The organism is Aquimarina algicola, assembly GCF_006443095.1.
In the GTDB taxonomy this organism is placed as follows: domain Bacteria; phylum Bacteroidota; class Bacteroidia; order Flavobacteriales; family Flavobacteriaceae; genus Aquimarina; species Aquimarina algicola.
Window position 1 is genome coordinate 403,700 of the sequence record NZ_VFWZ01000001.1, and the last position, 115,343, is coordinate 519,042.

The window sequence follows — 115,343 nt, forward strand, 5'->3', positions numbered from 1 at the left end:
GATATTAAAATCAATAGTGCCATTTTTATATTTTTACTTCCTTCTATATTTGACCATGATTCATTTAAAGAATGTGCTCCTTTTCCCTTTCCTCCTCGGCTAATTGTTATTGCAGGTATGTTTTTTGCAATAGGAATATTACTATTTGTAGAGCCTGTTCTTACTTTTGGTTTAATATCCAAATATGTAGCGACACTAATAGCTCTTTGTATTAAAGGTAAATCTTCTGATAATTGTCCGGATGGCCTATCACCTATCGGAATCATTTCTAAAGTTACTTTATCTTTTATACCAGAAGCATTATAATCGGATTCTGCTTGCTGCATACATTTTTTTAGGATTGCATCGATCTCAACTAATCTTTCAGGGCTTAGAGATCGCATATCAATTTCCATCCAGGACTCAAAAGGAATAGAGTTTACAGAAGTCCCTCCTCCTATTCTACCAATATTAAATGAGGTTTTCAGACCCTTTTGATTTGTATATTCGCTAGCTGCTTTTGTAAACAATTGTATTGCATTACCTAATGCATGGTGCGGATTAGCAAGACCAAAAGAACCCCAAGAATGGCCTCCTTTACCTTTAAAAACAACTTTGTAACGTTTAGACCCCAACCCCCCATTAATAATACGTCCTTTACTGCCTCCATCAATGGAGATCCAAGAGTCAATTTTGATATCAGAAGCTTCGCTGAATAAATGCTTTACCCCTCTTAAGTCTCCTAAGCCTTCTTCTCCAACACTGCCTACAAAGACAATATCTGCCTCCGTCTTTATTTTTGCAATATTCATAGCTTTTAATACGGTAAGTAACATCGCCATAGCTCTTGTATTATCACCAATCCCCGGTGCAGTATAGGTGTTACCCTCTATTTTAACTTTTACATCTGTTTCTTCAGGAAAAACAGTATCAATGTGTGCATCTAATACAACGGTAGTGTCATTATTTTTACCTTTTCGAAGTGCTAATACATTACCTACAGCATCGATCCAGACACTATCTACTCCTATTTCAGCAAACATTTCTACATATTTTTTTGCTCTTTTGGTTTCTTTGAATGGAGGAGCAGGGATTTCATTAAGAGTAATCATATTTTTAATAGTCTCTTCATCGAGATCATCAATTTTTTGTAGAGCTGTTTGTATCGTTTTATCTTTTGTTAATTTGTTAATTTCTTTACTATATTCTTTTTTTGGTATTACGGGTTCACTTTGTGAATACATTGTGAAACAAAATAATGTTGTTAAGATTGTTATATATATATATTTATCCATTAGAATAGCATTAGAATAAGCTCGGAATAATGACGGATCATTGACCGAGCTTATCATTGGTTAACTCAAATTATATGTGATGTTATTTAATTCCTTTTATGGAGATAGAATCTATAATAATAGTTTCAGAACCAGCGCCATTAAACATGGTTACCACTAATCGACCAGTTGCTAGTCGATCCTCTGGAATAGGAATTCTTAATTCTTGCCAGACACCTTCTATATCTTCGGCATCATCATCAAAAACAGACAATAAAGGTTGTCCTCTTCCTTCTGCTGTTTCAAAATACACTGCAAGTCCGTCTGTAGATTCCCAGCTAGTAGTTCTAAAAAAGAATTTGATATCTAGTACAGGGTCAGCAACATCAGGATTTAATCCAGTAATCTCATCAAAAGTTAATGTTAACTCTCCATCTAGATCAGAAGTGATATATGCTTGATCACCATCTATGAAAGTTGTTTCAAAATCATCTGGGTTAGCGGCTGCTACTGTATTGTTGTATACGCCCATCCTTTCTTCTTCTATATCAGTAACACTTGATGCAATAAATGATGCTGTAAAACCTAATTCGTCACCTGTACTTACAAAGCTTACATATGGAGCTTCTGAAGAAGGGTCTGTATCCTGCACATTTGGTAAAGGATTGGTAGACGCTGCTGGTCTCGGATAAGTAGTTAGTGTTCCAAAAGTTGGAACGTCTTCAAAACTTGTAAAACCAAACTCAAAAAGATCATCTTCCTGAATAGTGATTTCTACGCTTTTGGACTCTCGTTCTCCTGGTTTACCTAATGTAAAACCTTCTACAGCTGATAAATTAAAAATTATTGATCTTGATCCTACTGAGAGGTCATCATTTACCAAATCAAAAAGAGGTACTTCTACCGTAGATTGTCCTGCTGGTAATATAAAGCTTCCTGAATTAGAGGGTAAAATAAAATCGACACCTTCTTGTGCTGCATTTTCTTCAGGAAATGTTATGGTATAGTTAATCGTAAGATCTTGTGCAGGAAGTGTACTTGATGAGTATATAAATGTTACTGTAGCAGGTTCTGTATCATTTTCATTGACACTTTTGTTTGACGCATCAAAAGATATATAACTAAATCCTTCGGGAAGTATTGGTTCATTTTCTGCATCATCATCACATGCGCATAGTAACAGTATAAAAACCAAAAATATATGGATTGAATTTTTCATAATCATTTATGTTTTTTAAAATGTAAATTTTGTTTGGACTATTTTCTAAAAGCATATAATCTGCCTAATTCAGATTGAAACATTCCTTCAGAATTATGTCCCACATCAGGAACAGTTTCCATAGTTTGTGTATTTTCTATAACAGTTCCATAGAAATCTTTTAAGTAATCATAATAAAAGATTCCTCTTTCTAAACGATGATTACCTTGAAGCATAGCTTCACAAGAGGTATCCAGACTAGAACTGTTGGGGTTATTATCTCGGGCTCCTACTAAGTAAGTAACAGTTCGTTTAGAAAATTGTTCTGTAATTTTAGAAACTCCTATTTCTCTTAAATAGCTTGGTAAATCTTCTAACCCATATTTATATTCATTATACTGGGTACAAGAAGTCGTGGGTACCTCATAAGTAGATGTACCGCTCACCCTTCTTTTGTCATCTAAATAAAGGTAACTGCTGGGATTATTTACAATAAAGTGTATTCTGATTCCTTGACTCTCAAGTTGATCATACATTGGAGTTGTAGCAGCATACCTATTTGTATATTGCCCACCTGCAGAATGCCCCGATAATACAATGGTTTTTAGATTTGTGTAATTACGGGTTAATCTAGCGATCAAAGAATCCATCATAGTAAACGAAGAGATTCGCTCTAATCTTGGATTTTGTTCTTCATTTCTAGATAAAAAACCAATTTTCCACCCTCCTTCACTCCAATATAAATGCTCATTGTCTAAATTATAAGATGCAATATCGTTTTCTATAAGAAATTGAGGAGCAATAATAAGAAGCGTATCTAATTGTGTACTTTCCATTTGTGCGGCAGCAAGCATTCTATCATAATAAATATCTGCATTTCTATCTTGACCATGTTGTGCTATGACCACTCGTGTGATCTTTGTATTTGGTTCATCTATTGATGTAACATTAGCATAATATGGGATTTTAAAAGCATTACCGTTTTTTGTAATCGATAATTTTTTATCTCCTATCTCATCATTTGGATCACTGGATATAGGATCTATATCCAAACCTATTATTACTTGCGTATTAACTCCACTGTTATCATCGGGTTTACCTAAGGTAAATCCATTTATGGGTTCTAAATCAAAATATATAGATCGATTACTGTCTCGAGCTTCTGTGTTTGTAAATACTGAAGCTATAAGTTCGACACTGACAGAAGATTGCCCCGCAGGTATATTGATAACTCCAGAATTTGCAGGCAGCTCAAAATCATCCCCTTCAATTGCTGCATTTTGATTTGGATATGTGATCTTATAATTTACCGAGAGATCTGTATCAAGCACTTTTCCGGTATATCTAATGGTTGTTTTTACCGATATCCCTTCTTTTCTTTCTATAGTTAGAATTTCATTCTCAAAAAAAAGATATCTGGTTTCCCCTATATTTTCGGCATCATCTTTTTCATTATCACTACAATTTAAAAAAGAGAATGATAGCAACCCTAGAAATAGATATTTCAAAAATTTCATGACTATCGCTTTTATTAATTAATACCCAGGGTTTTGTTGACCTTGTACTCCTGGGTTTACATTTATCTCATCTATGGGTATAGGCAGAATTGTAAAATTATCCGGTGCATTGATCGTAATATTACCCAAAAGAATCCTGAATTTTGTAAAAGTTGTTGCTGTTCTGGCCAAATCATGCACTCTAAATCCTTCAAAAGCAAGTTCTTTACGTCTTTCTAATAAAATTCTATTGATCAAAGATTGTCCCGATAATGCAACTGGATCAGCATCCGGATCTCTTATTTCTACCAAACTATTCAATGCGATCAATGCATCTCCGGACTGATTCATTCTCGCATGTGCTTCTGCCTTAATCAAATACATCTCTGATAGTCTTACGACCTCAATATTATCAGTACCATTGATTCTAGGATATTTAGAAATCAAATGTTGATTTACCCCTTCATCCAAAGGATATAATCCTAATCTTACGTCTGTGTCAGAAAAATTAGAAATAAAATCAGGAGTAGCAAATGCTTCTTTATCGCTCAAAAAGAAAAAACCTGCCGATGCATCTCCGGAATTGTCAGTTGGTGTATTGATCAATTTTAAAATACTTTCGCTGGATTGATCTAAATTCCAACTATTTACATATTCGTCTGTAGGGATTAATCCTCCTTCAAACTCATCAATTGTTTCTGTAGCCAATATTTCTGCATTGACCCAATCCTCCATATGAAGATAAGTTCTCGCTAATAACGCTTTTGCCGCTATTCTATCGATTCTCCCCGAATTATTTTCATTTACATCCAACAAATCTATTGCCGTTGTAAGGTCATTTACGATTTGATCATAAACAAGCGCAGTGGTAGTACGAGAAGGTTCTAAAACTTCTAATCCAACTTTTTCAAAATCAGGCAGAATTACTCCCAAGTGGCTTGCATCTGAAGTAAAATTGTAAGGTTGTGCATAATACTGTTGAAGTAACAAAAGTGCTAATGCTCTAAGTGTATACGCTTCTCCAACAAATTGATTTGCCTGACTAATTTCATTTTCTGTAAACTCTAATTTTGCAGTTTCTCTAATGATTATAGCTGTTTGAGCCACAGACCTATATAAATCGTCCCATAATGCATCGGCTCTAGGATCATTATCTGTAACAGTATAATTATTGTATTCTACAAATCGACCTCGATTATCAAAAGGGTCTAGCGATGCATTATCAGAAAGTAAAGCAGGAATAACAATAAGCCCACGGTTATATACGTCTCCCGTTGCAAAACGACTATACGAACCATTTACGGCAACATTTAATGTTTCCAGATCTACAATAGTCTGATTAAGTTCAACTTGATCTGATAGATTTGCTTCTAATGCATCATCACAAGAAGTAAATAATATTGTGATAAAAATGAATAATAATATGATATGTTTCATAATGCTTTTTTTTAAAATGAAAGATCTAAACCAAAGAATATCGTTTTAACAAGAGGTATGTTTTGATCTAACCTCCCCCTTAGTCCTGCTTCAGGATCTCTTTCTAACCTATCATCATGTATATATGTCCATAAATTATTTGCTTTTAGATACATTTTCAAGTTGGTTAACGAAAGACGAGAAATAACATCTGGTTGAAAAGTATATGCTAATTCAACTTCTCTAAGTCTAACATAACTACCATCATATAAAAACCTTGTAGAAGCCTGATTAGACTCACCTGTTTGTGAGTTTCCAAAAACAAAGGCAGGAACATCTGTTACATCACCAGGTTGTCTCCATCTTCTTTCAAAAGTTCCTCTGTTTACATTTCCAATTGGTGAATTTGCTCGGCTACCATCACTATTTGTAAATCTTCCCCATGTATCATAAATATTTCCTCCCCAAGAAGAATAAAATTGAAATCCTAAAGTAAAACCCTTGTATCTAAATGTGTTACGTAAAGCTGCATAAAAATCAGGAGAGGCATTTCCTGCAATTGCCCGCTCGGCATCTCCATAATTATTGGTTACTTCTGTTCTTGTTCCATCGGTATACCACAAGGCTTCTCCATTTGCAGGATCTACTCCCGCATAAATAGGTAAAAAGAAAGAATTGATATCTTCTCCAACGGCAATAATTGATGTTCCGTTTATAATTGGTAATCCCGACTCTGTATTGTCTAGTATTTTTACTTCATTTTTGTTGGTACTGAAAGTTAAATCTGTATCCCATTCAAAACCACTACCATTACTTGACACAATATTTTTTGTGTTTAACTCGATTTCGTATCCCGAGTTTTCTACTTCTCCAATATTTTCTGTGATAAATAAACTAGCATTTACAGCCGATATTTGTCTCTCTCTTAATAATCCATCTGTAGTACGAGTATACCAATCAAAAGTTCCTCTTATTCTAGAATTAAACAAAGAAAAATCCAAACCAAGATCTAATGTTTTGTTTTCTTCCCATTTTAGATCAGGATTACCTAATTGCTGAAAGAAAAAGCCTGGCAAATCATTATAATTATTGGTTGAAAAAGTAGTTAAAAAACCATTACGTCTTATATTATCATTACCATTGATTCCATAACTTCCTCTAAATTTTAGGTCATTAAAGATATTCTGATTTTGCATAAAGTTTTCTTTTGCCAAATTCCATCCTAAACCTACAGACCAGAAAGTTCCAAATTGATTAGCATCAGAAAATCTTGAAGAACCATCTCGGCGTAAAGAACCACTAATCAGGTAGGTATCATTGAAGGAATATTCTCCATTTATAAATACAGAATTAATCCCGTCTCTTATCGTTCGCGTAGAAGCTTCTATGGGTTGCGTAGCATTTTCGAGATCATTAAACGTATCTAGTATTTGATTGACCTCGATATCTGTTCTTTTATCATTTGATTTTGTGACTTCGTACCCTCCGAAAGCAGTAATCGAATGATTTTCTCCAAATGTATTTGTATATCGAATCAGTCCTCGAGCTGTATAATCAAAAAGAATATCAGTATCTTGCTCACCAATACCATTAAAATCAGCAGAATCACTAAATGTTGCTGGGAGTCTTATAAATTCATCCAATACAGTAGTATTCATACTTACTAATCCTTGTAAACTCAGCCCTTTCGCAATTTGAAACACTCCATTAAACCCTCCTAGAATTCTATGCCTTATATCTCTTCGAGTTTCTGCTTCAGCTAATGCCAAAGGATTATGCTCATCATTAAAACTTAAATTAAAACTACCATCGGGATTAAATACTGATTGATCTGATCGTACTCTATACAAAGCTCTTATCGGATTTTCATCATTACCTCCATCCGGCCTTGTATTGGTTATGTCTTTGTTATAAGAAAGATTAGCATCAAATTTTATTCTATCATTTAGTTTATGATTAATTCTTAATCGTGCATTCATCCTTTCAAAATCAGACGATGCTACAACACCTTCCTGATTAAAATACCCTCCTGAAAGAAAAAACTGAGTATTATCTCCACCTCCGGAAATAGATAAATCATGTTGGGTATACACTCCTGTTCTTATAATTTCATCATACCAATCTGTATTGACATCAGGATTAAAATTGGCATTATCAATGATAAACTGAAGCGCTTCTGATTGATTATTAGCAAACCCTGCGTTGATAGCCCCTTCTGTCAATAATTCTTGTAATTCTGGTGTAGAGAGAGGTTTAAATTGGCTCGCAACAGTGGGAGACGAAAAACCAGTTTGTGTACTATACCGAACGACTGTCTTACCGGCTTTTCCTTTAGCAGTCGTTACTACAATAACTCCATTCGCCCCTCTTGCTCCATAAATAGAAGTAGAAGCAGCGTCTTTTAATACTGTTATATTTACGACATCCCCAGGATTTATAGAAGCTATAGTAGCTGAACTAACTTGTAAACCATCAAGGATATAAAGAGGTGCAGAAGTATCGTTTCCATCTCCAAAATCGTCATCAAAAGATCCTGTTCCTCGTATTCTAACATCAGGATTCACACCAGGTTGACCAGTTCCAGAAACAATTTGTAACCCTGCAACACTTCCTTGTAAACTTTCTTGAATTACAGATCTTGGATTTCCTTGAATTAAATCTGCTTTTACAGTTACTGCTGCACCGGTAACTCTAGATTTTCTTTGTACAGCATATCCCGTTACAACAACTTCTCCAAGGTCACTTACATCTGCTTTGAGTGTAATATTTACAGTTCTGGTATTTATAATGACTTCTTCTGTGGTAAATCCCACATAAGAAAACACTAGAGTATCTCCTATATTAGCTTCTAAAGAATATTTACCATCAAAATCTGTTAATGTTCCTTTATTTGAGTTTTTTACAACAACATTAACTCCTGGCAGGGGTAGTCCTTCTTCTGAAATGACAGTTCCAGATACTTTATTTTGTACCGTACTCTTTTTGGGAGGGCTATTTACCACTATAGAACTTCTAGAATTTTTGGCTACCAAATCGATAAGGTTTTTCATTGTCTGCCCAGTTGATTTTACATTTTTGGGAAACAAAACGATTTGATTTTTATAAATCTTGAAGTTGATATTTGTATCACTAAGTAATTCTCTAAGGATTTTCTCTATTCTTTCATTTTTTGCTTTGAGTGATACTTTTTTAGAGATATCAATCAAATTGTTATTATAGAAAAAATGATATTCACTCTTACCTTCTATCTCTTTAATTGCATTTTGTAGTGTTACTTTGTCTAAATGAATTGAAATATTTTGAGAATATGTAGTAGATGAAAACAACTTCGCAATAGTAATACAAATAAGAAGCGAATAGATTTTCATAATTCTAATAAGATGTTTTTTAGGTATAAAAACACCATGAAAGTTTTTTTTCATAATTTTATATGATTTTAATTATTCTACTTTGGATCTAATTAAATGACTTTTAAAGAGAGTGTTGCCGCACTCTCTTTTTGTTTTTATTATTCAGAATTGAGCATAATTTTATTATTTATGTGTTTATAATTAATTGGAGAAGATATTTTTAATACTTCCAGAACTTCTTCTAATGATAGGTTATCAAATTCTCCTGTGTATTTATATTGCAAAAGTGAATCTGATTTGATTACAAATTGTATATCATATTTTCTACTTAGATCAGAAACTACATCTTTAAGAGGTGTTTTATCAAAAATCAGTTTTCCTTGTCGCCAGGCAACTATCTTTTGAGAATCAACTTGATCAACTTCAATTTTGTTTTGAGTTTTATTAAAAATTGCTCTTTGAGATGGTAATAAAGTCACAGGGGCTTTGTTTTTCTGTTCATGGACTTCAACTTTACCGCTGACTAATGTAGTTTCTATATTTTCATCTTTTGGATATGATTTAATATTAAAAGATGTACCTAAAACTTTAATTTTTAGCGTTTCTGTTGTAACAATAAAGGGTTTGCTAGAATCTTTTTTTACATCAAAAAATGCTTCCCCCGTAAGCGTTACGGCTCGAATAGTATCATTAAAGGTTTTTGGATATTCTAATTGGCTTCCAGAATTCAAAATTGCAATAGAACCATCAGGAAGCTTTATTGTTTTATGATCCCCATACTCTGTATGAATTATTTCTGTATTAAAATTAAATAAGTTGGATACATCAGCAATAAGAGTGTTACTTGAAGAAGAGGAAAAATACCATCCCAAAGCCGGTAATACCAATAGCATGACTACCGCTGCAACATAATAGTTCTTTTTCTTCTTTTTCCTTTTTGAAAGCACAGTATGGAATGGTTCATCAATATTAATATCATCCAAAGTTTCTATAGTAGATGCTATATAATTTGCTTTGAGCAAATTAAACTCTTTTTGATGCGCTACATCTTCTCTAATCCATTCAATTACAGCTTTTTTATCCTCTGGATGTAGGGTTCCTTTGATATATTGTATAAGATGTGATTTTTGCATTTTTTATCGCCTTATACTAATAAAGACGTATAAAAAAGATTTAACCCCTAGAGAGTTTTCTGTTTTTTTAGAAAAATGATAAGAATTCTCTAAGATGTAGTCTCATATGCTTGATGGCTTTAGACATATGATTCTCTACCGTTTTAATTGAAATATCAAGTTCATCTGATATTTCTTTGTTTTTTAACCCTTCGATTCTACTTTTTATAAACACACGTTTACATTTTTCTGGAAGTAGTGATAAACTAGCATAGATTTTTTGTTCTAGTTCCTTTTCTAAAAGTAAAGAGGCAGACGAATCACTAAGTGCATTATAATTAATAACCGCTTCTAATTGTAGCGTATTATTAGAACGGCTTAATTTATTTTTTTTAGATCTTAGATAATCGAGGCAAGAGTTTTTGGTGCTCTTAAACAGGTAACCATTAATATTTATACTGATGTCAGCTCTTTTTTTCCAGATTTTTACAAATACATCTTGTACAATTTCTTCGGCATCTTCTTTATTAGAAATATAGTTCTGAGCCACGTACAACAATTTGCTATAATAGAGTTCAAAAAGAATTTTGAATGCTTCTTCATTTCCCTCTCTTATATTCTTAATTAAAAAGTCGCTTGTTATTTGTGATTCCCTATTCACATCAAGAATAATTCATCCTAAAGATAAATATTTTTTTTAACGACACCGAAACAAATAATTAACATTAATAATATTGAAGCTCTTTTTTTGATACTTTTTTGTTTGTTTGATATACAAATGATACGGTAATCCCTTCATTATTAGTGAATAATTTACAGTATAAGCACGGTATACTTACTATATATAATTAGATGAAATTTTAACAGTAAATCATTATAAATAAAAGAGATAGAGAAATTACTTATTATATTTTATAGGGATTATAACATAAAAGCATTGTATAGCTACTCAAAGTTTTTTACTTTCGGCATCGGTTTTTTAATCCTATAAAAATATCCTTATTATGCAAAATACTGCTTTGACAGAAACTCATATAGAATTAGGTGCCAAAATGGTTCCTTTTGCCGGCTTTAATATGCCAGTATCTTACGAAGGTGTGAATATCGAACATGAAACAGTACGATCGGGCGTTGGTGTTTTTGATGTTTCTCACATGGGAGAATTTCTCATCACAGGTCCTAATGCATTAGAACTTATTCAAAAAGTAACAACAAATGACGCTTCGAAACTCGTTGTAGGAAAAGCTCAGTATAGTTGTTTTCCTAATGAAAAGGGAGGAATCGTGGATGATCTGATTGTTTATAAAATAGATGAAGAAAAATATCTTTTGGTTGTTAATGCTTCAAATATCCAAAAAGACTGGGATTGGATTAGTAGTCAAAATAGTATGAATGCTGATATGAGAGATTTATCAGATCAATATTCATTGCTAGCAATACAAGGACCTAAAGCTATAGAAGCGCTGCAAAAATTAACATCTGTTGATCTTAATGAGATAAAGTTTTATAATTTTAAGGTCGCAGATTTTGCAGGAATAGAAAATGTGATCATATCTGCAACCGGATATACTGGTAGCGGTGGTTTTGAAATCTATTGTAAAAACTCTGAAGTCAAACAAATATGGGATAAAGTTTTTGAAGTGGGAGCTTCTTTTGGAATCAAACCTATTGGTCTTGCTGCTAGAGATACCTTACGCTTAGAAATGGGATATTGTTTATATGGAAATGATATTAATGATACAACCTCTCCTCTTGAAGCCGGATTAGGTTGGATCACTAAATTTTCAAAAGATTTTATTAATTCTGAAGCACTAGCCATACAAAAAGAACAAGGAGTAAAAAGAAAACTAGTTGGTTTTGAATTAGATGAACGTGGGGTTCCTAGAAAAGATTACCTTATTGTTGATGAAGACCAAAATGAGATTGGAGTTGTAACTTCTGGTACGATGTCTCCTTCGTTAGGTAAAGGTATTGGATTGGGATATGTACCCACCTCTCTTGCCGCTCCCGGAAACAAGGTTTACATACAAATTAGAAAAAAAGTTATACCCGCTACAATTGTAAAATTACCTTTTTATAAAGGATAAACTATTTATAATAAAAATAAGTATGTTAAGTTTCAGGGTTACGACAGTAATTACTTGAAGCTTAATTTTTTTATATCAGTTTGAAAAAGATTTTGATCATAGGTGCCAGTGGATTTGTAGGAAAGGCTCTTTATAAAGAGCTGAACTCTTACTTTGATACCTATGGTACCTATTGTACTGATAATGATTTTTACGAAAAAAATCAGAAGTTTTTTCAATTTGATATGGAGTTAGAAGATATCACTATTTTACTCGATAATCTTAAACCTTCTATTATAATTACTGCTATAAGAGGAAATTTTAATTCTCAACTTTATTTTCATCAGCAAGTTATTAAATGGATACAACATCATAAATCAAAAATGATTTTTGTATCTAGCGCCAATGTATTTGATGCATTTATCAATTATCCTTCTTACGAATATGACAAAACATTAAGTGAAAGTGTATATGGTAGGTTTAAAATTAAGATAGAAAATGCTTTAATGCGATTGCCTAACCATAAATATGTTATAGCAAGAGTTCCAATGATTTTTGGTGCTTCTACTCCGAGAGTACAGGAAATTAAAACACTTTACGAATTAAAAGCTCCTATAGAAGTTTTTCCAAATGTGATTATTAACGCTACTTCAATTTCTAAATTCACACAGCAAATTCATTATATAATAAATCGAAATAAAAAAGGAGTTTTTCATCTTGGTAGTACAGATTTGATCTACCATTTGGACCTGATCAAAGAAATTTGTGATATTCTAGAATTAGATGATCCCATTTTCAAGCAAGTCTATGATTCTAATAATGATCGATATCTTGCTGTTATTCCAAAAGATAATAAATTACCAAAAAATTTACAGATTACCACACAAGAAGTCATCGATTCTATTATCGTAAATTGATGGTTCTTAACAATTTCATAATTAATTATAGGGTTTTCTATTTTAGAATTATCTTTGTGATATGCTAGAAGAAGGGAAAAAAATTATTTTATTTGATGGAGTTTGTAATCTTTGTAACAATGCGATCAACTTTATCATCAAACATGATAAGAAAGATACTTTTCGGTACGCCTCTTTACAAAGTGATATAGGTAAAGAATTAATTGAACAAAGAAATATTGACACTTCAAAACTGGATTCTATACTCCTTATTGAACAGAAAAAAATGACATATTTCCATAAGTCGACAGCTGCTTTGCATATAGCAAAACAACTGTCTGGTTTATATCCTTTTTTATCTGTTTTCCTTATTCTTCCTAAATTTTTACGAGACTGGGTTTATGATATCGTTGCTAAGAACAGATATAAGTGGTTTGGCAAAAAAGAAAGCTGTATGATACCAACCCCCGAACTTAGAGCTCTTTTTATTGATCAATAGATAAAGAATCATCTTTTGTTATTCATTTAATCTTTGCTTCTATCATAGAAGAATCTCCTTGTTCAATATCTACACTGTGATTTTCATGTTTTTTTCTTAATTCGTTAGACTGTACATCTAATTTATTTACATTATCAATATGGATAATACTTAAACATACAATAGCAAATGCTATCAAAATTGTGGGTAGTAAAAGCCTTTTCATTTTAAAAAAGTTTGGTGTGTGATGAATTATGTCTCAAAAATAAGACCAGAAATAATACTATGTAAGGGGGCTTTAACTAAAAATGAAAGGGGTGTTTTCCCCTAAATACAATTACGGTAAAACCATAATTATTGATAATCAAATATATACACTTTTTTGATGTACTGTTATTTTGATATAAAAACTATAAAAAACACAATAGATCAATAAAATTATGCATTTTTGCAATCACACATATCTTACATTTAGTAGTATTCTAACTTTAAAATTGATTTTAAATGAGACATTTTTTCTTACTATGTTTAAGTTTCTTAAGTATCTCTATGTATTCACAAAATAAAGATTTACCATATCATGAAATACCGCAATATCCTGAAAACTATACTGCCGGATCTGTTGTTTCAAGATTAATAGATGGTTTAGGTTTTAGATACTATTGGGCTACAGAAGGGCTAGTTAAAGATGACCTCATGTATAAACCAAGTGACAAAGCAAGAAGCACAGAAGAAACCATTCAGCATATTCATGGTTTATCCATATTTATCCTCAACATAGCAACTAAAACTCCAATAGATACAAATGTTAAAGAACCCAAATTACCATATGCCGAAGCGCGTAAAAAAACACTAGAAAATTTTAAAAAGGCAAGTGAAATTCTTATGAAAAGTAATAATTTGGAGGAATATAAGATTATTTTTAAAAATAATGAGAATACCTCAGAATTTCCATTTTGGAACAGTATAAATGGCCCTATAGCAGATGCTATATGGCACGCAGGGCAAATTGTATTGATGCGCAGAGCTTCTGGAAATCCTTTTAATTCAAAAGCGAGCGTATTTACAGGAACAGTCAGAAAATAAATATTGACACTATGTAAAGTTCTATATCAATTAATAAAATTTTGTTTAAAATAATTAAGAAAACGGGCATCTAAATCTTTGTTTAGATGCCCGTTCTACAATGATAAAAGAAACAATATTATTTTAATGTGATGTTAGTGCAATTATATTAATCTCCTCTAAAAGCTCTAGCAAATCTTGCTCTGTTGTTAGAGGATTCATTAGCGTTGTCCTTAAATACAAATTATCATTAATTGTTGTTTGTACGATATAAAACTTACCCGACTCCAATAGTCTTTTTCTGATGTTACTATTCAACGTATTAAGGTCACCATTTTCACTTTGTATATATCTAAAATTAACGATGTTTGCCTCAGGAGTCATAAAAAGCTCAAAATCTGTCCTATCTTCTAGCATTTTTGCAAACACTCTTGCCATTTTGTATAAATGATCTACATTTTCTTCAAAAACTTCTGTTCCATATGTTTTAAGAATACTATATACTTTAATAGACATCATAAATTTAGTACACTCAAAAGTTCTTTTTCCTGAATTATACCATTCTCTTGTATTCTGAGATTCCCAAAGGTATTGTGCTTTCTGTGCAAATGTACTGTATGCATCATCAGCATTTTTGAAAAGTAAAGCAGTGTTTAATGCAGGTGTCATTAGCATTTTATGAAAATCTATTGCCACAGAGTCGGCATGTTCTATACCATTGATCAAGTGTTTATATTGATTAGAAAATACTACGGCAGCACCATGTGCTCCATCAACATGAAACCATATATCATGTTTTGTGGCAAAGTTTGCCAGTTCTTTTAGATTATCATAAGAGCCTGTAGCAGTAGAACAAGCACATCCAATCACTGCGATCACATGTAATCCTTTTGACTGTGCCAGACTAAAACTGTGTTCTAATTCTTTTATATCTATTTTATAATATTCATTCACAGGAACCTTAATGATCCCTTCATCTCCCAATCCCATGATTCTTGCTGCTCTGTCAATACAATAATGAGCTTCTTCAGAAACAAGTATTGCTAATTTTTCGTTAGTTCCGTTATTCCAAACATCATTTGGTGCTTTTGTTTTTCTTGAGGCTAATAAAGCAGTTAGATTGGCTAGGGTACCTCCTGAAGTTAAAAAACCAGAAGCATTAGAAGTAAATCCAATCTTTTTAGACACAAAATCAGTGATTATTTTTTCTATTGCATTAGATGCAATCCCCATTTCATATACTCCCGTACCATTACTTAATAGGTCCGAAATCAAACCTGTCAATGCAGAAATAGGAGCCGGTACAGCAACTTGATGCCCCATATTTCTCGGATGATGTACATGTATAGAGCGATTAATTATATTCTTAAATACATCAGAAATATCAGAATTAGAGGCAAAGTCTTGTTTCCAATATTCTAATTCTTCTTCAGGATTTGTATAAGGAATAACAGGCTGATCTTTATTTGTCGTTACATCTTCTAAATAATTAGCTAATGTATCAATCAATTCATGCCCTGTTTTTCTAAATTTTTGGGTATCATAAACATGATTTAATATAGAAGTTGATTCTAACTTTTGCATATGGCATTCAAATTTAGACTTGATTGTACTCTTACTTTTATGATGCTAAATTAGCAAAGCTTAGTTATAATAAAAAATACTTAATTTTGATCAACTTATAACAAAAGTGTATTAATGAATTTGCAACAATTAAAAAATGTTGTGGTTTTGGCAGAAAAACTCAACTTTACTCGTGCTGCGACCACACTTAATATTGTACAACCTGCTTTAAGCAGGCAAATCAAACAATTAGAAGAAGAAATCGGAGCAATTATCTTCAAAAGAGATAAACGTAATGTGTCTTTAACGCCTAGTGGGATATATTTTGTAGAAGAAGCAAAAAAAATAATTCGTCAGTTAGAAAAAACCAAAAAACAAACTGCTAATATCCATAATGGTAAAGCAGGTGAAATAAAAATAGGGTTTACACACTCTATAATGCAGACGATACTACCTGATATTCTAAAAACGATAAATCAACAAATACCAGGGATAAAATCAGTACTAAAAGAAATGAACAATCGTGATCAATATGTTGCATTACAACAAAATGAAATCGATATCGGTTTTGCTACGAATCCTATGGTTCCTTTTAATTTAAATAGTAAAGTCATACATATAGATAATTTTGTTGTTTTATTACCGGAAACACATATAATATCTAAGGCAAATTATTCTGATTTTTCTGTTTTTGCTAATGAAGAGTTTATTTTTCCATCGATAACTGATGGGCCTAATTATGTACATATTCTAAGATCAATATGTATTGATGCAGGTTTTTCTCCTAAAATTGTGCACGAAACAGACTCGGCCAGTACTAGTTTTAGACTTGTAGAAGCAGGATTAGGAATATCATTAGAACCAATATCTTCTCTTCATAGACAAGAACTACATATAAAAACTATAGAATTGGATAAAATCAAGCAAAAAGCACAACTAACCATGATCTGGAATCCAGATAGAGAGTTCGAATATCCTTTTTTATTCGATGTACTCAAAAACTGGAGATTTAAAAAATAAAACTCCCTAGAATCTATCCGTTATAGTTATCATCCCAGTTTTTGACCTTTGGATTTCCCAGTTTCCCTACAGATTTCGCTACAATCATAGAAACCGTAGCATCACCCGTAACATTAACTGTGGTACGCAACATATCCAGTGGTCTATCTACCGCAAATATAAGCGCTAATCCAATTGGTAATTTGTCTGTCGGAAAACCAACTGCTTCAAGAACAATAACAAGCATTACCATACCTGCCCCAGGAACTGCCGCAGAACCTATAGATGCCAGTAAAGCTGTTAATACAATTGTTATTTGATTACCAAATGTTAATCCTTCAGGCCAAAGAACCTGCATAATAAATACCGAAGCTACTGCTTGGTAGAGACTTGTTCCATCCATATTAATAGTGGCCCCTACAGGTAGTACAAAACTAGATACTTCTTTATCTACACCGATGTGTTCTTCTACTCTTTCCATAGTTACCGGTAAAGTGGCTGCACTAGAACTTGTAGAAAATGCTAATAATTGCGCAGGACTAATTTGTTTTAAAAACCATATCGGTGATTTTTTTGTAAAAATAGCAACTAGGATACAATAGAAAATTATCATTAACCCTAATCCAATAACAACATCTTTTGCATATCGCAATAGCGCCAATAAAATATCTGGATCATCAGAAGTTACTACTACATTCGCCAAAAGTGCAAAAACAGCAAAGGGAGCAGTAAGCATAATAAGATCTACCATTTTTAAAACCACTTCATTGAGGCTATCAAAAAACTTCTTGAGAGGTTTTGCTTGTTCTGGTTTTATCAATAGCATACTAATACCTAGAAAAATAGCAAAGAATATTACTTGCAACATCATCTTATTATCGCTCATTGCCTTTATAGCATTTTGTGGAACCATATCTATCACAAATTGTAAAGGCCCATTATTCTGTTGTTTCCCCGCTTCAGCAATACGTTCAGAAATTTTAGTATTGCCGGCATATTCTTGTGTAAGTTTTTCTATCGTTTCAGGAGTGATTCCATTTCCAGGCTTAAAAGTATTTACAATCAGTAATCCAATTGTAATAGCGACTACTGTAGTAAGTATATATATTAGTATAGTTCGCCCTCCTATAGTTCTAAATTTTGAAATATCTTGAAGATCAGAAATTCCTTTAATGAGAGAAGCCAAAATTAATGGTACTGCAATTAGTTTTAATAAATTGACAAAAATAGTTCCAAAAGGAGCTATCCAATCGCCTGTAAACCCTTTACCCCAAGATACAGTTGTCATTAAAAACCCAAATAGTACCCCAAGTACCATTCCGATCATGATTTGCCAATGTAATGCAATTTTCTTCATAAGAATTCTTTAAAATTTTAAGACAAACAGCGTCGAAGATATAAATTAAAAACAAAAAAAGTACACATAAATTAAGATTTACTCAATTATCTAGATGTAAATGCTACGTATGCTATGATTAAAATAAAGTTACTTTGAGTATTTAATTTGGAAGAAATTTATTTTTTAATAGTTCTGTTCATTAACCAATAATCTACAAGAACTAAAGCCGCCATAGACTCAACGATAGGTACGGCTCTAGGAACTACGCAAGGGTCATGTCTTCCTTTTCCTTGCATTGTAACTGTGTTACCATCCTTATCGATAGTTTCTTGATTTTGCATTATAGTAGCCACAGGTTTAAAGGCAACATTAAAATAAATATCCATCCCGTTAGAAATCCCTCCTTGAATCCCTCCAGAAAGGTTGGTCTTTGTGGTACCATCATTATTAAAAAGGTCATTATGTTCACTTCCTTTTAATTGAGCACCTTCAAAACCACTGCCATATTCAAAACCTTTTACGGCATTGATAGAAAGCATGGCTTTTCCTAATTCTGCATGTAGTTTATCAAATACAGGTTCGCCCAATCCAACAGGAACTCCAGAAATTACACAACTTACAATCCCTCCTACGGTATCACCTTCTTTTCTAATTTGTTTGATATAATTTTCCATAGTTTGAGCCATTTCTGGATCGGGGCAACGTACTATATTTTGCTCTGTATGTGAAAGATCAAGCTCAGTATATGGTTTTTCTAATTTTAAATTTCCTACACCACTTACATAAGCATTTATGGAAATATTAGGTAGAATTTGTTTGGCAATTGCACCCGCTACTACCCTACTTGCAGTTTCTCTTGCAGAAGACCTACCTCCTCCTCTATAATCTCTGATTCCATATTTTTGATCATAGGTATAATCAGCATGCGAAGGGCGATAAGAATCCTTAATATGAGAATAATCCTTTGATTTTTGATTCGCGTTTTTAATTACAAAACCTATGGGAGTACCTGTTGTAATACCATCAAAAATACCAGAATAAAACGCAACAGTATCAGGTTCTTTACGTTGTGTAACAATAGCAGATTGACCGGGTTTACGTCGATTTAATTCTTCTTGAATAGCCTCTAGATCTAGCTTTACCCCAGATGGACACCCATCTATGACGCCTCCAATAGCTTCTCCATGTGATTCTCCAAACGTAGTGAGTTTAAAAATACTTCCAAAAGTGTTTCCTGCCATGAATTTTGAATTTTAGACAAATGTAATTGTTAATCTTTAGATACAAAACAAGTATCAGTAGTTTGATAAGAGTAAAATACAAGAACAATGATTCTTTTATTTATAAGAGAGTTAAGATTAGAATTTTTCAGTTAAAGTATTGCTTTTACATTAAAACATTAAAAATGGGTTTATTTTAATCAAATTTTTATGAAAAATGAATCCTACACTATTTCTACTATTTCTAGTGGAGGATAATGTTTAGAATACAAATAATTTTAAAACATAGAATATTTATTAATCTAAAAAAAGTACAAATCATGCTTAAAAACTTATTAGAAGTATCAGGTATTGAAGTGTTAGAAAAAAGCCAACAACAAATGATCGCCGGAGGTAGGCTTATCAAAAATTGTGATGCTAATCTTGGACAACAATGTCATACATCAAAATGAGACCAATCAATTTTTGATCGTAATGAAGATGAGGGTGTATACCCTCATTTTCTATTGAACTCGTTTAAACTTTTCGGATTTAAGCGAAAATTAGAAGTTTTTAGTTTTGTTACAGGCTTTTTTGAGTTGCATAGCAGGGCTAAAAAGAGCAATTTTTAGCAAATTGAAAAAGTTTAAACGAGTTCATTGTATAAAAATCAAAAAATCATCCATAATATAAGCGATACTAGTACCCCTGTACATGCAATCAAGGTAGTCATAACTGTCCACGAACGAAAGGTTTGTTTTTCTGTAAGTCCAAGATATTGTCCTACTAGCCAAAATCCACTATCATTTACATGAGATAAAATTGTAGCCCCAGAAGCAATTGATATTACAAAAAGTGCCGTTTGTATAGTACTAAAATCTCCTTTTGCTATAATAGGAGCCGTAATACCTGCTGCTGCTATCATTGCTGTAGTTGCTGACCCTTGCAATACTCTTACTAATGCTGCTAATATAAATGCAAATAACAAGGGATTAATATTTGAACTCTCTATAGAAGAAGCTAATAATTCTCCTGCTTTGGTATCTACTAATATTTGTTTAAAAGCTCCCCCAGCTCCAGTGAGCAATATAATTGCCCCGGCGGGTTGAAAGGATTTCATTGATAATTTTAGTAAATCATCTTTACTCGTACCTCTTTGTATTCCTAATACATACCATGCAATTACATTTGCAATGATCAGTGCTGTAAATGGATGCCCCAAAAGTGATATGGTGTAGATAATAGATTGAGGAAGCATGTTTTGATCAAACCAATCTCCTAACAAAACTGTTTTTAAAACGATCAATAAAATAGGTAATGCTATGATTACTATAATAATAATAGGATTAGGATAATTATCCTGTTCTATAGCTTTAACAACATTTTTATCTGGTAACGAAAGTTGTATTTTTTGTGAAATATACTTAGCGAATACAGGACCACTAATAATAGCGGCAGGAATCCCACAAGCAAACCCAAGAATGATAACCCATCCTAAATTTGCTCCGATAATGTCTGCAACCGCCACAGGACCCGGAGTCGGTGGAATAAAACTATGCGTAATAGCCAATCCGGCTAACAATGGTATAGCATATAGCAATAATGATTTTTTCGTTTTTCTGGCAATAGCATAGACAATAGGAACCAATATAATAAAAGCAACATCAAAAAACACAGGGATGGCAATGATAAATCCTGTAATCATAAGCGCCCATGAAGCATTTTTTTCTCCGGCTATTTTCAAAATATAGTTAGCTAAACCTTGTGCTCCTCCAGAATGTTCTAGTAATCCTCCAAAAAGAGCTCCTAGTCCTACAACAGTAGCTACAAAACCCAAGGTACTACCCATTCCGTTTTTTATGCTGTTCAAAATTTCATCCACAGGTAAGCCTACCATAATTCCTACTTGAATACAAACGATAAGCAAAGCAATAAAAGCTTGCATTCTGAGCTTTAAAATCAAAAAAAGTAGCAAGCAAACTCCTGTAATAACTGCTATCAATAATCTGTACTCCATAATATTATGCTTTCCAATCTGTATGAAAGTGTTCTGATAAAGGTTTATCTACGCGTTGATATGTATGTGCCCCAAAATAATCTCGTTGTGCTTGTAGAAGGTTAGCCGAAGATTGCGAAGCGGTATAGGTCAAAAAGTAATTAACCGCAGCAGACATAACCGGCAATGGATACCCGGCTTCTATTCCTTTTGAAACACTGTAAGTAAGGCTATCTAAGTTTTTTTTGAAGGTTTCAACGATATCGGGCAACAATAACAAAGATGTGTCTTTTTTATCTGAAAATAAATCTGCTATTTTTTCCATCAAATCACTTCTAATAATGCATCCATTTGTCCAGATTCTAGCAATTTCAGATACATTAAGCTCCCATCGATACTCTTCTGAAGCTTTTTGAAGTATATCAAACCCGATCGCATGATTGATAATACTTGTTAATTGAAATGCTTTTTGAAGATGATTCATTAATACAACTTCGTCAACCTCTTTTTGTTTTTTGAATTGATATATTTCTGAGGCATTATTCCGTTGTGTTTTCATTCCAGAAAGATTTCTGGCCATAACAGCTTCAGAAATAGTGTTGATTGGCATTCCTATTTCTAGTGCTGCCACAGTAGACCATCCACCTGTACCTTTTTGTCCTGCTTTATCTAAAACCTTATCAATCAAAAATGCGTCATTTTCTTTTTTACGAAGAATTTGAATTGTAATTTCTAAAAGAAAACTACTATTCCCCGAAGCTTTCCAAGAAGAAAAAACATCACTAATTTGTTCAGGTGTTTTTTTTAGAAGAAATCTTTGTATATGATAGATTTCAGCTAATAGCTGCATCTCTGCATATTCGATACCATTATGTATCATTTTCACATAATGTCCTGACCCATTTGGACCTACATAAGAACAACAAGGATTATTACTTTTGTCTTTTGCTGCAATTGCTTCTAAAAATCTTCCTGAAATACGATACGCTTCTTTTGACCCTCCGGGCATTATCGATGGGCCTTTTAAAGCTCCTTCTTCTCCTCCCGAAATCCCTGCTCCTATAAAATGTATTTCTTTTTCTTCTAAATATTTCTGTCTCTCGATCGTTTTTAGATAATGTGAATTTCCTCCATCTACAATACAATCTCCCTTTGAGAGGATTGGCAATAGAGCTTCAATAACCGAATCAACAGGTTTGCCCGCATTAACCATTAAAATTATAGTTCTGGGGCTTTTTATAGAAGATACAAAAGGCAAAAGTTCATCAAAACCTAATACATTGTGAGTTTTTGATTGTGTTTCTACAAAATTTTTGGCAATGTCTTCTTCTTGATCTTTAACATGCCGATTGTATACTGAAACATGAAAGCCTTTAGATAATAAATTTGTAGCAAGACTCTTTCCCATAACACCTAGTCCTATAAGTCCTACTTCTGATTTTGGTGGATTCAACATTGATTCTATTTGATTAATAACAGTATCTATATCTTTATTTGCATTGATAACGAAACCACTTTCCGGCCTTTCGAGATCATCAAATTGAGAAGCTAATAACTCTTTTTTAAAAAAATGCCCTTTTCTTTGTTCTAATCGAAAAGCAATATTCTCTATAGTAACGTCCAAAAAAATCCATTTTATATATTGATCGTCAATAGACTGAAGCATTTTTCTATACTTCTTTTTCAAAGCAGAACACGCTAGCACAGCCCCTTTCTCTACATGCCATTCTTTGATTTGATTCGCTAATATCGTTAGCCAGGGTTCTCTATCCATATCATTAAGAGGAAAACCTTCAGACATCTTTTCAATATTGACTTGAGGATGAAAATCATCTGCATCATAAAAAGGAAGAGACAGAAGTTGCGCTACTCTTTTTCCAACAGTAGTTTTACCACAACCTGAAACTCCATAAACGATATAAATATAATTTTTATTCAATGATACTGATGTTTAATTCATTAGACGTATCATGAGCATTTTTAGCAATCCAAAACTTAAAATCTCCGGGTTCTGTGATCCAATTCTTTTCGGGTCCATAAAAAGAAAGGTCATTTGTAGAGAATCTAAATTCAATAACTTCTTTTGTATTAGGTTTGAGTTCTAATTTTTTAAATCGCAATAATTCTTTAACAGGTCTCGTCACACTTCCTACCATATCTCTAAAATACAATTGAACTGTTTCTTTTGCTTTTCGGTCTCCCGTATTTGTAACGGTCACTTTAATTATAATCGTATCTCCCAATTTTGGTTCTTTAGAAGAAATTTGAATATCAGAAAACGTAAAATTACTATACGACAACCCGTATCCAAATGGATATAGTGGTAAGTACCCTGTATCTAGATAATGAGAAGTATTCCCTAGAGAACTTTGCCAAGCTCCAACAGGAATAGAATCCATAGAAACAAACTCTTCGGGAATAACGGGCCTTCCTGTATTTTTATGGTTATAATGTATTGGTATTTGCCCTACTTCTTTGGGCCATGTGATTGGTAATTTTCCCGAAGGGGAAACGTTGCCTGTAATCAATTCTTTTATTGCAGGACCACCCATAGTACCGGGATGCCATGTCATGAGTACCGCATCTACTTTATCTATAATATTGGTAAGTGTAATGGGTCTACCAGCCATAAGGACCAATACAATTGGTTTTCCTGTCTTATGTAGTTCTGTAATTAATGCTTCTTGAGCGCCTGGTAAATCGATATTAGCCCTGCTATGTGCTTCACCGGATAGAATAGCTTCTTCTCCGGCAAAAAATAGTATTATTTCAGATTTTTGAGCAGTCGTTATCGCTTCTTGAAATCCTTTTGTCGATTTGTCTCTGCTAAACTCAAGTCCTCTTGCAAAAGAAACAACAAACGTACTATCTTTCTTAAAAGCATCAAATGGAGTAACGGTATGTTCTTTTTCACCGTCAAATGTCCATGTACCTAATTGTTCATGTGGAGCATCTGCCAAAGGACCTACAATGGCTATTTTACGCTTATTTTTGAGCGGTAATATATTGTTGTTATTTTTTAATAATACGGTGCTTTCTATAGCGGCTAATTTTGCTGCGTCTAGGTGTTCTTGGGTATAAAGAACACTATCATCAGGATCAAAATATGGATTTTTAAATAAACCTAACTTAAATTTCACCCTTAAAATATTTTTTACAATTTCATCTAATTGTTTTTCAGAAAATTTTCCTTCTTCAATTAACGTTTTGAGATGATCTTGATAGGTAATGCTTGTCATTTCCATATCCAGCATTGCATTAATAGCTTTTTCAGCAGCTTGCTTTTCATCTTTAGCATATCCATGATTGACCATTTCTAAGATAGAATTCCAATCACTTACTACAAAACCATCAAACCCCCATTGATCTCTCAGAATATACTGATTTCCTGACGCAGGTATGCCATTAAGTTCGTTAAACCCTGTCATAAAAGTAGCAGAACCAGCCTCTACAGCACTTTTAAATGGTTTCAAATACACATTATGCAACAAATTATCATTAATATTTGCAGTATTATAATCCCTACCTCCTTCTGCGGCTCCATATCCTATAAAATGCTTTGCACAAGCTGCCATACTATTGGGAGAAGATAAATCTTTACCTTGAAACCCTTTTATATATGCCTGAGCCATTATTGAGGTCAAGTATGGATCTTCTCCTGCTGACTCTGCAATTCGTCCCCACCTTGGATCTCTTGATATATCAAGCATTGGAGCAAATGTCCATCGTATACCATTTGTAGTTGCCTCAATCGCTGCAATTCGAGAACCTTTTTCTACAATTTCAGGATTAAAAGAAGCCGCCTGTCCCAAAGGAATTGGAAATATAGTCTTAAATCCATGTATGACATCTCTTGCAAAAATCAATGGAATATGATTAGGACTCTCCTCTATAGCGATTCTCTGTAGTTCTTTGGCATCTTCTTTATTCATGATGTTCAAAAAAGACCCTATTTGTCCTTTTCTTACTGCTTCTTTCAACTCCGGAGGTAGTTCTTTTACTCTACTGGATTTACCTCTTTGAGCGGTTTGTCCTATTTTTTCTTCCAAAGACATTTTAGAAACTATACTATCAATCTTAATTTCAATGGCATCTTGAGAGCGATCTTTGACAGCTTGTTTTTCTTCAGTATTACAGCTGTATATACTAATGCACAAGCAAAAAAACAGTAATACATAAAACAATTTATTGTAGTATCTAGTTTGAGTCATTATTTATATTTTAATATTCCCTTCATCTATATATAAAGAGTGTTTTATGAAAAATATAGACAGTAATACGCTAAAATATTATACTACCCATGGTGTATTTAGGAAAAGTTGTGCAAGCTAGTGAAAGGTAGTAAATTTAAAGTACGGACAGCACTATTAGGTTGGACACCCCAATGCGCAACAACCAAAACAATTACAGGTAACAGCCCTATATCTTCAAAAGAACAAAAAAAGAATAGAGACTCTGTTCTCGCAATTGTAGGAACAGTTCATAATACGAAGAAGTAACGTCAAAATCTTTGAAGGATTTAAAACCAGAATATTATCTAAAATCAAAGCATTGACTGTGGTATAGTGCCTCAACCAGTTCATCTTTGACAGAAAAATCAACAACATTAAAATCAATAGTGCATAAATGCACTATGGGGTTGGTATTAGTTTTTTAATAATTGAAAAACCATTACTCTTTCTTGATATATTTTGCAGCACCTGCTTTGAGCATGTCTAACTGCATATTCAGCATGTCTATGTTTGCATCGTGGCCTGAATTCTCTATTTGTATGTACTCTTTGTCTGGCGCTACGATTTTTTCAAAAAATTCTTTTGTGACTTTCGGCACCGTTAATAAATCTTTATTCCCTTGTATAATATATATAGGTATTTTCAAATCGGTGCAACATTCATCTAGAGCTACATCATTTATCATTCCATCACCATTCAATCCTATATATTTCAAAAATGAAAATTCCTCTGAAAACACAGCATATCTAGAGTCTGAAAATTCAGAAGTATACTCTTTTGAGACCTTCCATTGCACAGGGTTACTTGCTGTCTCGTTTTCATACCTTCTTATAATTCTACGCAACTTACCAAAGCTGGATGGATGGCTCCAACTTGGTGGCCCCATTTTATTTAAAATATCTAGAGCAGCTTTATCACCTCGTTCTACTGCAATCGCTTTAACTTTTTTATAACTCTCCATATACGTTTTATCCCCATTAACAAGTTGAGATAAACCAACATAAAAATGAAACTTATTCGGCGCGGCATGTACCATTTTTGTAGCTAAGAACGATCCCCATGATGAGCCCGAAATGATTATTTTTTCTTGACCTAATCTATTTCTAATGTAATCACTTACTTCAAGACCATCCTTTACCAGAATATCTACACTCAATTTATCGTTGGTAAACATATCTAAAGTGAGCTTTTCTGCCTTGAATTGCGCTTGATATGTTTTTCCTGAGCCTCTCTGATCCCAATGAACAATAGTAAAGTTTTCTTCAAAATCTTGGAAAAGACTATCATGATACATGCTCAAAGGATTTCCTGGACCTCCATGTACCATCAAAACTATAGGATTCGAACAATCCTTACCTTTTATTGTAACCCACTGTGGTACACCCCCGATAAGCACAAATTGAGCTTCGTTCAACTCAGATTTTATATTGCTTTTGGATTGGCAAGATTCGTGAAGAAATACTTTTTCTTTTATTTGAGCTTGATTTGAAAAACAAGAGAACAAGCTTATAAGCAACATAATAATTAGAGATCTACCTTTTAAATTCATGATTTACCTTTTACGTTATGAACCCAAGACGAACGTGAAGACAAAATGTTACAGGTTCTTAAAAAAATATTGAGGTGCAGTCTAATCACTTTTTTATATAATTTGGTAAAGTCATCCAAATTCAAATAAGTAAACCCGTGGTAAAATACATCAAATAGGTTCTTCTTTGACAGAAGTATCAACAATATACCTAAATGCACCACAGGTATTATACTATTACGGTTTAATATCTCTTGAACTTGTTTATAACTTTTGTAAAAAAAGGAACGTTTAATGTTCTGTTAACAAAAGATCAAAATGGTTAAATTTTCATAACAATATACTCATAAATAGATAATTACATTCTAAGAAACGTATTCGTAATTTGTAGTTATTATCCATTTTTCTTATGAAAAAACGTACTGTAGAACTTGTTGTTATTTCAGACATTCATTTGGGAACTTATGGTTGTCAAGCAAAAGAACTTTTAAATTACTTAAACAGTATTAAGCCCAAGACTCTTATACTCAACGGAGATATTATTGATATTTGGCAATTTAGAAAGCGATATTTTCCAAAATCACATCTGAAAGTGATTAAAAAAATCATTTCGTTTGCTTCAAAAGGTACTGATGTTATTTACATTACAGGAAATCACGATGAGATGCTCCGTAAGTTTAGTGACACTCAGATAGGAGATTTTAAATTAGTTGACAAACTTGTACTGGAATTGGATGGAAAAAAAGCATGGTTTTTTCATGGGGATGTTTTTGATGCTTCTATACAAAATGCCAAATGGCTTGCTAAATTAGGAGGATGGGGATATGATATGCTTATTCTTTTGAACCAAGCCATTAATTGGTTTTTATTACAGATGGGAAAAGAAAAGTTTTCGTTATCTAAAAAAATAAAAAATAGTGTAAAAAAAGCCGTAAAGTACATTAATGATTTTGAAGATGTTGCTGCAGAATTAGCAGTACAAAACAAATATAACTATGTAATTTGTGGACATATCCATCAACCTCAAATGAGAGAGTTTGTAAATAAAAACGGCTCTTGTTTGTATCTCAATTCGGGAGATTGGATAGAGAATCTTACTGCTCTCGAATATCATGATAAAGAGTGGAAACTTGTACATTATCAAGAACAACAAATGCAGGCTTACGAAGAAATTAATGAAGAAATTGAAAATATAACACTCAATCCAGAAGACCTACAAACTTCTTTGTTAATGGATCAGATATTTTTGAAAAAATCGTAGTAATTCCTTTAATAAATTTCTTATTCAATCTTTTAATCACCACAAAACTATCTTAATGAAAACTTTTAAAACCGCAATTTTGCTGATGGTATCAGTCCTTATTTTTTCTTGCCAATATCTTGATGATTATTCGGGATCCCCTATTTCTGTACCTCCCCAATTAGTATTGAAAGAAAACATTCAATATGAGTTACCGTTCGAAGTATTAACTACCATCGATAATGATGTCGAAATACGTAATGGCGGATATGGTTCGGGAGCAACTGCACATCCAACCAAAAAAGGGATGTTTTATGCTATTACTGATCGCGGGCCTAATACAAACTTTTTAGAAGGTAAAAAATTTCCTGTATCAGATTTTACTCCGCGTATCGGACTCTTCTCGATTCGATCAAATGCAGAAATTGTTCTTGAAAAAGAAATTCTTCTCAAAAACCCAAGCGGAACTCCTATTTCTGGAATTCCAAATCCGGAAGGGAAAGGTGCTACCGGTGAAATTCCTTATGATTTAGAAGGAAATCAACTACCTTTTGATGATTTTGGATTAGATTCTGAAGGTATTGTAGCCATGCATGATGGTACATTTTGGGTTTCTGATGAATATGGACCACATATTGTACACTACTCTGATCAAGGTGTAGAATTAGAAAGGATTTCTCCTATTGGAGTTAATGAAGGTAATGGTGGACGAAAAATCCCTGCTGTATTTGCAAAGCGTAGGCCTAATCGCGGTATGGAAGGGCTTGCGATTACTCCAAATGAAAAAACTCTTGTAGGAATCATGCAATCTACCCTATATAACCCTGTAACAATACGTACAGATCTTACTCGTATTTTAACTTTTGACCTTACAACAGGTAAAACAAAACAATTTTTATATAGACAAGAAGGAGCAAATCTTTCTAATTCTGAAATTGTAGGGCTTTCTAGCTCAGAGTTTCTTGTAATCGAAAGAGATGGGAATTTCTCAGGAAATGGAATAGCGCAAAAACATATTTATAAGATAGATATTTCTGAAGCAACTGATGTAACCGGAGATGATATTTCTGCTGAGTTTGGTTTGTTAATTGAAAACAAAACTATAGAAGAATCCACCTGGGAAGAAATTGAAGCAGCAGGAATTGTACCTGTCAAAAAACAACTTATCGCGGATCTGGTTGAAAAAACAGGGTATTTACATGACAAACTAGAAGGGATCTGGCTTATAGATGACCATACATTAGGATGTATCAATGATGATGATTTTGCTGTTTTTGATGAAAACGGAGATGGGATCATTGAACAAAAAATACTTCCCGGTACTTCTCAAAAAAATGATGCAAGCTCTTTGTATATGATACGAGTACATTTCTAGACCAGCGCTTCTTTCAAAATACTAATGGGATGCAATGCTTTACGTTGTGTCCCATCAAATATTTGATGCCTGCAACTGGTTCCTACTGCTGCTATAATTGTATCTTGCGGAGCATTGCGAACAGCTGGAAAAAGCGTTTGCTCTCCTATTTTCATACTTACCTCATAATGTTCTTTTTCGTATCCAAAAGATCCCGCCATACCACAACATCCCGAAGGTATGATCGTGACCTTAAAATTTTCGGGTAAATTAAGCAATGAAAATGTAGTCTGTACATTCGATAACGCTTTTTGATGACAATGACCATGCAATTTGATCGTTTTTGAATCAGTCGTAAATTTATGTTTATTTATGTTTCCCTTTTTAACCTCATTAGCCAAAAATTCATCAATCAGAAATGTATTTTCAGCTATTTTTTGTGCATATTCTTTATGATTAGCAAGTTTTATGTATTCATCTCTAAATGTTAATATTGCAGAAGGTTCTAAGCCTATTAGCGGTGTATTTTCATTAATGATATCCTTAAAAATATGGATATTGTCGTTTGCAAGTTTTTTTGCTTGCCCCAATAATCCTTTTGAGATAAAAGTCCTGCCACTCTCTTTATGATCTATGATTTTGATTTCATAATTTAAATGAGTCAATAATTCAATAGCATCAATCCCAATAGTCGTATCTAGATGATTTGTAAACTCATCAATAAAAAAATAAACAGATTGTATTGGGTTACTAGGTTGTAGTTTTGGTAATTTCTTTTTTATCCAACTCTTAAGGGACTGTTTACTCAATAATGGCAAATCTCTTTCTTTTGCAACTCCTAAAGAAGATTTTAAAATTTGTGCTGTTACTCTATTTTTGAAAAAGAAATTAGTGAGTCCGGGAGCTGTTCTCCCCAGATTATTTAATCTGTTATTGTAGGCAAACAATTTTGTTCTCAAAGACGTGCCGTTTTCTTTTTGGTATTGATATTCGAACTCGGCTTTTAGTGTTGCAACGTCTACATTAGAAGGACATTCACTAGAACACCCTTTACAACTGATACATAGATCAAAAACTTCTTTGAGTTCTTTGTGATCAAATTTATTAGCCTTTTCACTATTGGTCAAAAATTCTCTTAGTGCATTAGCTCTTCCTCTAGTTGTATCTTTTTCATTTTTAGTGGCTCTGTAACTTGGGCACATTGTACCTCCTGCCTCAACAGATTTACGACAATCACCGCTTCCATTACATTTTTCTGTGGCTCTCAAAATGCCTAGAGAATCGCTAAAATCCAGTAACGTTTGTACTTGTGGTTCTTTGCGATCAACTTCATACCTAAGTTTTTGATCCATTGGGTAGGCATTTACAATTTTACCGGGATTAAAAATATAATCAGGATCAAAAACAGTTTTGATATTTTCTATAATCTTGTAATTCGCTTCTCCTATCATATATGGGATATATTCAGCTCTTACGATTCCGTCCCCATGCTCTCCACTCATTGATCCATTATATTTTTTTACAAGAGCAGCAACATCATCAGTTATTTTTTTGAATAACACCACATCTTCACTCTTTTTCAAATCCAAAATAGGGCGCAAATGTAATTCTCCAGCTCCTGCATGCGCATAGTAAACAGATTTTTGACCGTGCTTGTCCATTAAATCAGTAAACTCATGTATATAATTATCCAAATCAGATATGGCTACAGCGGTATCTTCAATACAAGCAACCGCTTTTTTGTCACCTACAATGTTTCCCAATAAACCCAATCCGGCTTTTCTGAGTTCTAGAGCCTGATCTATTTCTTTTCCGATAAGAACGGGGTTAGCATAACTTAAGTCGGAAAGATTCAGCGTTTGTAATAATTCATCTTTTTGTATTTGAAGACTTTCTTTATCATGACTTCTAAGCTCTAACATTAGTATCGCCTGTGGATCATCAACGATAAAAAATCTATTTTTGAGCTGTGATATGTTATTTTTTGTACAATCCAAGATGGTTTTATCCATCATTTCGCAAGTATATAACCCATGTTTCATTACAGGGGCAACTGCTTTCATACAATCTTCTATAGTTTTAAAATGGGCAGCGATCATCAACGCTTCTTTTGGAGGAAGATCATCTATTTTTAGCGTAATTGCTGTTGTAAAAGCAAGAGTTCCTTCACTACCGGTCAAAAGTTCACACATATTAAACATTTTGTCTGTATTTGTGAATATTTGAGTGTCAATTAGAGCATCTATCGCATATCCGGTATTACGACGATGTATTTCAGGCTTAGGGAAATGCTCAATAATCTGTTCTTTTATTTCTTCAGGAAAAAGTTCCTGATATATTGTATCGTAAATTTTACCTTCTAAGGTGTCTTGCTCTCTTTTTTTATCAAATGTTTCTTTTGTAATATTATTAAAAATAGCTTCGCTCCCATCTGATAAAATGGTTTGTATCTCAACAACTTTATCTCTTGTGACTCCATATTTAATAGAAGTGGTACCGCTACTATTATTACCAACCATACCACCAATCATACACCGATTGGATGTAGAGGTATTTGGACCAAAAAACAATTGGTATGGAGCTAAATATCTATTTAAATCATCTCTTATAACACCCGGTTCTACGGTTACTGTTTTATTTACTTTATCTACAGAAAGTATTTTTGTAAAATGTTTGGAAACATCGACCACTATGCCCTCTCCTACACATTGACCTGCCAAAGAAGTACCTGCTGTTCTGGGAATTAAACCAATTTTATGCTTTTTAGCAAAGTCAATTAGGCTTTTGATATCCTTTTTATGTTTAGGAAAAGCAACTGCCAAAGGTATTCTTCTGTACACTGAAGCATCTGTAGCATACAATGATTTTGTAAGCTTGTCAAACTGCAATTCACCATCTAATTGGTGTTGCAAAGAAGTCAAAGTTTGATTATTGATCATGAGTATTTTTACCTAAAGTATTAAGAGAAACAGGTCTTTTAAAATTTGTATCGAAACAAATGAAACTATCAGTTCCGGCCACACCATCTATAAGATGAATTTGTTCGTATAAAATTCTTCTTAGATGATGATTATCTATTGCAAAAATAAGAATGAAAATCGCATAATACCCAGAAACATAGCTGCATTCTAGTATTTCGGGAATCTTTTTTAAATCTTCTACAACAGCGGTAGCGTATCTCGCTTCTCGAAGACGAATCCCTACATAGGATTTTGTACGAAAACCAATTTGTTTTTCATCAACAACAAATTCTGCTTTCTGTATTACCCCCTTTTGTTTCAGCTTTTTTATTCTTTGATGTACTAATGAATTTGAAATCTTCAAATCATCTGCTATTTGAGAAAAGGGTTTTCTTGCATCTTCTCGTATTTGTAATAAAATTTGCTGATCTATGTAATCAAAATGCTCCATATGATTAAAAATAATAGATTCGATAGTATCAATTAAACACTTTAAAGTGATAAAAGATGTAAAATTAACATAAAAGATGTTTTTTTATAATTAAATCAATTCTCTATGTTTAAAAATATAATCAAAACTAATAATTTTGTTCTGATTTTATATGTTTTTTAAATAATTTATCATAAGCTTTAGACAAATGAATACTAATAACTTCTTTGAAGAACTTTGGAAACAATACACTACTAAAACTCCATCCGCTCAAAAAATAAAAACATTATTCGAGACTGAAGGGAATATTATATACAATGATCATATCGCTATCCGTACATTTAACGATAAAAGAGTCAATATTGATATTTTAGAGAAGCCTTTTCTTGCAATGGGTTATAAACCAATGGGTGAGTATCATTTTGAAACTAAAAAACTATATGCCAAACATTTTGAGCATGAAACAGATACCGAAGCGCCAAAAATATTTATCAGCGAACTGCTGTTAGAGCATTTTTCAGAAACATTACAATCAACAGTCAAAAATATACTCGGTCAAGTTGATCAAGAACAATTTGAAGATGAAGATTTAATCTTGAAAGGACGTGTTTGGGATTCTATATCTTATGAAACCTATGAAACTCTTCTCGAAGAATCAGAATATGCAGCTTGGATGTACGTAAATGGGTTTTGCTCAAATCATTTTACTGTAGACGTCAACAAATTAAAAACCTTTGATTCTCTCAATGAGGTTAATGAGTTCTTAAAAGCAAATGGTTTCAAAATGAATACCTCTGGTGGAGAGATAAAAGGATCTCCAGAAGTATTGCTAGAACAATCAAGTATTCTTGCTGATGCAATTGAAATAGCTTTTGAAGAGAAAAAAGAAAAAATCACTACTTGTTATTATGAATTTTCATATCGACATCCACAAGATGATGGTACTCTATTTAAAGGTTTTATAGCAGATTCTGCCGACAAAATATTTGAAAGTACTGATATGGGATTACAAAAATCTTCATAAAAAAATGGATTCCTCGTATTAAAAACAGATATGTAACGTTATATTTGACGACAATTAACCTAAAATCTATTTTACTATGACGAATCGTATTTTGATCATTGCTGCTTTTTTAATAGCATCAATAAGTACTGTTCAATCACAAGAAATTGCAAAACATGCCTTAGGTCTTCGTTTGGGAGATAACGATGGGTTTGGTGTAGAAGCCTCTTATCAATTGGGTATAGGCGGTAATAATCGTTTAGAATTTGACCTTGGATGGAGAGACGAAGATAATTTTGACGCTATAAAAGCAGCGGGGATCTACCAGTGGGTATTTAATCTAGACAAAGGATTTAACTGGTATGTTGGTCCTGGTGGGGGACTTATCTTTGTGGATTATGATAATGATCGTATTACAGGTGATGATGGTGATACCTTTGTATTTATAGCAGGAGATATAGGAATTGAATATAATTTTGATATTCCGTTATTGATCTCATTGGACTTAAGACCAGAGATTGTATTTGGAAATGACGATGATGATTTAGATTTCGATATAGGAATCGGTATCCGTTACCAATTCTAAACTTAGTTATATATAAAAGAACAAATCGTTCCTTAATGTATAGCCAATGCGCTCTCGTAAATGGCTACATATTTGGGAACGATTTCGTTTACATCAAACCTTTCTGCCTGTTCGTAGGCTTTTTCTTTAAAAATTTCTAATGTAATATCGTCTTTCAAAATATCTATTGCATGTTTTGACATTTGTTCGATATCTCCTACGTCACTCAAATATCCTGAAATTCCATTTAGATTTACTTCTGGGATACCACCTGCATTACTAGAAATAACAGGCACTTTATTCATCATAGCCTCAAGAGCCGCTAATCCAAAACTTTCCCTTTCTGAAGGAAGTAAAAACAGGTCAGAAAAACATAAAATCTTATCTACTTCATTACTATTACCCAAAAAGATAACTTTGTCTTTAATACCTAATTCTTTACATTTTTGTTCGGCAGGTTTTCTTTCTGGCCCATCACCTACCATTAATAATTTAGCCGGTATTTCTTTCTGAATATTATAAAATATATCAATCACATCAGAAATACGTTTTACAGGTCTAAAGTTACTAATGTGAGTAACAATACGTTCGTCAGGAGTAGCCATTAATTCTCGTTGACAATCGGTAAAACTTGTCTTTTTTTGACTTATATCTATAAAATTAGGTACAACTTCAATTTCTTTTTTGATGTTAAATAAACGTAGCGTATCGTCTTTCAGACTTTGTGAAACAGAAGTTACTACATCACTTTTATTAATACTAAAGGTTACTGCAGGCTTATAATTAGGGTGATTTCCTACAAGTGTGATATCTGTTCCATGTAATGTTGTTACCATTGGGATATGAATGCCTTCTTCTGCCAACATCTTTTTTGCCATGTAACCTGCATAAGCATGCGGAATCGCATAATGAACATGCAGTATATCTATATCATATTTTTTAATACTTTCTACTAATTTACTTGACAGCGCTAATTCATATGGCTGATATAAGAAAAGAGGATATTGAGGAACATTAACTTCATGAAAATGAATATTTGGATTTAGAAGATTAAGGCGTACAGGTTGCTTATACGACATAAAATGTATTTGATGACCTAATTTGGCAAGTGCAATCCCAAGTTCTGTAGCCACTACTCCACTCCCTCCAAATGTGGGATAACATACAATAGCAATATTCATGAATTCAATTTTCCTTTTTATTACTTATAGAAAACAGGTGTATCAATTACCTATTCCCAGAAGTATATTAATTTTTCTAAAATACTTTGTCGTAACAGTTTTGTAACGGCTTACAATGTACGAGAAAATTGGTGTTTTAATTTGTTAAAGTAATTCTAAAAGAGAAATTAAATTTTTGTCAAAATAAGTTTTGAAGAGCTTTCTTTCTTTATTTTAAAGGATTTACTTCTCAACAGCCTTGGATGTGTAACTTTTAAAATTCCATTAAAAGTATCATAGTTCCAAACAGCTTGATCGGCTCCAACTAGGCTTCCCGGGTGAAAAGGACTATAATTTCCACAACGTTTTATTTCTTTGTAATTCTTAAAATGTTTAATTCGGGTTTTTCCTGTATACTTTCCTTTAAAAAATTCGATACCATTCTTTTTGACCTTATTATACCTTTCGGAACGAATTAAATGAATGGTGTTATCATTACTTGGACTATTTGATATAACCACCCATTTATCAAATAATTCTCTTTTGGTAGGGAGAAAATCTTGTGCTGTTAGAAAATAAATTGAAAAGAGGAAGAAGACTAAAGTTATTTTGCTATTATTCATTACAGTTGGTTTAAAAAGAACTGTATCAAATAATGTGCCTATAACACTTCATTTGTAAAAAAGAAAAAGCAGATCATAAGCCGGATTCTGTAACTTTATTAATAAAGCCCTTATCATTTATCTAGTCTTGACATTACTATCAAGATCAAACCGCCTACCCTCCAACGTTAGGCGCACAACCTTCAAATGCTGGTTTACATGGCGTTGCACCGCATAGAGTTTACCTGATTTCACTACAGCATTACCTGTACATTCTTTCTGTTGCACTTGTCCTCGTCTTTCGACGGACGGGCGTTACCCGCTATACTGTGCTACGGTGTCCGGACTTTCCTCTCTTTAATAATATAAAGAGCGATAAGGTGATCTGCTCTGCGCAAAAATATTATTTTTTTCTGATCCTATAACGTATTAATCGTATTTTGAACAGATAATACTATTGTTAATAACTCAAAATAAAAAGCAGAGGCTTACATTTTATATTTGTATGCAATTTATAACTTTGTAGCAATGGAGCATTTTATAGTATCAGCACGTAAATATCGACCACAAACATTCAAAGATGTTGTGGGGCAGCAAGCGATTACTAATACGCTCCTTAATGCTATAGAGAATAATCATCTCGCCCAAGCGCTACTATTTACCGGTCCCAGAGGGGTAGGAAAAACTTCTTGTGCAAGAATTCTGGCAAAAACGATTAACCAAGATGATCAACAAGATCCTGATGAAGATTTTGCATTTAATATTTTTGAACTTGATGCCGCTTCTAACAATTCTGTAGATGATATAAGAAGTTTGATCGACCAAGTACGTATCCCTCCTCAGGTTGGAAAATACAAAGTATATATAATAGACGAGGTTCATATGCTATCGCAGGCGGCTTTCAACGCTTTTTTGAAAACATTAGAAGAACCTCCAAAACATGCTATATTCATCTTAGCCACTACTGAAAAACATAAAATTATACCTACAATTCTCTCTAGATGTCAAATATTTGATTTCAAAAGAATTACCGTTACAGATGCAAAAAATCATTTGATGCAGGTAGCAGAACAGGAAGGAATTATTGCTGATGAAGATGCTTTGCAAATTATCGCTCAAAAAGCAGACGGTGCTATGCGTGATGCGCTCTCTATTTTTGATCGTGTAGTAAGTTTTAGTGGAAAAAACTTAACTCGCCAAGCCGTTACAGAAAATCTAAATGTTTTAGATTATGAAACCTATTTCTCTGTTACAGATCTTATTTTAGAGAACAATATTCCTCAATTACTAGTTTCATTCAATGATATTTTGGCTCAAGGATTTGATGGGCATCATTTTATTGCAGGATTAGCTTCTCATTTTAGAGATCTTTTGGTTTGTAAAAATCAAGAAACTATTGCTTTGTTAGAAGTTGGAGAACAAACAAAAGCCAAATACCTCAATCAATCACAAAGGGCTACCCATCAATTTCTTATAAGAGGCATTGAACTTGCAAATGACTGTGATTTGAAATATAAAACCAGTCGGAATCAAAGATTGCTCGTAGAGCTTTGCTTAATGCAGCTAGCCTCTATCCTTGTTAAGGATGGAGAAAAAAAAAATGACCCACATTACATAATACCTCCTTCATATTTCAAAGAAAAAGGAATAACGCCTGTAAAAGTTTCTTTACAACAAAAAGAAAAATCTCAACAAATTCATTCAGAGGCATCATCTGATGCAAGTGATAATACTATTGATGTTAAGCAGGAACATAAAAATGAGGAACCTGCAATTAGTACTATTGATCAAAACAGTACGGTTTCAAATACCTCTTCTTCTTCAATAGATAAGAAATCTGATATTCCTCAAAGACAACGAAAAACCTCTGGTTTGTCATTGAGTAGTATTAGAAAAAAGAAAGAACATCAAGAAAGCAAAGTAGAGAAAGTTGTTGATCCCAAAAATCTACCTACATCAGCATTTTCTGAATCTGAAATGAAAGCGGCATGGATCGAATATGGAAAAATGCAAGATAAAAAAGGGGAACGAATTATTGGTTCTATGTTTGCTATGAATATCCCCAAACTCAAGGGTAAAGATGTTGTGGCTCTAGAGCTTCCTAATCAATCTATGAAAGTTGATATGGAGGCGGCACAAGCTGGATTACTACAATTTTTATACAAAAAACTAGACAACTATAGCATTACGATTGATATTACTGTAAATGAAGAGGCTTCAAAAAAATATGCGTTTACTCCTCAGGATAAATATGAAAAGCTTAGAGAAAAAAATCCTCTTATTGATAAATTACGCTCTTCTTTTGATTTAGATATCTAAAAAACCTGTTTTTTGAACTATTTATTTTACCTTCTTTACCATATAAAAATCACTCTTATGCCTTTCTATTTCAAGGGTTGTTATTTTAAACTCAACTGATCAAAAAATTGTTTTTCAGTAGTTTATACAAAAAACACTTGCAATAAATACGGTTTTTCCGTAATTTTATCATAACCCAAAATTTAAAAAATTGACTACTTATGTATAAAATTACTCCCGATCAAGAATTTAACAATAGAAGTTTAGATTCAAAATATCATGAAATGTGGAATCGAGGAAAGCACATTCTTACAATAAATGATAGAAACAGAGATTTTTATTATTGTTTTTTCTCTATAGATAACCTTTTTTACGTTAAAGCTGTTTACAATAAAGTTAATGAAAAAATTATTGCCATCAAAAGCTTTACCGACACTAGTGAATTGCTTTTTTACCTAAGAGAAGATTTTTCTTAATTTATAGTTTTCTCCTTTTTTTCTCGTGAGATAACAGGTTTAATTCTCTGCTGGTCTGCCCTGCTACAGAGGTATTTTCTTCTGCTCTACGGATTAGATACGGCATTACATCTCTTACCGGTCCAAAAGGAAGGTACTTGGCCACATTATAACCATCAGCAGCTTGATTAAAACTGATATGATCACTCATGCCATACAACTGTCCGAACCATACTCTGGCATCGTCTTTTGCAATAGCAAGCTCATTCATGATTTGCATGGCTAGATAACTACTTTCTTCATTGTGAGTACCTACGAATACAGATATATCTTTAATGTTTTCTAGAATATACCGTAATGTAGTATTAAAATTTGCATCGGTATGTGCTTTATCTTTGCAAATCGGTGTAGGATATCCTTTCTCTATAGCGCGTTCATTTTCCTTTTCCATATACGCACCGCGAACAATTTTAACTCCAATTTTATATCCGTATACTCTTGCTTCTTCATGCAAACGCTGTAAATACTGAAAACGATCGTGTCTATACAATTGCAATGTATTGTAAATAATCACATTTTCTCGATTGTATTTTCGCATCATTTTGGCTACTACTTCGTCTGCTGCATCCTGCATCCAACTTTCTTCTGCATCAATGAGCAGGGCAACACCACAATCATAAGCTTTCTTGCATAGGATATCAAAACGTTCTTCTATTCTCTCCCATTCTTTTGTTTCGCTATCTGTTAATGGTGTTCCTTCAGACTTTTTTTGCCAGATTAAAAACCTTCCTAATCCTGTGGGTTTAAAAACCCCAAAGGGCATAGCATCTTTTTGATCAGCAAATTCTAGTAGTTCTATAGTTTTTTGTAAAACCGCATCAAATTGAGCCTCTTCTTCTTTACCCTCTACAGAATAATCTAGTACAGAGCATACTTTTTTTGCATACATCTTATCAACAACGGGTAAACAATCTTCTTCATTAACGCCTCCACAAAAATGATCAAATACTGTAGCTCTTATCAATCCTTGTACAGGTAAATGTGCCTTGATTGCAAAATTAGTTACAGCAGTACCAATTCGTACAAGAGGTTCATTGGCAATCATTTTAAATAAAAAATATGCTCTCTCTAATTCTGAATCACTTTTGAGAGAGAATGCTACTTCTGTATTTTCAAACAGTTGATTTTGACTCATTAATGCTTTTTTTTAAGAATCTTTAATTTTTGGCTAAACATAATGCAAATACCATTACTTTTTAACCATAATTAATGATTAATTTATCATATCTGCAAATATAGAACTTGTGAGTTTATTTTATTGCAAATTCTACTTAATTTCGCGGTCTATTATATAATCATAAGTAATGAAACCTATAATTTCTAAAGATTCTACCGTATACTTTGGTAATGAGTGTTATAATGCTCTTAATACTTATCTTTCATCAGCAAATCATTCTAAAATCTGCATTTTGGTAGATAATAATACGCATGAGTATTGTTTGTCATTATTCATGAGTAAAATTGAAGGCGAATATGATATAGAAGTTATAGAGATTGAAGCAGGAGAAATACATAAAAATATTGAAACCTGTAGTGGTGTCTGGAATGCTCTTGCAGAATTAGGCATGGATCGTAAAAGCCTTTTAATAAATTTAGGAGGTGGCGTGATTACTGATCTTGGAGGATTTATTGCCTGTACTTATAAAAGAGGAATTAATTATATTAATATCCCTACTTCATTATTAGCTATGGTAGACGCTTCTGTTGGAGGCAAGACAGGAGTTGATTTAGGCAATCTGAAAAATATGGTTGGTGTCATTAGTGAATCTGAAATGGTTTTGATCGATACTGAGTATTTACACACTTTACCAATTAATCAAATGTGTAGCGGATTTGCAGAAATTTTGAAACATGGGCTTATTCAAGATAGGCAATACTGGAATACTATTAGCGATCTCTCACAGCTACAACTTGAAGATCTTGATATAATGATCTATGATTCTGTTGTGATTAAAAATAATATCGTCAAAAAAGATCCTACTGAGCAAAATATCAGAAAATATTTGAATTTTGGGCATACACTAGGTCATGCAATAGAATCTTTTTATTTGACTCATCCCGAAAAACCAACTTTACTACATGGTGAAGCAATTGCTATCGGAATGATCATGGAATCATTTTTATCTACAGAAGTATCTTCTTTGACAAAAGATGAACTAGAGGAAATTACAACTATTATTTTGGCTACTTTTTCTAAAATTGACATAGATCCAGAAGATTACAAAGCAATAATCGAACTTCTTGTATATGATAAAAAGAATGAAAATGGTAATGTCTATTTTGTTTTGCTAAATACCATCGGAGAAGCAAAATACAACTGTACTGTCCCAGAAGAGTTGGTTTTTAAAGCTTTTGATTACTACGCTTCAATACAATAACTAAGAAATGTAACGTATATTTTTACTTATACATTCGCTAAACAGGACTTATTTTGAAAAAGAAACTGCTCAAAATTCTTAAAATTACCATACTAAGTGTAGTAATTGTTGTTACCCTGGTAATATCATTGACATATTTTATTTTGAATGAAGAACTCCCGACAGGAGAAAGAGGAAAAGTAGCAGATGATTTTGCTCTAAAAGTTTTGGAGGCTGTTCAACATGATGCTTATGTAAAGACAGAACATTTTCAATGGACGTTTAGAAATCAGCATCATTATACTTGGGATCGTAATCAAAATATCGTATTGGTACAATGGGAGGATTATGAAATACTATTACATCTTAATAATCATTCAAAAAGCTATGTAAAAAAGCCTTCGAATATAGCAGAAAAAGAAAAACAAAAGCTACTTAATAAAGCATTAGATTTTTTTAATAATGATTCTTTTTGGGTTGTTGCACCACATAAGCTTTTTGACAAAGGAACTACAAGACAGTTAATACCTTTAGATAATGATCAAAAAGGATTACTTGTCACATATGCCTCTGGAGGATCTACACCCGGAGATTCTTATTTATGGAAAGTAGATAAAAATTATCTTCCTACAAGCTATAAAATGTGGGTGTCTATTATTCCTATTGGTGGTCTTGAAGCCACATGGGAAGATTGGATGACCACAGAAAGCGGCGCATATTTGTCGCAAGCACACAAATTATTAGGATTAGAAATTCCTATTTCTAATATGAGAGCGTGGAACAACTAATCCTCGTTTTAATTTATGATTTACCTTTGCTACTCCCTACAAATTGATGTGACTTATTTTTGAATAAGACATTAAATGTTGTTAAACTACCATAAATTCGAGTAATATATTGTTGTAAATCCACTTTTTCCTGATCATCAAGAGAAGAACTACTATTAATTTTCTGTTCCATTACACGAATTCTATCTCGAACCATTACAATTTTGTGAAAAAATGTCTCAATAGGAATTTCTTTAGACGCTAGATTGGTATCATTTGGTTCTAAAATGAGTTTTCCTCCCTTCCATTTATCAGCTATCGTTACAATTTCAGAAATATCACTATAGTTTTTTATAATTTGTTTTAATGTTTTTTCTACTTCATAAAAACTTATAGTATCAACTTCATCTTCTACTCCTTCTATCACCTCAAAATCCTCATTTACATCTATCGTTTCTAATCCATTTTCAATAAAAGTTACCCAATACATCTTAGAAGTAACATTAGTAACTACTCCTAAACCGTATTTTTCGTGTTTAATTCGTGATCCTATACCTAATATCATATTTTTATAATTTTAAGGCTAAAATACTAAAGTGGCTTCAAAAAACTTGAATCAACATTAGGTAATAGTAAAGCTTTTAACAAAAACCTAAAGTAAAGCTATTTTAGAAAAAGAATTCAAATACCTACATTTGCAATCTTGGTTTAGAATTTATGGTTGTATCAGAAGAAAATATTAAAGTTTTAGGGGCTAGAGTTCATAACTTAAAAAATATAGATGTAACAATTCCTCGCGAAAAACTAGTCGTTATTACCGGTTTATCAGGTTCAGGCAAATCATCTTTGGCATTTGATACCATTTATGCAGAAGGTCAAAGAAGGTATATCGAAACATTTTCGGCTTATGCAAGACAATTTTTGGGAGGTTTAGAACGTCCGGACGTTGATAAAATTGATGGACTGTCTCCAGTTATAGCAATAGAGCAGAAAACAACCAGTAAAAGCCCGAGAAGTACCGTAGGAACAATTACGGAGATTTACGATTTTTTAAGGTTACTATTTGCAAGAGCCAGCGATGCTTATAGTTACAATACCGGAGAAAAAATGGTAAGTTATAGTGATGAGCAAATAAAAGATCTTATCATACAAGATTTTTCCGGAAAAAAAATTAATATCCTTGCTCCAATTATAAGATCTCGAAAAGGGCATTATCGAGAATTATTTGAACAAATTGCAAAACAAGGATTTGTAAAAGTACGTACTGATGGCGAAATAAGAGATATAACCAAGGGGATGAAACTTGATCGATACAAAACCCATGATATCGAAATCGTTATTGATCGATTACAAGTAGCAGAAGATCAAGAGAATTCTAAACGACTCATGGAAACCATTAATACAGCAATGTATCATGGTGATGATGTATTAATGGTTATAGAACAAGGAGCTAAAGAAGCTAGATTTTTTAGCCGTAGTTTAATGTGTCCTTCTAGTGGAATCTCTTATCCCAATCCAGAGCCCAATAATTTTTCATTCAATTCTCCTAAAGGAGCATGTCCTAAGTGTAATGGAATTGGTAGTCTATATGAAGTAAATATCAAAAAAATTATACCTGACGATAGTAAATCTATCAAAAACGGAGGACTCGTTCCGCAAGGGCCGCAAAAAAACAATTGGATTTTCAAACAATTAGAACTGATTGCACAACGATTCAATTTCAAATTAAGTGATCCTATACATTCTATACCAGAAGAAGCCATGGAGATCATTCTATATGGAGGGAAAGAAAAGTTTACGGTAAATAGTAAAACTTTAGGAGTAAAACGCGACTATAAAATTGATTTTGAAGGAGTTGCTACTTTTATAGAAAACACCTACAAGAATAGTGATTCTACCTCTTTAAAAAGATGGGCTAAAGACTTTATGGACAATATAGAATGTCCGGAATGTAATGGATCAAGATTACGCAAAGAATCTCTTTATTTTAAGGTAAATGGAAAAAATATTGCAGAATTAGCTGCAATGGATATTATAGAACTTTCTGATTGGTTTAGAGAGTTACCAAATGCTCTTACAGAAAAACAAAAAAAGATATCAGGAGAGATTTTAAAAGAAATTAATGCTCGTTTACAGTTCTTGGTTGATGTTGGGCTTACATACCTTTCTCTTAACCGAAGTAGTAAATCTTTATCCGGTGGAGAAGCGCAACGCATTCGCCTAGCAACACAAATAGGATCTCAATTAGTTGGAGTATTATACATTCTTGATGAACCTAGCATAGGTTTACACCAGAGAGATAATGAAAAACTAATCAATTCTTTGGTTCAACTTAGAGATATTGGTAATTCTGTTATTGTAGTAGAACATGACAAAGATATGATCGAGCGAGCTGATCATGTAATTGATATTGGCCCTTTTGCAGGTAAGCATGGAGGAGAAATCATAAGCGAAGGCACTCCAAAACAACTTGAGGCACACAATACTTTAACCGCAGACTATCTGAACGGAAAAAAGCAAATTGAAGTTCCTAAAAAAAGACGAAAAGGAAATGGTAAAACTATTTCTTTGAAAGGAGCCTCAGGAAACAATCTCAAAAATGTATCTATAGATATTCCTTTAGGAAAAATGATTGCAGTTACAGGAGTTTCAGGAAGTGGAAAATCTACACTTATCAATGAGACCTTATACCCTATTCTGAATGCACATTACTTTAATGGTGTAAAGAAACCTATGCCTTATAAGAGCATAAAAGGTTTAGAGCATGCAGACAAAGTAATTGACATCAATCAATCTCCTATCGGAAGAACTCCAAGATCAAACCCTGCTACATATACAGGTGTATTCTCTGAGATTAGAAGTCTCTTTGCAAAGACGCCAGAAGCGATGATTCGTGGTTATAAACCCGGTCGTTTTAGTTTTAATGTTCAAGGCGGTAGATGCGAAACATGTAAGGGAGGTGGATTACGAGTAATCGAAATGAATTTTTTACCCGACGTATATGTAGAATGCGAAACCTGTCAAGGTAAACGATTTAACAGAGAAACACTAGAAATCAGATACAAAGGAAAATCAATTTCTGACGTTTTGGAAATGACAATTAATGAAGCTTGCCTATTTTTTGAACATATCCCCAAAATTTTCAGAAAACTAAAGACAATACAAAATGTAGGATTAGGTTATATAACTCTTGGGCAACAATCTACTACTCTATCTGGTGGAGAAGCACAAAGAATTAAATTAGCTACAGAATTATCAAAAAGAGATACAGGTAATACCTTTTACATTTTAGATGAACCTACGACAGGGCTTCATTTTGAAGACATTCGCGTACTCATGGAAGTGCTGAATGAACTTGTTGACAAGGGAAATACAGTACTCATCATAGAACACAATTTAGATGTGATTAAAATGGCTGATCATATCATTGATATCGGTTACGAAGGTGGAAAAAATGGAGGAAAAGTAGTAGCAAAAGGTACTCCTGAACAAATTATTAAAGATAAAAAAAGTTATACTGCACGATTCTTAAAGAAAGAATTAGGCGTTTTACAATAAAAAGAAAATATTTTATGAGAAAAGAACAACATCATAAAGGTTGGAATGAAATCAAAACTAATGATTCATGGGCAATTTTTAAAATCATGGGAGAATTCGTTAACGGATTTGAAAAAATGAGTAAAATAGGTCCTTGTGTATCAATATTTGGATCTGCCAGAACAAAAACAGATAATAAATATTATGAATTAGCAGTTCAAGTAGCAAAAGAAATTGTAGATCATGGTTATGGTGTGATTACAGGAGGTGGTCCCGGAATAATGGAAGCAGGAAATAAAGGTGCTCATCTGGGAGGTGGAACTTCTGTAGGACTTAATATCGATTTACCATTTGAGCAACATAATAATCCATATATAGACAGTGATAAGAGTCTTGATTTTGATTACTTTTTTGTTCGTAAAGTAATGTTTGTTAAATATTCACAAGGATTTGTAGTCATGCCAGGAGGATTTGGTACCCTAGATGAGCTTTTTGAAGCAATGACATTAATTCAAACAAAAAAAATAGATAAATTTCCTATTATATTAGTAAGTACTGAGTTTTGGGGAGGACTTATTGACTGGGTTAAAAATACACTTTTAGAAAAATTTGGAAATATTAGTCCAGAAGATTTAAATCTTATACACATGGTAGATACTCCCGAAGAAGTACTACAAATATTAGATAAATTCTATGCTGAATATAATTTAAGTCCTAATTTTTAACCAATAAGTGGTATAGAGTCTATTTTATAATAATAGACTCTAAAGCTAAAAAAACACAAATTATCTTTTATTTAGGAACGTTTTTTGATAACATTTCAATTATTTTACGGTCTCTATATAAATAGCACAAATTAAACTCTAGAACTGAACTTGAAAAAATTACACCTTTTTTTAATTATTTCTTTTGCATGTATATATGTATCTGCACAGCATGATATAAGTATTAGTGCTGAAATAGATGTAGAAAAAAAAGTCTTAACTATTGATCAAGAAATTCAGTTTTTTAATACCTCTCAAGATACACTTAATAAAGTAGTATTTCATGATTGGGCGAACGCTTTTTCTAATAAAACAACACCTCTTGGAGAGCGTTTTTCTGAAGATTTTTTAAAGCGTTTTTATTTTGCTAAGGATTATGAGAGAGGCAGTACTATAATTCAAAAGATTACGGACACCCCTTTACAAAAACCGCTTTCTTGGGGCAGACAGGATGGTAATCCTGATATTTTGTGGGTAGAAACTGCTACCCCACTCTATCCTGGAGATAGCTACACATTTTCTTTTCAATATAAAGTAAAAATACCGAGTAGTAAATTTACCAGATTTGGTTATCATGACAATGGTAATTTTAGCCTAAAATATTGGCACTTAGTTCCTGCTATATACGACAAAGAGTGGAAAACATACAGCCATAAAAACCTAGATGATTTATATGCTCCTGCATCTAATTACAACATCAATTTTACAATTCCTGAAAACTATTATATAGTTAGTGAACTCTCACAAGATGTAAAAGTATCAAGCAAAGGAGACAACTATAAATCTGTAGTACTAGATGGACTTAAGAGAAACGAAGTAAAACTTTTTATAGAAAAAAATCCTACTTTTTATAGTTTTTCTACAGACAAAGTAGATTTTATCAGCAATATTTATGACAATCATCTAATGCCCGAGATGAAATCTGTCGCTATTAAAAGAATTCTTAACTTTTTAGAAGATCGTTTAGGCCCCTATCCTTTTGATAAAATTCTGGTATCTCAAAATGAGTATAAAAGTAATCCTGTTTATGGGTTAAATCAACTTCCGGATATCGTGAGACCTTTTCCAGACGGTTTTCAATACGAAATCAAACAATTAAAAACTATTACAGAAAATTATCTCGAAAATACGCTATTGATCAACCCTCGCTATGATGCCTGGATCAAAGATGCTATTCATATCTATCTAATGATGGAATATACAGAGCAATTTTATCCAGATATGAAAATTATTGGTAAGCTAAGTAAGGTTATAGGAATTAGATGGTTTCATGCGGCAGATCTTAAATTTAATGATCAATATTTTTTAGGATACAAAAATATGATGAGGCTATTTCTGGATCAACCTCTATTATCGCAGCAAGACAAATTAGTAAAATTCAATCAAAATATTGCAAATGCTTATAAAGCAGGTGTTGGTTTTAAATACTTGGAAGATTACTTAGAAGACGATGAAATTATTCATCAGAGTATTAGAAATTTTTACCAAAACAGTTTACTAAAACCAACAAATTCTTTAGAATACAAAAAAGCTTTGTCTGATTTATCCCCTAAAAAGGTAGATTGGTTTTTTGAAGATTTTATAAAAACTAATACAAAATTAGATTTTAAGATCAAATCTGTAAAAAGAAAACAAGATTCTCTGGAAGTAACTATTAAAAATTTAGGGAGTCACGCTATGCCAGTCTCTTTATATGGTTTCAACAAAAAGAATCTAATATCAAAAACTTGGATCAGTGATATTGATGAGACTAAAAAAGTTAAAATTGCTAATGACAACTTAACCAAATTAGTCTTAGATCATGATCAAAAAATCCCCGAGGTCAATAGGCGTAATAATTATAGAAATCTAAAATGGATTTTCAATAAGCCTTTTCAATTCAGGTTTTTAGATGACATTGAAGATCCTAGATATCATCAAGTATTTTTTATCCCAGAGTTTGAGTTTAATGTTTACGATGGTTTTACAATTGCGTCAAAATTCTACAATAGAACATTCATAAGAAGAAATTTTGAATACAATGTTTCCCCTGCATATGGTTTCAAATCAAAAAAATTACTAGGGTCAGCCTCTTTCTTTAATAGACATCAAATTGCAGAACATGGTTTATATGAAATACGTTATGGAGTAAATGGTAGTATGTTTAGTTATGCACCTGATTTATTATTCAGACGATTTTCTTCCTCTGTAAATTTTAGATTTAGACCCAAGGACCTAAGATCGAATCAAAAACAAAGACTAATCATACGTAATGTAAATGTTTTTAGAGATAGAGATGAAGAAAACCCTGTAGAAACTCCTGATTATAATGTTTTTAATGTAAAATATCGTTACTCTGACTTTAACTTATTGAACTTTTTAGGATATACCATAGATTATCAAATCTCAAAAAACTTTAGTAAATTTTCTGCAACCGTCAATTACAGAAAGTTATTCCTTAATAATAGACAATTAAATCTTAGACTATTTGCAGGTACTTTTTTGTTTAACGATACAGAAAAAGATGGTGATTTCTTCAGTTTTGCTTTAGATAGACCCACAGACTATCTTTTTGATTACAATTATTTAGGACGTAGTGAAGATACAGGTTTTGTAAGTCAGCAAATCATTCTTGCCGAAGGTGGTTTCAAATCAAGACTAGACTATCCTTTTGCTAATCAATGGATTACTACTTTTAATGCAAATACCAATATCTGGAATTGGATTTATGCATATGGAGATGTTGGGTTTGTAAAAAATAGGAATGTTTCACCAAAATTCGTCTATGATGCAGGCGTTCGATTAAGTTTGGTAGCAGACTTTTTTGAGCTTTTCTTTCCTGTGGTTTCTAATAATGGTTTTGAAGTCACACAAGCTGATTACGAAGAAAAAATAAGGTTTATAATTACATTAAGTCCCGAGACACTAATAGGACTGTTCACCCGAGAATGGTATTAAAATAATAGTCCTTTTTAGGAGTGTGAAAATTTTGAATATTTGTTAATCAATACTTAAAAAAACACTCTAAAACGATAATTCCTTAATAAAAATTAGCTTTTACTGAATAGTTTTCAATAAAATTAAGATTCTCTCTCTTGCATTTGGTTTTAATTTTAACTAAATTTGCAATCATTTAAAAATCCGTTCACATGCAGTCTGAAACCCTTAGTACATCTAATATTTCATTTGAAGAATATAGAAATCAAATACTTAATGACTACAAAACAGCTCTAATAAGTAGAGAATGTAGTTTATTAGGCCGACGAGAAGTATTAACGGGAAAATCGAAATTCGGAATTTTTGGTGGAGGTAAAGAATTACCTCAATTAGCGATGGCCAGAGTATTCAAAAACGGAGACTTCAGATCTGGTTATTATAGAGATCAAACATTTATGATGGCTATTGGCAAATTAACTGTTGAGCAGTTTTTTGCTGGATTATACGCGCATACAGATATAAATAGAGAGCCTTTTGCAGCAGGAAGACAGATGGGAGGACATTTTGCAACTCACAGTCTTAATGAAGATGGGAGCTGGAAAAAATTAACAGAACAAAAAAATTCTAGTTCTGATATTTCACCTACTGCCGGACAAATGCCCAGACTGCTAGGATTAGCACAAGCATCAAAAGTATATCGTGAAGAAAAAGGTGTATCTCATTTTTCTGATTTTTCTATTAACGGAAACGAAATCGCTTGGGGTACTATTGGTAACGCTAGTACAAGTGAAGGATTGTTTTGGGAAACGGTAAATGCTGGTGGTGTACTACAAGTACCAATGGTTATTAGTATTTGGGACGATGAGTATGGTATTTCTGTTCATGCAAAGCACCAAACCACAAAAGAAGACATTTCTCTTATCTTAGAAGGTTTTAGAAGAGATGAAAAACATGAGGGTTACGAAATTTTAAAAGTAAATGGTTGGTCATATCCTGAGTTAATGGAAGCCTACCAAAAGGCTGAAAAATTAGCTAGAGATAAACATATACCTGTTATTATTCATGTTAAAGAATTAACGCAACCACAAGGTCATTCTACTTCTGGATCGCATGAGCGATACAAAAGTGAAGAGCGTTTGAACTGGGAGCGTGAGCATGATTGTAATAAAAAATTCAAAGAGTGGATTATAGAGCGTAACATCGCTACAGCAGAAGAATTGTTAGATCTTGAAAAACAAGCTAAAAAAGAAGTCAGAAAAGGAAAACAACAAGCATGGAGTGCTTATCTATCTGAAATTAAGTCAGAATGTGAGGAAGCTTTAACACTATTGACTGCTGTAGAGCAAAAAAGTCAAAACAAAAACTTCATCTCTCCTCTTTTACACACACTAAATAGTAAAGAAGATCCTATTAGAAAAGATATTCTTGAGGCTACAAGAAAAGCGCTACGCTATGTTGCAAAAGAAAGTTTTGAAGAAAAAGTAGCTTTACAAAATTGGGTAAATGCATATATCGCAAAGATACAACCAAAATACAGCGCTCATCTTCATAACGAAAATGAAAACAATGCAATTAATGTTAAAGAAGTAAAGCCTATCTACGAACATGATTCTTCAACAGTAGACGGCAGAATCATTATCAGAGACAATTTTGAAAAATTGTTTAGTAAATTCCCTGAAACCTTAATTTTTGGAGAAGATAGTGGTAAGATTGGTGATGTTAACCAAGGATTAGAAGGTTTACAAGAAAAATTTGGAGAAACTAGAGTCTCAGATACAGGGATTAGAGAAGCTACTATCATTGGTCAAGGAATTGGTATGGCAATGAGAGGACTAAGACCAATAGCAGAGATACAATATCTAGATTATATTTTATATTGTGTACAAGGACTCAGCGATGATTTAGCAACATTACGATACAGAACGTTTGCAAAACAAAAAGCTCCTTTGATCATAAGAACAAGAGGTCACAGATTAGAAGGAATATGGCATTCTGGTTCTCAAATGGGTGGTTTGATTCACCTTCTAAGAGGGATTCATATTTTGGTTCCTAGAGATATGACAAAAGCAGCCGGTTTCTATAATACTTTAATGGATAGTGATGAACCTGCATTAGTGGTAGAGTGTCTAAATGGTTATCGTTTAAAAGAGCAGATGCCTTCTAATTTATCAGAAATCAGAACTCCGATAGGTGTTGTAGAAACTGTAAAAGAAGGATCAGATATTACTTTGGTATCTTATGGCTCTACTCTTAGATTAGTAGAACAAGCAGCAAAAGAATTATTATCAGTAGGAATAAATGCAGAAGTTATAGATGTACAATCGTTACTTCCTTTTGATCTCAATCATGATATTTCTAAAAGCGTTGCCAAAACAAATAGATTACTCATCATTGATGAAGATGTTCCAGGAGGTGCTACAGGATATATTTTACATAAATTAATGGATGAGCAAAATGTATATCAATTTTTAGATAGCAAACCTCAAACATTAAGTGCACAACCACATAGACCAGCATTCGGTACAGACGGGGATTACTTTAGTAAACCATCTGTAGAAGATATTTTTGAGAAAGTTTATGATATAATAAGTGAAACAGATCCTAATTCTTATCCTGAAATAAGATAAGGTGAATTGTTGGTTGAATCGAATTTTGCTTATTTATTGAAAATCTTCAATTTTTAGTCGTTTCCCTTCTTTATAGGAAATCACAAAAATTCTTTCGTCAAAACCAGATTCCATAAGGGTTTTTCTGAATTCTTGTGCTTCATGAAGGGTTTCAAAAATACCTAAACTCATTCTATATAATGTAGAATCATTATAAAACAAAGAGTTTGTGTATTTTTTCGAAATTGAAGGTACTTTATTGGTGTTAAATGCCTTTACTTGAACAGAATAAACGGTGTCTTTATTTATAAGGCTTCGATAAAGGTATAAATCTTTTATTTGTTGTAAGTCATACTTTTCTTGCTTAAGAGATGTAAGTTCTTCCCTTGTTTGCAGGAGTTCTTTTTGAGCAACACTAAGTGTCTCATCAAAAGTCTTATTTGCTTTTGATCGTTTGCTGAAATAGAACGAATTTGCAACAAGAAAAACCGTCAAAAGAAAAAAAGCTAAAGTTAAAGAGCCTAAGAATCTATTAGATTTCTTACTTTTTTTAAGCTTATCTGTTTTTTCTTTTAATGAATCTTCAAGTTTTTTTTGCTGTACTTCAGCTTTCTCTATTTGATAATGTAAATAAAGAAGATCTTCATCTTTAATAACTTTCATGGGGTTAATTTTTTAGTTATTTAAAAGATATTATTTAATCTACGTTATGCTTAAGGGAGTTTTTGTTCAATTATTTCATAAACAATGCTATTATTCATTTTCAAAATAAATATAGGCCTATCTAAAATAATCTGATTTAGGGCTTTTATTGAAAAATCTTTCGAAATTTGATTAATCTTATTTGCCTTTACCCTCGCTCTATCATCTAATTCTAATATTCTTAATTTAGGATTTTTATTTTTAATATAGTAATTATTATATAAAAAATATAATGTATCACCACTTTTGTTTATATCGAATTCTGCATCACCGTATTCTTTGGCTTTTTGAACAGCTTTTTTTCCTTTAAAAAATTCTATAAAGTCTGCTTCTATAAAAACAACACCATTTCTTTTATGAACTTTATTAATATAGCAATATTGTTTTTCGAATTTTAAATTGGATTTATCTTTTATAGCTGAAAGACCAATATTGGTATCTTTAAGTTGATGATCTTCTTTTACAGCATCTACCGTTGTAATATTTGATTTTATTTTATTTAGTTCCTGTTTTAAAGAATCGTTTGTTATCATTAACTTTTTTACCATAGATTGATTTTCTGTAATAATATTTTCAGGTATCTTTCTATGAGTATTATTCATAACATATATCCCTCCTATTGTTAAAATCGAAATCAATATGATGATAAAAACAAAATAAACATTTCTTATGTTTTTACTCTTTTTTAAATCATTAGTGATGGATACAAAACGATCCTCTAACCGCTGTTGATTTACATCGGTTTTTTCTATCTGATATTTTATCGATATGAGTTCTTCTTTTTTTCTATCCATCACTAATCACATAAATACACTTTTATGGAATCCATTTAATGTCCTTGAAATTTGGTTTTCTTTTTTCCAAAAATGCGTTTCTTCCCTCTTTTGCTTCATCTGTCATATATGCTAATCGAGTAGCTTCACCCGCAAAAACTTGCTGCCCTACCATACCATCATCGGTAAGATTCATCGCAAACTTCAACATTTTTATTGAAGTAGGAGATTTTTCGAGTATTTCCTGAGCCCATTGATACGCAGTATCTTCTAATTCGTTATGAGGGATTACGGCATTTACCATTCCCATTTCATAGGCATCCTGAGCAGAATAATTTCTTCCTAAAAAGAAAATTTCTCTTGCCTTTTTCTGCCCTACCATTTTTGCTAAATATGCAGAACCATATCCTCCATCAAAACTTGTAACATCTGCATCTGTTTGTTTGAATATTGCATGTTCTTTGCTTGCCAATGTAAGATCACAAACAACATGAAGGCTATGCCCTCCTCCTACTGCCCAACCTGGTACAACAGCAATAACCACTTTTGGCATAAACCGAATTAATCGTTGAACTTCGAGTATATTTAATCGATGCATTCCATCTGTTCCAACATAACCTTGATGTCCTCTTGCATTTTGATCACCACCGCTACAAAAACTGTATACCCCATCTTTTGTAGATGGTCCTTCGGCAGATAACAATATTACTCCTATAGAGGTGTCTTCTTGTGCATCATAAAATGCATCATAAAGTTCACTAGTGGTTTGTGGACGAAAAGCGTTGCGTACATTTGGCCTGTTAAAAGCTATACGAGCAACACCATTTGATTTTTTATATGTTATATCTTGATACTCTTTGGCAGTTTTCCAATCTATTGAATTCATTTTTGATATTTTTATTCCCTCAAAAATAATACAATATAGGATACTTTATGATATCTTTTATCAGGTAAATCCCCCTAAATTGATGTTATTATGAATTGATGTAAGAATTTTAGCATAGTTTTTGATAAAAATTTTTATATTAACCCTTAAATTTATGAAGATGAAAGGTTTTTGTATATTCTTATTTCTAGGTTTTGGCATTTGTTATTCTTATGCTCAAGAAAATAAAATTGCTCCCATTGCTATCGAATGGGAAGTGCTTTCTTCTCCTCTACGAATGACACCTCAAGAAATATCAACAACAAATACTGTATATCATTTACAAGAAGTTGACTTAAGTATCGATTTAAGAAAAAAAGCATTACGAAATGAAGAGTTTATGTTTGTAAAAGCTTCACCAGTACAATCAAACTCTGATAAATATAATTTTACAGTATCAAAGCCTAAAAAATCAAGTGGTTTTTCTATTTCTGGGCGAAGTAATCTCTCTTCACTTCAAAATAATACTAATTCTGGAGAGATTAAAAATACGGCTTACAAAGATGCAAGTTTATATAGTGGTGCTTTTTGCCCTATAACAGGTCTTCCTTTGAACTATTAACCTTTTTCTACAAGACGTATTCCATCATTTTCTAAAATAATTTTTCTGGCTTTGTATAAAGATCCGATGGCTTTTTTAAAACTTTTTTTACTTAATTGAAATACCTCTTTAATCGTTTCAGGGTCTGACTTATCATTGATATCAATAAATCCTCCACTAGCTTTCAATTCTTTCAGTACAAGTTGGGCATTAGGTTCGATGCTCCTATATCCATGACGTTGTAAAGTCAGATCTATTTTACCGTCAGGACGTACTTTTTTAACAAATCCTTTGAATTGATCGCCTGCATTTATTTTTTGAAATATTTCATCACTATATACTAATCCCAAATATTTTTGATTGACAATCATATTCCATCCTTGAGGAGAGGGGTGCGAAGCTATCAAATCAACTTCATCATAAGAAGATAATAAAACTAAAGAATTATCCAGGAAAGCGTTGGTTTTGCTCGAAGCAACAAGACGATTTGTTTTCTCATCCAGATACACATATACCAAATACCAATTTCCTTTTTTCATCTTAAAGGCTTGTTCTTTAAAAGGAACAAAAAGATCTTTTTCTAGTCCCCAATCCAGAAAAGCGCCTATTTCTGAGGTATTTGTGCATTTGAGATATGCAAAGGAGTTAACAGTTGTGTATGGTTCTAATGTTGTAGATACAATACGCTCAGAGCTATCTAGATAAACAAACACTTTAAGCTCATCACCTATTTCAAAATCTTCAGGAACATATTTGTTTGGAAGCAGCACTTCATTTCCTTCACTATCTCCAAGATATAATCCTGGTTCTCTATCTCTTAATATCTCTAAAGTATTATACTTCCCTAAAGCTAGCATATCTATCTAAATTTTTGCGCAAAGATACTTTTAAATATTCTATATCTATACATTAGATAAAAAAGAGATCAAATATCTCATCTAAATAAGATATTTGATCTCTTTAAAAGGTATTCTAAATATAAGTTCTATACTATTTGTATACAGATTCTTTTTTGAAGTGTTTTGCTAATAAATAATATACAACTGCTCTATATTTATTACGGTTTGATTTACCATACTGCTCTATTACAGAAGCAATTGCTTCATCTAATTCTGGTCCATCAGAAAGACCTAATTTCTTGATTAAAAAGTTTTTCTTTACAGTTTCAAGTTCGCTTTTATCGCTTCCTGATACTGTTGCAGCATCTGCATTGTAGATTGACGGTCCACAACCGATAGTTACTTTAGTCAAAAAATCCATATCCGGAGTTTGACCAATTTTGTCTTTAATATCTGCTGCGTACTTTGTAATTAATTCGTCTCTTTTGCTCATAAGATGTAAGTGTTTTTTACAGGTTTCTCTAGTTAATTCTTAAATATATTCAAATATAGATACTTTATTAATGAATTTTTAATATTAAAAGTATATAATTTGCCTTTTTTTAGACAAAGTATTTAAAATAATCGATTAAAGTACTATCATTTTTTCCTCTTGGTGTAAAAACTTCTAATATTTGTGGAGATTCATTGTTTTGATACATTTTTATAATTGCCTCCAAAAGCTGTTCTTTATTAGTTGCTTTTTGATATCCTAAACCATACATTTTAGATAAATGCAGAGCTGTAAGGTGATGTGTCGTCTCAAAATACGTTTCAAAATTTGTACTCTCTTCTTTACCTGGCAAGATTCTAAAAATTCCTCCTCCTTCATTATTAATTATAATAATTTTAAAATTAGAAGGGATATAACTATTCCAAAGTGCATTACTATCATAAAAGAAGCTCAAATCTCCTGTTATTAAAGTCGTAGGTATTTGTGAGGCTAATGCCGCACCTATAGCTGTAGATGTACTACCATCTATACCACTAGTACCTCTGTTACAGTATACTTTGAAGGATTTGTTTATAGAGAATAATTGTGCATACCTAACTGTAGAACTATTACTTAGTTGTATCATTTGATTATCCGGAATATGATTAAACATGATTTCGAATACTTTTAAATCTGTAAAAGCTACCCGCTGCAAATATTCAGTATGCCTTTCTCTCCTTTGGTCTCTAATTTGCAACCACTGCGACTTATAAGAGCTATTATTGTCTTTTACATGAGGCAGAAATTCTGAAAAAAAGAGATTCGGTTTTAGTTTTATATGTTCTGTTAGACAAAAATATGTGTCTAATGCTTTTTTTGCATCAATATGCCAGTGACAACGAGGTTGATGTGTCCTTAAAAAGGCTTTTATTCTTTTAGAAACTACCATTCCTCCAATAGTTAAGAGGATATCGGGTTGTAGCTCTTTAAACTCTTCTACCGTTAATGTTGATATGAGTTGATCTATACAGTTGATATGAGAAGCATGATGGATATTTGAGGTTGTCTCTGTTAAAACTAATACCGAAGGATCATCTGCAAAATGATCAATCCATTTTTGATCTACAACTTCGGGGGGATTTACCCCAATCAAAACCATTTTTCGTTTTGCAGTATTCCAATCTGATATCATCTTACCTTGCAAAATATTAGAAAATTGATATACAGGTGTTTCTAAAGGAACGTTAATAGGATCAACTGTTGTTTTTTCTATTTTATCATAAAGTGGTTCATAAAATGGAACATTGATGTGTACAGGCCCTTGTTTTTCTATTGCCTTATTAAGGGCAAGATTTACTTCTCTTTGGTTGTGTTTTTGTGCTTCGTGTTGTTTTTGTCTAACTTGCTGATCTTCTATTGTTTTTTCTGAAAAAATTTCTGAATATAAGTTAGCGGAATATAAAATATGGTTTTCAAATACGTTTTTTTGACGTATTGTTTGTCCGTCACCAATATCTATTCTTTCTATAGGTCTATCTGCACTTAATACTACTAATGGTACATCACTATAAAAGGCTTCGGAAATAGCGGGATAATAATTCAATAAAGCGCTACCAGAAGTACATACTAAAACGACAGGCTCATGAATTTGTTGGGCGATCCCTAAAGCAAAAAATGCTGCACATCTTTCATCAACAATACTATAACATTTCATTTCAGGGTTTTCACTAAACCCAATAGTTAATGGAGCATTACGAGATCCCGGAGAGATGACAATATGCTTTATCCCCTTTACTTCACATAAGGTTACAATAGATTGTGCTAAAGGAATTTTAGAAAATAAGCGTTTTTTCATTCGAATAGCTAAATTACAATATCGTATGTATTAACACCAAGCTTTTTTTGAATTTTAAACCCTTATTGAAATAAAACTTTCTTCATTGTAGCAGTCTTTTTAATTGTTTCTTGCCATTCTTTTTCAGGAATTGAATCTTTAGTAATCCCACCACCTACATAAATAATTGCTTTATCTTGTTTTAGTTGCATACATCTCAGGTTTACAAAGAGATCAGAATTTACCTGTTCTTTGTTATTTATGTTAAGCTCTCCTAAAAAGCCGGTATAATAACTACGATCATATCCCTCTTCTTTCAAAATAAAATCAAATGCTTTATCTCTCGGAAATCCACAGACGGCAGGCGTGGGATGTAAAGCAGAAATTATGGATTTTAAAACAGTAGATGTATCTTTTATAACACCTTTTATATCAGTACGTATATGCAATAAAGTAGCTGCTTGGTGTGTATACGCTTCAGAAGATTGAATATCATCTATTAATGGTGTTACTTTTTCTAAAATAAAATCTGTGACCAATTGTTGTTCTTCTAGCTCTTTACTCCCCCATTCTACTTTTTCTTTCCCATTTACATTTGGTTGTGTTCCTGCCAATGCCATTGTAGAAAACCGACGATCTTGTACCTGTAATAATGTTTCGGGAGTTGCTCCTAACCATGTTCCAATTTTAGGATGATACCACAAATACACGAAAGCATTTGAATAGGTATGTAAAAGTCTATCAAAAATTTGTAAACTACTCAAATGGTCAGCGATTTTTACTTCTTCTTTCCGAGAAACAACTATTTTTTTTATTCCTTTGGTTTTAATCGCGTCTATAGCTTTTTGAACTAAATCCTCATGATTTTTTTGAATTTCTTTATCACTTATAATATGCTCTAAAGGCGTTCTAACATTACTAGATTTTGCATTTTTTTCGACCGTTACAGAATGATGATCACTATATTGAACCGGAATAATAATTTGCTGTTGTAAGGCATCAAAAGGAGCAAATACAAAGCCTGCATCTGAATATCCTTTTTCAATAGTATACACAATATCAGACTCTTGAAAAAAAGCGTTCAATTGATCTGAATTAGCCTTTCTGTAGAGCACAAAAGGTAATTCTTGATCCAAATGTTTCTGAGCTCTTGTATAAACATTATCTATGCTCATACATTTTTATTTTTTGGAAGTGCAATTGTAGTTAACTTTACTATTGAGATTAACCGATCTTCTTCATCTCTGATTTTGATATCCCACAATTGAGTAGTTCTCCCCTTGTGTAAAATCTCTGCTTTTGCAAACACATACCCTTCGCTTACACTTTTGACATGATTAGCCGAAATCTCGATACCCCGGATATAAAATTCTTTGGCATCTAGAAACATATGAGAAGCAGCGCTACCAACACTTTCGGCAAGAGCTACCATTGCACCACCATGTAATACCCCATCTGGTTGGTGAACTCTTGGAGTTACCGGCATTTTGGCAACCAAATAATCTTTTCCAATTTCGCAGAACGAAATATCAAGAGTTTCCATCAAGGTATTCTTACAGATTTTATCTGATACTTCTTTTAATTCTTCTTTTGTCAAAGTCATCTTTTATGTTTTAAATTTTCAATTATCAAAATATAATTGTTTATGTTATTCTTTTTGCAATTGGATGCTCCTTATTCAATTCCAATAAATCCCATAGATTACCATATAAATCTTTAAAAACAGCTACCATTCCATAAGATGCTTTTTTCGGTGCTCTTACAAATTCAATACCGCTATCCTTCATATCATTGTAATCTCTCCAAAAGTTATCGGAATTTAAAAATAGAAAAACTCTACCACCTGTTTGGTTCCCTATAAAATTTGCTTGTTCAGGATTTGATGCTCTTGCTAGAAGAATTGTAGCACCTAAAGAATTTGGAGGAGCTATAACTACCCATCTTTTATCTTGTTCTGGTTGGTATGTATCTTCTATAAGTTCAAAATGTAGTTTTTGAGTATAAAACTCAATAGCTTCATCATACTCTTTCACTAACAAAGCGATATGAACAATAGATTGTTTCATTATAATTTAATATTCAGTAATCTATTCAAACCTAATTAAGTTTAATTCCTCTTTTTTGTCTTATGCTATAAACAATACCAGCGATCAAACCCAATAATCCACCCAAATAGCTAAAGTTGTGCATAGAACCTACCATTATAAAACTATCAATATCAATAAGATTTTTGGGTAGAAACCAGCTTGGTGGACTGTCGATTAAAAAAAACTTACCATATCCCAGACCAATCATCCCGGTTAATAAAGCAACCCCAATAGTTAATACAAATGCTTTGATGGTTGATACCAACATTTTCTTTCCGGTTTTGTGAATCAATCCTAAGAGCCCAAGAAGTACTCCGATGATCATACCCACCCACCAGGTTGCCATAACCCCTACTACCGATACTCCTAATCTAGGTTGTCGTAATTGGATTTCCGGGAGTTCTTCGGTTCCTATATTTCGACCCATTGCCCAGTAATCTTCACTCAATCCAAATTGTACAAACTTAAATTTTGTATAATATTCTTCAGAAATGGTATATGTAATTTGATCATGTAATATACCATAAATACCACCTAAAATTGGAGCGATAAGTAAGATTAATAATAAAGTAATAAATTTATGCATATTCAAATTTTAATGATACAAACAAAAATATGTAATGCATATTAAAAATTCTAACTATATTTAACTCTAATTTTAACGAATGTTCAATAAAATGCCTAAAATTAAAACATCAAAAGAAGAAGTATTACAAAGCGTTATTCCTATTTTACGATCAAGAGGTATACAAAACAGCAGTATGAGCGAGCTCGCCAAAGCATGTGGCATACAAAAATCTCATTTTTATTATTATTTCAATAACAAAGAAGCATTAATCCATGAAGTGATTCATACCGTATACAACTACTTTAATTATAATTTCTTTAGAATCATAAAAAACGATACGCTTACTCTAGATGAAAAACTAGCACGTATCAAAAAACTATTTGATACTGTATTTACCTCTACAGAAGGAGGATGTATTATGGCAAAAACAGCTTTAGAAACAATACATTTAAATCCGACATACAAAGAAGAAATACAATTATTTTTTCAAGACTTTATTTTTGGCATACAACAATTATTAGAACCTGCTCATTCTGATGATCCCCTGTCTCTTGCAGAACAAATCGTTCAGGATATTGAAGGTGGAATTCTTTTAATGCAGATCTATGATGATCGAAAATATCTTGATAATGCTATTATCAGAATGGAAAAAATCATACTAAACTCTTAAACAAAAGCATATGCAATCTTATTCCATCCCTTCTTTTGATGATTACCCAATTGCTGTAAATGAATTTATTCCGGAAAACCCTAAAAGAATAACAATTGTATTTGCACCAGCTATTGCTATTCCTCAGAAATTTTATTTTAATATGGCTACTCATTATGCTACCAAAGGGTGCCATGTATTTACTTTTGATTTTCGTGGTATTGGAGATTCTAATTCAAAAAACATTACCTCTCTAAAAAAACATGGTTTTTTCTCCTGGGCAAGAGATTTCAAAACGGTTTCAGCGTATTGTAATTCAAAATACCATGATCATGAACAATATATGATCGGACATAGTTTTGGCGGAAATAGTGTTGGATTTAGTGATGCTCATCAGTATTATGACAAATACCTTACAATTGGATCTCAGTTTGGGTTTTATAAATATTTTGCATTGAAAATGAAATGGCTTATTTATCTCAACTTCAAGTTTTTTATTCCTATTACTACATCAATACTAGGCTATTATCCTTCTGGTTGGTTCGGGCTTGGGCATCCTCTTCCTGCTAAAGCTGCCAGAGACTGGTCTATATATCTTTTACATCCTGATTCTATGCTACATTTTACAAAGGGAAAAGAAGAAACATATTATAATGAAATTGAATCGTCGATGCTACTTGTTAGTATAGATGATGATCTTTTTGCTCCAAAAATATGTGTTGATATTCTAGGAGATCGAGTATACAAAAACGCCAAAGTAACTAGAAAACATCTTTTACCCTCAGAATATAGTTTAAAAAATATTGGACATTTTGATTTTTTTAGGAAGAAAAATCAGGATATCTTGTGGCCAATAATTGATGAATGGTTTAATTTATAATTAACACGATCACTATTTTTAGAATAATTTAGATATGCAAGAAAAAGAGATTTCTTATCAGACAACAAACACCTACTCTACTCTAAATACATTGACTTCAAAAACAAAAAATGTCTGGTTAGTTTTTCATGGTATTGGTTATTTAAGCAGGTATTTTATACGATTATTTGAAGGGTTTGATAAAGATGAGAACTATTTCATAGCGCCTCAAGCTCCTTCTAAATATTATAAAGGAGACGATTACAGAAGGGTTGGTTCGAGCTGGTTAACCAAAGAAAATACAAAAACAGACACGGGTAATGTTCTGAATTATATTGATGCTATTGTTGCTACTGAACATATCCCTAATCATGTACGGTTTATTATTTTGGGGTATTCGCAAGGGGTTAGCATTGCCAGTCGTTGGATTGCTCGCAATCAAGTGCCTTGTACTTCATTAGTACTTGTTTCAGGAGGGTTTCCCAAAGAATTGACCAAAAATGACTTTACTTTTTTACATTCAGATACAAAAATTACGCATATTTTGGGCGAGAAAGATCCTTATTTTGAGAAAGCAAAAGTTGATGCTGAAAAAATAAGAGTAAAAGAAATACTGCCTCAGATAGAATTCAGATTACATCCTGGAGGTCATGAGCTAGATCCAAATACTTTGACAGTGTTGTATTAGAATAGATCATATTTTGGTATTGTTTTTAAGCTCGTTTAAAACAGCTCTGCTATGCACAGTATCATAAATGATAGTTAGTTTTTCTATTTTATTTTCAATGTTAAATTCAATAAGATCAACAACTTTGAATTGTACTGTTTTATGATTTTTTAAAATCCATGTGTAATTAAAAAGCAATGTGATTCGAGAAGTATTTTCTTCTTGAAAAATACCGTCAAATTCTAATATAGATTCACTCGTGTCTGAAGCTAAAGCAGTATAAAAATCTGTAGCAGGCATTGTACCGTACAACGGCGATATAACCGTACCTGTTTCTGAAAACAAATCTACAATCTTACTGATTTGTCCTTTTTCTAAATAAGTAAGATAATTATGTGCTATCTCTTTACTATTCATATCGTTTTAATCATCTAATCTTTTTTCATGTCCATTAGGGCATATTCCTCTTGTCTCATCATAAAAACCATCTTCGTAGACAACCTGACGTGTCCAATGCTCTGTACAATAGCATTTTTTACATTCTTTACAATAAAAAGATGCATATTCCTGATCTATATCCTGTATTTTCTCGAATGCTTCTTTTTCAAAATACTGTAATAGGGTATTAAAATTGCTTTTTTTTATTGCATACTTAGTATCACCAATAAAACCTTTTATTAGAAGAGAACAAACAGTGCCTCTTAGTAATGAAAACTCTTTTAACAATACAATTTTAGCACAATTATTACCACATACATCACAAGGAATATTTTTTGATTTTTTATGTAGAACTATCATACTTCAAAAATAAAGAACCTCGGAGCATTTAAATCTCGATTATCGAGTAAAATTTATTTTACAGATACTTTTCTGCAATCACTTCAAAATGATGGTTTTGATGCCCTTGCAAAATATATCCTACAGCTCTTGTACTCATAGGACTCCCACTAGCCTCACCTACTCGAATAAGCATCTCGGTTGTAAAATTTTTAAATAATGAAATTGTACATGTCCTTACAGCTTCAAAATCATCTATAATTTCTTGGACCGTGTATTGATTTGCATTAGAATATGGCACATAATCATCTTGCTCAAAACCTATAATAGGTGTTTTGTCATTTCTTGCAAATCGTAATGCTCTGTAAGCAAATATGCGTTCTGCATCAATAAGATGTAGTAATACCTCTGCTATTGTCCATTTACCTTCTTGATATGCGTAATTCATCTTTTCTTGTGAAATTGCCGCAACAAATTCCTTGAATTGAACTTTACCATTCTCTAAACCCAATATAATGTCTTCATGCATAGCTTTTTTGATATAAGCAGCATAGTATGGATGGTATTCTATCTCTGTCAATTGTGTGATCATGTAATTATATAATTTTTGATGATATAAAAATCCAAAAACAAAAGCAGAAACCAAAAGGTTTCTGCTTTATTATTTATAAAATGAAAAATCAAACTAAGCAGAGTTACGACTCGCATTTATGTTGCCAAAAAGAGAACGTGTTACTAGTTTTTCATACACTTCTAATTCTTGAGCACTTAAATTTCCTGTTTTGTTATGTTCCTGAATTTTTCTTAATGCATATTGCTGAATCGTCAATAACGGTAAAACAATATTTTCTCGTGCATTAACAGAGGCTTTTCCTGCTAATTCATTTTGCATTAGTTCTGAATACCCTGTTAACTTTAATAATAATGTTTTTGTCAGTTCATATTCGTCATGAATCATATTCCAAAACTCACTATACTCGGGATCTTCACTCATATATGCTGTCAACTGAAAAAATGATTTGGTTAAACTCATCATACTATTACCAACGAGCGCTCTAAAAAATGCCGAATTTTTATATAGTTGGGTTACTTTATCGAATTCATTACGATCTTCAAAAGCTTTTAAAGCTGTTCCAACTCCATAAAATCCAGGTACATTTTGTTTAAGTTGGCTCCAACTCCCTACAAAAGGTATGGCTCGCAATGCTCTAAAATCAAGAGTGTCGCTCTGGTTTCTTTTAGAAGGCCTACTACCGATATTAGCTTTTCCATAATATTTTAAAGTACTCATATGTTCTAAATATGGAAGAAACTTTGGATGCGCTTTAAAATCTGAATAAGTAGCATAGCTTATATCTGCTAGCTCTTGCATTGTAGATTCATCGTCTTCAGAGAATACTTTATTAGTATTGTATTCTAACTCATTTTCTACTCCTGCTCCTAATAACTGTTCAAGATTATATTGGCAGGAATCCAACATTCCAAAATTAGAACTGATGGTTTGTCCTTGTATTGTTAATTGTATTTCTTCATTCTCTATTTTTGGTCCTAAAGAAGCATAAAATTGGTGTGTATTTCCTCCTCCTCTTGCTGGAGGTCCTCCTCTACCATCAAAAAAGACTACATCAATATCATATTTACGAGATATTTCTGTCAAAGCTTCTTTTGCTTTAAAAATCCCCCAATTCGCCATTAGATATCCTCCATCTTTTGTACCATCAGAGAAGCCTAACATGATAGTTTGTTTTCTTTTTCTACGTTCTAGATGTTGCATATAGACAGGGTTCTTATACAGTGTTTCCATTACTTGATCTGCAACCTGAAGATCAGAAACCGTTTCAAACAAAGGAATAACATCAACTGTAGGATGTTGCCAATCACAAAGTCTAATCATTGCAAAAGTCTCCATGACATTTAATACGCTACCATTATTGCTAATTATATATCGATGCGCTCCTCTTTCTCCATTTTTTTGTTGTATCGTTTTAATCGCATAAATAGATTCTATGGTTGATCGCGAAATATCATCTTCAAAAACTGTTGGGTCTAATGTTCCTTTTACATTTGATAAAACCGCTATTTGTTCACTTTCAGAAAGAGTATTATAATCTTTAGGAAATATATCCAGACCTAATTTGTAAGATGTATTTACAATATTCGTAAGTACTTTGTGGTGTACTCTAGAATCTTGACGGATATCTAGTGTTGCAAAATGAAAACCAAAAATCTTTATTCTATCGATTAAGTCTTGAAGGTCTGTTAAAAATAAAGATTGGTGATGTTCTATCAACTCTTCTTTTATTTCTAACAATCCATTAATCAAAGTTTCTTGAGACAAGGGTATTGCTGTTTTAGCGTAATAGAAATTATCATATAGAGCATTTTCTAAGACCGTAATTTTTTCTGGAAGGCTTCCAAATGTAAGTCGTCTTTTTAATGCTCTTATATCTCTGTAATAATTTAATAAAATAGATTTCCTAAGTTTTTTAGCAACTTTAAGAGTAGTTTCGGTTGTTACAAATGGGTTTCCATCTCTATCGCCTCCCGGCCAAAAACCAAGATTGATCAAGTCGTTACCCAAATCTTCTCCAGGAAATATATTCTGTTGTATATAATTATAGATGGTTCCTACAGAATTGTAAAAGACATTTTCCAGATACCATATTAAACTTACAGCCTCATCATAAGGGGTTGGTTTTTGTTTTTTAAAGAAAGATGTTTTACCCAACTGAGTCAGTAACTTTTTGATCATAATCAAATTTTCATCTCGAATTGCCTGATCCAGATCATGTATAATCCCTAATACAGTTCCCGGGTAAAATTGGGTAGGATGTGCTGTTAACGTTATTCTAATCTTGAAACGCCTTAAATATTCTTTAAGTTTTTCAGACTGTCCTTTGGCTTGTGCTTCTTCTTTAATACTCCTTAAAGTTCCTCTACCATCCATATTATGAACAATATGAAAAGCAGAATCCTCTATGGCATCAAACAAAACAACTTGTCTTTCTATTAGTTGTATAAACTGAAAAAGTAAATCGCGTTGTTCTTTTTCATTTCTTTGATCCCCATATCGATCAAAAAACTCTTTAATTATCTCTGTTGGGTTTTTCTTTTCTTCATACCCTTTTTCGCAAACTTCTGTAAAAAGGGGTAATAATGTACCTGTTCTTGTAAGTGTATTAAACGGTAAGGTAATAAATATACTATTGTATATTTGATACTTTGACAGAACGTTTTCATTGAAACGTTCAATTTTTGGTTTTCTTGGCATGACAGTGTGGTTAAAATTTGGTCAATAAACATAAAAAAGCCCTTTAAGATTTTGTCTTAAAGGGTTTGTAAATTTTAATTAAAAAACCCTTTACAACTCTTGAAAAATTGAGTGCATTAAGCGTTTTTTATCATTGATACTTTCTTCTAAAGAAATCATAGTTTCAGTACGATAAACTCCATCAATATCATCTAATTGAAAAATAATCTCCTTTGCATGGTTAGTGTCTTTGGCTCTTACTTTACAAAAAATATTAAATTTACCCGTAGTGATGTGTGCTACGGTTACATATGGAATTTCATTAATTCTTTCTAAAACAAATTTGGTTTGAGATGTATTTTGAAGGTAGATCCCTACATACGCAATAAACGAATACCCTAATTTTTTATAATCCAATGTTAAAGAAGAACCTTCTATAATGCCGGCTTCTTCCATTTTTTTAACACGTACATGAACAGTACCGGCAGAAATCAATAATTTCTTTGCGATATCCGTAAAAGGTGTACGAGTATTTTCAATCAACATGTCTAAAATCTGGTGGTCAACTTCGTCTAATTTAAATTTTGCCATAATTTCGTGTTCTTAAATATTTTTCCCGATTATTTACATTGCAAATTTAGCAGAAAAATACAGTATTCACACCTTTTATTTTAACTTTTTATTGATTCTATTAAGAATAATTCAGAATCAAGGTGAAATTTTAACAGCTTTACGCTTGGAACTATCTCTACTGTAACGTTTTCGTTCTGTATTACCCTTTTTTGACCCAAAATTTCTTTATGACCAATATAATTTTGAAGAGCGCCAATTTTTGCAACTTTCGGCAAGAAATTAATATGATTATCGATCAATTTTTCTTCGTATTGAATAGCAATATCTACATTTTTACCATCTAGAATTACATTTCTAATGATAATATCATAGAATAATTTTTCGTTTTCTGGGATCAAAAAATAATCTTTGTAATGTTGCCCGGTAATTACATTTGTAGCTATAAAATGTGAAGAAACAAGCAGTGCATAAAAAATAAATGACCTAGTCTTATCACGATCCCAATCATCAGGATAATGCCCAGCTTCAAAAAGAATGGTAGGAATACCTCTATTAGCTAATGTATCGCCCACACAATTAATATTAAAACTATCATCATATCGCCCTACCTGATTTGGGATAAATTGCTGGACAGTATCATTCATTTTAGAAATAATCTCCATGGCAATCTTACGATCGGCTGTAATAGTACGTTCGTGATCTCCTGCCGGTGATAAAAATGATACAGTAGCCGGATATTTGGTCGCACCTACAGCAAAAATAGTTCGTTGACCATGAAGATTAAAAGCGACATCTGGTTGTATATCTTTGATTAGCTTATCTAATACGTTACTTTCTTTCTGTGTTCTATCCTGGGCATCTCTATTAAGGTCCACTTTATTATGATTAAGCCTTGTATACGTTTTTGCACCATCTGGACTTAATATAGGTATAATGTAAAGTGTACAGTTTTCTAAAATAGTATTTGCAATGTCATTAGAAGGATCTATAAGCAAATGCAAAAAGTCTACTACTGCTTTTGTAGTTGTGCTTTCATTACCATGCATTTGTGACCAAAACAATAATTTTTTGGTTCCTTTTCCTAATTTTAAAAGATATATAGGCAGTTTATCTTCAGAAAAACCAATTTCACTGACTTCAACTCTTGAAGATTGAGATAATTCATTTAAAATAGGTGATATATGGTCCAAGTGTATATATCGACCTGATAAAGACGAATTACTATACTTATGAAACCAATCTTGTAAATTTTGAATGTTCATTTTTTGTCTAATAAGTTGTAAAAATACTATTGTTTATGAAGGATTCAAATCAAATAAATATAAGTTACAAACGTAAACATTTATATAATTTACTTCTGTAAACAAGACTTATTTACATTTGTAAACACAACTAATATCAAGTTTTCATCATTAAGTAATCTCTAAAGATTTATTTATTCTACAAGTGTAAACAGTATTTAACAAATTATTTATGTTTATAGTTAATAAACTAATTATAAGTAAATTAAATAATCTTACTTAAAGTTTAAAATCATACTTTATTTCATGCATTCACATTTGTAAACTCATTATTTACCATTAATTGTTTACATTTGTATTGACTAATCAAACACCTATTGTTTACAATGCTGAACACTTCCCATTTTGGTGAAAGAATCCAAAAACTAATGAATTATTACAATGTATCTGCATCTTCATTTGCAGATTATATGGGTGTAGGACGATCTTCTATTTCTCATATTTTGAGTGGAAGAAATAAACCTAGTCTTGATTTTGTAATGAAAGTTGTCGAAGCATATACCGATGTAGATTTATTATGGCTACTCTATGGCGAAGGATCGTTTCCTAAATCTCAAAAGATAGAGACTATAGAAAAACAAATTCCTATAGAAACTCCTCCTCCTTTACTTGAAGAAGAAAAAAAAATCGAACATGATTTATTTTCTCAAAATACCTCTGATAAAGAAGATGAAAATATAAGATCTGAAATATCTAACAATATTCCTGCATTAAACATAAATGAAGAACAAAAAATTGAAAAAATTATTATTTTATATTCAGATGGTACTTTTGATTCCTACAAAATGAAAAAAAAGTAAAAAGATTTTTATCTTCTACTCTTTATTTTTAAGAAATAGATTTATTTTCGTCATCTATTTTAAGGGGTGGTATGCTATGAAAAAAATATTCTTGCTTTTTTCTTGTTCTTTATTACTAAGTTGCTACAATCAGGAACGAAATTGTGAAAATTTTCGAACAGGGACCTTTGAGTTTGAGACATTTTTGAATGGAGAGCTTGTTAAGACGACTTTTATTCGAAATGATACTATTGAAATTGATTACTTTAAAGGAAAAAGTGATACGGCAAGTATAAGATGGATAAATGATTGCGAATATATCTTGCAAAAATTACACCCAAAAAGTATGTCTGAGGAAAAGGCAATACATATGAAGATATTAAGTACAGACTACGATACTTACACTTTTGAATATGGTCTTGTAGACAATGCTAATAAACAACGTGGAACCGCTAAAAAAATTAAATAATGTTTGAAATATTTGCTTCTGCAGATGCATGGGTTGCTTTATTAACCCTTACTTTTTTAGAAATAGTTCTTGGTATAGATAATATTATTTTTATCTCCTTGGCCTCTAGTAAATTACCAGATAATCAACAAAAAAAAGCTACAAATATAGGGTTGATATTAGCTATGGTTATGCGGATACTTTTATTATTTGGTATCTCTCTATTAGTTGCTATGGAAGCTCCCTTTTGGCATATCAACTTACCATGGATCGAAGCAGGAATTAGCGGACAATCATTAATTCTCTTTGGAGGAGGTATATTTCTACTTTACAAAAGTGTTCACGAAATTCATGATAAGGTTGAAGAAAAAGGTGAAGAAGAAAAAGAAATAAAAGCCAAAAGCTCTTCTTCTCTATCCAATGCTATAATGCAGATTACATTAATCAATATTGTATTTTCGTTTGACTCTATACTTACTGCTGTGGGAATGACAAATGGGTTAAGCGATGATCCAAATGATGCATTAATCATTATGATTGTTGCTGTTGTTATATCAGTTTTAATCATGATGCTTTTTGCAACTCCTGTTGGACGATTTGTTAATAAGCATCCTTCTGTACAAATTCTTGGATTATCATTCCTTATTTTGATCGGTTTTATGCTTATTGCTGAAGCTGCACATCTTGCTCATCTTGAAATTTTTGAAACAGAAGTAGGAACAATCCCCAAAGGATATTTATATTTTACTATAGCTTTCTCTTTATTCATAGAATTCTTGAACTTCAAACTTAGAAAAAAGAATAAGCGTAGTCGTAGTGCATAGTCCTTTGAATTATAATTTCTCATTTCATCAATGAAATTTAAAATCAGTTTTTTGATATATGAATCTTGAAAAAGAATTGCATAAGCGTAGTGAATCTACTTGTGAACTATCTGGTAACAAAGAAGATTTAATAGTTTACGAAGTACCTCAATCTCCTGGTAGTGGATTAGATTCTCATATTTTGATTTCTAAGGTTTGTTTTGAGCAAATTGAGAATAATAAAGAAATCGATCCTAATTTTTGGCGTTGTTTAAATGATAGCATGTGGAGTGAAATACCTGCTGTACAAGTAGTGGCGTACAGAATGTTATATCGTTTAAGAAATGAAGGCTGGCCTCAAGATCTTATTGATATGTTGTATCTAGATGATGAAACATTAGCATGGGCAAAAGCTACAATTGAAGATGATACAGAAGATAATATCAAACACCTTGATTCAAACGGAGTAACCCTTCAAAAAGGAGATAATGTAGTGTTGATTAAAGATCTGGACGTAAAAGGTGCTAATTTTACTGCAAAACGAGGAACAGCTGTTAGAAATATTTCGTTAGTACACGATAATCCAGAACATATAGAAGGACGTGTAAATGGGCAACATATTGTGATTCTTACAAAATATGTCAAAAAATCTTAAGAAATATAAAAGTCGATCTTTTATACCTAAAATTTATGGGTAAATTGTAAGCCTCCGTAATAAAAAAGTTGTAGCCAATAAAAAAGTTGAAAAGGCAAAGAAATAAAAAATTGCTTCCATAATATTTCTTGCTTAGACATTAATAAAATACCTCCTGTAAGAGCTAATAGTTGAAGTACACAAAATATTACGAATAATTCTGTTTCAAATTTTTGTGAAGTGAATGGAGAACAAATTGTTGCAATCACAAAAAGGATCAACATAATTGCAGAAGGCAATAATATATTGATATTCAATTTAAAAATAAATTTCATAACTAGAACTGCTGTAACTAGTGGTAAGACAAAATATAAAATATTAAAAAAAGTTGTATTCATCTTAACTGCATTTAGGTTTTTTAAATGTAATTATTGGATATATCTCAGACATAATTTCCCCTTGTTTATTAAATGCCTCAATATTCACTTTTTTATAATTTTAATCTTGATGATCTCACCAGTATAAAGCTTAGTTTATTAAAAGACGCTCTCTTTTGGATTAACACAAACCTTCCATTTTTGCATTGATTCGCTGTAGTTTTATATACTAACTAGCAAATGTTACACGAGCAATTAGTTAAATTATTTCCACAGAGCCATTTACTTTCAATCCATCCAATAGCACCATTACATTCAACTTTTACCCATTCACCACAAAGATCTTTTAACCTAAGCCCTATTTCTTCTTCTTTAATAACTTTAATAACTTTTTTACCTTTTGGCTTATCTAAGAGATTTAGGTGTTGACCCTCATAATTCCTAGTATCAACAGAGATCACTGAGCCATGAATCCACCCTTCTCCATTTGGTATTTTAATATCACCCTTTGCACTCTGTATAGGGCTTTCAATCTTGAACCAGCCATTTTTTGCTTCTGTTAGTATTATAAAATAAAAGTAATTTGCATCGTCTAAAATCAATTTTGTGACAATATCTCCCTTAGGAGTTTTACGAATATTAGTACCAGATTTATTAGAGTTATTTAAGTATACACGTAACTTACTCGGGGAACATTCTTTAGTTTGATTTTTTTCAGATGAACTCTTATTTATGAATTTTATATCTGTATTTGATGCTATTAGCTTTGATTCACCTCCGCTAATTGCTCTCAAATTTTGCCCATGAGAGCTAAAAAATAATATAAGAATACTATAAACAATTAAATTTTTCATCGTTTCTTTTTAAATATTACCCATATAAATATGTATAGCCTTTTATTGTGTAAAATTAAATTTCTATTCTTGTAAAATAATCACTGTTTTCAGTGAGATTATATTTTTAATTCTACAATATTTAAACCACGATTCTTTAAAATGAAGTTACTAGCTTTATTAAGACAAATAATAAAACCATTATGTCTAAACTATGAGTTTTGGATATGTGCTATTGAAGATAACAGCTCTTATAAAAACAAAAATCTTTTAAAATCAAAACACAATATTTATTTAAATAAAAACTTTATATAATTTTATTTAAGTATTTATAAATCAAAAAATTAATTAAAATAAACTTGCTTGCTCTCCGTCGCCAGTATTTGTGTCTTCGTCAAACGAATTTGTCTCACCTGGCTTAGATTCACTTTGAGATACATTACCATTTTGAGGAGAAATATTTTCTTCTTCCACTACTTCAATTTCTTCTACAGGCAATGGTTCAGGTTCTTCGTAAGGTAGAGGTTCTAATAAATTTACTTGTTTTACTTTGTGAGTTGTTAATTGATTGCCTTGCGCTTTGATTCCTTTTATTGCAATAAATTCCTCAATATTTATTTCTTCATTAGGTCTTTGATCCTTACCTCTTAGTTTATTAAAAACAATTTCTATCAAAGGTTTAAAATCTGTAGAAACTACTTCTAAAAAGGATTTTGGATGTTCTGAAATAAAATTTTCTTCACGATCAGGGTTTTCAATCAAAAATCGTTTTACATAATATTTTTCTCTCTCACCATCCCAGTATATTGCAGAAATCGGTTTTTTGGGTTTCCATTTTTCTAACACTATCATATCTGAACTAAAATGAAGTGTCATCTCAGGAATAATAGTTTTTACAATTCCTTTTTGATCTATGACTAATAAACGATCTTCTCCTCTAAATTCTCCTAGAATTTCTCCTCGACCATCAACATTAAGTCGTTGCACTGTATCATCAAACCAGATTTTTCTAGGTTTTAATGTAGAAACTCCTTGTTCTTTTAATTCGATTCGTTTGATATTATATTTCGTAACAATATTTCCTTTTACCCCTCTTCCCTTAATCAATAAATCTGCAAAATCAAGATCAAATTTTAGCTTTTTAATACTTCCAGCTTGGCGCAAAAATATAGTAACAACTTCTGCTTCACCATTTGGGTTAGCAGAAAAATATGTGATTTTTGAACTTTTTTTTCCTTGTGTAAGATCATATTCTTTGTCTCTTGTTACACTTGTAACGGCAAATCGCTTAACGTATGACGCGCCTCCTCTGCCATCTTGATAAATCATATTATATATCGTACGTTTATCTTTTTTCTTAAAAATGGCAATATGAATGATATTTTTACCAATAAACGTTTTACTACCAACTTTGGTAATCATCATTTTACCATCTCCGGTAAAACAAATTACATCATCAATATCAGAACAATCTGTTACATATTCATCTCTACGTAGTGATGTCCCTACAAATCCTTCTTCTCGATTGACATATAATTTTGTATTTCGAATCACTACTTTGGTAGCTTCAATATCATCAAAAATCTTAATTTCTGTTTTACGCTCTTTATCTTTGCCGTAAGTAGTTTTAAGTCTTTTAAAATAATCAATTGCAAACTCAATAAGGTGATCTAAATTATGTTTTACTTGAGCAATTTCTTCTTCTAGCGCTTCAATTTTTTGTTGTGCCTTATCAATATCAAATTTTGATATGCGTTTTATTCTGATTTCTGTAAGACGAACGATATCATCTTCTGTGACTTCTCTTTTTAAATGTTTGACATGTGGTTTTAATCCTTGGTCGATGGCTTCTATAACACCTTCCCAAGTCTCTACTTCTTCGATATCGCGATAAATTCTATTTTCGATAAAAATTCTTTCTAGAGAAGCAAAATGCCATTGTTCTTGTAGTTCTCCAAGTTGAATTTCAAGTTCTTTCTTAAGAAGATCAACGGTATTATCTGTAGACCGTCTTAAAATTTCTGAAACTCCTATAAAATTAGGCTTGTTGTCTTCTATCACACATCCTAATGGAGAGATTGAAACTTCACAATTTGTAAAGGCATACAGTGCATCTATAGTTTTATCAGGCGAAATACCTGATGGTAAATGAATAAGAATTTCTACTTCTGCAGCAGTATTATCTTCAATTTTTTTGATTTTTATTTTTCCCTTATCATTCGCTTTTAATATCGAGTCTATTAAAGAAGTGGTTGTTGTCGAAAAAGGGATTTCACTTATTTTTAGTGTATTTTTATCTAATTGAGAGATTTTTGCTCTTACTCTTGCTTTTCCTCCTCTATTTCCATCATTATAATTGGTAAAGTCCGCAATTCCTGCTGTTGGAAAATCAGGAAGAAGTGTGAATTTTTTACCTTGTAGATGTTTGATAGAAGCATTAATAAGCTCTATAAAATTGTGTGGTAAGACTTTTGTGCTCAACCCTACTGCGATTCCTTCTGCTCCTTGCACTAATAACAAAGGAAATTTTACAGGCAAATTGATGGGTTCTTTTTTTCTCCCATCATACGATAATTGCCATTCTGTTACCTTTGGATTATATACAACATCTAATGCAAATTTTGACAATCGTGCTTCTATATATCGGGATGCTGCTGCTCTATCTCCTGTAAGGATATTTCCCCAGTTCCCTTGCATATCGATCAATAAGTCTTTTTGACCTATTTGCACCATAGCATCAGAAATACTTGCATCACCATGAGGGTGATATTGCATCGTATGCCCAACAATATTAGCCACCTTATTATACCTACCATCGTCTAAATCTTTCATCGAGTGAAGTATTCGACGTTGTACCGGTTTTAATCCATCTTCTATTGCAGGAACGGCACGTTCTAGGATTACATAAGATGCATAATCCAAAAACCAATCTTTATACATTCCTGTTACCTTGGTAATCACTTCTTGTGGTTGGTGATCTTCTGGCATTGAGTCGCTATGTAATTCTTCGTTTTCGTTTTCCAAATCCATATATAATACTGGGGCGTACTTTTAAAATTGTAGTTTATACTTTGAGTAATTAAAATCTATATATCAAAAAAGGTTTTGATTACTCACGAAATTATTTTTTATGCTTCTTCTACTGTATCCAATTCAACTTTGAGATTATCTATAATAAATTCTTGTCGTTGAGGCGTGTTTTTTCCCATGTAGAACGATAACAACTCTTCAATAGATTTATCTTTATCCAACATTACCGGATCCAAACGAATATCATCTCCTATAAAATGAACAAACTCATTTGGTGAAATTTCTCCTAATCCTTTAAATCGAGTAATTTCAGGTTTACCAGACAGTTTTTGTATTGCATTTTGTTTTTCTTGTTCAGAATAGCAGTAAATGGTTTCTTTTTTATTTCTTACTCTAAACAATGGTGTTTGCAAAATATACAAATGCCCTTCTTTTATTACTTCGGGAAAAAACTGTAAAAAGAATGTTATTAATAATAATCGTATATGCATCCCATCTACATCGGCATCGGTAGCAATTACAATATTATTATATCTTAAATCTTCTAATGATTCTTCTATATTGAGTGCCGCCTGTAAAAGATTGAATTCTTCATTTTCATATACAATCTTTTTGGTCATATTATAACTGTTCAGCGGTTTTCCTCTTAAACTAAAAACAGCTTGTGTATTAACATCTCTGGATTTGGTAATCGATCCACTTGCAGAATCTCCCTCTGTAATAAATAATGTGCTTTCCAGGTTTCGTTCATTTTTACTGTCTGTAAGATGAACACGGCAGTCTCTTAGTTTTTTATTGTGTAAACTTGCTTTTTTTGCTCGTTCTTTTGCAAGTTTACGTATTCCTGACAAGTCTTTTCGTTCTCGCTCAGCTTGTAGAATTTTACGTTGTAAACTCTCTGCAATATCAGCATTCTTGTGTAAGAAATTATCGAGTTTTGTCTTGATAAAATCATTTATATACGTTCTTACCGTTGGCAAATCTCCTCCCATTTCTGTAGAACCTAGTTTAGTCTTGGTTTGACTTTCAAAAACAGGTTCCATTACTTTTATACTTATAGCAGAGACTATAGATTTACGAATATCGCTAGCTTCATAATTTTTACCATAAAATTCTCTTACCGTTTTTACAACAGACTCTCTAAAGGCTGCTTGATGGGTTCCTCCTTGTGTAGTATGCTGTCCATTTACAAAAGAATGGTATTCTTCGCTATACTGAGTTTTACTATGCGTCAACGCTATCTCTATATCATCTCCTTTGAGGTGAATAATATTATATAAGCGATCTTCTTCTTTAATATTGTCTGATAATAAATCTTTTAACCCGTTTTCTGAAACATATTTTTCTCCATTGAAGATAATAGTAAGTCCGGGATTGAGATAGACATAGTTTTTAAGCATCTTGATTACATACTCTGTACGGTATTTAAAATGCTTAAATATGGTATTATCAGGGATAAAAGAAACTTTCGTACCTCTTCTTCGTGAGGTTTCTTCTAGTTTTTCTTCGTTGACTAAATTTCCTTTTTCAAATTCTGCTGAAGCCGATTTTCCATCTCTTGATGATTCTACTCTAAAATAAGTTGATAACGCATTTACAGCTTTGGTACCTACACCATTAAGACCAACAGACTTTTTGAATGCTCTCGAATCGTATTTTCCACCTGTATTCATTTTGGAAACAACATCAACAACTTTTCCCAGAGGAATTCCACGACCATAATCTCTTACGATAACTTTATCTCCTTGTATAGAAATTTCTATTGTTTTACCCACGCCCATCACAAACTCATCAATAGAGTTATCCATTACTTCTTTGAGCAAAATATAAATTCCATCATCTGCAGAAGAACCATCTCCTAACTTTCCGATATACATTCCTGGTCGCATACGTATATGCTCTTTCCAATCGAGGGATCGTATATTATCTTCGGTATATTTAGTCTCTTTACTCATAAATTTAGGGTAGAATGCTTGCTAATATAATATTTCACTCACAAAATTAAAATAACCCAAAGACAAAGTAATTAACAAATATGCTATCAATTTTGTTGATTAATTGATATACAAGGATTTAAAAAACACTTTAATAAGTAGGTAACGGTTTTTATCAATATCCCAAAAGTTATATTATTCAAGAATCTAAAAAATATTTTTAAACAGTTTTATTATATTTAGAATCAAAAAACCTAACAAAACTCATTTATGAAATATTCTGTATTTATTATTGCTTGTCTCATCAGTATATCATCTTTTGCTCAAGCTATCGAAGATACTAAAGAAATTAAGGGAAATCTTGTACACAATGTATTTTTCTGGCTTAAAAATCCTGATAATCAAACAGAAAGAAAAGCTTTTGAAAAAGGCGTAAAAGACTTACTAAGTCAGTGTAAGTTTATTACATCGAGTCATATAGGATCTACTGCTAATACTGCTAAAAGAGACGTGGTTGATGCTTCTTTTACATATTGTGTGGTGATCACTTTTGATTCTAAAGAAGCTCATGATAATTATCAAGTTGATCCTTTACACAAAAAATTTATAAAAGAAAATGAAATGCTCTGGAGTAAAGTACTTGTGTATGATTCGCAAAAATTAAAATAACCTTTTAAATACTAAAAGGCTGAATAGAGATATTCTATCCAGCCTTTTTATTTTTTAATCAATTATATCGTAATACACCTACCCTTTTAACCAGGCATTTCTAAGACTTACTTGTTCTTTTGAAGCATTTTGATTTTCAACAATCTTTTTTCCTTTGGTATACGACTTTTTTACCTTGGTTTTAATCATAATATCCTCTCCTGCTCTACTTAGTTTTACTTCTACATCATCTCCTTCTTGCCATTGAAATGTAGCTGCCAGAACGCTATTTGCGTTTTGTAATGTTAGTTGAGTTCCGTTGATCTCTATAATATCATCATTAGGTTTAACACCATTTTCTGCCCAAAAACTATTTTCTAAAACCAAATCTGTAAAAAACAAGGTTCCTTTTTCTTGATTTCCTGCAACTATCAACGCTCCAGAATTCTGAATATAATTAGTCTCAACTTTATCTGATTTTATTGTCAATCCAACTTTTGTAAAGAAGTCTTCGTAATTGATAGGTGTATTCCCTTCAACATGAGTTTTTAGAAATTCACCAATAGATGGATATGTCATTTCTGTAATTTCTTGTATGATTTTATCATCTTCAAAAGGTTTGTCTTTACCATATTTTGCAGATAATTCTTTCATTAAAGATAAGATCCCTCTTTCTCCATTACTTTCTTCTCTCATCAAAATATCAATACACATTCCTATTAAAGCTCCTTTTTCGTATACGTTTACATAATTAGAAGCATATGGTTGGTCTAGTATATTTTCACTCATTTTGGTAAAACTCATCGCGTCATCAAAACCACTTGCGCTTTGTATCTTACCCATTACTTTTTTATAAAACTCCTCTTCCTGTACCAATCCTTGATCTACTTGAAAAAGTGTGGCAAAATATTCTGTAACTCCTTCATACATCCATAAATGTTTAGAGAATGTAGGATTGTTATAATCAAAATAATGTACATCTTCAGAATGTATACTCAAAGGTGTCACAATATGAAAGAACTCGTGTGATACAACATCTATCATAGCTTCAGCTAAAGCTTCATCAGGCATTTGCTCTGGTAAAACCACTACTGTAGATGTATGATGTTCTAATGCACCAAAACCAGTAGGAGCGTTTTCGTCACCAGTAGCCAGATATAAATAAATGTCATATCGTGGCGTACTATTAATATCTCCCAAATATGCTTTTTGTGCTTTCATCATTTTGAATACTGTTTCTTTTATCTTAGAAGCAGTATGTACTTGGTTTGGTGAATATACACTTAAAACAATTTTGATATCTCCAACCATAAATTCTTCAACATCAAGATTACCATACATCATAGGGTTATCTGTTATATCAAAATATCTGGAAGCAAAATATCGATCTATAGTAATAGAGCCATCATCACTAGCTTCAGAATCGATCTTCTGTAATGCAGAAGTTCTTTTCATAGATGTTGGAGCTTTTACTTCTAAAGCATATTGATTATTCTTCAATATGTCAAAATACCCAATAAAACCGTGTAAGTTCAATACAAAATTTTCTGGTTCTATATTAGTTCCTGAAGGTGAAAATGGAGTTTCTGTAGTACCTGCATTTTCAATATCATAAGTATCATTAACTTGATATGTTATTTTATCTAATTGCTTTGCATTGTAAATGATCCAGGAATTTGTATCCTTTTTTTCAATTTTAAGCTGATTCCCTTCATAATCTAATGCTGTAAAGTCATCAACAAATTTACCAAAATCACTTACAGAATATGTTCCTTGCACCACTTTGGGCAAAAAATAAGTAATTGTATCTTGAACAAACCTTCCAGGATTTATAACCACAGGTACTTTATCATCTTTTGTGTCTGTCAAATCTATAGATGTTTGTATAGGTGTGCTGGTTGCAATATCATTTCCCGTATTCTTTGTTCCGCACCCAACCAATAATAAAGCAATAAAAAATTTTGCTATTATGAATTTTCTCATATTTAATATACTATTTATATAATGCTAACTGAAAAAAAAGTATGTTGTTTCAATTTTAGTGGCGCAAAATATACAATTGTAATGACTTTAGCTTATTTTTAGCATTTTTTATATAAAAACTTCTGTTTTGCTTATTAAAATTGATCAAAATCTATTGGATTTCTCTAAAAACCCGGAACTTTTATCAACTGATAATCATACTATTATTTTCTTACATGATTCTTTAGGTTGTAATGCCCTTTGGAGAGACTTTCCTAAAAAGTTAGGTATGAAGACCAAATGTGATGTACTCTCATACGATAGACAAGGATATGGAGGCTCTGCTCCTTTTTTAATCAAACATAGAGATCATGATTATCTAAAAAATGAAGCTGAATTATTAGGTAAAATTATCAATAAATTTAATTTGCAAAATGTCATTTTATTTGGCCACAGTGATGGGGGGAGTATTGCACTTCTAACTGCAGCTTTGTTTCCTGAAAAGATAGCTGGAATTATAACTGAAGGAGCACACATTTTTGTTGAGCAAGAAACGATCAATGGTATTAAAGATGCTGTATTGGCGTATAAGCATACAAACTTAAAAAGCAAGTTAGAAAAATATCATAAAGAAAAAACAGATGATGTTTTTAATATGTGGACAAAGACATGGCTTTCGGAATCTTACCAATCATGGAATATAGAACAGTATTTACATCACATACAATGCCCATCATTAATCATCCAAGGGGTGAATGATGAATATGGTACTCAAAAACAAGTAGAAAACATTGTAAATAAAACTTCTGGTCATTCTATACCATTACTAATCCCTGAGATTGGACATACGCCTCATAAAGAAAATCCAACTATTGTGATTAAAGAAACAACTAAGTTTTTAAAAAATAATGTATTGATTTCCCAATAACCATGAGTTTCTTTAGATAAAGACTTAACGAGATAAGTGTTTTGAAATTATATTTTTTAAATCATTTTTATCAAGTGGTTTATTGATCACATCATTCATTCCTATAGAAAGACATTCTTCTCTTATTTCACTTAATTCTGAAGCTGTTAATGCTATAATTGGTATCTCCTGATCAAATTCCCGGATTCTTTTTGTAGCTTCTGTACCATTAAGGTATGGCATATTTAAATCCATTAAAATAAGGTCAAAATCCTCTTTTTGCACCATTTGTATGGCATTAAATCCATTTTCTACAATAGTACAATCATATCCTATTATATTAAGAAGATTTTTAGTCACAATTTGATTGATTTTATTGTCTTCTGCAACTAATATCCTACGATAAATAGTATTGATATTACTAGTATTCGGATGAATTTCTTTTTCTTCTTTTTCGTCTATGATTTCTAATTCCAAATCAAAATAAAACCTTGTTCCTCTGCCTTCTTTACTATCTAAATGAATCTCGCTATCCATCATTTCAAGAAGATTTTTTACGATTGACAACCCCAAACCTGTTCCCTCAGATTTATTAGCTTCTCTGCCAATTTGAGAAAATTTTTCAAATACAAATTCTTTTTTATCTTCTGGTATCCCTACGCCATCATCCTCGACTTCATATCGTATAGTTACTGAATCTTTACTTATAGATAATATCTTTATTCTAAGCCAAATTGTACCATTTTCAGTAAATTTTGATGAGTTTCCGATCAAATTAATTAAAACTTCAGATATTTTTAAAGAGTCTATATTTAATACATCTGGTAATTCATCTGGTATTTCTAACGCTAACTTATTTTTTTTGTTTTTTGCCTGGTATTCAAAAGAAAATAAGAGATTTTGAGAGAGCTTAGCTAAATTAGTAGGTGTTTTTGTTATTTTCTCATTATTAGATTCTATTTTACTAATTTTCAAAACCTTATTAATCAAATCAAGCAAATAATCTCCAGAAAATTTTAGTGAATTTAATAGCTTCTTGTGTTTATCTGCAATATCAGTATCTTCTAACAGCAAGGTCGATATCCCGACGACTCCATAGAGAGGGGTTCTGAGTTCATGACTAACTGTTGAAATGAATTGAGATTTGATGTTCGTAAGTTTCTCGGCTTCAATCTTCGCTTCTACTAATTGTTTATTTTCTTTCAGAAGAGAGTCACAATGTTTTTTTACAACTCTATATTTAATATAAAAAATTAAGGCTACTATAACAAAAAGTAGTAAAAATGAAGACAAAAAATATACAATTTTATTGTTTTGATTATCTACATCTGTGTTTTTTGCATTTTGTAGATTGTATTTTTCGATAGAAATAGAAGAAGCATAAAACAAGTAGTCATTCCCAAGTTTTGATCCTTGATTTGCACTTGCTTCAACATATTGATTTATATTATCAAGAATACTGTTTTCATCTTTGTAGCTTCTTGTATCTACAGAAAAATGATGATACAGTATTATCATTATCCCTAAACCCCATTTAATCATAATCTGCAAAAGTATAATTGTTCTATAAAATCTATTTTTTTGTTCCCCGATTAAAATGTAAGTAATAACTTATCATATTATTGTTAAATTAATAAAAAAAACACAAAAAAACTCATAAAATAAGAATCGATAGTTCTTATATCACTATAAGTTTTACTTTTTCTTCTTGTATTATACTCATTAGAGAACCTTTAGAGCAGATATCTATCGTAAGTTCTTGAAATTATTTTCTTTGATATCTTAAATTAAGAGTAGCATAATTAGTGAATTAAAAAAAATAACAAAGAAGCACTATGAACATACGATTAAATCATATACTTCATAAGCTGCTTAACTCCTTGTAACAGTTTAGTGGATTTTGTTATTATAGAGCATATATATGTAATGATATTTATTGAAATAGCAGATTGAAAAGAATTCAAATAAAAAATCTCTTTGACAACTACCAAAGAGATTTTACTAATATTAGATTTTGTTATTTTTAAACATTAAATAAGAAATGCATTACATCTCCATCGTTTACAACATATGTTTTTCCTTCAACACCAAGTTTTCCGGCTTCTTTAACCTTTGATTCACTTCCATACTCGACAAAGTCATCGTATTTGATTACTTCTGCCCGAATAAAACCTTTTTCAAAATCTGTATGAATAACGCCTGCAGCTTCTGGTGCTGTTGCTCCAATATTAATTGTCCACGCTCTCACCTCTTTTACTCCGGCAGTAAAATATGTTTGTTGATTTAATAACTTGTATGCAGCTCTTATAAGAACTGAAGAGCCTGGTTCTTTGAGTCCCATATCTTGTAAAAACAATTGTCGTTCTTCATAATCTTCTAATTCTGTGATATCTGCTTCTGTTCCTACTGCCAAAACAATAACTTCTGCCTGTTCTGAAACAACAGCATCACGAACCTTTTTTACATACTCATTTCCATCTACGGCAGATCCTTCGTCAACATTGCAAACATATAAAACCGGCTTGTCTGTTATCAATTGTAATGGTTTTACATACGCAACATGATCATCTTCAGAAACATCAATTGCACGAACAGAAGTACCTGATTCTAGTCCATTTTTGAGTTGCAAAAGAATTGCTTCTTCTTTTTGCGCTTCTTTATTACCTGTTTTGGCGGCACGCTTTACTTTATCGAGCTTTTTTTCTATACTTTCCAGATCTTTGAGCTGTAACTCTATATCAATAGTTTCTTTATCTCTAATAGGATCAACAGATCCATCTACGTGTACGATATTATCATTATCAAAGCAACGTAATACATGTATTATTGCATCTGTTTCTCTGATATTACCCAAAAATTGATTTCCTAAACCTTCTCCTTTGCTTGCTCCCTTTACTAAGCCGGCAATATCAACAATTTCGACAGTGGCTGGAATTACTTTTTCTGGATTGACAAGCTCTTCTAATTTCTCCAATCTTGTATCAGGAACATTGACTACACCAATATTAGGCTCTATAGTACAAAAAGGAAAGTTTGCACTTTGAGCTTTGGCATTAGACAAACAATTAAACAGTGTTGATTTTCCAACATTTGGTAACCCTACAATTCCTGCTTTCATAATAAATAAATATATATTTACGTAATTACGTATTTTGTATTAATGTATTTTTAAAAAATGCAAAGATAACAGTATTCTATTATAGTAAACAAATAGAGTTTTACAAGATAATATTATAAATTACGTTATTAACTTTAATTTGAATATAAACGTACTGATTGCTATCTAATAAGCCATATTTATTAGTAGATCATATTTTATAAACTATGAAACCTAAAAATAAGTAAAATGAGAACCCTAACAATTTTAACCAATGTAGTATGTATGACTTGTTTTTTGTTTACCCATGCACAAGCAGATAGTAGCAATACTAAAAACTCTTCTACAGAAGTAGTCACAAAAATAATCAGAATTAAAGGTCCTAATGGAGAAGAAAAAGTAATTACAAAAAAAGAAGTTATTACTAAAAAAAGTAAAATTGAACTTAATCCTGAAGATGAAAATAAGACAAATCAATCAGCCACTTATTCTGATGAAGAAGTTCAAATCGAAAAATCAAGTGATTCTTCTGCTGATCAGACCTACACAAAAGTAGCAGACGAAAATGGTTTTACCATGACTTTTTCTGATAAATCAAAAGATAATACATTCAAAGTAAGACCAATTAATAAAGAATACTACATCGTAAGTTTAGACAACAACAACAATTTTTTTGGTTATTTTGATACTGAAAACAACTTTATTATTGAAACATATGACCATAAAATAGACAAGGTCATTACAACCATATACAAAGAAGTAAAGTCAACAGAAGAAGAACAAACAAATGAATAATTATCTATCCAGATAATCTTAAAGGACCGAGTTTTTACTCGGTTTTTTTTATGGTTTATCAATACTAAAATTGATTGTAAAACTCAACACAATCAACGTGAGAAATCATTATATTTAAATTACATAAATCTTAAAACTATAAAGTCATGTTACAAAGCATTTTAAATTTAAATGGAGTTCAAAAATTAGATAAAAAATCACAAACTGTGATTAAAGGAGGCGGATGGCCTAGAACAGAAGAGGATTGTTTAGCTTGTGGTGGTGAATGGGGCGCTCCTTTATGCTTGTTACCTTCTAATTCGCCATGCGCTTAAAGAATATAAGATAATATATTCTTTATTTTAATATAGAATATTTACAAAAATAAAGGTCAAACAGTTAATGTTTGACCTTTATTCATAAAAAACAAAAAACTATATAATAATTTAAGTTAATTTAACTCATAATATATATATTTAAAGCATTAACCATTTTAAATATATATAGTTTTATGAAAAAACTCACATTATTCGTATTCACATTATACACTCATCTTTTTTTTGCACAACAAACCGTCACCGGTACAGTATATGATTCCAATGGCTCTCCACTTCCAGGAGTTAATATCATTGAAAAAGGAACTCAGAATGGTTCCACTACAGATTTTGATGGCAAATACACTATAGAAGTAGTTAGTGACGCTACATTAGTTTATACCTATATCGGGTTTGAAACACAAGAAATTGCAGTAAATTCTCAATCTTCAATAAACGTAACTTTAGTTAGCGGCTCTCAATTAGATGAAATTATTTTAGTAGGTTCTAGAGCATTACCAAGAAGTAATACAACGACTTCTTTACCTATCGATGTATTACCAGCAAAAGAACTAACCGCTACCGGTCAAATCACATTTGACAAGGCATTACAATACAAAATTCCTTCTTTTAATACCGTACAAACTCCGGTAAATGATGCTACTTCTTTATTGGACCCTTATGAGATAAGAAATATGGGACCTAGTAGAACACTTATTTTGATTAATGGAAAACGAAAAAACTTAAGCGCTCTATTATATACGCAAACTTCGCCTGGTAGAGGTGAAACCGGAGCAGATATATCCGTTATACCAACTGATGCTATTAAACGAGTAGAAATATTAAGGGATGGAGCTTCTGCACAATATGGATCTGATGCCATTGCCGGAGTAATGAATATTATTCTAAAAGATAGTCCGGACGAGGGAACTGCAATCTTAAGAACAGGAATAACCTCTGAAGGTGACGGCGAAACGATTGGTATTAGTATTAATAACGGAAGTACTATTGGTGATAACAAAGGTTTTTTTAATTATACTTTGGACTTTTCAAAAGTTAATCTCGCTAACCGCCCGGGCACCGTAGATACTCTCGGAGAATCTGTTGATTTTGAAGCTAATATAAATGATGTTCAAAATTTTTTAAACCAATACCCTGATGCTTTGAATATTAATGGATCTCCCGAAACATCTTCTGCAAAATTTTTGGTTAACGGAGGGTACGACATCAATGAGAACATTCAAATTTATATGAATGCTGCCTATGTCTATAAAAAAGCAAATAGTTTTGCCAATTTCAGAACGCCATATTGGAGGACTTTAGATGACTTTCCTTATCTACAAGATTTTTTTCCAAATGGTCCGAATAGAGAATATATAGGGTATTTACCTACTTTTGAAGGAAATCTGAATGATTATAATGGTACTATTGGCTTTAAAACACAAAAAAATGGCTGGAACTACGATGTTAGCTACACTACGGGAGGTAATTCTCAAGAATACACAGTAAATAACTCTCAAAACGGAAATTCTGTGTTTGCTCCCAGTTTTGATGATGCTAATAATAATGGTATCCCCGATCCTGGAGAAAATTTTATCCCAATAGAATTATATAGAGAAAATAGTCCTATATCTTTTGATCCCGGAGGAACAAAATTTAGACATAGTGTTGGTAATATCGATATTGCCAAAGCACTTTCAGATTATGTAAGCATTGGATTTGGAGCAGAATTCAGAACAGAGACTTTTGAAATTCTAGAAGGTGACTTAGCTTCGTATGATGGTGGTGGTGCAGATTCTTTTGCAGGAAACAGACCTGAGAATTCAGGAAAATTTAATCGATACAATTTTGGAGGCTATTTTGATCTTTCGGCAGATATTACCAAAGATTTTTTAGTAAATGGAACCATAAGAGTAGAAGATTACAGTGATTTTGGAGAGGCTTTTGTTTGGAAACTGAGCTCTCGATATAAGTTTTTAGACGATAGGCTTACACTTAGAGCATCTGTATCTACAGGGTTTAGAGCCCCTACTCTACATCAAATCTATACCCAAAGAACCCAGTTTTCTTTTGTCGCAGGACAAGGTATACAAGTTGGTGGTTTTATTAATAACGTTTCTCCACAAGCACGAATTTTAGGGATTCCTAGATTAGATGCAGAAGAATCCACTAATATTACTGCTGGTTTGGGAGTGAAGATTAATAAAAATATCAATTTTACAGTAGATTATTACAATATTCAGGTTGACGACAGAATCGTCCTAAGTACCGAAATAGGACCTACAACACAAGGAAATACAGCTCTGGATCAAATTTTGCAAGACAACAACCTCTCTGATCTTAGCTTTTTTGTAAATGCTATAGACACTCGTACTTCTGGAATTGATGTAGTTGCAAATTACAGAAACATTGCAATTGCAAATGGCAATCTTGGGATTAGCTTATCTGGTAATTATACTTTTCAAAATGAAAGAGATGGTAATGTCAAAAATCCATCTTTGGTACAACAAGCTGGGCAATCTGTTGTAAATGATACTCAAGAAGCTTTGTTTTTTACGTCACGACCAGAATTCAAAGCAATACTAGGTGCAAATTACAATATTGGTAAATTCAATTTTGCGCTTAATAATACTTTATTTGGCCCTACTAAATTTAGAAATCAAGGTTTGCAAGACTTAGAAGACTTAGTGGGTGGAAATCCTGCCGATAGCGACGGAGGTTCAGATTTGGGTGTAGAATTCATGACAAAAGTAGTTACTGATTTAGCAATAAACTTTGAAGCTACAGACAAATTATCCGTTATTTTTAATGTAAATAATATATTTGATGTGTTACCTGAGTGGGAGTTTAAATCACTAACTCCCACAGGAGATGCTGTCTTAAACGATCCCGATGCAACTAAAACAGCATTCAACTTAGTGACATTTAATGGTAGATATGAGCAAATGTCTTATGATGGCTTTCATTTTAGCCAATTAGGAACATTATTTAATCTTTCTTTAAACTATAAATTATAACAATCTCATTTTAAAAACATTAGAACTGTTTATATTTGAATCATTGGTTTTAAAAATACCATTATTAATCATATTGATTGATGATACTACATTCAAATTTTAAACAGTTCTTTGTTTTTACACAAAACTTTCGTTAAAAAATACTATATAATTTAGGCAACAAGTGGAATAGGTCTTAATTTTGCACGAAATTTAGAATTCATTCATGAAAGATCTTACCCGTTATTTCTATAATCTTTTTATTTCTAATGGAGTATCTGAAAATACCGCAGAATATTTAAATGTAATTATTGGGATTGTAATACTCGTCATCATTATATTCATTATAGATTTTGTAATGAAAAAAGTATTTGTAGCAATCTTCAGAGCATATGCTTCTCGATCTAAAAATACATTTGATGATTATCTGGTAAAAAACAAGACCTTTGATTATCTCGCACATATTGTACCTCTTTGGTTAATTATTTGGATAGTACCAAAGCTTTTTTTAGCATTTCCCAAAGCTGAAAAATACTTAGAAAACCTTTTTAATATCATGGCCGTTGTACTGGTTATTTGGATTTTAAGAAGTATCCTAAGAACATTCAGAGATTTTTTAAAATCGCTTCCTTCTTTCAAAGACAAACCAATTGACAGCTATGTACAGGTATTCATGATATTTGTATGGTTGATTGGGGGGATTTTGGTTTTTTCTCTTATGACAGGAAAATCTATTTGGGCATTTCTTACTGCACTAGGAGCAATGTCTGCTGTACTCTTGCTAATATTCAAAGATACTATTCTTGGGTTTGTTGCCAGTATACAAGTAGCAGTAAATGATACTGTGAGGATTGGAGATTGGATAACGATGGAAAAATATGGTGCAGATGGTGATGTGATCGAAATCAATTTATCATCTGTAAAAGTTCAAAATTTTGATAAAACTATTACCACTATACCAACCTATTACCTTACTTCAGAATCATTTAGAAACTGGCGAGGAATGATGAATTCTGGCGGGAGAAGAATCAAACGATCTTTATTAATAAAGACCTCTAGTATTACCTTTCTCTCTGATGATGATATCAAACAGCTTAAAAACATTGAAATCATCAAAGATTACCTTGAAAACCTTCAAGAAACTATAACAAAGCATAATACAGAGCAAAAAATAGATAAAAGCTTATTGATAAACGGTCGTAACTTATCCAACATGGGAATATTTAGAGTTTATGTAGAATTATATTTACAAAACCACCCATATATCAATAAAGAAATGACTATTATGAGTCGACAGCTTGCTCCTACTGCACAAGGAACACCTCTAGAGATCTATGCTTTTAGTAACGATAAGGTGTGGAAAAACTATGAAAAAATAATGGCAGATATTTTTGATCATTTGCTTGCTGCTATTCCCTATTTTAAATTGGAAGTCTTTGAATTTAATTACAACACAGATATATAAAATATTATGATTAAAAGTTTTAGAATTATCAGTTATCTAGAAGGTATATCTTATCTTTTGATTCTTTTTGTGACTATGCCATTAAAATACATGTTCGAATCTCCCGAACCTAATAAGGTAATCGGTATGGCACATGGTTTTCTATTTTTGATCTATATCGTATTTGCTTTTCTTGTAAAACCTGAAAAACAGTGGGATAATAAAACATTGTTTATAGTTTTGTTATGTTCAATTATTCCTTTTGGAACCTTTTGGATGGACCGAAAGTATCTTACTTAAAAATCTATACTACCATTAAAATCTCCTTCATCAAAACTGTGCAAATTAAGCACGCTATGTAGCCTTCCCCCTGGTTTAGGTTGTAGAGACAAACTACCTGTTTGTATCGCAATCGGACTACCATTAAACAAAACTTCTAAAATAGTATTACTTACTTGTTCACAATTACAATTTGGATTATAAAAATGGTAATTAAAATCATTAGGGTTTGACGTTGCAATAATCAACTCTAATATATCACCTGTATCTAGGTTATAGATAAGTCTCTCTTGTTCACTTTGATGAGAAGCCACCAAAGAAGCATTAGTAACTTGATAATGATAGTTACCAATTGGTGTATTCTGATTATCAATAAAACCAAAAGTATGATGACATGTGTGATTACATCTATGCACGATTACTGGTCTTTTGGATGGAACAGGTCTTCTGCTTACTACGACAACATCAGGTAATGGTAGCCCAATTTGAACTCCAATAGAGACTCCTCCTCCTATTCGAATTTGAGCACTGTTAAATTGAAAAGAAAAGACAAATAAAAATAATACTAAAAAAGATTTTGTGTTTTTCATGATTGTAGTCTTGATAATAATGTTGTTAATTATCAAACTATATGCCATGAATAAAAACTATTCTATTTCTAAATAAACTAAGGCTATTCAGGATATTCTATCCTAAGATGATATATATTGGTAAGCTTTCTTTTGAATACTTTTTTCACTTGTTGTATTTCTTTGAAAGTAATATTAGCATTCAAAAATTGCCCCTCTTCCATTTGTTTATTTACTATTTTTTCTACAAAACTATCGATAAGACTACTTGTTGGGTTTTTAAGACTCTTAGAAGCAGCTTCTACACTATCACTCATCATCAAAATTGCGGTCTCTTTAGAAAAAGGCTTTGGACCGGGATATTGAAAATCTTCGATGTTTACATTTTCGTTATTTTCTTTTTCTTTTACATAAAAATAATAAACTGTACTTGTACCATGATGTGTTCTGATAAAATCAATTAATCGATCAGGTAAATTATACTTTTTTGCAATCTCGATCCCTTGTATTACATGATCAATAATAATTTTGGCACTTTCTTTTGGAGATAAGGTATCATGTGCACTACCCGAAGCCATTTGATTCTCTGTAAAGTAAGTTGGATTTGCCATTTTACCTATATCATGATATAGTGCACCTACCCTTACCAGCATTGCATTAGCTCCGATCTCATTTGCTGCTGCCTCAGCAATATTGGCTACATTAAGAGAGTGATGAAATGTACCCGGAGCTTTATTTGATAATTCTTTTAACAGTACAGAGTTTGTATCACTCAATTCTAATAGTGAAACATCAGAAATCAAACCAAAAACTTTTTCGTATGCATAAATAAGTGGATGCACAATCAAAGTTGCAAAACCACCTAATACAAATAACCCTATTGTTGCCCAGTCTATATTACTGATACTTCCTTCATGAATCACATGAAAAGCAACATATGCAATAATATATACCAGGGTAATTTGACCAACAGAGATAAAAAGATTTGCTCGCTTAAATGATTCCGAAATCGTTAATATCGTAACAATTCCTGCAATAATCTGCAAAAAGGTATATTCATAACTATTAGGAACAACAAAACCAAGTATCAAGACTGTAATGACATGTGTAAATAACCCTAATCGCGAGTCAAAAAAAGCTTTTAGAATCAAAGGAAGTATACATAAAGGAACTACATAAATAAAACTCGATCTATACTTGACTACAAAAGTTGTAATCAGTACTAAAAACAAAACATTAAAAAATATAAATGTTATTTGCGTATTATTCTCATAAATATCAGCTCTGTATTTACGCACAAACAATAGTAACATAGCCAAGGCTAAAGAGACAAGAAGGCAATATCCAAAAACAATCCAATAGAAATTTTTATCACTCCAAACTTGTGACTCATATTCTGATTTTAGTGAATTCAAAATTTGTAGTTTTTCGCCTTCAACAACCTCTCCTTTAGCGATAATTCGACTTCCTTTTGTCACTCCCCCTCTAGTAGTCAATACTTTTGTTAGTTCACTTTCTAGCGTACTTTGTGTAAGTTTTTGATTACGCTTAACATTGGGCTTGATCAAATCATAAAACAATGCTATAAAATCACTTTTAAAATCTGCATAATCGCTCTTTTCTATTCTTGAATTTATTGTTTTTGTTACCTCATTAAGAGACAAAATTTGATCGTATGTAATAGCTTCTGCTTTGTTTCCTTTATTTAAAAAAACTTGTCTTTTTTTATCGTATGAGTAGTTTTCTTGTAGCACCCCATATCGATAGATATCATTTAGGATAATTCTTCCAAAAACTCGTGCCTGATCACTAGAACTACTTTGATCAAGTTCTTTTAGGTAACTGGAAAAAGCTTTGTTATAAGATTCTTTAGCAGTATTTGCGACAATGGTATCAAATTCAAAATAAGGAATCACATTATCTGTAATTCGCTTTTTTTCTACTTCTATCTCTGCTTCTGTTTTGGCAATTGCAAAGTCAAAAGGAGCATATAGATTTTCATATTGCCATGGTTTTCCTTTTGCAAATTCATATTTAAAAATACCTCCTTTAGGAAAAAGATATACAATAAGTGCAGTAGTACATAAAAAAAGAAAAAATCTATAGATTGTAGATTGACTTTTATAAAATGAATTTAAAAATGTTTTCACAAAAAATATGCTATGTCTAATAAATATTCAAAAGTACTAAAAAAATAAGTCTAAGCTGTTTTGTTCTCTTAACAGAAAGTTCACTGTGCATATCCTCTAAAAATGATTAAATTCGCAAAATAACAATACACATATTAAAATATACATAATGAGTAAAGAAGTAGTAATAGTATCTGCAGCGCGTACGCCTATTGGAAGTTTTATGGGAAGCCTATCGACTATCCCTGCGACCCAATTAGGAGCAACTGCAATAAAAGGTGCTTTAGATAAAATAAATCTTAATCCGGATCTAGTGCAGGAAGTATTTATGGGTAATGTAGTACAAGCCGGAAATGGGCAAGCCCCCGCTAGACAAGCTGCAATAGCTGCCGGGATTCCAGATCATGTACCTTGTACAACTGTGAATAAAGTTTGTGCCAGTGGTATGAAAGCTGTAATGCATGCTGCACAAACCATAGCATTGGGAGATGCAGACATTGTTGTTGCCGGCGGAATGGAAAATATGAGTCTTATCCCGCATTATGTACGATTAAGAGCTGGTCATAAATTTGGTCCTCAAACATTTGAAGATGGAATGCAACGTGATGGATTAGTAGATGCTTATGATCAAAACGCCATGGGGGTATGTGCCGATCTGTGTGCGAGCGAATATGATTTCAGTCGTGAAGACCAAGATGCCTTTGCTATACAGTCATATGAACGTTCTGCAAAAGCATGGGCAGAAGGAAAATTTGCTAATGAAGTAGTTCCTGTAGCTGTTCCCCAAAGAAGAGGAGAACCTATAATGGTAACAGAAGACGAAGAATATAAAAATGTAAAAATAGAAAAAGTACCTGCTCTAAGACCTGCATTTACCAAAGATGGAACTGTTACTGCTGCCAATGCTTCTACTATTAATGATGGTGCTGGAGCCGTTGTGGTAATGAGTGCAGAAAAAGCTGAAGAACTAGGGTTAACTCCTTTGGTAAAAATAAAAAGCTATGCAGATGCTGCTCACGAACCTAAATGGTTTACTACTGCTCCTGCAAAAGCGCTACCAAAAGCAATAGAAAAAGCAGGTATTAGCTTAGATGATGTTGATTATTTTGAGTTTAATGAAGCTTTTTCGGTAGTAGGATTAGCAAATCTAAAAATATTAGGTCTCAATGATACTAATACTAATGTAAATGGTGGAGCAGTATCTCTTGGTCACCCGCTAGGATGTTCTGGAGTACGAATATTAATTACATTGATGAATGTATTAGAGCAAAATAATGCCAAAATAGGAGCTGCCGCTATATGTAACGGTGGTGGTGGTGCATCTGCTATGGTCATAGAACGAGCATAAGCTTTTTATATCAGCATTGTACCCAATTTATAATCAATCATTAATTTAAGTATTCATAAAAATTCATGCAATACGGTATTTGCAACTTAAGTATTGTTCCCTTGCGTTTTGAGCCAAAAGATATGAGTGAAATGGTTTCTCAAGTATTATATGGCGACCTTTTCAAAATTCTTGAAAAACGTAAAAAATGGAGTAAAATTCGTCTGGCTTATGATAATTACGAAGGCTGGATAGATAATAAACAGTACTTAACAATTACAAAAGAAGAATATACAGATTTTATTAATAAACCTATGTCGCTTGTCGGTGATATGGTCGAATTTATCAGTACCAAAGACAATCAATTGATGCCAGTTGTATTGGGCTCTTCTTTAGTTGCGCTTGATTTTTTTGAACACCATTTTGAAGGTGCAAGGATTGATGAAAAACAATTAAAACAAAAAATAGTAGACACCGCATTTCTATTTCTGAATGCCCCTTATTTATGGGGTGGTAAAACCAATTTTGGAATAGATTGTAGTGGTTTTACTCAAATGGTATACAAACTTAATGGATATCCCCTGCTTAGAGATGCTTCTCAACAAGCTACAATGGGAGATCCATTAAGTTTTATTGAAGAAAGTGAACCGGGGGACTTAGCTTTTTTTGATAACGAAGAAGGAATGATTACACACGTAGGCATTATGATGAAAGATAATTATATCATTCATGCACACGGAAAAGTAAGGATAGATAGAATCGACCATACAGGAATCTATAATTCAGAAAAACGCACTCATACTCATAAACTCAGAGTGATAAAAAAAATCATTTAAGTCTTTAAGAATTATAATATTTTTATTGCTTTTACATACTATCTATAAATCAAAATTGGTAAGTTTATAGATATATAAAATAGTATGGTATTTAGAAAAGCTGTTATAGAAGACGTCCCCTATATTGTAAAAATGATTGCAGATGATCCTCTTGGCAAAATAAGAGAACAGTACACCCACCCTCTTCCTGAATCATACTACAAAGCCTTTTTTGCCATTAATTCTGATCATAACCAAGAACTTATTGTAGTAGAAAATGATCACAAAGAGATCATTGGCACATTACAGCTCAGTTTTATACAATATCTTACTTATCAGGGTGGATTGAGAGCTCAAATTGAAGCGGTACGAATAAGAAAAGATGTAAGAGATCAAGGAATCGGTAAACAAATGTTTGAATGGGCTATTGCAAGAGCCAAAAAACGAAAAGCTCATGTTTTACAACTCACAAGTGATAAAAACAGACCCAAGGCTATTCAATTCTATGAAAAACTTGGTTTTATCGCCTCTCACGAAGGAATGAAATTACATTTTTAATTAAACTTATGATTAAGTACAATGTCTGAAGTAGTATCCATACAATTAGTGAAAGTTCTGGTAAGTGAAAATAAAACACTATTAGAAATAGGCAGGCAAACATTTTATGATGCATTTGGACCACCTGTAAACACAGAAAAAAATATCAATGAGTATTTAAATAAAAAGTTTACTCTAGATCAAATTACTAAAGAATTCAACAATAAAAATTCATTCTTTTATTTTGCTAAATATAAAAACAGTATTGTTGGGTATTTAAAACTTAATATCCTTGATGCGCAAACAGAAGATGTAAAAGGCAATACTCTCGAAATAGAACGTATATATGTTTTAAAAGAGTTTCAAGGTAAAAAAATCGGACATCAGCTAATACAAGAAACAATAAAAATAGCAAAAAATAAAAATGTAGACTTTATTTGGCTTGGTGTATGGCAAAAAAATCCTAAAGCTATACAATTCTATCAAAAAAATGGTTTTATTCCTTTCGATAAACATCAATTCAAGTTAGGGACAGATATCCAGACCGATATTTTGATGAAACGCAAACTAACTGAGAAATAGAAAAATTATGTTTTCTATAACAATTAGTTACATTTAATTAATTAAATTTGAAACGTTCATTTCATTTAAAATGCCGAAGTCAGAAACATTTAATAGAAACGAAGTACTGCAAAATGCAGCTCTTATATTCCATAAAAAAGGATATAATGGTACATCAATGCAGGATTTAGTAGATGCTACTTCATTAAATAGATCAAGCATTTATAATTCCTTTGGCAGTAAGTTAACAATGTTCTTAAAAGTCCTATCTTATTATCAAACTAATCTTGATCATAATTTTAGCAAAGAACTTGTAAAGTCGTACAATGCAAAAGAATCGATAGAAACTATTTTCAACCTTCATGTGGAAGAGATTATAAATGATGACGACAGAAAAGGTTGTATGATTGTAAATTGTAAATCAGAAATGGCAAATCAAGAGCCATCCATCAAATCTTTTACAGAAAAAAATCAAGACAAAATGATTGCTTCCTTAGAAGATATTGTAAGTAAGGGGCAAATGGAAAAAATCTTTAATCAAGACCAAACTGCTTATCAATATGCATTATATCTTTTCTCTTCTATACAAGGGTTAAGAATGACAGGTATTTTAAATAAAAACGAAGAAGATCTACAACACCTAGTAAGTACGATATTAAAAGTACTATACTAATTTTTTTTAATCAAAATTGAAATGATCGTTTCAAATAAATTCATATAAAAACAAATACAATGAAAAAATTAGAAAACAAAGTAGCAGTAATTACCGGAGCCAATAGTGGAATAGGATTGGCAACTGCAAAATTATATCTTAAAGAAGGAGCAAAAGTTGTACTCTCTGGCAGACGACAAGAGGCACTAGATGAAGTTTCTAAAGAACTTGAAGGTGATTTTATTACCATCAAAGCAGATGTATCTAAATTAGAAGATAATCAAAAATTAATAAAAGAAGCAGTAGAAAAATATGGAAAAATAGATGTGTTATTTCTTAATGCAGGAATTGCTCCTGTTTCGCCCGCAGAAGAAATAACAGAAGAGCACTACAATACTTTGTTCGATACTAATGTTAAAGGACCGATTTTGGCAACAAAAGAAGCACTACCCCATTTAAATGATGGAGGAACAGTTTTATTTACAAACTCTATAGTTCATCAAAAAGGTTTTGAAGGGTTGGGTGTCTATTCTGCCACCAAAGGTGCACTAAGAGCGTATCAAAAAGTTCTTACCGCAGAGGTAAAATCAAGAGGGATACGAGTAAACTCTATTGCTCCGGGGCCAATTGCAACACCTATTTATGACAAAATGGGATTACCAAAAGAAACTGTAGAAGAAATGGGCAAAGGTTTTGCACAACAAGTTCCCCTAGGTAGATTTGGTACTTCAGAAGAAATTGCAAAATCAGCACTATTCTTGGCTTCGGAAGATGCATCATACATTAATGGTATAGAATTAGAAGTTGATGGTGGATTAAGCCAGATATAACACCAAACAAGTCACTTTTGTTTGTAAAACCACATAAGGCGAAAAAGAAAATGTTAAACGCTTCTCTTATGTGGTTTTTATTTTGTCGTATTCTTTTTCTTTTTTTTCTTCGGTTTCGGGATCACACCTACATAAGGGCTATTTTGTTTTATTAATGTTGCGATAGTCTCTACTCCTTCTTCAAAATAATCAGAATCTGCTGGTAATAATATCCACGATTTTATAGGATACATTTTAATCATCCTCAAATCTTTGATTTGTTCTTTTAACGATTCATGAAAATCTATTTTAGTAGCTATCCAAACTCCATTATCATCGTTATTACTCTCTTTTTCGCGAAGACAAAAAACAATCTTTTCTTTATAGTAAAAGGCATCAATCCCAAACATTTTTTTATGCCTTAACTCTAAGGGATACAACCTCTCTAAGATAAAATCATATGGTATCATTATTTACTTTTAATCAATTAATGATACTCCATTGAGATCTGTTGTAAGTACATCACTCATATAATCAAAAAATGGTCGAAGCAGTTCATAATGATATACTACTTTATCCAAAAAATCATCTGCAAAAACTTCTTTATCGGTATAACTATATGTCACAAAAAATGATTTATTTTTGATTAAATCTATTGCCGGATGGTCTTTACTAAATCCTTTTGGAGCCGTTTTTACTTGATATTCTGTATTAAATCCTCCAAAAGCCTTTTTAAAATCCGGATATGCAAGGATCTCCCTTATTTCTTCGTCATCCATTTCAAACTCTTTTCGTATTCGTAACAAATCAGGAGATTCTGGAGAGAAAAAACCTCCTCCCATCAAAGAGTTCCCGGGTTCTAGTCGTAAATAATACCCGCCTCTTCGATGCGCTCCTGCTCTGCTAAAACTTGCACTTCGATGTACATTATATGGAGTTTTGTCCTTACTAAATCGAACATCTCTATTGATTCTAAACACTTTTGTTTTTTCGATCTCATCCTTTTCATTTAAACGTTCTACAATATTCGAATAGAATGCTTTCAACTCTTTTTCATTTTTTTGATATATTTTTTTGTTATCTGTCATCCAGTCTCTGTGATTATTCTTCTTTAAATCTTTCAAAAAATCAAAGACTCCTTTTGATATAGTGCTCATATAGCCAATTTTTAATTCTAATATTTTTGTGAAACAACAATCAATTCGATGATTGATATTTTCTAAAAATAAAAGAATAATCTGAATTATAGAGATCAATACTTATCAATACTTAAAAAATGTAAGTTTTTAGGTTTTTATAAGACTTTTATATCCCCTATTTGATATATTTACTTTAGTTTTCAAATCCAAAGCAATGACGACAAAAAGAAATCAGATTATTGCTCAAATAGAAGAGCAAAAAAAGAATCCGAATCTGAAATTAAAACTAAAAGAGAGAACAGAATATTTTACTAACCTTCTGTTCTATACTTTATTTGATACTGATACCGAAGTAGAGAAAAATATTGACCTTTTAGAAAAAACATTTGAAGAATTAATTGATCTTGCTTGTTGGGAGACTGAAAAACCTTGTTATAAACTGTGGGAATCTTATTTAGAAGCATTACCCGAAATTTTAGAAAAACTAAATCGGGATGCAGAAGCTTTTATGAAAAGTGATCCTGCAGCCAACTCTATTGAAGAAGTATATCTTGCTTATCCTGGATTTTATGCCATTGCTATTTATAGACTTAGTCATGAATTGCTAAAGTTCGGATTACCACTTGTACCAAGATTAATGACAGAATATTCACATAGGTTAACAGGAACAGATATCAATCCTGCTGCAGAAATAGGAGATTCATTCTTTATCGATCATGCAACGGGTATCGTTATCGGAGAAACTGCAATTATTAAAAATAATGTAAAAATATATCAAGGCGTTACTTTGGGAGGATTATATGTAGATAGAAAACTACGTAACGTAAAACGTCATCCCACTGTAGAGGATAATGTTACTATTTATGCCAATGCAACAATCCTAGGAGGAAGTACAGTAATTGGAGCAAATAGCACTATTGGCGGGAATACTTGGATTACATCCTCTGTTCCAGAAAATTCAATCATTTCAAACACAGCAGAAATCAAGATTAAAAAAGTAGTTTAATGTCACATAGCATCTTAGACCTGATAGGAAACACTCCTATTATAAAATCATCTACATTACTCAAAAACCCTAATATCACATTATATTTTAAACTAGAAGGACACAACCCTGGTGGTAGTGTAAAAGATCGTGCTGCATATAATATGATCAAATCTGCTCTAGATCGAGGTGATATTGATCAGAATACTCAACTTATAGAAGCTACAAGTGGAAATACTGGTATTGCATTGGCAATGATCGCCGGTATTTTTAAATTAAATATCGAATTAGTAATGCCCGAGAATTCTACCAAAGAACGGGTACAAACCATGAGAGCATACGGAGCCAAAGTAACCCTAACCTCTTCAGATGTTGGTATAGAAGGTGCTAGAGATTATGCAGAAGCTAAGGTAAAAAATGAAGGGTTTGTAATGCTTAATCAGTTTGCTAATGATGACAATTGGAAAGCTCATTACAAAACTACCGGTCCAGAAATTTGGAGAGATACCAAAGGGACTGTGACTCATTTTGTCTCTTCTATGGGCACAACAGGAACCATTATGGGTACTTCTACATACTTAAAAGAACAATCTACAGATGTACAAATAGTTGGCGTACAACCTACAGACGAATCTAGAATACCAGGAATTAGAAAATGGCCAAAAGAATATTTACCAAAAATATTTAACCCACAAAAAGTAGATCAGGTAATAGAAGTTAGTCAGGAAGAAGCAACAGCTATGGCAAAAAGACTAGCCAAAGAAGAAGGTGTATTTTCTGGTATGAGTAGCGGAGGTTCTGTAACCGCTGCCTTAAAGCTTGCCGAGACATTAGATAAAGGTGTAATTGTTGCTATTATTTGTGATCGTGGAGACCGATATTTAAGTTCTGATTTGTTTGAATAATTTTTTAGCTAAAAAAGATAAAACCAATAGTCATTTTGATAGTATCAATTAATACACTTTTTTAAAAGAATAGTAAAATGCTTGAAAAAAATAAGAAAAATGCAATTTCATTCTACAAAATGGCATATGAAGGTGATCCAAAACAAGCTGTAGAAAAGTATGTGGGTAAAGAATATATTCAACACAACCCTGATGTAAAAGATGGTAAAGACGGTTTCATCGAATATTTTGAACGTATGCAAAATGAGTACCCTGATAAATCTATTGATTTTGTAAGATGTATTGCTCAAGGTGATTTAGTTGCTTTACATACGCATCAAGTCTGGCCTGATAATGATGAATATATCACAATGGATTTTTTTAGATTCGATAATAATGGCAAGATTATAGAGCACTGGGACGCTATCCAACAAATCCCCAGCTCTTCTGCAAATACAAATACCATGTATTGATACAGAAATCTATTCCGCATGAATTACCATAAAAGCCTAACTATCAAGAGTTTTACAGAATCCATAACTTTTTATGTTACTCATAGCGCCTTAATTTTGAGATTTATCTTCTTGTATTCTCCAGTTTGATTAAAATGAAAGAAGGTATGTAGTATTTTAATATCTACTCTCTTATATTTTATGAACAAAGGAATAACTAATAATTTGTTCTTTCTACATCCAAAAGTACTCGAAAGAAAATATTAGGATATTTTTTACTTCAAAATATTTCATAACAAGACTTAAAAACATTTTAGTAGAAAAACAAGCAATTGTGATAAAAACACAAAAGCTAAATAGTTGTTTCTGTTGACACTATAACAATAAATTGTTAAGAAAAAGAAAAATTTAAGAAATTAATGGTTTAAAAAAAAGTTAAACACTGTATTACATCGACAAAAAGCACTATTATGTCGAAAAAATTAGTAAAACTTTATCAATCAACAAGATATATACTAGTACTGTATTGCAAATAAGAGTATATTTGTTAGATACCCAATTGTTATTTAATAAGTAACAAGCAACCAAACTAATACTCTAAATCATAAAGAACCAAAATAAACTATTTATATATGGCACTACAGACTACTACTCAAATTTTTATCTCCGGCACACCTATTAAATCTTATGTTAGCTTAAAACTTCATCAAGAAATACAAGAACATCATGACTTAGAGTTAGTATGTCGTACTGATGTGGTAGAAAGCCTTTCTAATGAATTGATTGGAGATAGTAAAGAATATCTTGGGGGTATTATTACTGTAAAAATAAATGTTGCCTCTACTTTTGGAAAATATAAAGAATTAGAATTTAAAGGTGTTATAACCAAAGTGCAAGGCACTAGAGGTTTTCATCAAGATAAAGGTGATCTTGTTTCTTTATTTGCCAAAAGCACCTCTATTTTGTCTGATGATGGTTCACATTATGCATCTTTTGTAGATGTTGGACTATCAGAAATTTTAGACGCTGCTTTTCAAGGGTATGATCAAGGTAAATTAGAAACGAGTTTTTCTCCTGTGTCTACAGATACTATTCATTATACGGTACAGCATAATCAAAGTGCTTTTAATTTTGCCAGACGTTTAGCTGCTTATCATAATGAATGGTTCTATTATGATGGAAAAAAACTTGTTTTTGGAAACCCCGGTACAGAAGAAACAGAACTTTCATACGGAGTTGATTTAATAAATCTTTCTATAGAATTGAGTTCAATTCCAAATTCTTTTGAATACTTTACTAATGATTATTTAACAGACGAAGTGCATCAAAGAAGTAGTGCTTCAGTCTCTGTTCCTTCAGAAGGATATCATGGTTTTACAAATAAAAAGTCAAAAGAATTATTTAATAAACAAACACAAGTTTATCATCATTCTTATAATGACACTGCCATAAAATCAAGACTAGACAATCAAGTCGAGCAACACACAAAATCTATTGCTATGAAACAAGTAATAGCAAAAGGGGCTTCAGACAATCCCGGGATAAAATTGGGAGAAGTTATCACAATAAAAGGCTATGGTAGTTATAGAATTATCAAAATCACTCATACGAATACTGAAGGAGGGTTTTATAAAAACGAATTTGAAGCTGTAGATGCAAACTTTACAGCATATCCAAAAATGGATCTCAATCAATATCCAAAGAGTGATATACAAATTGCTACCGTTGTAGAAAATAGTGATCCTGATGGATTAAGTAGAATAAAAGTGCAGTTCCCCTGGCAAAAACCAATGGGAGAAATAACTCCTTGGTTGCGTATGATGACACCTCATGCTGGATCAGATAAAGGTTTTCATTTTATTCCCGAAATTGGTGAAGAAGTTGTAGTGAATTTTGAAGGTGGTAACGCAGAGCGCCCTTTTATACTAGGTACTTTTTATCATGGAACCGCAAGACCAGACAGCTGGCAAACAAACGCTAATAATATAAAAGCCATACGTTCCAGATCAGGTCATACTGTAGAGCTTAATGATACAGAGGGTGGTGAAATGATTACAATTACAGACAAAAAAGGAAATCATTTTATAATCGATACTGTTAGTGAAACCATTAGTATCAATGCCTTAAAAGATCTTAATATCAATGCAGGAGAAAATATACAAATCACTGCAGGAAAAAATATTTCAATCAATGCAGGAGAAAATATTGGTGAAACCGCTGGAGAAAACGTTTCTATTATTGCCAATAAAGATATGCTACTCAATGCCGCAGGCGAAATGACAGAAATAGCAGATAATCGTAATGATATTATTGACGAAGACTTCAGTAGACAATCTTCTATTTCTGAAGAATATGCAAATGAAATATCATTATTTAGTGCAGAAGAAAACCTTACAATCCAAAGTTCTAAAACAGTTAATATTAATAGTGCAGAAAAAAGTAAATTATTCTAATTATGGCAATTACAAGACAAGCACAACACTATAAGGTAATTGCAAAAACAAAATATCAAGCAATTATTGGAGGTAAACTATATAAAAACGCAACAGAGTTGATAGTAGATGCTGCAGATGGAAATATAAACTTAAGCAGTAACAAAAAAGTGATTAATAGCGGAGAAGCTTAGTTAGTAATCCTATTTTTCACACATTGTATTATAACTAAATCTGTTCAGCGATTTACATTTTTATTATATCATTTAGTATACTAAAATTTTTGTTCAGGCTATTTTGAAAACTATATATAGAACACATCAAATAAAAAATAAGGAGACTTTATCGACTATCGCTAATACATATAATTTAGAGATAGAAGAATTAGTTTCTTATCACAATGAACGAGCAGAAATTTATGAGCAAATAGAAAAAAGAATCCCTTATCATTTATCAACGATAATTCTACCTCCAGAAGGTTATGGTCTCCAAAATGGTAAAGAGGTATGGTTAAACAAAGATATTCCTGAACCTAACACCCTTAAAAATTCTTTTTACGGAAAGTTAAATTTTGAAAATCCTGAAAAGGATATTACCTATGCTATTCTAAAAACTATAGTGTCAGGAAATAAAGAAAACACTATCAAATACAAGTTGAATATTCGTTTTTATCCTGATAACGAGCTATTAGCATATAATTATATATCTATTGATCTTGTTTCTAAAGTATTTATTAATGATCAAGAACCTAATTTGGTAGCAGACGAACTTGCAACCGCATGTATGGAGGCGTTATACCCGTTAGTTATAAAGGTAGACAAAAACCTTACTCTATTAGATATTGTTAATCACGATAGCATTTTAAAAAGATGGAAAAAACACAAAGAAAAAAAATTAAGCTATTATAGTGGTCCAATAGCAGAACAGTATTTTCAGCTTTTTGAACAAACAATATTAGATCAAAGTCTATTTTTTGAATATTTACAGAAAGATTGGTTCTATAAAGCTTTCTTCAATAATATATATTGCACCTATAACGATCAATTTGAGTTAGAGAATAGTATTGACTACCCTATTTTACCAAATACAAAAAATATACAATATACAGTCGATAAAAAAGCAACTATCCTTTCCAAGGATAATAGAATCAAAATAGAGATCGATGGTCTTTGTACAGATTTACGAAATAAAGTAGAATTAGAACAAGGAGCACACTTTCCGAATACTCTTGATAGAAAACATACTCCTGTAAAGGGAACCTATAGAGGGATTTATTATTTAAATACAACACAACATACAATACAGTCAATGTTTCTGTCATGTAGTTTGGAAATGAATCAGAAAAAATCAGGAACTATTACAATATCAGAAGTAGAAGATGATTCTGATATACAAACGAAACGTCATCCAAAACATATAGAGGATCAAGTTAATGATGATACTAAAAAGAAAAAATCAATTTGGAAATCATTGTTTTCATAAAAGCTAACCATTATGAGTGAAAAACATATTGTTGTACAAGGAGCAACCTGTGAGTGCCAACATGGATTTACGCCAGATATGCTAAAAGTAAGTTCACATAGTTATGAATATGCCAATGATAAAGATGGAAGTCAAAAATTAATTGCTTCGACCTTAGAAATAGGACAACCTTTTCAGGCCAATACATTTGGACAATGCAAGTTGCAACCTACAGGAAGTAGTTATAAACCTTGTCAGCCAATGATTACAGAATGGACAGGCTTTTACGAAGATGCAACATTAAAAAATGGAGGAAACATTATTCTTGAAGATAGTAAAGCTACCTGTGCTATTGCAGGGGCTCCCTGTGTAAAAATCACAAATCATGGACAAATTGCAGAACCCAGTTCTCAAAACATGAAAAATGCCGACGAGGATACCCAAGCACAGCTTAATCCAATGGTAAATACCAATGATATCGATAACAGTACCAATACCGAAAATAGTGGTATAGTAGAAAACACAAAATAAAACAATAATGGCTAGAGGTGTAAAATCAATACGAATGGTTAAAGGGAAATATTATCCCAAAAAAACGCAGTCTTTAACCACTAGAGTTACTATACAACCCGATCAGGAAGTAGAATTTCATGTAGATGAATGGTTACCAAATACCACAGAAGAAGATAAAAAAGAAGATGTTTTTTGGTTAAGACAAACCAATGACAGAAAAATTATCATATGGAGAGGTAAAGGAAAGGTGTATAGTTTTAAGATTACCAAAAAATTATGTGGTCCTTATCATTTTTATGTAGAAGCCAGTAAATCTGGTAAGAGAGATTATAAAAATAGAGCTGGGATGTATGTAAGAGGTCATTGTACACCTCTTATCAAAAGTAGTGACTGGAGAATGCAACCAAAGGGTACAGATATCAAAAATGGTTCACCTATCAAGTATGGTGAGCTTGTCTATCTTCAGTTAGAAACTGAGGGACTCAATGGTAATAGTATAACTGTAGAAATTTACAATCAAGCGTTAGGCGATGATGATTATATACACACATATACCAATGTAAAAGTAAAAGATGGGGTCGTTTTATTACAAATAGGAAACACATCCGCCTGGATGGCAAAAGTAAAACGTATCCAAAATATAGAAGAATTTTATATTAAAGCCAAAGTAGGTAATACCTATATAAAAGATCATCTAGGTGATGATAAACATGCCGTTTATCTAAATGTAAAAAAAGAATTGGTTTCTAATCAGGTAAAACCAACAACAAACCTTACTCCTACTAAGATTTTTAAACCAGAGGTAAATGCAGAACGTTTTGAACCCTGTAAATTTGATGAAATTATCATTACGGCTCCAACTCCAAAGGATGGAAAAATGGAAACAAAACCGGTAACAGTTTTCAAAAAAGGACAAAATTTAACTGGTATACGAAGTACCGTAGAAAAAATTAATAGAACTGTTCATTTTAACTTTAATGATTATAGCATTAATCCTCAAGCTCAAAAAGTATTAAATAATATCCTTGGATTTCTTTTAGAACATAAAGGTACAACGATGCATATGAGTGGATACGCCTGCGTAATCGGTAAAGAAGATTATAATTTGGACTTATCCAAAAAACGTAGTGATGCTGTAAAAGATTTTTTTGTACAAGGTGGTTTAGATGGTAAAAGAATAAATAGTGTAGGTAAAGGAGAATATAATATACAAAGCCCTGACGATTATGAAAAAAGAAATGAAAAAGTTTATGTAGACGCTCGTAGAGTAGATATTTCATTTACTTTTTCTGGTCATGATGCAGACGCGATTGTGTTTGAAACTATTGCACCAAGTAGTGATAGATTTATTACTTTGGATGTTGTTGGTCTAGACGTAAGTGACTGTTATAGAGAAAATGATAAACATGAAAACAAAACCTTAGTAAAGTCTCCTGATGCAAAAGTATTCGAAGGCTCTGGTCAATCATTACGATTCCCAATACACTCTACATTATCTAAAAACAACCCTGCTCCATTACAATGTATATGGCCAAAATACAATATACTAGAAGCTGCTGCAAGTAGAAGAGGTGATTCTGCAGCTATTTATAATGGTCATATACATAGTTGTAGATATTTTTCAGATAAAAATAAACCTTCATTAAAAATAAAGGCATATCCGGATATAAAATGGACGCTAAAATTCTTTTTGAATTTAACTAATTCTTTAGGAGTTACTTGGAAAGATCAACCCGCATCTAAACATAAAGAATTACAGCAAAAAGCTGGAAAAATAGGTGCTGAAAATCGATGGAAACAAAAAGATGCTTCTTTTGGTTTTAGTTTAAAAGCAGAATGGGATACTAATAATTCTGGAGCATTTAATAGAAATGAAGAATTGAAATTAGAATATGAAGCAAAATTCAAAAAACTTTATAATCTTTTTTCATCCATAGGAGATATGTCTCGAGGAATCACCAAAAAGACTGGTGGTCAAATTAGAAACATTGGTTTTAAAGGAGTTCCTATAAAATTCGAAATAAAACCACCTAATCTTAATATTCAAGGGATTTGGGATCTCCAAAAAGTAGATGACAAAATCGGTACCAAAGTAGATATTTCTTTTAATGCAGAGCCACTCATTGGTTTAGAGATGACTATCGATTTATTATGCCTTGCAACTGGTGCTGTGGCCGGTGCTTTTACTGGTGGAACAGCTTCTCAGCCTGCTATGAGGTTATATGGAGAACTGAAAAGTATTATGAATACAGGAGTTGATGTAGGAACAGATGATTTTGGATTTAAGGCAAGTGCAGATGTTTTTATAGATCTAGTTATTTCTAATATCATAAAAACAAATATTGGATTTAATTTTAATACTGCAGGAAGAGTTAAAAAAGAAGATAAAGCTAAGTTAGAAATAAAAAACACCCTGAAAATAGAATTAAAAGCAGGAATGTGGGTAAAAGCAGAAGCTAATTTAGTAATAGTAAAAGTTGAAGGTTATTTTGAAATGAGTGCCAAAGGTTCTGCTGCTGTAACTTTTGGTCATGAAGTGAAATACAATGAAGAAGGGTTATATTATACTCCCCAACTAGGATTTGATGGTATTACAGCAGAATATATAGTCAAAGGAAAAGTTGGGCTTTCTTCTAAAAAGAAAATCTTATGGGGAGGCACACCTAGTAGTGATAATGAAAATACTATAGCACAAGGAAAAGCCGTTATTGTAGAACCATTTGATGTTATCAAAAGTTTAGAAAAAGCATTTGATTTTAAAGCACAAATTCCACTTATTAAAAACTCTTAAAAATGAAAATCAAATCAAAATATTATATATATATCTTGATAATTATACTTTTTAATTCTTGTAATTCTCAATCTAGAATGGACTTAGCAGAATTAACACTTTCAGAAGATTTCTTAACTTTAATTCCAAAAAATGAGAGATCTCTTTTCTATCCCGATAAGATAAATCCAGATACTGGAACTCCTGCATTCAATACAAACGAAGTTCAAAAATATAAATATAAAAATATACTATTCGACCAACCAGAAGTGGGAACAAGTCAAGTTACTTTTTATACTTATAAAGCTCTTGAAAAGGGGGGCAATAATCAAATTGCAGGAATTCATTTTAATATTGAAGGGAAAAATGACGAATTGTTTACCATTTTAAAAAAACAATATGGTAATCCTAAAGAATTAAGTCCAACTCCTACTACTCCTAAGGAAGGTGTACTATATGGTTATAATAGTTTTATTTGGAAAGAGAATAAAATTTCAATTTTTTTAGGGTTTAACTACTCTGGTTTAAATGATAAACAACGAATACAAACTACTGTTCATATTTTAAAAAATGATGTTATCGACCTTACATCTCCTAAACGAACATCTGTAGAAAGACTTACTCAAACATTGACTAAAAAATAAATACATCTCATGAGTTTATCTCCTTATTATATGATCGATTTTAGTGCCTCAGCTTGCATGTTCGAAATCAGGATAAATGATTACCCTGTGATTACACAAAATATAGAAGGGCAAGTATCAACCTTAATTCCTATTAATTATGCTGTTTTAGAAAATGGAGAGCAATATGTCTCAGCAACCATGTTACCTAATCCAGGTGAAATCCAATTACATCCTAAAGCAGATTTAAGATATAAAGTAATGTTGTTTGATGTCGCAAATGACTTTGTATTTCAAGAACAATTTGAAGAATTTCAATCAAAGCCTGTAGGAGATCAAAAACTTCCTATTATTAAAAATGTTGACGCTTTTAATGCAGAAGTCCCATTTCAATTAAAAGCATGGCAAAATGGTCAAGATTTAAATGAAGTAAAAGATGTAAAGAAAAAATTAATTATGGCTTATAATGATTTAGCAGACATCATAAAAAATGGTAATTATGGGCTATTTCAAGAAAAAATTAAAAATAGAGAGTTAAATATGTCTACTTCTATGTATTTATCTAATAAAGAAGCTCAGGATAGAGTCTCTAGTTTAATTTCTGATTTTGAATCTGGTTTTCAGGTTATGCCCGTCATAGAACAAAATACTGCGCTGTTTATATATGCCAACGGAAAAGCTGCTGCACTGAAAAAACCTAATGGTGAATCAGCTTTATATTTGCTAAATCCAAAAACAAAAGAAGAACTAATGTTGGATCTAACCTTCTATATTCCCGAAGAAAAATCAACTTTTGAAATCATATAGTACTTCTTAAAATATGGTCTCAAAATATAGTATGATTATCATTAGAAACATCATAGCATTGATAATACTTTTTACGAGTTGTAATTCTAAAAAATCGGATGTTAGTAGAGTTGAAATAAATGACTCTTTTTGGAAGAATAGAAAAAATACACAAAATAAAAAAGTACAACATAAAATATTTCCAATTCCAGATACAAATGCCGAAACCTCTGAAAACAGAACTAATCGCATTTATATAAATAGTATGCAATGCCAATACGAAGTTTTCATAAATGATGTGTTACTTATGAAGCTTATGGGACCTATAACAGAGACCGGTGGAGGCATGACCGGAGACTACGATATCAACCAATTGATGTTAACCAGTGGAACGCATGAAGTGAAAGTACGTATTTATCCAAAACATGGTGTTGAAGTATTTCCAAAAGGAGAAGGACAAATAAAACTTACCTTTTCGCATTTTCGAGATAGAAATCTCAAAACAGTTACATATAACCAAGAACTTAACGGACATAATGGGATACAAATAAGCCAGAGTGACAAACAGTGGATATCCAAATATAGTGAAGAACATCAAGAAGAATATGACGGTGATTACCAACCTAAAACACCAAATAAATTTGAGGGATTACCTGTTTATGAATGGCGTAGCACTTTTGATGCTGCAGTATCATTTGATTTTGCAGGTTGGAGAGAATCTGTTGACATTAAAAAAGAATATGACAATAATGAGGAAGTCCTTATCAAAGAATTGAAAAAACTGTATCAAGATATACATACGATATTTCAGAAAAAGGATACTGATGCTTACCTAAAAATGGTAAAAGAAAGAGAAGAATTAATAACCTCATGTTTATTATATAAACAAAATGAAAAATCCTTACGAGAAAAAGAATTCATTACCCTAATAGAAAGTAATGAATATGAGTTAGAACCATTATTTGAAGAAACATTCCAATTAGAATTTCAAGCCTACGGAAAACTTGTAATGTTTTTGCATAAAGCAGATGGAGAAGGTATTATCAGGCTAAAAAATAAAAAAGATCCTAATGATACTATTTTCTTAGATTTTCGTTTTCATAGAAAAGACAAAGGAGAGCCTCTTAGTATTATTTAATACCTTCAAAAATAAAATGTATAACTTTAAACAACCCTTTTATACAATATATGTTTATGAATTAAGTGCAGGAGAAATATGGGTAAATGATGTACCTCTTTTAAGGTGGATGGGACCACAAACAAAAGATGGGATGTATAACGGGGCTATACCTATAAACAATGCTGTTTTACAGAACGGAACTCATGAATTAACTTGTAAATTAAAACCTAGATATGATTATAAAACATTTAATAAAAGTGAATCTCAAGATATATATGATATAGGGTTTGATTGTAGAGAAGTATCAGATTTAAGAACTAAAATTCAGATCGCTCCTAATATAGAAAACCCTTATGGTAAATGGAACGAACAAGAACAGCGTTTTATTAATGAAACTTTAAAAGATTTACCAGAATATATTACCAAAACTAAATTTGAAGTCACTGAATTACCATTTGTTTTGGATGGGTGGCAAAACTCAGTAGATGTATCAAAAATTAAGGAAGAAGAGTTATTTAAAGAGGTATTAAGTAGTTATTATCAAATTCATGCTATAATGAATTCTCATAATGCTGCTAAATTTTTAGAACTTTCTAAAGAAAAAATGAAATTACAAGAACAAGCATTTTACTTTTCAGAAGATCAAAAGAAAGGGTTTTTAAATGAAGTAACAAAACTCTTTGATCAAAAATTAGAAATAATGCCTCTTGATCCAACCAAACTAAGACTTGATATTATGGGTTATGGAAAACTCGTTCGTCTTGTTCGTCTAGATGGAAGTGCTGCATTGCAATTCAAAAGTCCTGACCCAAAAAATCAAGGTAATATTGAGTTTGATACCAAATTACACATGAAAACTGAAAATCAAGGACTAAGTATTATCTAAAAAAAAATATAAAAACAGGTAAATGCATCGTAGAATATTCATAAAAAATACAGTGTTAATTTCAACAGGAATATTAGCTTCTGGATTAATTAGTTGTTCTAATAACACTATCATATTAGATAATATTATAGGTAAATCAGAAGATATTGTAAACTCTTTTCCAAAAGAAGGTGATGATAACTTTTTCTATTATATCTTACCCCAATCAAATGCTGAACATTCTTCTATATCAGGACAAGAGACATTTATTTTTTGTCAGAATGGTAAAATTATAGGTTTTAATATAAAAATTGACGGTACTGATGATATTGAAAAATATAGTGCTCAATTAAGCCAATTATATGGCAGTCAAAAAAAAGTATTTGAAAATGATTTTGGTCAAGAGTTTGAATGGAAAACGGATACAAAACAAATCAAATTATGTTATTCAAAACAATTTCCAAATGTACCACAACATACATTTTATAGCGAATCTATATTCAATAGTAAATTATCTATATTTTGAATACAATTTTGTAGAAAAAATAAATTCTCAAAATAAAAAACAGTTATCAAAAGATATATAGTTCTAAGAAAAAACTTGTACAAAAACGCTCACTTTATCTAGAATACTCTATATTAGTATACGTATTATACTCAAAAAACAAAACAAATGACAAAAGTTAAATTTGGAAACTACGAAGCTCGTAAGGACAAAGAAAAAGGAAGCAAAAGTATTGTTGTGAATGTTTTTTTTGATGGTACTTTAAATAATAGAAATAATACCAGAGCGCGAGTTTCAAATCAAAATCGTGCTGAAGGGAAACCATATAACCGAAATAATAATCCTGATGGATTTATTGCAGCCGAGGATGGCGATACTAGTTTCTATAATGACGAGTCTAATGTATCTCGATTAGAAGAATATGTAGTTACCGATCAAGAAAATGTATTCTCGATATATACAGAAGGTATTGGTACAGAAGATTATCAAGAAGACGAACAAATTGGTACCGGGTATGGTTCTAGTGATCCTAATGATGAGAATATAGATACAGGAATATTAGGGAAAGTAAGAGTTGGTTGTCAAAATATATTAGAAAAAGTAGAACCTACTTTAGGAAAAGTAGATGGTGTTTGCTTTACTTTTAATGTATTTGGTTTTAGTCGTGGTGCCGCAGCAGCACGTAACTTTGTGCACGAAGTAGGCATTACCAATACACGTCCAGATAGTAATACTCCATCCGAGAGACATCCTCATGGACATATAGGAGTTTTATTTGCCGATATTGATATTGCTTTAGAATCAGTAGAAGTTAATTTTGTAGGATTATACGATACCGTATCTTCTTATCATCTTAATGGACCATATCGTTTATATCCTGACACTGATCCAAATTTTGAAGATGATGTACAAGAATTAAACCTTAATAGTTTAGGTAGTACTAATTATGTATTACACCTTACAGCAGCAGACGAAAAACGTATTAATTTTTCGTTAACCAATATTAACAGTGCCAGAAATGGAAGAACTATTTCATTACCAGGAGTACATTCTGATATTGGTGGGGGGTATGTAGATGGTATGAATGAAAATGGAATCGTTTTATATGACTTTGCTCATTGGTCTTCAAAACATATTAATCGAGAACGACAGCTTCTTATTGACGAAGGATGGTATCTAGATGATGGTGAAGAACTTGTAATAGATACTGCAGGCGTTAATGAATTATTAGGATTTAGAGAAAATCTATCTAACAAATACAGTCATATTCCTCTTTATTATATGTTAGATTACTCTAAACAAGAAGGAAATATTAGTTTTTTGGAGTCTGATTTGAAAACAAATTTTACTTTAGATAGTTTTCTTGGTCAGGTCAAAACAAGATTAGATCGTTTTGTAAACAATGGAGATATTTTTATGTTACTTTCGCATAGACAAGGGTTAACAGTACATGATCCTAATTATCAAAGTTATGTAGAGGACGATACCATGCTAAGAAGATTACGCAATAGATATCTACACATCTCTTACAATTATACAAATCTTAATGTAGGAGTTCCTACTACTGTAGAACCTATGGCTCCAAGAGAGGGAGGAAGACAAATTATCCCTGGATAAAGCATCGATTAAAAGAATACTACAAATGGCATATCCAAATACAATTATAAAAATCTTCGTTTTTATAATCTTATGCACTGCATGTACTGATAAAAAAAAGAAAATGGCAATACACCAAGAACCTAAGGCCTACAAGTGGGATGTAGAAGGAGGCGCGCCCAAAAATTATCCGGGTATTTTTTATTACGCAAATCTTGTTTATAAAGGAGGAAGCAAATATGTACCTGCCGGAGCAGCCGGATATCAGAATGGATGGGGACGAGGCGGTAGATCGCATTCACAAGGATCAAAACCTGCACCACTACCCTATCGATTACAAGCGGTTTGGATATCTGTTGCAGAAGAAGGACAAGCATATACAGGAGATTTTGAACTCGATACACAAAAGATTGAAGAAATCTTTGAAAAAGGAAATGTTCGTATGCGCAACGGGTCCATATCACATAACTTTTCTTTCAAAATAAGTATTGCTCCAGGAGGAGTTCTCGCAGTATGGTTAGAAGGCTTGAGAGAACAAGTAGAAATAGGCTATTATAAAGGACAAAAAACGGATGAAATCACTTGGAAAGATTTAGCCCCAGGTGGGGAAGATATCACCTTAGAAGAATATTGTAAAAGTATTATTGAAAGACGGGTACCAAACCATATCCAACAACAACTTGCCAAAACCGGCCCTCCTATTGGGTTATGGGATACCTATCGAAAAAAATATATCTGGAACACAGCACCACTTGAAGAAAAAGAACTGGTAAGTCTAGATTACAGCTATTTTAATGGAGAAAAAGCCTTTCTAAAATTTAAAGAATTTGATTTTAATATCCTTCAAGAATATGCAGTACCCAATAAAGGAACTATTGATTGGGTAACACCGGAAGAAAAAAAATATGAAGGAATCATTTTTTTTAATGAAGAAAGTATTTTTAACGTTTTTGAAGAAGTGTATCAGAAAAAAGAGGATACTGCTGCCATTTTCTATGAAATACAAACGGCAAATAATAGCACCAAAATCAAAGCTTTTTTACAAAACGAATCTGTAAAAAAAGAAATAAAAATCGATAGCATTGAAGTCAGTAAATATCCTGACAAATAATTATTAACTATTATCACTTAGTGTTCATTAATACATAAAACTAAATTGAAAAAGATATAGAACTTAATACATATATCTTTATATAACTTTAATTATTCAACAGTTCTTTGCTGATGAAAGGCCCAAGAATTAATGCGACTCTTAATATTCTATTATTTATTATTTTATTAGTAATATCTATTTTTTCGTTCACTATTTTTAATGACATTTTTGGTTTTCTCTTAATTCCCGTTTCAATTTCTATTTATTTGTCCATATCGAGTATATTAAAAAAACTAGGTATAATTACTTTTATATTATCTATTATTCCATTTATTATGTGGTTATCAATAATGATAATAATACGCTTATATTTCAATAATATAC

At 31.9% G+C, this 115,343-nt stretch carries 102 protein-coding genes, 1 other RNA gene and 1 pseudogene (1 of these 104 cut by a window edge); 55 read left to right on the forward strand and 49 right to left on the reverse strand.

Translation table 11 applies throughout. The features are described 5' to 3' along the window. The 7 genes from FHK87_RS01890 to FHK87_RS01920 form a co-directional block, all read right to left on the reverse strand. Nucleotides 1-1,223 carry the 5' portion of a M20/M25/M40 family metallo-hydrolase gene (locus FHK87_RS01890; RefSeq protein WP_226293993.1) on the reverse strand. It extends 22 nt beyond the left edge of the window, so 1,223 of the gene's 1,245 nt are visible here — the first part of the coding sequence; the start codon lies at nucleotides 1,221-1,223; its stop codon lies off the left edge, out of view. 133 nt (nucleotides 1,224-1,356) lie between these two features. Further along, nucleotides 1,357-2,472 (reverse strand): hypothetical protein, encoded by a 1,116-nt coding sequence (locus tag FHK87_RS01895; protein WP_140589121.1) that lies wholly within the window; start codon nucleotides 2,470-2,472, stop codon nucleotides 1,357-1,359. A 38-nt stretch (nucleotides 2,473-2,510) separates the two neighbouring features. Beyond that, entirely contained in the window at nucleotides 2,511-3,968 is a 1,458-nt protein-coding gene (locus FHK87_RS01900) for a hypothetical protein (protein ID WP_140589123.1), read from the reverse strand. Nucleotides 3,969-3,986: 18 nt separating this feature from the next. Further along, nucleotides 3,987-5,384: a RagB/SusD family nutrient uptake outer membrane protein gene (locus FHK87_RS01905; RefSeq protein WP_140589125.1), complete on the reverse strand. Its 1,398-nt coding sequence runs from the start codon at nucleotides 5,382-5,384 to the stop codon at nucleotides 3,987-3,989. A gap of 11 nt (nucleotides 5,385-5,395) precedes the next feature. Continuing rightward, the gene (locus FHK87_RS01910; RefSeq protein WP_140589127.1) at nucleotides 5,396-8,785 is read right to left on the reverse strand and encodes a TonB-dependent receptor; all 3,390 of its coding nucleotides are present in this window, start codon (nucleotides 8,783-8,785) and stop codon (nucleotides 5,396-5,398) included. A gap of 86 nt (nucleotides 8,786-8,871) precedes the next feature. Beyond that, nucleotides 8,872-9,846, reverse strand: coding sequence for a FecR family protein (locus FHK87_RS01915; protein WP_140589130.1), 975 nt, complete (start codon nucleotides 9,844-9,846; stop codon nucleotides 8,872-8,874). Nucleotides 9,847-9,913: 67 nt separating this feature from the next. Beyond that, nucleotides 9,914-10,486, reverse strand: a complete 573-nt coding sequence (locus FHK87_RS01920; protein WP_226293995.1) for an RNA polymerase sigma-70 factor — start codon at nucleotides 10,484-10,486, stop codon at nucleotides 9,914-9,916. Between the two features lie 343 nt (nucleotides 10,487-10,829). On the opposite strand from FHK87_RS01920, the gene gcvT reads away from it, so the two are divergent. From gcvT to FHK87_RS01935, 3 genes are all read left to right on the forward strand, one after another. Continuing rightward, nucleotides 10,830-11,912: a glycine cleavage system aminomethyltransferase GcvT gene (gene gcvT / locus FHK87_RS01925; RefSeq protein WP_140589134.1), complete on the forward strand. Its 1,083-nt coding sequence runs from the start codon at nucleotides 10,830-10,832 to the stop codon at nucleotides 11,910-11,912. An 80-nt stretch (nucleotides 11,913-11,992) separates the two neighbouring features. Then, entirely contained in the window at nucleotides 11,993-12,808 is an 816-nt protein-coding gene (locus tag FHK87_RS01930) for a sugar nucleotide-binding protein (RefSeq protein WP_140589136.1), read from the forward strand. Between the two features lie 61 nt (nucleotides 12,809-12,869). Further along, nucleotides 12,870-13,286 carry a thiol-disulfide oxidoreductase DCC family protein gene (locus tag FHK87_RS01935; protein ID WP_140589139.1) on the forward strand — a complete coding sequence of 139 codons (417 nt, stop codon included), beginning with the start codon at nucleotides 12,870-12,872 and terminating at the stop codon, nucleotides 13,284-13,286. 22 nt (nucleotides 13,287-13,308) lie between these two features. Here FHK87_RS01935 and FHK87_RS01940 read toward each other — a convergent pair whose 3' ends face one another. Beyond that, the gene (locus FHK87_RS01940; RefSeq protein ID WP_140589141.1) at nucleotides 13,309-13,491 is read right to left on the reverse strand and encodes a hypothetical protein; all 183 of its coding nucleotides are present in this window, start codon (nucleotides 13,489-13,491) and stop codon (nucleotides 13,309-13,311) included. A gap of 278 nt (nucleotides 13,492-13,769) precedes the next feature. Here FHK87_RS01940 and FHK87_RS01945 point away from each other — a divergent pair, with 278 nt between their 5' ends. Beyond that, the gene (locus FHK87_RS01945) at nucleotides 13,770-14,351 is read left to right on the forward strand and encodes a DinB family protein (protein WP_140589143.1); all 582 of its coding nucleotides are present in this window, start codon (nucleotides 13,770-13,772) and stop codon (nucleotides 14,349-14,351) included. Between the two features lie 123 nt (nucleotides 14,352-14,474). Here the strand turns inward: FHK87_RS01945 and FHK87_RS01950 are convergent, their stop codons facing one another. Continuing rightward, nucleotides 14,475-15,914, reverse strand: a complete 1,440-nt coding sequence (locus tag FHK87_RS01950) for a pyridoxal phosphate-dependent decarboxylase family protein (RefSeq protein WP_140589146.1) — start codon at nucleotides 15,912-15,914, stop codon at nucleotides 14,475-14,477. A gap of 114 nt (nucleotides 15,915-16,028) precedes the next feature. Between FHK87_RS01950 and FHK87_RS01955 the strand changes: the two genes are divergently transcribed. After that, entirely contained in the window at nucleotides 16,029-16,913 is an 885-nt protein-coding gene (locus FHK87_RS01955) for a LysR family transcriptional regulator (RefSeq protein WP_140589148.1), read from the forward strand. Nucleotides 16,914-16,926: 13 nt separating this feature from the next. On the opposite strand, the gene FHK87_RS01960 is transcribed toward FHK87_RS01955, so the two are convergent. After that, on the reverse strand, nucleotides 16,927-18,249 hold the full coding sequence (locus tag FHK87_RS01960; protein ID WP_140589150.1) for a dicarboxylate/amino acid:cation symporter: 1,323 nt from the start codon (nucleotides 18,247-18,249) through the stop codon (nucleotides 16,927-16,929). 158 nt (nucleotides 18,250-18,407) lie between these two features. Beyond that, complete coding sequence (gene aroC / locus FHK87_RS01965; RefSeq protein ID WP_140589152.1) at nucleotides 18,408-19,472, reverse strand: chorismate synthase; 1,065 nt, start codon at nucleotides 19,470-19,472, stop codon at nucleotides 18,408-18,410. A gap of 299 nt (nucleotides 19,473-19,771) precedes the next feature. Between aroC and FHK87_RS26510 the strand changes: the two genes are divergently transcribed. Beyond that, complete coding sequence (locus tag FHK87_RS26510; protein ID WP_262711238.1) at nucleotides 19,772-19,903, forward strand: hypothetical protein; 132 nt, start codon at nucleotides 19,772-19,774, stop codon at nucleotides 19,901-19,903. A gap of 197 nt (nucleotides 19,904-20,100) precedes the next feature. On the opposite strand, the gene FHK87_RS01970 is transcribed toward FHK87_RS26510, so the two are convergent. From FHK87_RS01970 to bglX, 3 genes are read right to left on the reverse strand one after another with little or no spacing between them, the layout of a single operon-like run. Then, nucleotides 20,101-21,447 (reverse strand): GntP family permease, encoded by a 1,347-nt coding sequence (locus tag FHK87_RS01970; protein WP_140589155.1) that lies wholly within the window; start codon nucleotides 21,445-21,447, stop codon nucleotides 20,101-20,103. 4 nt (nucleotides 21,448-21,451) lie between these two features. Next, nucleotides 21,452-23,365 (reverse strand): NADP-dependent phosphogluconate dehydrogenase, encoded by a 1,914-nt coding sequence (gene gndA, locus FHK87_RS01975; RefSeq protein WP_226293997.1) that lies wholly within the window; start codon nucleotides 23,363-23,365, stop codon nucleotides 21,452-21,454. Continuing rightward, complete coding sequence (gene bglX, locus FHK87_RS01980) at nucleotides 23,358-25,637, reverse strand: beta-glucosidase BglX (protein ID WP_140589157.1); 2,280 nt, start codon at nucleotides 25,635-25,637, stop codon at nucleotides 23,358-23,360. Before bglX ends, gndA begins: the two co-directional genes overlap by 8 nt. 155 nt (nucleotides 25,638-25,792) lie before the next feature. Between bglX and FHK87_RS01985 the strand changes: the two are divergent. Next, nucleotides 25,793-25,992, forward strand: a pseudogene (locus FHK87_RS01985) (IS982 family transposase); the annotation flags it as partial. A 105-nt stretch (nucleotides 25,993-26,097) separates the two neighbouring features. Here the strand turns inward: FHK87_RS01985 and FHK87_RS01990 are convergent. Further along, a complete protein-coding gene (locus tag FHK87_RS01990; protein ID WP_140589159.1) occupies nucleotides 26,098-27,207 on the reverse strand; it encodes an alpha/beta fold hydrolase in 1,110 nt (369 codons plus the stop codon). A 388-nt stretch (nucleotides 27,208-27,595) separates the two neighbouring features. On the opposite strand from FHK87_RS01990, the gene FHK87_RS01995 reads away from it, so the two are divergent. Both FHK87_RS01995 and FHK87_RS02000 read left to right on the forward strand, forming a co-directional pair. After that, a complete protein-coding gene (locus FHK87_RS01995; RefSeq protein ID WP_140589162.1) occupies nucleotides 27,596-28,447 on the forward strand; it encodes a UDP-2,3-diacylglucosamine diphosphatase in 852 nt (283 codons plus the stop codon). Nucleotides 28,448-28,502: 55 nt separating this feature from the next. Further along, entirely contained in the window at nucleotides 28,503-29,801 is a 1,299-nt protein-coding gene (locus tag FHK87_RS02000; protein ID WP_226293999.1) for an esterase-like activity of phytase family protein, read from the forward strand. On the opposite strand, the gene FHK87_RS02005 is transcribed toward FHK87_RS02000, so the two are convergent. Continuing rightward, on the reverse strand, nucleotides 29,798-32,719 hold the full coding sequence (locus tag FHK87_RS02005; protein WP_140589163.1) for an FAD-binding and (Fe-S)-binding domain-containing protein: 2,922 nt from the start codon (nucleotides 32,717-32,719) through the stop codon (nucleotides 29,798-29,800). The two genes, FHK87_RS02000 and FHK87_RS02005, sit on opposite strands and share 4 nt — an antisense overlap. Beyond that, nucleotides 32,709-33,191 carry an Lrp/AsnC family transcriptional regulator gene (locus FHK87_RS02010; protein WP_140589164.1) on the reverse strand — a complete coding sequence of 161 codons (483 nt, stop codon included), beginning with the start codon at nucleotides 33,189-33,191 and terminating at the stop codon, nucleotides 32,709-32,711. The genes FHK87_RS02005 and FHK87_RS02010 overlap by 11 nt, the downstream gene beginning before the upstream one ends. 187 nt (nucleotides 33,192-33,378) lie before the next feature. Between FHK87_RS02010 and FHK87_RS02015 the strand changes: the two genes are divergently transcribed. Both FHK87_RS02015 and FHK87_RS02020 read left to right on the forward strand, forming a co-directional pair. Beyond that, entirely contained in the window at nucleotides 33,379-34,194 is an 816-nt protein-coding gene (locus FHK87_RS02015) for a DUF1338 domain-containing protein (RefSeq protein ID WP_140589165.1), read from the forward strand. A gap of 76 nt (nucleotides 34,195-34,270) precedes the next feature. Next, nucleotides 34,271-34,759: a hypothetical protein gene (locus FHK87_RS02020; RefSeq protein WP_140589167.1), complete on the forward strand. Its 489-nt coding sequence runs from the start codon at nucleotides 34,271-34,273 to the stop codon at nucleotides 34,757-34,759. Between the two features lie 32 nt (nucleotides 34,760-34,791). Here FHK87_RS02020 and bshA read toward each other — a convergent pair whose 3' ends face one another. From bshA to rnpB, 3 genes are all read right to left on the reverse strand, one after another. After that, nucleotides 34,792-35,919: an N-acetyl-alpha-D-glucosaminyl L-malate synthase BshA gene (bshA, locus tag FHK87_RS02025; RefSeq protein ID WP_140589169.1), complete on the reverse strand. Its 1,128-nt coding sequence runs from the start codon at nucleotides 35,917-35,919 to the stop codon at nucleotides 34,792-34,794. Between the two features lie 167 nt (nucleotides 35,920-36,086). After that, nucleotides 36,087-36,521 carry a hypothetical protein gene (locus FHK87_RS02030; RefSeq protein WP_140589171.1) on the reverse strand — a complete coding sequence of 145 codons (435 nt, stop codon included), beginning with the start codon at nucleotides 36,519-36,521 and terminating at the stop codon, nucleotides 36,087-36,089. A 61-nt stretch (nucleotides 36,522-36,582) separates the two neighbouring features. Continuing rightward, nucleotides 36,583-36,892: RNase P RNA component class A (gene rnpB / locus FHK87_RS02035), an RNA gene on the reverse strand. 136 nt (nucleotides 36,893-37,028) lie between these two features. Here rnpB and FHK87_RS02040 point away from each other — a divergent pair. Further along, nucleotides 37,029-38,819: a DNA polymerase III subunit gamma/tau gene (locus tag FHK87_RS02040; protein WP_140589173.1), complete on the forward strand. Its 1,791-nt coding sequence runs from the start codon at nucleotides 37,029-37,031 to the stop codon at nucleotides 38,817-38,819. Nucleotides 38,820-39,019: 200 nt separating this feature from the next. After that, the gene (locus tag FHK87_RS02045) at nucleotides 39,020-39,274 is read left to right on the forward strand and encodes a hypothetical protein (RefSeq protein ID WP_140589175.1); all 255 of its coding nucleotides are present in this window, start codon (nucleotides 39,020-39,022) and stop codon (nucleotides 39,272-39,274) included. A 1-nt stretch (nucleotide 39,275) separates the two neighbouring features. On the opposite strand, the gene FHK87_RS02050 is transcribed toward FHK87_RS02045, so the two are convergent. Further along, complete coding sequence (locus FHK87_RS02050; protein WP_140589177.1) at nucleotides 39,276-40,448, reverse strand: proline dehydrogenase family protein; 1,173 nt, start codon at nucleotides 40,446-40,448, stop codon at nucleotides 39,276-39,278. Nucleotides 40,449-40,617: 169 nt separating this feature from the next. Here FHK87_RS02050 and aroB point away from each other — a divergent pair, with 169 nt between their 5' ends. Further along, entirely contained in the window at nucleotides 40,618-41,691 is a 1,074-nt protein-coding gene (gene aroB, locus FHK87_RS02055; protein WP_140589179.1) for a 3-dehydroquinate synthase, read from the forward strand. Nucleotides 41,692-41,744: 53 nt separating this feature from the next. Then, on the forward strand, nucleotides 41,745-42,458 hold the full coding sequence (locus tag FHK87_RS02060) for a hypothetical protein (RefSeq protein WP_140589181.1): 714 nt from the start codon (nucleotides 41,745-41,747) through the stop codon (nucleotides 42,456-42,458). A 13-nt stretch (nucleotides 42,459-42,471) separates the two neighbouring features. Here FHK87_RS02060 and FHK87_RS02065 read toward each other — a convergent pair whose 3' ends face one another. After that, nucleotides 42,472-43,002 (reverse strand): hypothetical protein, encoded by a 531-nt coding sequence (locus tag FHK87_RS02065; protein WP_140589183.1) that lies wholly within the window; start codon nucleotides 43,000-43,002, stop codon nucleotides 42,472-42,474. Nucleotides 43,003-43,154: 152 nt separating this feature from the next. Here FHK87_RS02065 and uvrA point away from each other — a divergent pair, with 152 nt between their 5' ends. From uvrA to FHK87_RS02085, 4 genes are all read left to right on the forward strand, one after another. After that, the gene (gene uvrA, locus FHK87_RS02070; protein ID WP_140589185.1) at nucleotides 43,155-45,995 is read left to right on the forward strand and encodes an excinuclease ABC subunit UvrA; all 2,841 of its coding nucleotides are present in this window, start codon (nucleotides 43,155-43,157) and stop codon (nucleotides 45,993-45,995) included. A 14-nt stretch (nucleotides 45,996-46,009) separates the two neighbouring features. Then, nucleotides 46,010-46,699 (forward strand): LOG family protein, encoded by a 690-nt coding sequence (locus tag FHK87_RS02075; protein ID WP_140589187.1) that lies wholly within the window; start codon nucleotides 46,010-46,012, stop codon nucleotides 46,697-46,699. A gap of 150 nt (nucleotides 46,700-46,849) precedes the next feature. Continuing rightward, on the forward strand, nucleotides 46,850-49,675 hold the full coding sequence (locus tag FHK87_RS02080; RefSeq protein ID WP_226294001.1) for a metalloprotease: 2,826 nt from the start codon (nucleotides 46,850-46,852) through the stop codon (nucleotides 49,673-49,675). Between the two features lie 191 nt (nucleotides 49,676-49,866). Further along, entirely contained in the window at nucleotides 49,867-52,281 is a 2,415-nt protein-coding gene (locus FHK87_RS02085) for an alpha-ketoacid dehydrogenase subunit alpha/beta (RefSeq protein ID WP_140589191.1), read from the forward strand. A gap of 33 nt (nucleotides 52,282-52,314) precedes the next feature. On the opposite strand, the gene FHK87_RS02090 is transcribed toward FHK87_RS02085, so the two are convergent. From FHK87_RS02090 to FHK87_RS02100, 3 genes are all read right to left on the reverse strand, one after another. Further along, nucleotides 52,315-52,923 (reverse strand): hypothetical protein, encoded by a 609-nt coding sequence (locus FHK87_RS02090; RefSeq protein WP_140589193.1) that lies wholly within the window; start codon nucleotides 52,921-52,923, stop codon nucleotides 52,315-52,317. A 50-nt stretch (nucleotides 52,924-52,973) separates the two neighbouring features. After that, nucleotides 52,974-53,564, reverse strand: coding sequence for a hypothetical protein (locus FHK87_RS02095; RefSeq protein WP_140589195.1), 591 nt, complete (start codon nucleotides 53,562-53,564; stop codon nucleotides 52,974-52,976). Between the two features lie 214 nt (nucleotides 53,565-53,778). Continuing rightward, a complete protein-coding gene (locus FHK87_RS02100; RefSeq protein ID WP_226294003.1) occupies nucleotides 53,779-54,621 on the reverse strand; it encodes a 1,4-dihydroxy-2-naphthoyl-CoA synthase in 843 nt (280 codons plus the stop codon). 160 nt (nucleotides 54,622-54,781) lie between these two features. On the opposite strand from FHK87_RS02100, the gene FHK87_RS02105 reads away from it, so the two are divergent. Further along, nucleotides 54,782-55,222 (forward strand): hypothetical protein, encoded by a 441-nt coding sequence (locus FHK87_RS02105; protein ID WP_140589197.1) that lies wholly within the window; start codon nucleotides 54,782-54,784, stop codon nucleotides 55,220-55,222. Here FHK87_RS02105 and FHK87_RS02110 read toward each other — a convergent pair. The 7 genes from FHK87_RS02110 to FHK87_RS02140 all read right to left on the reverse strand — a co-directional run bounded on the left by FHK87_RS02110 (nucleotide 55,219) and on the right by FHK87_RS02140 (nucleotide 61,019). Then, nucleotides 55,219-56,058 (reverse strand): CvfB family protein, encoded by an 840-nt coding sequence (locus tag FHK87_RS02110; protein ID WP_140589199.1) that lies wholly within the window; start codon nucleotides 56,056-56,058, stop codon nucleotides 55,219-55,221. The genes FHK87_RS02105 and FHK87_RS02110 overlap by 4 nt on opposite strands. A 133-nt stretch (nucleotides 56,059-56,191) precedes the next feature. Continuing rightward, on the reverse strand, nucleotides 56,192-56,533 hold the full coding sequence (locus tag FHK87_RS02115; protein WP_140589201.1) for a DUF2853 family protein: 342 nt from the start codon (nucleotides 56,531-56,533) through the stop codon (nucleotides 56,192-56,194). Nucleotides 56,534-56,642: 109 nt separating this feature from the next. Further along, nucleotides 56,643-58,367, reverse strand: coding sequence for a 2-succinyl-5-enolpyruvyl-6-hydroxy-3-cyclohexene-1-carboxylic-acid synthase (menD, locus tag FHK87_RS02120; protein ID WP_140589204.1), 1,725 nt, complete (start codon nucleotides 58,365-58,367; stop codon nucleotides 56,643-56,645). A 62-nt stretch (nucleotides 58,368-58,429) separates the two neighbouring features. Further along, nucleotides 58,430-59,521, reverse strand: a complete 1,092-nt coding sequence (locus tag FHK87_RS02125) for a chorismate-binding protein (protein WP_140589206.1) — start codon at nucleotides 59,519-59,521, stop codon at nucleotides 58,430-58,432. Beyond that, complete coding sequence (locus FHK87_RS02130) at nucleotides 59,518-59,949, reverse strand: PaaI family thioesterase (RefSeq protein WP_140589209.1); 432 nt, start codon at nucleotides 59,947-59,949, stop codon at nucleotides 59,518-59,520. The genes FHK87_RS02125 and FHK87_RS02130 overlap by 4 nt, the downstream gene beginning before the upstream one ends. A 40-nt stretch (nucleotides 59,950-59,989) precedes the next feature. After that, entirely contained in the window at nucleotides 59,990-60,412 is a 423-nt protein-coding gene (locus tag FHK87_RS02135; protein WP_140589212.1) for a VOC family protein, read from the reverse strand. A 31-nt stretch (nucleotides 60,413-60,443) separates the two neighbouring features. Further along, nucleotides 60,444-61,019, reverse strand: a complete 576-nt coding sequence (locus FHK87_RS02140) for a hypothetical protein (RefSeq protein ID WP_140589214.1) — start codon at nucleotides 61,017-61,019, stop codon at nucleotides 60,444-60,446. A 91-nt stretch (nucleotides 61,020-61,110) separates the two neighbouring features. Between FHK87_RS02140 and FHK87_RS02145 the strand changes: the two genes are divergently transcribed. Genes FHK87_RS02145 through FHK87_RS02155 form a run of 3 tightly spaced genes read left to right on the forward strand, consistent with a single transcriptional unit; the run spans nucleotide 61,111 to nucleotide 63,197 of the window. After that, nucleotides 61,111-61,671 (forward strand): TetR/AcrR family transcriptional regulator, encoded by a 561-nt coding sequence (locus FHK87_RS02145; protein ID WP_226294004.1) that lies wholly within the window; start codon nucleotides 61,111-61,113, stop codon nucleotides 61,669-61,671. Between the two features lie 10 nt (nucleotides 61,672-61,681). Beyond that, nucleotides 61,682-62,530 (forward strand): alpha/beta hydrolase family protein, encoded by an 849-nt coding sequence (locus FHK87_RS02150; RefSeq protein WP_140589218.1) that lies wholly within the window; start codon nucleotides 61,682-61,684, stop codon nucleotides 62,528-62,530. Between the two features lie 34 nt (nucleotides 62,531-62,564). Further along, the gene (locus tag FHK87_RS02155) at nucleotides 62,565-63,197 is read left to right on the forward strand and encodes an alpha/beta hydrolase (RefSeq protein WP_140589220.1); all 633 of its coding nucleotides are present in this window, start codon (nucleotides 62,565-62,567) and stop codon (nucleotides 63,195-63,197) included. 6 nt (nucleotides 63,198-63,203) lie between these two features. Here the strand turns inward: FHK87_RS02155 and FHK87_RS02160 are convergent, their stop codons facing one another. From FHK87_RS02160 to FHK87_RS02185, 6 genes are all read right to left on the reverse strand, one after another. Next, on the reverse strand, nucleotides 63,204-63,593 hold the full coding sequence (locus tag FHK87_RS02160) for a nuclear transport factor 2 family protein (RefSeq protein WP_140589223.1): 390 nt from the start codon (nucleotides 63,591-63,593) through the stop codon (nucleotides 63,204-63,206). Between the two features lie 6 nt (nucleotides 63,594-63,599). Then, complete coding sequence (locus tag FHK87_RS02165) at nucleotides 63,600-63,974, reverse strand: hypothetical protein (RefSeq protein ID WP_140589225.1); 375 nt, start codon at nucleotides 63,972-63,974, stop codon at nucleotides 63,600-63,602. Nucleotides 63,975-64,032: 58 nt separating this feature from the next. Further along, nucleotides 64,033-64,545 (reverse strand): DinB family protein, encoded by a 513-nt coding sequence (locus FHK87_RS02170; RefSeq protein WP_140589227.1) that lies wholly within the window; start codon nucleotides 64,543-64,545, stop codon nucleotides 64,033-64,035. Nucleotides 64,546-64,638: 93 nt separating this feature from the next. Continuing rightward, entirely contained in the window at nucleotides 64,639-67,224 is a 2,586-nt protein-coding gene (locus FHK87_RS02175; protein ID WP_140589229.1) for a phosphoenolpyruvate carboxylase, read from the reverse strand. Between the two features lie 90 nt (nucleotides 67,225-67,314). After that, the gene (locus FHK87_RS02180; protein WP_140589231.1) at nucleotides 67,315-67,794 is read right to left on the reverse strand and encodes an Lrp/AsnC family transcriptional regulator; all 480 of its coding nucleotides are present in this window, start codon (nucleotides 67,792-67,794) and stop codon (nucleotides 67,315-67,317) included. An 80-nt stretch (nucleotides 67,795-67,874) separates the two neighbouring features. Further along, nucleotides 67,875-69,038: a M14 family zinc carboxypeptidase gene (locus FHK87_RS02185; RefSeq protein ID WP_140589233.1), complete on the reverse strand. Its 1,164-nt coding sequence runs from the start codon at nucleotides 69,036-69,038 to the stop codon at nucleotides 67,875-67,877. 365 nt (nucleotides 69,039-69,403) lie between these two features. Between FHK87_RS02185 and FHK87_RS02190 the strand changes: the two genes are divergently transcribed. The 4 genes from FHK87_RS02190 (at nucleotide 69,404) to FHK87_RS02205 (ending at nucleotide 71,762) form a co-directional block, all read left to right on the forward strand. Next, entirely contained in the window at nucleotides 69,404-69,877 is a 474-nt protein-coding gene (locus FHK87_RS02190; RefSeq protein WP_140589235.1) for a helix-turn-helix domain-containing protein, read from the forward strand. A 76-nt stretch (nucleotides 69,878-69,953) separates the two neighbouring features. Next, nucleotides 69,954-70,325, forward strand: coding sequence for a DNA topoisomerase IV (locus FHK87_RS02195; protein WP_140589238.1), 372 nt, complete (start codon nucleotides 69,954-69,956; stop codon nucleotides 70,323-70,325). Next, the gene (locus FHK87_RS02200) at nucleotides 70,325-71,128 is read left to right on the forward strand and encodes a TerC family protein (RefSeq protein WP_140589240.1); all 804 of its coding nucleotides are present in this window, start codon (nucleotides 70,325-70,327) and stop codon (nucleotides 71,126-71,128) included. The genes FHK87_RS02195 and FHK87_RS02200 overlap by 1 nt, the downstream gene beginning before the upstream one ends. 58 nt (nucleotides 71,129-71,186) lie before the next feature. Next, the gene (locus FHK87_RS02205) at nucleotides 71,187-71,762 is read left to right on the forward strand and encodes a PhnA domain-containing protein (protein WP_140589243.1); all 576 of its coding nucleotides are present in this window, start codon (nucleotides 71,187-71,189) and stop codon (nucleotides 71,760-71,762) included. Nucleotides 71,763-71,788: 26 nt separating this feature from the next. Here FHK87_RS02205 and FHK87_RS02210 read toward each other — a convergent pair whose 3' ends face one another. From FHK87_RS02210 to FHK87_RS02225, 4 genes are all read right to left on the reverse strand, one after another. After that, nucleotides 71,789-72,139 (reverse strand): hypothetical protein, encoded by a 351-nt coding sequence (locus FHK87_RS02210; RefSeq protein ID WP_140589245.1) that lies wholly within the window; start codon nucleotides 72,137-72,139, stop codon nucleotides 71,789-71,791. A 212-nt stretch (nucleotides 72,140-72,351) separates the two neighbouring features. Further along, on the reverse strand, nucleotides 72,352-72,972 hold the full coding sequence (locus FHK87_RS02215) for a hypothetical protein (protein WP_140589248.1): 621 nt from the start codon (nucleotides 72,970-72,972) through the stop codon (nucleotides 72,352-72,354). 327 nt (nucleotides 72,973-73,299) lie between these two features. After that, nucleotides 73,300-75,981, reverse strand: a complete 2,682-nt coding sequence (locus FHK87_RS02220; protein ID WP_140589250.1) for a DNA gyrase/topoisomerase IV subunit A — start codon at nucleotides 75,979-75,981, stop codon at nucleotides 73,300-73,302. A gap of 98 nt (nucleotides 75,982-76,079) precedes the next feature. Next, nucleotides 76,080-77,936 carry a DNA topoisomerase IV subunit B gene (locus tag FHK87_RS02225; protein WP_140589253.1) on the reverse strand — a complete coding sequence of 619 codons (1,857 nt, stop codon included), beginning with the start codon at nucleotides 77,934-77,936 and terminating at the stop codon, nucleotides 76,080-76,082. A 249-nt stretch (nucleotides 77,937-78,185) separates the two neighbouring features. Here FHK87_RS02225 and FHK87_RS02230 point away from each other — a divergent pair, with 249 nt between their 5' ends. Further along, a complete protein-coding gene (locus FHK87_RS02230; protein WP_140589255.1) occupies nucleotides 78,186-78,584 on the forward strand; it encodes a Dabb family protein in 399 nt (132 codons plus the stop codon). Between the two features lie 78 nt (nucleotides 78,585-78,662). Here the strand turns inward: FHK87_RS02230 and FHK87_RS02235 are convergent, their stop codons facing one another. Further along, nucleotides 78,663-80,546: a M61 family metallopeptidase gene (locus tag FHK87_RS02235; protein ID WP_140589257.1), complete on the reverse strand. Its 1,884-nt coding sequence runs from the start codon at nucleotides 80,544-80,546 to the stop codon at nucleotides 78,663-78,665. Between the two features lie 127 nt (nucleotides 80,547-80,673). Between FHK87_RS02235 and FHK87_RS02240 the strand changes: the two genes are divergently transcribed. Continuing rightward, nucleotides 80,674-81,453 carry an alpha/beta fold hydrolase gene (locus FHK87_RS02240; protein WP_226294008.1) on the forward strand — a complete coding sequence of 260 codons (780 nt, stop codon included), beginning with the start codon at nucleotides 80,674-80,676 and terminating at the stop codon, nucleotides 81,451-81,453. A gap of 24 nt (nucleotides 81,454-81,477) precedes the next feature. On the opposite strand, the gene FHK87_RS02245 is transcribed toward FHK87_RS02240, so the two are convergent. Together FHK87_RS02245 and ychF are read right to left on the reverse strand one after the other, a co-directional pair. Continuing rightward, nucleotides 81,478-82,950 carry a response regulator gene (locus tag FHK87_RS02245; protein WP_226294010.1) on the reverse strand — a complete coding sequence of 491 codons (1,473 nt, stop codon included), beginning with the start codon at nucleotides 82,948-82,950 and terminating at the stop codon, nucleotides 81,478-81,480. Nucleotides 82,951-83,455: 505 nt separating this feature from the next. Then, nucleotides 83,456-84,550 carry a redox-regulated ATPase YchF gene (gene ychF / locus FHK87_RS02250; RefSeq protein ID WP_140589264.1) on the reverse strand — a complete coding sequence of 365 codons (1,095 nt, stop codon included), beginning with the start codon at nucleotides 84,548-84,550 and terminating at the stop codon, nucleotides 83,456-83,458. A gap of 228 nt (nucleotides 84,551-84,778) precedes the next feature. On the opposite strand from ychF, the gene FHK87_RS02255 reads away from it, so the two are divergent. From FHK87_RS02255 to FHK87_RS02270, 5 genes are all read left to right on the forward strand, one after another. After that, the gene (locus FHK87_RS02255; RefSeq protein ID WP_140589266.1) at nucleotides 84,779-85,324 is read left to right on the forward strand and encodes a hypothetical protein; all 546 of its coding nucleotides are present in this window, start codon (nucleotides 84,779-84,781) and stop codon (nucleotides 85,322-85,324) included. A gap of 146 nt (nucleotides 85,325-85,470) precedes the next feature. After that, nucleotides 85,471-85,638, forward strand: a complete 168-nt coding sequence (locus tag FHK87_RS26000; RefSeq protein ID WP_226294012.1) for a hypothetical protein — start codon at nucleotides 85,471-85,473, stop codon at nucleotides 85,636-85,638. Nucleotides 85,639-85,814: 176 nt separating this feature from the next. After that, the gene (locus FHK87_RS02260) at nucleotides 85,815-88,634 is read left to right on the forward strand and encodes a TonB-dependent receptor (RefSeq protein ID WP_140589268.1); all 2,820 of its coding nucleotides are present in this window, start codon (nucleotides 85,815-85,817) and stop codon (nucleotides 88,632-88,634) included. Nucleotides 88,635-88,839: 205 nt separating this feature from the next. Further along, on the forward strand, nucleotides 88,840-90,078 hold the full coding sequence (locus FHK87_RS02265) for a mechanosensitive ion channel family protein (protein WP_140589271.1): 1,239 nt from the start codon (nucleotides 88,840-88,842) through the stop codon (nucleotides 90,076-90,078). Nucleotides 90,079-90,084: 6 nt separating this feature from the next. Continuing rightward, nucleotides 90,085-90,357: a DUF3817 domain-containing protein gene (locus FHK87_RS02270; protein WP_140589273.1), complete on the forward strand. Its 273-nt coding sequence runs from the start codon at nucleotides 90,085-90,087 to the stop codon at nucleotides 90,355-90,357. Here FHK87_RS02270 and FHK87_RS02275 read toward each other — a convergent pair. Together FHK87_RS02275 and FHK87_RS02280 are read right to left on the reverse strand one after the other, a co-directional pair. Then, nucleotides 90,354-90,926, reverse strand: coding sequence for a hypothetical protein (locus FHK87_RS02275; RefSeq protein ID WP_140589275.1), 573 nt, complete (start codon nucleotides 90,924-90,926; stop codon nucleotides 90,354-90,356). The two genes, FHK87_RS02270 and FHK87_RS02275, sit on opposite strands and share 4 nt — an antisense overlap. A gap of 83 nt (nucleotides 90,927-91,009) precedes the next feature. Beyond that, nucleotides 91,010-93,055 carry an HD family phosphohydrolase gene (locus FHK87_RS02280; RefSeq protein ID WP_140589278.1) on the reverse strand — a complete coding sequence of 682 codons (2,046 nt, stop codon included), beginning with the start codon at nucleotides 93,053-93,055 and terminating at the stop codon, nucleotides 91,010-91,012. A gap of 148 nt (nucleotides 93,056-93,203) precedes the next feature. On the opposite strand from FHK87_RS02280, the gene FHK87_RS02285 reads away from it, so the two are divergent. The 6 genes from FHK87_RS02285 to FHK87_RS02310 all read left to right on the forward strand — a co-directional run bounded on the left by FHK87_RS02285 (nucleotide 93,204) and on the right by FHK87_RS02310 (nucleotide 97,756). Then, a complete protein-coding gene (locus FHK87_RS02285) occupies nucleotides 93,204-94,382 on the forward strand; it encodes an acetyl-CoA C-acyltransferase (RefSeq protein WP_140589280.1) in 1,179 nt (392 codons plus the stop codon). Between the two features lie 65 nt (nucleotides 94,383-94,447). Next, nucleotides 94,448-95,197 carry a C40 family peptidase gene (locus FHK87_RS02290; RefSeq protein WP_140589282.1) on the forward strand — a complete coding sequence of 250 codons (750 nt, stop codon included), beginning with the start codon at nucleotides 94,448-94,450 and terminating at the stop codon, nucleotides 95,195-95,197. Nucleotides 95,198-95,281: 84 nt separating this feature from the next. After that, the gene (locus FHK87_RS02295; protein WP_140589284.1) at nucleotides 95,282-95,734 is read left to right on the forward strand and encodes a GNAT family N-acetyltransferase; all 453 of its coding nucleotides are present in this window, start codon (nucleotides 95,282-95,284) and stop codon (nucleotides 95,732-95,734) included. A gap of 21 nt (nucleotides 95,735-95,755) precedes the next feature. Beyond that, a complete protein-coding gene (locus FHK87_RS02300) occupies nucleotides 95,756-96,295 on the forward strand; it encodes a GNAT family N-acetyltransferase (protein WP_140589286.1) in 540 nt (179 codons plus the stop codon). Nucleotides 96,296-96,365: 70 nt separating this feature from the next. Beyond that, a complete protein-coding gene (locus FHK87_RS02305; protein ID WP_140589289.1) occupies nucleotides 96,366-96,947 on the forward strand; it encodes a TetR/AcrR family transcriptional regulator in 582 nt (193 codons plus the stop codon). 59 nt (nucleotides 96,948-97,006) lie between these two features. Further along, nucleotides 97,007-97,756: an SDR family NAD(P)-dependent oxidoreductase gene (locus tag FHK87_RS02310; protein WP_140589291.1), complete on the forward strand. Its 750-nt coding sequence runs from the start codon at nucleotides 97,007-97,009 to the stop codon at nucleotides 97,754-97,756. A 77-nt stretch (nucleotides 97,757-97,833) separates the two neighbouring features. Here the strand turns inward: FHK87_RS02310 and FHK87_RS02315 are convergent, their stop codons facing one another. Next, the gene (locus tag FHK87_RS02315; RefSeq protein WP_140589293.1) at nucleotides 97,834-98,205 is read right to left on the reverse strand and encodes a hypothetical protein; all 372 of its coding nucleotides are present in this window, start codon (nucleotides 98,203-98,205) and stop codon (nucleotides 97,834-97,836) included. Nucleotides 98,206-98,214: 9 nt separating this feature from the next. Beyond that, on the reverse strand, nucleotides 98,215-98,892 hold the full coding sequence (locus tag FHK87_RS02320; protein ID WP_140589295.1) for a DUF2461 domain-containing protein: 678 nt from the start codon (nucleotides 98,890-98,892) through the stop codon (nucleotides 98,215-98,217). A 196-nt stretch (nucleotides 98,893-99,088) separates the two neighbouring features. Here FHK87_RS02320 and epsC point away from each other — a divergent pair, with 196 nt between their 5' ends. From epsC to FHK87_RS02390, 15 genes are all read left to right on the forward strand, one after another. Continuing rightward, nucleotides 99,089-99,880 carry a serine O-acetyltransferase EpsC gene (epsC, locus tag FHK87_RS02325; RefSeq protein WP_140589297.1) on the forward strand — a complete coding sequence of 264 codons (792 nt, stop codon included), beginning with the start codon at nucleotides 99,089-99,091 and terminating at the stop codon, nucleotides 99,878-99,880. After that, complete coding sequence (gene cysM / locus FHK87_RS02330) at nucleotides 99,880-100,764, forward strand: cysteine synthase CysM (protein ID WP_140589299.1); 885 nt, start codon at nucleotides 99,880-99,882, stop codon at nucleotides 100,762-100,764. Before epsC ends, cysM begins: the two co-directional genes overlap by 1 nt. Before the next feature lie 77 nt (nucleotides 100,765-100,841). Then, nucleotides 100,842-101,216, forward strand: coding sequence for a nuclear transport factor 2 family protein (locus tag FHK87_RS02335; protein WP_140589302.1), 375 nt, complete (start codon nucleotides 100,842-100,844; stop codon nucleotides 101,214-101,216). Nucleotides 101,217-101,827: 611 nt separating this feature from the next. Continuing rightward, on the forward strand, nucleotides 101,828-103,648 hold the full coding sequence (locus tag FHK87_RS02340) for a type VI secretion system Vgr family protein (RefSeq protein ID WP_140589304.1): 1,821 nt from the start codon (nucleotides 101,828-101,830) through the stop codon (nucleotides 103,646-103,648). Nucleotides 103,649-103,650: 2 nt separating this feature from the next. Beyond that, nucleotides 103,651-103,821: a hypothetical protein gene (locus FHK87_RS26005; protein WP_226294014.1), complete on the forward strand. Its 171-nt coding sequence runs from the start codon at nucleotides 103,651-103,653 to the stop codon at nucleotides 103,819-103,821. A gap of 103 nt (nucleotides 103,822-103,924) precedes the next feature. After that, nucleotides 103,925-105,109: a hypothetical protein gene (locus FHK87_RS02345; RefSeq protein ID WP_140589306.1), complete on the forward strand. Its 1,185-nt coding sequence runs from the start codon at nucleotides 103,925-103,927 to the stop codon at nucleotides 105,107-105,109. A 12-nt stretch (nucleotides 105,110-105,121) separates the two neighbouring features. Continuing rightward, nucleotides 105,122-105,619 (forward strand): DUF4280 domain-containing protein, encoded by a 498-nt coding sequence (locus FHK87_RS02350; RefSeq protein WP_140589308.1) that lies wholly within the window; start codon nucleotides 105,122-105,124, stop codon nucleotides 105,617-105,619. A 7-nt stretch (nucleotides 105,620-105,626) separates the two neighbouring features. Next, a complete protein-coding gene (locus tag FHK87_RS02355; RefSeq protein ID WP_140589311.1) occupies nucleotides 105,627-108,392 on the forward strand; it encodes an OmpA family protein in 2,766 nt (921 codons plus the stop codon). Nucleotides 108,393-108,394: 2 nt separating this feature from the next. Next, the gene (locus tag FHK87_RS02360) at nucleotides 108,395-109,015 is read left to right on the forward strand and encodes a hypothetical protein (protein ID WP_140589313.1); all 621 of its coding nucleotides are present in this window, start codon (nucleotides 108,395-108,397) and stop codon (nucleotides 109,013-109,015) included. A gap of 9 nt (nucleotides 109,016-109,024) precedes the next feature. After that, complete coding sequence (locus FHK87_RS02365) at nucleotides 109,025-109,801, forward strand: hypothetical protein (RefSeq protein WP_140589315.1); 777 nt, start codon at nucleotides 109,025-109,027, stop codon at nucleotides 109,799-109,801. Between the two features lie 31 nt (nucleotides 109,802-109,832). After that, nucleotides 109,833-110,918 carry a hypothetical protein gene (locus FHK87_RS02370; protein ID WP_140589317.1) on the forward strand — a complete coding sequence of 362 codons (1,086 nt, stop codon included), beginning with the start codon at nucleotides 109,833-109,835 and terminating at the stop codon, nucleotides 110,916-110,918. Between the two features lie 16 nt (nucleotides 110,919-110,934). Then, nucleotides 110,935-111,786, forward strand: coding sequence for a hypothetical protein (locus FHK87_RS02375; protein ID WP_140589319.1), 852 nt, complete (start codon nucleotides 110,935-110,937; stop codon nucleotides 111,784-111,786). 22 nt (nucleotides 111,787-111,808) lie between these two features. Beyond that, the gene (locus tag FHK87_RS02380; protein ID WP_140589321.1) at nucleotides 111,809-112,291 is read left to right on the forward strand and encodes a hypothetical protein; all 483 of its coding nucleotides are present in this window, start codon (nucleotides 111,809-111,811) and stop codon (nucleotides 112,289-112,291) included. 147 nt (nucleotides 112,292-112,438) lie between these two features. Further along, nucleotides 112,439-113,887: a phospholipase effector Tle1 domain-containing protein gene (locus FHK87_RS02385; RefSeq protein ID WP_140589323.1), complete on the forward strand. Its 1,449-nt coding sequence runs from the start codon at nucleotides 112,439-112,441 to the stop codon at nucleotides 113,885-113,887. Nucleotides 113,888-113,990: 103 nt separating this feature from the next. Beyond that, nucleotides 113,991-114,977: a DUF2931 family protein gene (locus FHK87_RS02390; RefSeq protein ID WP_226294016.1), complete on the forward strand. Its 987-nt coding sequence runs from the start codon at nucleotides 113,991-113,993 to the stop codon at nucleotides 114,975-114,977. The last annotated feature ends 366 nt before the right edge of the window (nucleotides 114,978-115,343 follow it).

What these genes read in the sequence shown, in the direction of transcription:
- FHK87_RS02075 (WP_140589187.1), top strand. Translation starts at nt 46,010, where the DNA reads ATGAGAAAAGAACAACATCATAAAGGTTGGAATGAAATCAAAACTAAT.
- FHK87_RS02385 (WP_140589323.1), top strand. Translation starts at nt 112,439, where the DNA reads ATGACAAAAGTTAAATTTGGAAACTACGAAGCTCGTAAGGACAAAGAA.
- FHK87_RS26000 (WP_226294012.1), top strand. Translation starts at nt 85,471, where the DNA reads ATGTTACAAAGCATTTTAAATTTAAATGGAGTTCAAAAATTAGATAAA.
- FHK87_RS02030 (WP_140589171.1), bottom strand. Translation starts at nt 36,521, where the DNA reads ATGAATAATAGCAAAATAACTTTAGTCTTCTTCCTCTTTTCAATTTAT.
- menD (WP_140589204.1), bottom strand. Translation starts at nt 58,367, where the DNA reads ATGAAAAAACGCTTATTTTCTAAAATTCCTTTAGCACAATCTATTGTA.
- FHK87_RS02085 (WP_140589191.1), top strand. Translation starts at nt 49,867, where the DNA reads ATGCAGTCTGAAACCCTTAGTACATCTAATATTTCATTTGAAGAATAT.
- FHK87_RS02380 (WP_140589321.1), top strand. Translation starts at nt 111,809, where the DNA reads ATGCATCGTAGAATATTCATAAAAAATACAGTGTTAATTTCAACAGGA.
- FHK87_RS02350 (WP_140589308.1), top strand. Translation starts at nt 105,122, where the DNA reads ATGAGTGAAAAACATATTGTTGTACAAGGAGCAACCTGTGAGTGCCAA.
- FHK87_RS02315 (WP_140589293.1), bottom strand. Translation starts at nt 98,205, where the DNA reads ATGATACCATATGATTTTATCTTAGAGAGGTTGTATCCCTTAGAGTTA.
- FHK87_RS01905 (WP_140589125.1), bottom strand. Translation starts at nt 5,384, where the DNA reads ATGAAACATATCATATTATTATTCATTTTTATCACAATATTATTTACT.
- FHK87_RS02010 (WP_140589164.1), bottom strand. Translation starts at nt 33,191, where the DNA reads ATGGAGCATTTTGATTACATAGATCAGCAAATTTTATTACAAATACGA.
- FHK87_RS01960 (WP_140589150.1), bottom strand. Translation starts at nt 18,249, where the DNA reads ATGAAGAAAATTGCATTACATTGGCAAATCATGATCGGAATGGTACTT.
- aroC (WP_140589152.1), bottom strand. Translation starts at nt 19,472, where the DNA reads ATGGCAGGAAACACTTTTGGAAGTATTTTTAAACTCACTACGTTTGGA.
- FHK87_RS01915 (WP_140589130.1), bottom strand. Translation starts at nt 9,846, where the DNA reads ATGCAAAAATCACATCTTATACAATATATCAAAGGAACCCTACATCCA.
- FHK87_RS02360 (WP_140589313.1), top strand. Translation starts at nt 108,395, where the DNA reads ATGAAAATCAAATCAAAATATTATATATATATCTTGATAATTATACTT.
- FHK87_RS02355 (WP_140589311.1), top strand. Translation starts at nt 105,627, where the DNA reads ATGGCTAGAGGTGTAAAATCAATACGAATGGTTAAAGGGAAATATTAT.
- FHK87_RS02130 (WP_140589209.1), bottom strand. Translation starts at nt 59,949, where the DNA reads ATGACTTTGACAAAAGAAGAATTAAAAGAAGTATCAGATAAAATCTGT.
- FHK87_RS02285 (WP_140589280.1), top strand. Translation starts at nt 93,204, where the DNA reads ATGAGTAAAGAAGTAGTAATAGTATCTGCAGCGCGTACGCCTATTGGA.
- FHK87_RS02015 (WP_140589165.1), top strand. Translation starts at nt 33,379, where the DNA reads ATGAATACTAATAACTTCTTTGAAGAACTTTGGAAACAATACACTACT.
- FHK87_RS02390 (WP_226294016.1), top strand. Translation starts at nt 113,991, where the DNA reads ATGGCAATACACCAAGAACCTAAGGCCTACAAGTGGGATGTAGAAGGA.
- FHK87_RS02140 (WP_140589214.1), bottom strand. Translation starts at nt 61,019, where the DNA reads ATGCATAAATTTATTACTTTATTATTAATCTTACTTATCGCTCCAATT.
- FHK87_RS01895 (WP_140589121.1), bottom strand. Translation starts at nt 2,472, where the DNA reads ATGAAAAATTCAATCCATATATTTTTGGTTTTTATACTGTTACTATGC.
- FHK87_RS02090 (WP_140589193.1), bottom strand. Translation starts at nt 52,923, where the DNA reads ATGAAAGTTATTAAAGATGAAGATCTTCTTTATTTACATTATCAAATA.
- FHK87_RS02150 (WP_140589218.1), top strand. Translation starts at nt 61,682, where the DNA reads ATGCAATCTTATTCCATCCCTTCTTTTGATGATTACCCAATTGCTGTA.
- FHK87_RS01910 (WP_140589127.1), bottom strand. Translation starts at nt 8,785, where the DNA reads ATGAAAAAAAACTTTCATGGTGTTTTTATACCTAAAAAACATCTTATT.
- FHK87_RS02365 (WP_140589315.1), top strand. Translation starts at nt 109,025, where the DNA reads ATGAGTTTATCTCCTTATTATATGATCGATTTTAGTGCCTCAGCTTGC.
- FHK87_RS01935 (WP_140589139.1), top strand. Translation starts at nt 12,870, where the DNA reads ATGCTAGAAGAAGGGAAAAAAATTATTTTATTTGATGGAGTTTGTAAT.
- FHK87_RS01940 (WP_140589141.1), bottom strand. Translation starts at nt 13,491, where the DNA reads ATGAAAAGGCTTTTACTACCCACAATTTTGATAGCATTTGCTATTGTA.
- FHK87_RS02290 (WP_140589282.1), top strand. Translation starts at nt 94,448, where the DNA reads ATGCAATACGGTATTTGCAACTTAAGTATTGTTCCCTTGCGTTTTGAG.
- FHK87_RS02145 (WP_226294004.1), top strand. Translation starts at nt 61,111, where the DNA reads ATGCCTAAAATTAAAACATCAAAAGAAGAAGTATTACAAAGCGTTATT.
- bshA (WP_140589169.1), bottom strand. Translation starts at nt 35,919, where the DNA reads ATGAATATTGCTATTGTATGTTATCCCACATTTGGAGGGAGTGGAGTA.
- FHK87_RS02155 (WP_140589220.1), top strand. Translation starts at nt 62,565, where the DNA reads ATGCAAGAAAAAGAGATTTCTTATCAGACAACAAACACCTACTCTACT.
- FHK87_RS02375 (WP_140589319.1), top strand. Translation starts at nt 110,935, where the DNA reads ATGTATAACTTTAAACAACCCTTTTATACAATATATGTTTATGAATTA.
- FHK87_RS02020 (WP_140589167.1), top strand. Translation starts at nt 34,271, where the DNA reads ATGACGAATCGTATTTTGATCATTGCTGCTTTTTTAATAGCATCAATA.
- FHK87_RS02270 (WP_140589273.1), top strand. Translation starts at nt 90,085, where the DNA reads ATGATTAAAAGTTTTAGAATTATCAGTTATCTAGAAGGTATATCTTAT.
- FHK87_RS02175 (WP_140589229.1), bottom strand. Translation starts at nt 67,224, where the DNA reads ATGCCAAGAAAACCAAAAATTGAACGTTTCAATGAAAACGTTCTGTCA.
- FHK87_RS01990 (WP_140589159.1), bottom strand. Translation starts at nt 27,207, where the DNA reads ATGAATTTAAAAGGTAGATCTCTAATTATTATGTTGCTTATAAGCTTG.
- FHK87_RS02260 (WP_140589268.1), top strand. Translation starts at nt 85,815, where the DNA reads ATGAAAAAACTCACATTATTCGTATTCACATTATACACTCATCTTTTT.
- FHK87_RS02340 (WP_140589304.1), top strand. Translation starts at nt 101,828, where the DNA reads ATGGCACTACAGACTACTACTCAAATTTTTATCTCCGGCACACCTATT.
- FHK87_RS02065 (WP_140589183.1), bottom strand. Translation starts at nt 43,002, where the DNA reads ATGATATTAGGTATAGGATCACGAATTAAACACGAAAAATACGGTTTA.
- FHK87_RS01970 (WP_140589155.1), bottom strand. Translation starts at nt 21,447, where the DNA reads ATGGAGTACAGATTATTGATAGCAGTTATTACAGGAGTTTGCTTGCTA.
- FHK87_RS02045 (WP_140589175.1), top strand. Translation starts at nt 39,020, where the DNA reads ATGTATAAAATTACTCCCGATCAAGAATTTAACAATAGAAGTTTAGAT.
- FHK87_RS02335 (WP_140589302.1), top strand. Translation starts at nt 100,842, where the DNA reads ATGCTTGAAAAAAATAAGAAAAATGCAATTTCATTCTACAAAATGGCA.
- epsC (WP_140589297.1), top strand. Translation starts at nt 99,089, where the DNA reads ATGACGACAAAAAGAAATCAGATTATTGCTCAAATAGAAGAGCAAAAA.
- FHK87_RS02275 (WP_140589275.1), bottom strand. Translation starts at nt 90,926, where the DNA reads ATGAAAAACACAAAATCTTTTTTAGTATTATTTTTATTTGTCTTTTCT.
- FHK87_RS02110 (WP_140589199.1), bottom strand. Translation starts at nt 56,058, where the DNA reads ATGCTAGCTTTAGGGAAGTATAATACTTTAGAGATATTAAGAGATAGA.
- FHK87_RS02040 (WP_140589173.1), top strand. Translation starts at nt 37,029, where the DNA reads ATGGAGCATTTTATAGTATCAGCACGTAAATATCGACCACAAACATTC.
- FHK87_RS02115 (WP_140589201.1), bottom strand. Translation starts at nt 56,533, where the DNA reads ATGAGCAAAAGAGACGAATTAATTACAAAGTACGCAGCAGATATTAAA.
- FHK87_RS02185 (WP_140589233.1), bottom strand. Translation starts at nt 69,038, where the DNA reads ATGAACATTCAAAATTTACAAGATTGGTTTCATAAGTATAGTAATTCG.
- FHK87_RS26510 (WP_262711238.1), top strand. Translation starts at nt 19,772, where the DNA reads ATGCTTAAAAACTTATTAGAAGTATCAGGTATTGAAGTGTTAGAAAAA.
- FHK87_RS01945 (WP_140589143.1), top strand. Translation starts at nt 13,770, where the DNA reads ATGAGACATTTTTTCTTACTATGTTTAAGTTTCTTAAGTATCTCTATG.
- FHK87_RS01955 (WP_140589148.1), top strand. Translation starts at nt 16,029, where the DNA reads ATGAATTTGCAACAATTAAAAAATGTTGTGGTTTTGGCAGAAAAACTC.
- FHK87_RS02255 (WP_140589266.1), top strand. Translation starts at nt 84,779, where the DNA reads ATGAGAACCCTAACAATTTTAACCAATGTAGTATGTATGACTTGTTTT.
- FHK87_RS02220 (WP_140589250.1), bottom strand. Translation starts at nt 75,981, where the DNA reads ATGGATTTGGAAAACGAAAACGAAGAATTACATAGCGACTCAATGCCA.
- FHK87_RS02100 (WP_226294003.1), bottom strand. Translation starts at nt 54,621, where the DNA reads ATGAATTCAATAGATTGGAAAACTGCCAAAGAGTATCAAGATATAACA.
- FHK87_RS02005 (WP_140589163.1), bottom strand. Translation starts at nt 32,719, where the DNA reads ATGATCAATAATCAAACTTTGACTTCTTTGCAACACCAATTAGATGGT.
- FHK87_RS02210 (WP_140589245.1), bottom strand. Translation starts at nt 72,139, where the DNA reads ATGAATACAACTTTTTTTAATATTTTATATTTTGTCTTACCACTAGTT.
- FHK87_RS02180 (WP_140589231.1), bottom strand. Translation starts at nt 67,794, where the DNA reads ATGGCAAAATTTAAATTAGACGAAGTTGACCACCAGATTTTAGACATG.
- FHK87_RS01995 (WP_140589162.1), top strand. Translation starts at nt 27,596, where the DNA reads ATGAAAAAACGTACTGTAGAACTTGTTGTTATTTCAGACATTCATTTG.
- FHK87_RS02165 (WP_140589225.1), bottom strand. Translation starts at nt 63,974, where the DNA reads ATGATAGTTCTACATAAAAAATCAAAAAATATTCCTTGTGATGTATGT.
- ychF (WP_140589264.1), bottom strand. Translation starts at nt 84,550, where the DNA reads ATGAAAGCAGGAATTGTAGGGTTACCAAATGTTGGAAAATCAACACTG.
- FHK87_RS01950 (WP_140589146.1), bottom strand. Translation starts at nt 15,914, where the DNA reads ATGCAAAAGTTAGAATCAACTTCTATATTAAATCATGTTTATGATACC.
- FHK87_RS02205 (WP_140589243.1), top strand. Translation starts at nt 71,187, where the DNA reads ATGAATCTTGAAAAAGAATTGCATAAGCGTAGTGAATCTACTTGTGAA.
- uvrA (WP_140589185.1), top strand. Translation starts at nt 43,155, where the DNA reads ATGGTTGTATCAGAAGAAAATATTAAAGTTTTAGGGGCTAGAGTTCAT.
- gcvT (WP_140589134.1), top strand. Translation starts at nt 10,830, where the DNA reads ATGCAAAATACTGCTTTGACAGAAACTCATATAGAATTAGGTGCCAAA.
- FHK87_RS02225 (WP_140589253.1), bottom strand. Translation starts at nt 77,936, where the DNA reads ATGAGTAAAGAGACTAAATATACCGAAGATAATATACGATCCCTCGAT.
- FHK87_RS02215 (WP_140589248.1), bottom strand. Translation starts at nt 72,972, where the DNA reads ATGAAAAATTTAATTGTTTATAGTATTCTTATATTATTTTTTAGCTCT.
- FHK87_RS02295 (WP_140589284.1), top strand. Translation starts at nt 95,282, where the DNA reads ATGGTATTTAGAAAAGCTGTTATAGAAGACGTCCCCTATATTGTAAAA.
- FHK87_RS02310 (WP_140589291.1), top strand. Translation starts at nt 97,007, where the DNA reads ATGAAAAAATTAGAAAACAAAGTAGCAGTAATTACCGGAGCCAATAGT.
- FHK87_RS02305 (WP_140589289.1), top strand. Translation starts at nt 96,366, where the DNA reads ATGCCGAAGTCAGAAACATTTAATAGAAACGAAGTACTGCAAAATGCA.
- bglX (WP_140589157.1), bottom strand. Translation starts at nt 25,637, where the DNA reads ATGACTCAAACTAGATACTACAATAAATTGTTTTATGTATTACTGTTT.
- FHK87_RS02320 (WP_140589295.1), bottom strand. Translation starts at nt 98,892, where the DNA reads ATGAGCACTATATCAAAAGGAGTCTTTGATTTTTTGAAAGATTTAAAG.
- FHK87_RS02300 (WP_140589286.1), top strand. Translation starts at nt 95,756, where the DNA reads ATGTCTGAAGTAGTATCCATACAATTAGTGAAAGTTCTGGTAAGTGAA.
- FHK87_RS02195 (WP_140589238.1), top strand. Translation starts at nt 69,954, where the DNA reads ATGAAAAAAATATTCTTGCTTTTTTCTTGTTCTTTATTACTAAGTTGC.
- FHK87_RS01900 (WP_140589123.1), bottom strand. Translation starts at nt 3,968, where the DNA reads ATGAAATTTTTGAAATATCTATTTCTAGGGTTGCTATCATTCTCTTTT.
- FHK87_RS02265 (WP_140589271.1), top strand. Translation starts at nt 88,840, where the DNA reads ATGAAAGATCTTACCCGTTATTTCTATAATCTTTTTATTTCTAATGGA.
- FHK87_RS02050 (WP_140589177.1), bottom strand. Translation starts at nt 40,448, where the DNA reads ATGAGTCAAAATCAACTGTTTGAAAATACAGAAGTAGCATTCTCTCTC.
- FHK87_RS02245 (WP_226294010.1), bottom strand. Translation starts at nt 82,950, where the DNA reads ATGATAATACTGTATCATCATTTTTCTGTAGATACAAGAAGCTACAAA.
- FHK87_RS02125 (WP_140589206.1), bottom strand. Translation starts at nt 59,521, where the DNA reads ATGAGCATAGATAATGTTTATACAAGAGCTCAGAAACATTTGGATCAA.
- FHK87_RS02235 (WP_140589257.1), bottom strand. Translation starts at nt 80,546, where the DNA reads ATGAGAAAATTCATAATAGCAAAATTTTTTATTGCTTTATTATTGGTT.
- FHK87_RS26005 (WP_226294014.1), top strand. Translation starts at nt 103,651, where the DNA reads ATGGCAATTACAAGACAAGCACAACACTATAAGGTAATTGCAAAAACA.
- FHK87_RS02230 (WP_140589255.1), top strand. Translation starts at nt 78,186, where the DNA reads ATGAAATATTCTGTATTTATTATTGCTTGTCTCATCAGTATATCATCT.
- FHK87_RS02370 (WP_140589317.1), top strand. Translation starts at nt 109,833, where the DNA reads ATGATTATCATTAGAAACATCATAGCATTGATAATACTTTTTACGAGT.
- cysM (WP_140589299.1), top strand. Translation starts at nt 99,880, where the DNA reads ATGTCACATAGCATCTTAGACCTGATAGGAAACACTCCTATTATAAAA.
- FHK87_RS02200 (WP_140589240.1), top strand. Translation starts at nt 70,325, where the DNA reads ATGTTTGAAATATTTGCTTCTGCAGATGCATGGGTTGCTTTATTAACC.
- FHK87_RS02000 (WP_226293999.1), top strand. Translation starts at nt 28,503, where the DNA reads ATGAAAACTTTTAAAACCGCAATTTTGCTGATGGTATCAGTCCTTATT.
- FHK87_RS02095 (WP_140589195.1), bottom strand. Translation starts at nt 53,564, where the DNA reads ATGAATAATACTCATAGAAAGATACCTGAAAATATTATTACAGAAAAT.
- FHK87_RS02160 (WP_140589223.1), bottom strand. Translation starts at nt 63,593, where the DNA reads ATGAATAGTAAAGAGATAGCACATAATTATCTTACTTATTTAGAAAAA.
- FHK87_RS02105 (WP_140589197.1), top strand. Translation starts at nt 54,782, where the DNA reads ATGAAAGGTTTTTGTATATTCTTATTTCTAGGTTTTGGCATTTGTTAT.
- FHK87_RS02170 (WP_140589227.1), bottom strand. Translation starts at nt 64,545, where the DNA reads ATGATCACACAATTGACAGAGATAGAATACCATCCATACTATGCTGCT.
- aroB (WP_140589179.1), top strand. Translation starts at nt 40,618, where the DNA reads ATGAAACCTATAATTTCTAAAGATTCTACCGTATACTTTGGTAATGAG.
- FHK87_RS02135 (WP_140589212.1), bottom strand. Translation starts at nt 60,412, where the DNA reads ATGAAACAATCTATTGTTCATATCGCTTTGTTAGTGAAAGAGTATGAT.
- FHK87_RS02190 (WP_140589235.1), top strand. Translation starts at nt 69,404, where the DNA reads ATGCTGAACACTTCCCATTTTGGTGAAAGAATCCAAAAACTAATGAAT.